The sequence below is a fragment of the Pseudomonas sp. BR20 genome (genome assembly GCF_050780135.1).
In the GTDB taxonomy this organism is placed as follows: Bacteria; Pseudomonadota; Gammaproteobacteria; order Pseudomonadales; family Pseudomonadaceae; genus Aquipseudomonas.
The window spans coordinates 5,269,105-5,381,218 of the sequence record NZ_CP172012.1 but is presented as its reverse complement, the minus strand read 5'-3'; the positions used below and the strand labels follow the sequence as shown (position 1 = coordinate 5,381,218).

Genomic DNA, 112,114 nt, shown 5'->3' with positions numbered 1-112,114 from the left:
GCGTATCCAGTTGCTGCTCGACCAGAATATCGACGACCGCATCAACATCAGCGAACCGCTGCGCGTGTATATGAAACGGGTGGAGATTCCACAGATCAGTGCGCTGCGCAGTCTGGTGAGCTAGACGGCATAGGCGGTAAGCGAGCTTTCTGTGGCAAGCCCGCTCGCCACAGAGAGCCAGGCGATACGACGGTTACTGGCCTTGGAATGTGTAGGCCCGTTCCACTTTGCACACCCGTGTCTGAAACGCCGAGTACCAGGTGGCGCGTCCTTGTTCACGCACCGCCCGATGCTCGGCCTGCTGCTTCCAGGCCAGGATCGCGGCCTCGCTGCGCCAATACGACACGGTAATCCCCAGGCCATCCTCCCGCGCCGATTCCACCCCGAGAAACCCCGGTTGATCGCGAGCCAGCTCCAGCATGCGGGCGGCGGCCTGGCCGTAGCCTTGATCGCCGTCGGTGCGCAATGAGCTGAAGATCACTGCGTAGTAGGGTGGGGCGGGTGTCGTGGCGATCATGCGCACTGCTCCTGGCACGCCTTGAGCAGGGCAATCGCCAGGGGCGGCGTGATGCCCTTGAGGGCCGCGCGTTCAGGCTGGAACAGCGTGGCGACGAAGAACGGATGGTCGAGCAACTCCACCGCGCGCAGATCGCCGGCCGCATCATGCCCGCTGGGAATCATCTCGCGTTCGAGCAGTGCGTCGGCGAATTCGGGGTTTATGCCGTAGCGGCAGCGATAGCCTTCCTCGATATCAAGGCGGCCGTAGGCCTCGGCGATGCGCGTGTAGGGCGTCAAACGCAGGCTGTCGCTGGCGTCTACCAGGGCGCAGCTCAGGGGCGTGATCACTGCGCGTTCAGCGCCTGGCGCCAGTTCGCCATGTTCGGCATCGGCCCAGCCCAGTACGTTGCGGGCGTATTCCAGCACCGCGTGTTGAAAACCGCCGCAAGTGCCGAGGAAAGGTCGCCGCTGTTCGCGAGCAAAACGTATCGCCCGCAATGCGCCGTCGGTGTCGCGGTAGGGGCTGGCGGGCACGCACCAGAAACCGTCGAAGCCGTGCAGTTCTGTGGTGGGCGTGAGGGTGTCGGTGTCGAGCCATTGCAGATGAACCTGCACACCGAGGTTTTCACCGGCCCGTTGCAGCGCGATGGGAATGGCTTGGTGCGCGATGACATCGGGGTTGTAATCGCCGATCAGGGCGAGGTGCAGGGTGGTGGCTTTCATCGTGTGCGTCCCATGGCTTGTGGTGTCCTGATGTGCACTATAGATTGGCGCGTACGCAATCAATATTGGCGTTTGCCCACATGCTCAATGCAGCCACGCACTATCAAATCGATTACCCCGACCTGTCGCTGATCCTCGCCCTGGTGCGTGGCGGCACCCTGGCGCGGGCGGCGGCATTGTTGCGGGTGGATGTGTCCACGGTGTTCCGCGCGGTGCGACGGCTGGAGGGCGCATTGGGCCAGACGTTGTTTGAAAAAAGCCGCGCCGGCTACCTGCCCACCAGCCTCGCCAGCAACCTCGCGCAGCAGGCCGAACGTGCTGAACAAGCGCTGGAAGCGGCGCGCATCGGCGTGGAGCAGGGCGGCGAGGTGATCAGCGGCACGGTGCGCCTGACCTGTACCGACTCGGTGCTGCAAGGGCTGTTGCTGCCGGCGCTGGCGCAGTTCATGCCGGACTACCCGGCGCTGACCCTGGAACTGAGCACCTCCAATGATTTCGCCAACCTCAGCCGCCGCGATGCCGACATCGCCCTGCGCCTGACCACGGCACCGCCGGAGCACCTTGTCGGCCGTTGCCTGGGGGGCGTTGCGTATCAGGTGTGTGCCAGCCCCTCGTATGCCCATCAACACGCCGCACGCTCGCTGGCGGACCTGGCCTGGATCGCGCCGGACGACTTCCTGCCCGACCACCCCACGGTGGCCTGGCGCCGCGAACACCTGCCCGGTGTACGCCTCAGTTATCGCTGCAACAGCATGTTGTCGGTCACCGAACTGGTGCGGGCTGGGTTGGGCGTGGCGGCGCTGCCGGATTTTCTGCTGGATGATGGCCTGCAACCCCTGGGTCCCGCATTGGCGGGGCACGACACGGCGTTATGGCTGCTGACGCGTCCCGATTGCCGCGCGTTGCGTTCGGTGGTGACGCTTTTTGATGAGTTGGGACGGCATGTGCGGATGAAACCCTGACATCGCCCCTCCGACAATGGATACGCACAGTTACTGGGGTTTTCTTACGTAGTGCTCATGCATTTCGCACGTCAGGGTTTCGATGTGTTCGGTCAGTTGCTTGGTCATTTCCGTCAGCCGGGTGTTTTGCTCCAGCAATTCCAGCAGCTGTTTGGTGGTTTGCGCGGCCTGGGCCTGGCGTTCGGAATTGGCGATGGCCAGTGCTTCGCGGTGTTGCGCGTCGGCGTCGGACTGGGCTTTGTCGCGGGCTGCCTGGCGCGTCTGGGCCAGCAGGATCAGCGGCGCGGCATAGGCTGATTGCAGGCTGAAGGCCAGGTTGAGCAGGATGAACGGGTACACGTCGAAGTGGGTGATGCCGGTCACGTTCAGCGTCACCCACAAGATCACGATCGCGGTTTGCGCACCGAGGAAGGTCGGTGTACCAAAGAAGCGCGCAAAGGCCTCGGCCTTGAGCGCAAAGGTGTCGTTGCCAAAGGTCGGCGCCAGGTGGGCGTGGCGCCGGTGAAAGCGCAGGTGATCGACGGGGGCGGTTTCGGGCTTGTCGGGGGTCATGGTGGGCTCGGGTCATCAACGTTAAGACAGTGAATCACTATAGTCCTGGCGACCTGTCTTACACATGAATAACCCGAGGGTCTACTGAGTGTTAGTGGGCGCCACGCTCATTGGCAAACGCACTCACCGCGTGCACCGCCTCGCTGGTGCCTTCGCGAATCTGCAGGATCACTGTACCGGCCTGGTTGGCCAGCTCCACGCCCTGGGCAGCGCGGTCGCGGGTCGCGTCCATGCTGTCGATGGCGTGGCGGGTCTCAGCCTGGATCACCGCGATCATGCTGGAAATCTCCGTGGTGGAACCGCTGGTGCGTGCCGCCAACTGCCGCACTTCATCGGCCACCACGGCAAAACCACGGCCTTGTTCGCCCGCGCGCGCCGCTTCGATAGCGGCATTGAGTGCCAGCAGGTTGGTCTGGTCGGCAATGCCGCGAATGGTGTTGACGATGGTGGTGATCTGTTGCGAACGCTCACCCAGCTTGGCGATCAGCTGCGAGGAGTTGTCGATGTCCGAGGAGATTTCACGCATGCCGCTGGCTGTTTTCTGGATCACGTCGGCGCCTTTTTCCGCCATGTCCTGAGTATGCAGGGACAGGTGATAGGCCTGGGCGGCACTCTGCGCGTCAGCGGCATGTTGTTGCACGCGCGCGGTGATGTCCGAGGCAAACTTCACCACTTTGCACAGGCGCCCGCTGGCGTCGTACACCGGGTTGTAGCTGGCTTCGAGCCACACGGGTTGGCCGTTTTTACCCACGCGTTCGAACTGGCCGCTGAACAATTCGCCCTGGTTCAGGCGCCGCCAGAAGTCACCGTAGGCTGAGCTCGCGGCGGTCTCTGGTGTGCAGAACAGGCGGTGATGCTGGCCCTGGATCTGCGCCAGGCTGTAGCCCATGCGCTGCAGGAAGTTGGCGTTGGCGGTGATGATCGTGCCGTCGAGGTTGAACTCGATGACGGCCATTGCCCGGCCGATGGCTTCCAACTTGGCGTTGGCCTCGCTTTCAGCCTGCAGGCGCGGGGTGACGTCCAGGGCGTACTTCACCACTTTGACCACACGGCCCGTGTCGTCACGCACCGGGGTGTAGCTGGCTTCCAGCCACACCGACTGACCGTTGCTGGCCACCCGTTCAAAGGTTCCTGATTGGAGTTCACCCTTTTGCAGGTTGGACCACAGTTGGCTGTACTCGGCGCTACGGGCGAAGGCGGGCGTGCAGAACATCCGGTGGGATTGGCCTTCGATCTGCACGGCGCGATAGCCCAGGGTGTTGAGGAAGTTGTCATTGGCCCGCAGTACGAGGCCTTGCGGATCAAATTCGATCACTGCCATGGAGCGTTCGATCGCGTCCAGCAGGCTGGCTTGGTAAGCCACGGTGTGTCGCAGGTGATTGATGGTTTTTTTATGGGCGTTGAATAGCATGTTCGGGGGCTCGGGCAAGCATGCGTCTCGGAGTATCCATGTGTATGCGCCTGCCCCCGTAAGGCATTCGCCTTACGGTTGACGTGCTCATTGTCAGCCTCCTTGTGCTGACAGCGGGGTGGAACAACGGGTTAAGAGTGATCAGCCTGACAAGAAGTTCGCCCAAGGGGCAGGACCATTTTTGGGTAGGCGACGAATGGAGGCATTATGCTATCGCCTATGGCGTTGGACGGAAGATTCAGGCGAGGAGTTGTAGGACTACGTCAGGCGGAACAGGCGATCCGTTCGTCACTGACACTCACCCGATTACGCCCGGTGTCCTTGGCGGCATAGAGTGCCCGGTCCGCCGCGTTCAGCCACATGGCTGCGTCGGTGAAGCGCGGCTGGAAGTCCGCCAGACCGATGCTCAGGCTGACGCGCAATTCCGGTATGTGCGGGGTGCGGTAATTGCCGAATGTTTTGCGCATCTGCTCCATGATCTGCGTCGCTTGCTCCAGAGGCATTTGCGGAAGAATCACACAGAACTCATCGCCACCGTAACGCCCGGCCAGGTCGTTTTCCCGCAGGTTGCGCCGCAGTTCCAGGCTCAGTTGCCGCAACACCGTGTCGCCGACGATATGGCCGTGGGTATCGTTGATCTGCTTGAAGTGATCAATATCGATCAATGCGATGGTGGCGTGGCTTTGCTGCTGCTGGCACTTGTGGAACTTGAGGTGCAGCAGGTCTTTCCACGAGCCGTGGTTGAGCAGGCCGGTGAGGCTGTCGGTGCGGCTCAGGGCACTGAGGGCGCGTTTATGCTCCGACAGCTTGATCGCCAGTTGATAACAGACCATGCCGATGGCCATGGGGTAGAGGGTCAGCATGGGCAGGCAGGAGTAGACCTGCAGCAGGCTGACGTCCGGGTTGAACTTGATGCCGAACAGCGCCCACGCCACGCCGATCCCCAGCCCCTGGGCGAGCAGGCCACGCAGGAACAGGCGCCGGCCGCCGGCGGCGACGTTGTTCATGGTCATCATCGACAGGATGGTCACGGCTGTCAGTGGCGTGAATTGCGTGGCAGCCGCCCAGAACCCGCCGAGTACCGAGTCATACAGGAAGTTGCGCTGTTCAGCCTGATAAGGGAACGGCGAGCGGGTGGATAGCTGGTACGCCAGATGCGCCCAGGCGAACCCATTGAACAGCAGTAACGCCCAGACCCAGCCCGGCATGGAGAGCGGGTACAAGGCGCCGGTGACGCTGATGCTGCCGACACCCAGGCCGATGATCCTTGGCTGGTAGATACGCCGGGCAAATGAGAGCCCTTTGCCTCGTCTGTTTTCCATAAATTCCTGGTTCAGCTGGTTTTCACATAGACGGCGGCGCGCGGCCACTGGATCGACCGTTGATCGGATAAGGCCTGTGAATATTGTCAGTTATTACCGTAGGAATAATCAGTGGCCTTCCAGGCCATTTGCGCAAAACAGAGGGCGAATGCGTCAAAAACGACCAGGAATGTCGCTCCTGCAACGATTTTTACCGGGGGCGGGGGGCGCTGACTTCGTAGCCGGCCAGGAATAAGTCGATGGCCGACTCAATAACGCTCGCCTGGTGGTCGGCATCCAGGGTCGGCTGGCCCAACGTGATCTGCGGCCAGAACGCGAAGGCCTTGAGCAGGCTTTGGATCTGGTGGGCGGCAAACGCCGGGTCGGTGCAGGAGAGGCGGCCGTCTTCCTGAGCGGCGCGTACCCACTGGGTAAAACCTTCTTCGCGCTGGCTCAGGCGGGTGACCATGTCTTGCGCCCGTTCCGGTGAATGGATGGTGGCGGCGATGGCCACTCGGGCCAGATCGAGGAAATTGGCGTCCGACATCATCTTCATCTTTGCCTCCAGCAATCCGCGCAATTGTTCACGCAGGGGGCGCTCGCTGGTGTAGCTGACGTCGAGTTGGGCGACGCTGCTGGCCCAGAGCTGGTGAAGGATTTCGGCGAACAGTTCTTCCTTACTGGGGAAATGGTTATACACCGTGCGCTTGGAAACCCCAGCGGTGGCGGCGATCTTGTCCATGCTGGTGACCTCGAAGCCGTTATCGCGAAACTCAGCGATGGCCGCTGCCACGATGGCTTGGCGTTTGCGGTCGGTGACGCGTTGAGGGGCAGTCATGGGTGGCGTTCGGCTCTTGAGGGTAAATTACACTGGGTAGTTTACTTGCTGCGGATTTTGTTGCAATCTTGAAACTACACTGTGCAGTGTAACTTATGAGCGGACCGTAGGAGTCACTCGGTAATGGCCACGATCTCAACCCGTATCAAGTCTTCGCCTGCGGCGCCCAAACCTGCCGAGTCGAAACTGGGGAGCTTCAGCAACGACGCCCCCGTGCAGCACGGTGGCTTTGGCAAGACCTTGCGTATCTTCTGGAACATGCTCTTCCATAAACCACGCAGCACGCGGCCGGTGGGGCAGATCCCGGTGCAACCGCTGACCCTCGAGCAGTTGCTGGGGGCGCCTGATCACAGCGTGTTCCGCCTGGGGCATTCCACCGTGTTGTTGAAAATGCGCGGCAAGTTCTGGCTGACCGACCCGGTGTTCGCCGAGCGTGCCTCGCCCTTCAGTTGGGCTGGCCCCAAGCGTTTTCATCAGCCGCCTATCAGTCTTGAAGAGCTGCCGCCCCTGGAGGCGGTGGTTCTTTCCCACAACCACTACGACCATCTTGACCATAAGGCTGTGATCCAACTGGCCGACAAGACCCGTTACTTTCTCGCGCCGCTGGGCGTGGGCGACATTCTGGTCAAGTGGGGTGTCGACGCCAGCAAGGTGCGGCAGCTGGATTGGTGGCAAGGCACCGAGGTGGATGGCATTCGCTTTGTCGCCACGCCGGCGCAGCACTTTTCCGGGCGTGGCCTGTTTGATGCCAACCAGACCCTCTGGTGTTCCTGGGTGATGATCGACGGCACGCGCCGCATCTTTTTCAGCGGCGACACCGGCTACTTCGACGGCTTTAAACGCATCGGCGAACAGTACGGCCCGTTCGATCTGACGTTGATGGAAACCGGTGCTTACAACGTCGACTGGCCCCATGTACACATGCAGCCGGAGCAAACCCTGCAAGCGCATATCGACCTCAAGGGCCGCTGGCTGCTGCCGATCCACAACGGCACTTTCGACCTGGCGTTCCATGCCTGGCACGAACCATTCGACCGCATCATGGCGCTGGCGTGGGAGCGCAATGTGTCGATTACCACACCGCTGATGGGCCAGGCGTTCAGCTTGAACCAGCCGGAGCGTGGATGTGCATGGTGGCTGGAAGTGGAAACCCAAGGTGCGCAAGAGCGCCTTGTGAGCTGAGGGCGCAGAGGCGACGAAAAAGGAGTTTTCAAGTTGTTTCGGGTCTGCGACAGGCTTCGACGAAGGATGCGATGATCCCCGGAAAATGATTTCAGGGGAGGCGTTCCGATGGACAGCAAATGCAGAAAGTTTTCGCGAGCGGATGCGGTTTGCCAGGTGGGCCAGCCGTTGTCTGCGCCCCTGGATATGACCTATTCGGCGTCTTCATGCCGTCGACCTTCCACCGATCAAGCGCCCCCTCGCCGTATCGCGTTTGATGTCGATCCCCATCCTCAAACCCACCCCAATGGTGGCCTCCTGATCCCCGGGTATAACGTACCGGCACTTCCCATCAGACCCATGCGTGATCCCTCGTTGATGCTGATTGCCTTGAGCGGTATCGACCCAGAGGGCCAGGTGATGGTGGAGGTACCTCTGGTGCAGAACAACAGCCCCTTTGCCGGCATGCAAGTATTGGCCGGCAGGCGCGTGGGGTATGGCGACCGATATGGACGTGGCGATGGTCACGAACCGATTCAACACCGTGCGCCCTTCATGCGGGCGCTGGACGTTTTGCGTCGGGCCGGGGCGCAACTGATACCCGTACCGGCGCAACGTGTCGACGGCACCCTCACGTTCAACCTGCATACTCATAATGAAATCGATGAACTTGTAAATGAGTACCGGCTGGATGCCCTGGTGTCGGACAGTCAAAGTGCTGCGTTCCATGGTGCGTGCTGGAGTGGTTACCCCAGGTTCGGCGAGACCCTCGAGGGTGGTGCGACGTTATGGTTCTACGGTGCGCGATGGTCGAAGGATTCGCTGGCGGCGCTGGTGCAGGGTTATCGCAATGCCTGTTGCGTGGAGAATGCATAGCATGGGCTACCTGTGGCGTTGAACAATCCTACGAGGTGAACGGCCTACGTCATGCTGGCGGGGATGAGGGAAGTTTTTAGACTGGCGCACGGATCAACGGTGGTCCTTCGTCATTTCTTACTTTCCCCCGAGGTGGTTCATGTTTGGTATCGGTTATGGTGTGAATGCGCTTGTTAACCACGCGGCGTCTTGGATGGGGTTGCAGTTGACCTCCGACACCTCCAAACCGGTTCCGCCCGGAATGGAATGGGCCAGTGTTCGTGAGCTCGGTGAACAAATGGCCAGGTCGGGCGGGCTCACATCGGAAGATCTGGTCACCTTCTTGCAAGCGCGCATTCGCAAACACGACCCTGCGTTAAACGCCATCATCGAACTCAACCCTCAAGCGCTGGAGATTGCTCGCGAGCTGGATCGCGAACGCGCCAGCGGCAAGGTCCGAGGGCCGCTGCACGGCATTCCCGTGCTCCTCAAGGACAATATCGAGACGGGCGACACCCAGCAGACCAGCGCAGGCGCCTTCGGGTTGGTGGGGGCCGCTGCGATCAAGGACGCGTTTATCGTCGAACGCCTGCGCCAGCAGGGCGCAGTGATCCTGGGTAAAACCAACCTGACCGAACTGGCCGGTTTTCGCGGCGGTCCCGATGGGTTCAGCCAGCGGGGCGGGCAAACGCTCAACCCTCATCAAGCGGATGCATCGGTCGGGGGCTCAAGCTCGGGCTCCGCCGTTGCGGTTGCCGCTGGTTTGGCGCCGTTGGCCGTTGGCACCGAAACCAATGGTTCCATCGTCGTCCCGGCGGCATTTAACGGGGTGGTCGGTTTCAAGCCCGGCGTGGGCTTGTTGAGCCGTAGCGGCATCATTCCTGCCAGCCATCGACAGGACACGCCGGGGCCAATGACGCGTTCGGTGTTTGATGCTGCGTTGTTGCTCAACGCCATGTCGGGCAGCGACCCTCAGGATTCAGCCAATGTGGACGCCCCCCGAGGCATTGACTACACCGCGTTGCTCAAGCCTGGCGCCTTAAAGGATAAACGTATTGGTTATCCCGCAACCTTTTCCGCGAATGGCGAAAACCTGCCGGTGGACAATAGCCCTCAGTTTCAAAAAACGCTTGATGTGCTTCGCGCACAAGGTGCAGTGCTTGTACCGGTGAACATGCGGCTGGCGGATGCATCACGCTATGGCGAACTATTGTTTGCCGATGTGAAGAGTGAGTTGAATGATTACCTGGGTAAGCGCGGTGGGCTGCCGGTCAAGTCAGTTTCCGAGTTGATCGCGTTCAATGAAAAGCGCGATGGCAGCGACACCGACCACCAACCGCTGCTCAAGGAAATCGACGCATCCACCCTGACATCCGACGAGCGCAAGCCGCTATGGGATGCGCTTATCCAGGATTTTCGCAGCACAGTGGATGAGCTGATTGACGGGGAAAAACTTGATGCCGTGGTGTCGGACTTTGAAACGAACAGCTATTTTGCAGTCGCAGTGGCCGGTTATCCAGGAATCTCGGTACCTTCCGGCAAAGACGAGCACGGCGTGCCGGCCAGTGCATACTTCTTTGGTGCCCGCTGGACCGAACCCACGCTGCTTGCCGTAGCCCATGGCTACGAGGAGGCCGCGTGGGTCGGCTCCAGGGCCAGGCTTTGAGCAACAGGTGGCTCTAGGCGTCGGCGTGTACAAACCCAAGGGCTGACGCCTTCAAAAGATACACTCAATGCGATGGAAGGAAGCCATGGCCTATCGAATTCATATCCTCGGTGCTGCGGGGGCCGGCACTACCACCCTGGGTAGGGCCTTGGCAGAGAGTCTGAACGTCGCTTGCTTCGACACTGACTACTTCTACTGGCAGCAAACCGACGCCCCCTTCACCGTTGCCCGGCCCAAGGATGAACGCATCCGTCTGCTGCTGGAACAGACCGCCGGCCTGGAAGGTTGGGTGCTGTCCGGTTCACTGTGCGGCTGGGGTGACCCCATGATCCCGCAGTTCACCCACGTGGTGTTCCTGCGCCTCGACCCGCAAGAACGCCTGCACCGCCTGCGCATGAGGGAGGTGCAACGCTACGGTGATGAAATCCTGGAAGGTGGCAGTCGCCACGAGAACAGCGTCGCTTTCCTGGCGTGGGCCGCTCGCTACGACAACGGCAACCACAGCCTACGTAGCCTGCGTCGGCATGAAACCTGGTTGGCGGCACTGACCTGTCCGGTGATCCGGTTGGACTCTACGCACCATTCGGTTGGGGCGTTGGTGAATCAATTGATGCCGCTGTTGAGCCCATCAGCCGCGAAATAATGTTGTGTGCAGCGGGTTCGACTGGGGCGGTGTCAAACCGCCGCACACTCATGCCCCACCCTGGCGCAAACCCCGGAAAAAATACCAGCCCTTGCGCCTCCAACCGAAACGCCAATGCCAGGCGGGTTTCATCACCCACGTCGCCCTGGCTTTCAAACTGTTGGATGGCATCCACCGCCACACCCGCCTGGCGGGCCAGCTCTTCGCGGCTCCAGCCCAGCATCGCGCGGGCCTGTACGCTGTGTTTGGCGGTGAATTGGTGCAGGACGATCTGCTGTTCTACGAAAGAGCTCATTGCCAGAGAGGACATGGGGTTTCTCCAGGATTCGACGGGGGAGGGCAAACTATACTGTGTTTTTGTACAGTTGTTTTGACCGCTCATCAACTGGATTCTTATCGACCCACTATTCCAACCCTGGTGCCTCACGAATGATCAGGTGATCCAGGTTCTCGATATTCGCGCTGAACACCCCGAACGTCTGCTCGGGGTTCTTCTTGCTGGGCACCTGTTTCAGCTCCGGCGTGACACCGTAGAAGAAACAATACAACGCCCGTTCACTGTCCGCCGCCGCCCGGATCTGCTCCAGGAACGCCTTGCGCTTGCGGTAGTTCTCGATGAGCTTTTTGCTCAGGTAGACGTTGACCGAGTAGGGCTTCTTGTCGAGCCACACCTTCTTTTCGAAATCGATGCGAAAGCTGCTGGTGTAGTCCTTGATCGCTTTGATCTTGCCCCAGTAGATCAGGCCCTTGTTGTCTTGCAGGTATTCGATCTTCTTGAAAAACGCCGAGTAAGTCGCGGTGTGCTCGCCGATTTTCAGCGGCATGCGCTTGAGTTTTTCCTTGTCGTCGATGTTCGACACAAAACATTCCACCGGGTGGGCGAACACGCTGGTTTTGTCCGGGGTAGTGTCGCTGGAACTGACAGATTCGCCGCTGCCGGTTGAGGGTGTTTTCGCTGAATCTTGTAGGACCCGCCCCTCGGTGCCGCCCACCGCGGTTTTACGCTCGTACGTACGACGGGTCAGGACAAATTCCGATGGGAAATTATCCTCACGCTCATCGTCGTTTTCGCCTGCTGCACCCTTGTGGAGGCTGGCATAACGGCACCCGTCGATATGCCGCGTGCTCGGCGTGTTTTTGAAGTGCGGGGTGCGTTGGTAGTTGACGTTCTTGGCGTTGAACGTGCTCAGCACATTGCCTGCTTCGAAGGCGGCGCGACAGGCATCGTTGGGGCACAGGAAACTGTCCTGGTCGGAATCGTAGGCAGCGGTTTCGTCGAAATTCAGGTCTCGTACGTCATAGATCGACAGCTTGTCATCGAGACTCAGGCTGTAGGCCGTGTCGAATTTCATGGGGCTCGGGTCCGTGAGAGGTTTCGCTATTAATAGCGGGAACCCGCGCAAATATCAGTAAGAACCTGCAACCCGCCGTCCGCTCAGGAAGCACAAGGTTCCGCCTATCGCCGTAAGCGTGCCCAACGCATAGAACATGCTGGCCGGCGCCGCGTGGTCGAAGGGCGCCTGATCGTCGGCATCGTCCCCGTCTACCAGCGCCGCGAAGAATTCGACTACTTCCCGCTGTACGAAGAAAAGGCCCACGCCTACTGCGCCGTAGGACACCCGCTCTTCACCGCGAACGACATTACACCCGAGGTGCTGCGCCAATATGAAGTGGTCAACCATCGGTATGCGATCCATCGCGACAAGACTAATTTCGTCAACTACGACAGCCAATCCGCCTCAGCCTCTCAGGTTGAAGCGGTCGCCATCCTGGTGCTGACCGGCCGGTTTATCGGCTTCCTGCCCGAGCACTACGCCGCATCGCTGGTAAGGGAAGGGCACCTGCGCGCACTGTGCCCGGAGCACGTCCACCTGAGCACTGCTTTTAACCTGATCCTGCGCCACAACGCGCCGAGAAGCCCTTTGGTAAAAGCCTTCGCCACGGCGCTGGGCGTAGACCTAAAGACGCCGCTCTAAGCCCCGCCAAAGATCAAATGTGGGAGGTGTCGAGCCTCAGCGAGGCAGCGATGGGATCGACTCGGTTCTCCAGCCGATCCCAATTACCCGCATCACCGCTGCAACCGAGCCCGCTTTTTCTTCTTCGCATGAAAATGCCGAAAATGCGCATCCTGTGCCGCCGCCAGCAACTCCCGATCCCCACGCGTATCGCCCCAGGCCCGGAGCCGATACTCCCCCAGGTCCCCATACACCGCCTCAAGCCGCAGCACCTTATTCTCACACCGGCAGTTATTCCCGGTGAGCTTGCCGGTCAACACCCCGTCGACCACCTCTAGCTCCGTGCCGATCAACTTGATCCCCAGCCGATCGGCAAACGGCTGCAACACCAACGCCGGCGACGCCGAACACAGCGTCACCACTGCCCCTGAACCCAACTCCTGCTCCACCGACAACACCCCGGCCGGGCGCATCAATCGCGCCCAATTGCGCTGGCAATACTCCTCGGCCTTCTGCTGCACCCACGTCTTCTCCACCCCGGTCATAAAGGTGCGGATCAACTGCGCCTTCAACTCATCCCGGCTGATCTGCCTCACCAAAAAGCGCAGCCCAGGCACCGCCAGCTTGACCATCCGGCCATAAAACTCGCCGGTGCCAAAGGCAAACTTGAGGAAGGGCACGAAACTGTCGTGGTGGGTCAGGGTGCCGTCGAAGTCAAAGACGGAAAGTACTTTGGCATCCACAGGGCCGGCTTCGAGCATGTCTGGGTTCACGGGTTGGCCTCGGTCCTATCTAGTATTTTTTTGAGCGTGCATCAGGTGTGACAGCAGGAGTCTACTCCCGTGCCAATCTTCCGACCTTGGCGTAAAGCCCCTCGGTGAAAGCCTCCCGGTCACTCGACCGGTGACAACGCTGATGGCAATTAGGGCACAAGGCTACAGCATTGGTGATGCGATCCGAACCCTTCTGGGCCAGGTGCTTGACGTGATGTACTTCGAGAAATGGCAAACCGTCGACCTCAAACGGCGCGTTAGCGCCGCAGCCTTCGCAGATGCCCTCGGCCTCTTTCAGTACCCAGGCGCGTACCTTTGGGTCGCGAACAAAAGCAGTGCTGACGGTCGAGACCTTCTGCGGCTGGGCAATGCCGTCCGGTAGCTGAGTGAAAGGTTGCTGCTGCAGTTTGGACGCACGGCGGATAAGCGTTTGCTCGTCTGCTGTTTGGGCGGCGTCTTCGGATTCGAATACACCCTGCGCGGCAAGCGCTTGGCGGATGCGTTGTTCCACGCCTGTGCCCACGTTCTTCGCAGGCTTATAGCCTTCGATGCGGTCCCAGCCCATACGCACAAGCACGGTGGAGATATTTTGCATGCGGAACTCGATGGAGCCCTTTGCACGGCCTGCCACCGGTCCTTCGCGCAGAAGGCGGTTTTCGAGGGCTTTATTGAACGGTTGGCCGTTCTTTTCCCAGGCCAACATCTTTAGGTACGCCTCGACCGCAGCTGCCAGCTCCGCGTCGCTCCAGTCCGTCTTGTCTTTCGTAGTATCCATACAGCCGCCGAGGGTAGAAAACCCTCGGACGATACTGAGTAGCCACTATCGAGTCTACGAAATTTCCTACGATCCAGAAGGATTTATAGGTCAGCTACTTTGGTAAATTCGTTGCTTTGTATGGAGAATCTTTAGTGAGCTCGCATAAAAAAGCCCCGAACAAGTCAGGGCTTCTTGGTGTTGCTGTGCTAAGGAATCAATCCCAGCTCAACGCCCCACCCGTCTGATACTCAATAACCCGAGTCTCAAAGAAATTCTTCTCTTTCTTCAAGTCCATAATCTCGCTCATCCAAGGGAACGGGTTAGTCGTCCCCGGATACTCTTCCTTCAAACCAATCTGCGACAGACGACGGTTAGCGATGAACTTGAGGTAATCCTCCATCATCGCCGCATTCATGCCCAGCACCCCACGCGGCATGGTATCGCGCGCATATTCAATCTCCAGCTGCGTCCCTTGCAGGATCATCTGGGTCGCTTCTTCCTTCATCTCGGCATCCCACAGGTGTGGGTTTTCGATTTTGATCTGGTTGATCACGTCGATACCGAAGTTCAGGTGCATCGACTCATCGCGCAGGATGTACTGGAACTGTTCCGCCACGCCGGTCATTTTGTTGCGGCGGCCCATGGACAGGATCTGGGTGAAGCCGCAGTAGAAGAAGATGCCTTCCAGCACGCAGTAGTAGGCGACCAGGTTGCGCAGCAGTTCCTTGTCGGTGTCGACGGTGCCGGTTTCGAACTTCGGATCGGAGATCGAGCGGGTGTATTTCAGGCCCCAGGCTGCCTTTTTGGCCACCGATGGGATCTCGTGGTACATGTTGAAGATCTCGCCTTCATCCATGGCCAACGATTCGATGCAGTACTGGTAGGCGTGGGTGTGGATCGCTTCTTCGAAGGCCTGGCGCAGGATGTACTGGCGGCACTCTGGGTTGGTGATCAGGCGGTAGACGGCCAGGACCAGGTTATTGGCGACCAGGGAGTCGGCGGTGGAGAAGAAGCCGAGGTTGCGCATGACGATGCGGCGTTCGTCGTCGGTCAGGCCTTCGGGGTTTTTCCACAGGGCGATGTCGGCGGTCATGTTGACCTCTTGCGGCATCCAGTGGTTGGCGCAGCCGTCGAGGTATTTCTGCCAGGCCCAGTCGTACTTGAAGGGCACGAGCTGGTTGAGGTCGGCGCGGCAGTTGATCATGCGCTTTTCGTCAACGGCGACGCGGGCGGAGGCGCCTTCGAGTTCGGCGAGGCCTTCGGCGACGTCGAGTTTGTCCAAGGCAGCCTTGGCGCGCACGATGGCGGCAGAGTCACTGGCGGTGACGGCGCGGGCTTCGATGGCGGCGGCGGCGCCGGCACCGTCGAGGCGGTCCATGTTGGCTTCGGTGGCGTGGCCGGCGTTGGCGCCTTTGGTGGCTACTTCGCCGTCTTCTTCTTTGTCGAATTCGTCCCAGCTCAGCATGACGTGTCGTCTCCTGCGTGAGGGCTCAAAGGTGCCCGTGTGAAACCGGATGGTTGGGTGTTCACACGGCCCCAGGGCCGCGGTGGATCTTAAGGAATCGTTTGTTGCAACAGCTAGCGCAGGCATTAAACGGAATTGGGTAACGGGTGCTCTGCGTGAGGCTTGAGGGGCGGAGCGACAGGTGCATGCTCCCGCGCGGGCTCAAGGTTTGGCTCTTCGTCCCAGTGTAAAGGGATATTGCAGGCCCGATTTACCCGCGCATTATAGGGAAAAATTCGGCTTTGTGTTGCGGCGGATGGTCTCGGATCAGAGACAAAAAGGCGGCTATTTGAGCCAGAGTGAGGGTTTGCGGGGGGTTGATGGGGTAGGAAATTTTTGACGGGCGGTGGGCTATTTATCGTGGGGGGGAGAGGAGGGCTTTTTGAGGGCAGGAAGGGAGGGCCTGGGCTGAGTGACGACCGCTATCGGGAGCAAGCCCCTTCCACCTTTACCGCGTGTCGTGCCTGGGGCCGGTTCTTTGCCGCAAGAGCGATTTCTTGCGGCGAATAAGATCCGGGTCTGTTCTAACTAACGAAGTTGTTATCCGTTAGAGCAACCATTACCCATGACATGGTAATTAAGGATATGACGCTGACCTTGGGAATCTTCATATTCCATCTTCACCGGTACAACTTCGCAAACTTCCGGAATCGTGCTCATGGACAATACTTTGGCCACATCCAGCTTGGTGCTGTAGGTGTAATCCTCAACAATCGGGGCGTTCTGGCCGGCCAGCTCGGTCGGGGCCTCGTCGGCCAGGGCGGCGGTGGCGCACAAGCTGCTGAGGGCCATAACTACGAGAGCTTTCATTTCTTTACTTACCTTCTTCAGGGCGAAAGGGGCCACGGGGCCCTTGTGAGGCCACGTGTGTAACTTAGGGTTGGTTAGTTCGGATTAACGTGCCTTCGTGGGGGCTGTTACGTTGTTAATCACTGTTGTGTTAATCACAATGCCTTGGTTGGCGGAAGTGATTCTAGGCCTGCGGGTTATATTCATATACCCGTGCTTTTGATAAAGACTATTGGCGGTTTTTGTAACAATCCCGTGGTAAAGGTTTTTTCACCTACCCGCAAAGCCCCGCAGGCTGCGGGCCAGAGCGGCAAACGGGGATAGCAGGGCATTTTGTAGGGTCTTGTTACTACCATCGTCGAATGGTTCTATAGGCTCACCCCGGATACAACTGGGTCATACAACAACAACTATGTCACCGAGGTAAGAAAGATGAGTGCGGCTTCCCTGTACCCCGTTCGCCCCGAAGTAGCAGCCAACACGCTGACCGACGAGGCAACCTACAAGGCCATGTACCAGCAGTCGGTGGTCAACCCCGATGGTTTCTGGCGCGAGCAAGCCAAGCGCCTTGACTGGGTCAAGCCTTTCACCGCGGTGAAGCAGACCTCTTTCGACGATCACCATGTCGACATCAAGTGGTTCGCCGATGGCACCCTGAACGTTTCCTACAACTGCCTGGACCGTCACCTCGCCGAGCGCGGCGACCAGGCGGCGATCATCTGGGAGGGCGATGACCCGGCCGAGAGCCGCACCATCACCTACCGCGAGCTGCACGAGGAAGTCTGCAAGTTCGCCAACGCCCTGCGCGGCCAGGATGTGCACCGCGGCGACGTGGTGACTATCTATATGCCGATGATCCCCGAAGCCGTGGTCGCCATGCTGGCGTGTACCCGCATCGGCGCGATCCATTCCGTGGTGTTTGGCGGTTTCTCGCCGGAGGCCCTGGCCGGTCGCATCATCGACTGTAAGTCGAAGGTGGTGATCACTGCTGATGAAGGCATTCGCGCCGGTAAGAAAATTCCGCTGAAGGCCAACGTCGACGACGCGCTGACCAACCCGGAAACCAGCAGCATCCAGAAGGTCATCGTGTGCAAGCGCACCAATGGTTCGATCAAGTGGAACCAGCATCGCGACATCTGGTACGAAGACCTGATGAAAGTGGCGGGCACCGTGTGCGCGCCAAAAGAGATGGGCGCCGAAGAAGCGTTGTTCATCCTCTACACCTCCGGCTCCACCGGCAAGCCTAAAGGCGTGCAGCACACCACCGGCGGCTACCTGTTGTACGCAGCCCTGACCCACGAGCGCGTATTCGACTACCGCCCGGGCGAAGTCTACTGGTGCACCGCCGACGTCGGCTGGGTCACCGGCCACACGTATATTGTCTACGGCCCGCTGGCCAATGGCGCGACCACCTTGCTGTTCGAAGGCGTGCCGAACTACCCGGACATCACCCGGGTGGGCAAGATCGTCGACAAGCACAAGGTCAATATCCTCTACACCGCCCCGACCGCGATCCGCGCGATGATGGCTTCCGGCACCGCCGCCTGCGAAGGCGTGGATGGCAGCAGCCTGCGCCTGTTGGGGTCGGTAGGTGAGCCGATCAACCCGGAAGCGTGGGACTGGTACTACAAGAACGTCGGCCAATCCCGTTGCCCGATCGTCGACACCTGGTGGCAGACCGAAACCGGCGCCACCCTGATGAGCCCGCTGCCGGGTGCCCATGCACTCAAGCCGGGTTCTGCCGCACGGCCGTTCTTCGGCGTGGTGCCGGCGCTGGTGGACAACCTGGGCAACATCATCGAAGGTGCCGCCGAAGGCAACCTGGTGATTCTCGACTCGTGGCCAGGCCAGGCCCGTACCCTGTACGGCGACCATGACCGTTTTGTCGACACGTACTTCAAGACCTTCCGCGGCATGTACTTCACCGGTGACGGCGCCCGTCGCGATGAAGATGGTTACTGGTGGATCACCGGCCGCGTGGATGACGTGTTGAACGTATCCGGCCACCGCATGGGCACCGCCGAGATCGAAAGCGCCATGGTTGCCCACCCTAAAGTCGCCGAAGCGGCGGTGGTGGGTGTGCCCCACGACATCAAGGGCCAGGGCATCTATGTGTACGTGACCCTGAAGAATGGCGAAGAACCCACCGAAGCCCTGCGCCTGGAGCTGAAGAACTGGGTGCGCAAGGAAATCGGGCCGATTGCCTCGCCGGACGTGATCCAGTGGGCACCGGGCTTGCCGAAGACGCGCTCGGGGAAAATCATGCGTCGCATCCTGCGCAAGATTGCCACGGCCGAGTACGACGGCTTGGGCGATATTTCCACCCTGGCGGACCCAGGCGTAGTGGCGCATTTAATTGAGACCCACAAGACCATGAACGTCGCGTAAGGCGGGGTAGGTGGGAAAGAGCCCCATTCGGTGTATGCCGAGTGGGGCTTTTTTGTGGTTTCTCAAAACCACTGGAGATCCCCTGTGGGAGGGGGCAAGCCCCCTCCCACATTTGGATTTCATTCCAAGGTGGGTATGGGGGAGGGTCTGACAGATCCGCATGACCACCAGTCAAATAAATATCGGTTTTTTGCGTAGGAGGTTTCTGAATGTTACCGAGTGGCACAAATGTGTAACCCACCGCCCAAACATGAGGCAAAGGGCTACGCTTATGCCCCGAAAAACCCCGCTTTAGACACCCCCGGCAATAAGATTAAACGCCACACTTGCCGTGCTAGAAGGGTTTGCGAATAATAGGCCCGCAATTTGCAGCATCAACAGGTTTAATATCTTTTGTCTCTGCATAAAATTCAGAGGCTGTCAATGTGCTGGAACCGCTTTCTCAGTGCTTCTGTAAATTGTTGTCGCATTGAGGAAATATCGGCTTCCGGCCTGTCGTTAGAATGCCGATCACTCGCTCGTCGTCGCATGCAGTCACTCGCGTAGGACGCAGCACCGCTATTCGGTTTCACTCAGTCGCATCGTGGGCCATGGCTCATACTGCTGTTTTGCCCTATACCGATGGAGTCCCAAGATGAAGAAACTCGTGCTGTTGGGCGCCCTGGCGCTGTCCGTGTTGTCCATGCAGGCTTTCGCTGAAGGCAAGCCTCTGAAAATTGGTATCGAAGCGGCTTACCCTCCGTTTGCCTCGAAGGCGCCGGATGGCAGCATCGTCGGTTTTGACTACGACATCGGCAACGCCCTGTGCGAAGAGATGAAGGTCAAGTGCACTTGGGTCGAGCAAGAGTTCGACGGCCTGATCCCGGCTTTGAAAGTGCGCAAGATCGACGCGATCCTGTCGTCCATGTCCATCACCGAAGACCGCAAGAAGTCCGTGGACTTCACCAACCGCTACTACCTGACCCCAGCGCGCCTGGTGTTGAAGGAAGGCACTGCGGTCAGCGACAGCCTGGATGAGCTCAAAGGCAAGAAGATCGGCGTACAGCGCGGTTCGATCCACGACCGTTTCGCCAAGGAAGTCCTGGCACCTAAAGGCGCCACCGTTGTTCCTTACAGTTCGCAGAACGAAATCTACCTCGACGTGGAAGCCGGTCGCCTCGACGGTACCGTGGCCGACGCCACCCTGTTGCAGGAAGGTTTCCTCGATACGCCAGCCGGTAAAGGCTATGCGTTCACCGGCCCGGCGTTCACCGACGCCAAGTACTTCGGCGACGGCATAGGCATCGCAGTGCGCAAAGGCGACAAGGAAAACCTGGACCGTATCAACGCTGCCATCGCCGCGATCCGTGCCAATGGCAAGTACAAAGAAATCGAGAAAAAGTACTTCAACTTCGATATTTACGGCCCTGAAGCCAAGTAAGTACTCGCAGCTGTCTGTCCTGAAATGGCGCAAGCAACAGAATTCCTGCGGTTTGCGCCATTTTTTCATCCCCCTTTTCGAGGACCTGAATCATGTTGAAAGGCTACGGGGCCGTCATCCTCGATGGCGCATGGTTGACGCTTCAGCTCGCCTTGTCGTCCATGGCCTTGGCCATTGTTCTGGGTCTGATCGGGGTCGCGTTACGCCTGTCGCCGGTGCGCTGGTTGGCCTGGCTGGGTGACTTGTACTCCACGGTGATCCGCGGGATCCCCGACCTGGTGTTGATCCTGCTGATTTTCTACGGTGGTCAGGACCTGCTTAACCGCGTCGCGCCGATGCTCGGCTATGACGACTATATCGACTTGAACCCCTTGGCCGCCGGTATCGGCACGCTGGGTTTCATCTTTGGCGCCTACCTGTCGGAAACCTTCCGTGGCGCCTTCATGGCCATCCCCAAGGGCCAGGCCGAAGCCGGCCTTGCGTATGGCATGAGCAGCTTCCAGGTGTTTTTCCGGGTGATGGTGCCGCAGATGATCCGGCTGGCGATCCCCGGGTTTACCAACAACTGGCTGGTACTCACCAAGGCCACCGCGCTGATCTCTGTGGTGGGCCTGCAAGACATGATGTTCAAGGCCAAGCAGGCGGCTGATGCCACCCGCGAGCCTTTTACCTTCTTCCTCGCAGTGGCGGCGATGTACCTGGTGATCACCAGCGTGTCGTTGCTGGCCTTGCGTCATCTTGAGAAGCGCTACTCGGTAGGCGTAAGGGCGGCTGATCTATGATCTTCGACTACAACGTCATCTGGGAGGCCATGCCGCTGTACCTTGGCGGCCTGCTGACTACCCTGAAATTGCTCGCCATCTCGCTGTTCTTCGGCCTGCTCGCCGCCTTGCCCCTGGGCTTGATGCGTGTGTCCAAGCAACCGGTCGTCAACGGCGTGGCCTGGCTCTACACCTACGTGATCCGCGGCACGCCGATGCTGGTGCAGCTGTTCCTGATCTACTACGGCCTGGCGCAGTTCGAAGCGGTGCGCGAGAGCTTCCTGTGGCCACTGCTGTCCAGCGCGACCTTCTGCGCGTGCCTGGCCTTTGCGATCAACACCAGCGCCTACACCGCCGAGATCATTGCCGGTAGCCTCAAGGCCACCCCCAATGGCGAGATCGAAGCGGCCAAGGCCATGGGCATGTCGCGCTACAAGCTGTACCGCCGCATCCTGCTGCCGTCGGCCCTGCGACGCGCGCTGCCGCAGTACAGCAACGAAGTGATCATGATGCTGCAGACCACCAGTCTTGCTTCCATCGTCACCCTGATCGACATCACCGGTGCCGCGCGCACGGTGAACGCGCAGTTCTACCTGCCGTTCGAAGCCTACATCACCGCCGGCGTGTTCTACCTGTGCCTGACCTTTATTCTGGTGCGCCTGTTCAAGTTGGCCGAGCGCCGCTGGCTGAGCTACCTGGCTCCACGGAAGCACTGATATGGAACGTATCGATCACCTGTTGCCCTGGGGCCACCTGGGCTGCGAGCGCCAACTGAGCGTGTTCCGTTTTGGCAGCGGCGAGCGCAAGGCCTATATCCAGGCCAGCCTGCACGCCGATGAATTGCCCGGCATGCGCGCCGCGTGGGAGCTGAAAAAACGCCTCACCGAACTTGAAGCGCAAGGTGCCCTCAACGGCGTGATCGAACTGGTGCCGGTGGCCAACCCGATGGGTCTGGGCCAGCTGCTGCAAGGCAGCCACCAGGGCCGTTTCGAGGTGGGCAGCGGCAAGAATTTCAACCGCGATTTCGTTGAGTTGAGCGAGCCGGTGGCCGAGCTGCTCACAGGCAAGCTGGGGGATGACCCTCACGCCAACGTGCGCATGATTCGCCAGGCGATGGCCGATGTGCTCAACGCATTGCCTGAGCCGAGCAGCCAGTTGCAAGGCATGCAGCGCATCCTGCTGAGCCATGCGTGCAGCGCCGACATCGTCCTCGACCTGCACTGCGACGCCGAAGCCGCGCTGCACATGTACGCGCTGCCCCAGCACTGGCCGCAATGGCGTTCGTTGTCGGCGCACTTGAATGTGACCGTCGGTTTGCTCGCGGAAGATTCCGGTGGCAGCTCGTTTGATGAGGCTTGCTCGTTGCCGTGGCTGCGTCTGTCCCGCGCCTTTCCCGACGCGCAGGTCCCGCTGGCCTGCCTGGCGACGACGCTGGAGTTGGGCGGTCAAGCGGACACCGGCCGTGACGAAGCGATCTTCCACGCTGAAGGCATCCTCGCGTTTCTCGCCGAACAAGGCCTGATCAAGGGCGAATGGCCGGCGCCGCAACACGAACCGTGCGAAGGCGTGCCCTTCGAAGGCACCGAATTGCTGTTCGCGCCCCATGCCGGGGTGATCAGTTACCTGCGTAAAGCCGGGGACTGGATCGAGAAGGGCGAGCCGATTTTTGAAGTGATTGACCCCCTGGAAGACCGCGTGAGCATTATCTGCGCGGGCACCTCGGGGGTGTTGTTTGCCGTTGAACGGCTACGTTATGCCCAAGCGGGTTTCTGGCTGGCCAAGGTGGCGGGGCGCGAAGCGCTGCGTCACGGGCGCTTGCTCAACGACTGACCACCTGTTTTTGTGAGAACCGACCGCATGTACAAACTTGAAGTCCAAGACCTGCATAAACGCTATGGCAGTCATGAAGTGCTCAAAGGCGTGTCCCTGGCCGCCGCGGCCGGTGATGTGATCAGCATCATCGGTTCCAGTGGTTCGGGCAAAAGTACCTTTTTGCGCTGCATCAACCTGCTGGAGCAACCCCACGCCGGCAAGATCCTGCTCAATAACGAAGAGCTGAAACTGGTGGCCAACAAGGACGGCGCCATGAAGGCCGCCGACCCTAAACAACTGCAACGCATGCGCTCGCGCCTGTCGATGGTGTTCCAGCATTTCAACCTGTGGTCGCACATGACCGCCCTTGAAAATGTAATGGAAGCGCCGGTGCACGTGCTGGGCATGTCGAAAAAAGACGCCCGTGAAAAGGCCGAGCACTACCTGGCCAAGGTTGGCGTGGGCCATCGCAAGGATGCGTTCCCGGGTCATATGTCCGGTGGCGAGCAGCAGCGTGTGGCGATTGCCCGTGCCCTGGCGATGGAACCGGAGGTGATGCTGTTCGACGAACCCACCTCGGCCCTCGACCCCGAGTTGGTGGGCGAAGTGCTCAAGGTGATGCAGGACCTGGCCCAGGAAGGCCGCACCATGGTGGTGGTGACCCACGAAATGGGTTTTGCCCGTGAAGTGTCGAACCAGCTGGTGTTCTTGCACAAAGGTATCGTGGAAGAGCGTGGCAACCCGCGGGAAGTGCTGGTCAACCCGCAGTCCGAGCGGTTGCAGCAGTTCCTGTCCGGCAGCTTGAAATAGTCCCTTGCTGCTGAAGTTGCTTTTATGTGGGAGGGGGGCAAGCTCCCTCCCACATTAGATCTCCACATTGGATCTTTATCGTTTTTAAGCTTTGTGTTGGTTTACGGGCTAGCATTGGCCTTTGTCTTCATTACCGTTCTTCGCTTCGGATAGCACTCCATGACCGCCCACAAAATTGGTTTCCTGATTTGGCCCAGCACAAAGGCACTCACGCTTGCGCTGGCTGAGGAGGCCTTGCGCGTTGCTCAGCGGGTGCATCCGGACGTGGTCTACGAGCTGTCGTTTTTGCTCGCCGAGCCGGCCACCGAAGGCGCCTGGCAACTGCCGGGCGAACCGTGGGCCGGCAAGCTGGAAGGCTTCCAGAAACTGTTCCTGTTGGCGGACGAGCCGCCTGCCGTGATCGCCTCGCAACTGAGCACCGCCCTCAAGCAACTGGTGCGGGCCGGTTGTGTGATCGGTGGTTTGTCGGCCGGTGTGTACCCGTTGGCCCAACTTGGCCTGCTCGACGGCTACCGCGCCGCCGTGCACTGGCGTTGGCAGGATGATTTTGCCGAGCGTTTCCCCAAGGTCATCGCCACCAGCCATCTGTTCGACTGGGACCGTGATCGCCTGACCGCCTGCGGCGGCATGTCGGTACTCGACCTGCTGCTGGCGGTACTGGCCCGTGACCACGGTGCCGAGCTGGCCGGTGCGGTCTCCGAAGAACTGGTGGTCGAGCGCATCCGCGAAGGCGGCGAGCGCCAGCGCATCCCACTGCAAAATCGCCTGGGCTCCAGCCATCCGAAGCTGACCCAGGCAGTGTTGCTGATGGAAGCCAATATCGAAGAGCCCCTGACCACCGATGAAATCGCCCAGCACGTGTGCGTGTCGAGACGACAATTGGAACGGATCTTCAAGCAGTACCTCAATCGTGTCCCCAGCCAGTACTACCTGGAACTGCGCCTGAACAAGGCCCGCCAGATGCTCATGCAAACCAGCAAGTCGATCATCCAGATCGGCCTGTCCTGCGGCTTCTCCTCGGGGCCGCACTTCTCCAGCGCTTACCGCAACTTCTTTGGCGCCACCCCTCGCGAAGACCGCAACCAGCGGCGCAGCAGCAGCCCGTTCGAACTCTCGTCGGTGCCGTCCGAGCGCGGTTGAAGTGTGCACGCTCGACGTGATGTGTCGCGCCCATTGAGCCACTGCTCTGCAGACTGCCGAAAACCCCAGTATCCGTTTAAACTGCGCCATTGCGACGCTATTTGTCGCATTGGCGTAAACCCGCGTAAAACGGGGGTTGGCGCTATAAGAAGTTGTCGCTTGGCGGCAAGGCCGCGCTGAAAACTGTCCTTACAATCCCTGCATCGCCCGCCAGTTCCAGGCAGGCGTTCCTCTTCAGGAGACTCCGATGTCCGTTGAGCAAGCCCCGGTGCAACGTGCCGATTTCGACCAGGTCATGGTGCCCAACTACGCACCTGCCGCATTCATCCCCGTGCGTGGCGCTGGCTCCCGCGTGTGGGACCAGGCGGGTCGCGAGCTGATCGACTTTGCCGGCGGCATCGCGGTCAACGTATTGGGCCACGCCCACCCGGCGCTGGTCGGTGCGTTGACCGAACAGGCCAACAAGCTGTGGCACGTCTCCAACGTCTTCACCAACGAGCCGGCCCTGCGCCTGGCCCATAAGCTGATCGACGCCACGTTTGCCGAGCGCGTGTTCTTCTGCAACTCCGGCGCCGAAGCCAACGAGGCCGCGTTCAAGCTGGCCCGCCGTGTGGCGTTCGACCGTTTCGGTACCGAGAAGTACGAGATCATTGCCGCGCTGAACAGCTTCCACGGCCGTACCCTGTTCACCGTTAACGTCGGTGGCCAGTCGAAGTACTCCGATGGTTTCGGGCCTAAGATCACCGGTATCACCCATGTCCCTTATAACGACCTGGACGCGTTGAAAGCCGCCGTGTCGGACAAGACCTGCGCCGTGGTGCTGGAACCGATCCAGGGCGAAGGCGGCGTACTGCCGGCCGAACTGGCTTACCTGCAAGGTGCCCGCGAACTGTGCGACGCCAACAACGCGCTGCTGGTGTTCGACGAAGTGCAGACCGGCATGGGCCGCAGCGGCCATCTGTTCGCCTACCAGCACTACGGCGTGGTACCCGACATCCTCACCAGCGCCAAGAGCCTGGGCGGCGGTTTCCCGATCGCGGCGATGCTCACTCGCGAAGACCTGGCCAAGCACCTGGTGGTCGGCACCCACGGCACTACCTACGGCGGCAACCCGCTGGCCTGTGCGGTGGCCGAAGCGGTCATCGACGTGATCAACACCCCAGAGGTGCTGGCCGGCGTCAACGCCAAGCACGACCTGTTCAAGGCGCGCCTGGAGCAGATCGGCAAGCAGTACGGCATCTTCACCGAAGTGCGCGGCATGGGCCTGTTGATCGGTTGCGTACTGAGCGATGCGTTCAAAGGCAAGGCCAAGGACGTGTTCAACGCGGCCGAGAAAGAAAACCTGATGATCCTGCAAGCCGGCCCGGACGTGGTGCGTTTTGCGCCGAGCCTGGTGGTGGAAGACGCGGACATCAACGAAGGCCTGGATCGCTTCGAACGTGCGGTAAAAACGCTGACCCAAGCCTGATAGCGACACCTTCTGCCGGCTGGACCGGGTCAAAAATGTGGGAGGGGGCTTGCCCCCGATAGCAATCTGTCAGTTGATGCATCTGGTGACTGATACACCGCTATCGGGGGCAAGCCCCCTCCCACACTGGAATATGCCCCACATGAAGATATGTGGTGTTCCTGACCTGTTCGGTATTTTTTTTCTGTGAGTTCTAGAGTTAAGGAGTGACACCATGCTGGTGATGCGCCCCGCGCAAATGGCTGATCTGGGCGAGGTACAGCGTCTGGCTGCGGACAGCCCGATTGGTGTCACCTCCTTGCCGGATGATGTGGAACGCCTGAGCGACAAGATCGCCGCCAGCGAAGCGTCCTTCGCGGCCGAGGTGAGTTTCAACGGTGAAGAAAGCTATTTCTTTGTGCTCGAAGACACCGAGACCGGCAAGCTCGTGGGCTGCTCGGCCATCGTCGCCTCGGCCGGTTATTCGGAGCCTTTCTACAGTTTTCGTAACGAGACCTTCGTGCACGCCTCCCGCGAGCTGAAGATCCACAACAAGATTCACGTGCTTTCCCAGTGCCACGACCTCACCGGCAACAGCCTGCTCACCAGCTTTTATGTGGTGCCGGAGTTGGTCGGTTCGCCGTGGTCGGAACTCAATTCCCGTGGCCGCCTGTTGTTCGTCGCCAGCCACCCCGAGCGCTTTGCCGACTCGGTGGTGACCGAGATTGTCGGCTACAGCGACGAGAACGGTGATTCGCCGTTCTGGGACGCCATCGGTCGCAACTTCTTCGACCTCAACTACGCCGCCGCCGAGCGCCTGTGCGGGCTGAAAAGCCGTACGTTCCTCGCCGAGCTGATGCCTCATTACCCGATCTACGTGCCGTTGTTGCCGGACGAAGCCCAGGAAGCCATGGGCCAGGTGCACCCGCGTGCACAGATCACCTTCGACATCCTGATGCGCGAAGGCTTCGAGACTGACCACTACATCGACATCTTCGACGGCGGTCCGACGCTGCACGCACGGGTCTCGGGCATTCGCTCGATCGCCCAGAGCCGCGTGGTACCGGTGAAGATCGGCGAGATGGTCAAGGGTGTCGGCCGCCAGTACCTGGTGAGCAACGCGCAGTTGCAGGATTACCGCGCGGTCATGCTGGAGCTGGACTACGCGCCCGGCAAGCCGGTGACCCTGGACCTGGCAGCGGCCGAAGCGCTGGGCGTTGGCGAAGGCGCGAGTGTGCGCCTGGTAGCGGTATAAACAGAGTTTCGCGGGTGGCTGGCAGCAGCGGCCCGTCTGAGGAGATAGCATGATCGTTCGTCCCGTACGCAGCAGCGATTTACCGGCCCTGATTGATCTGGCGCGCAGCACCGGCACCGGCCTCACCACCTTGCCGGCCAACGAAGAGCGCTTGACCCACCGGGTTGGCTGGGCCGAAAAAACCTTTCGCGGCGACGCCGGGCGCGGGGATGCCGACTACCTGTTCGTGCTGGAAAACGACGAAGGCCGCGTGGTGGGGATTTCCGCCATCGCCGGTGCTGTCGGCCTGCGCGAGCCTTGGTACAACTTCCGGGTCGGCCTGACGGTCAGCGCCTCCCAGGAACTGAATATCTACCGTGAGATTCCGACGCTGTTCCTGGCCAACGACCTCACCGGCAATTCCGAACTGTGCTCGTTGTTCCTGCATGCCGATTACCGCAACGGCCTCAACGGCCGCATGCTGGCCAAGGCGCGCCTGCTGTTTATCGCCGAGTTCCCACAGCTGTTTGGCAACAAGATCATCGCCGAGATGCGTGGCGTGTCCAACGATGCCGGGCGTTCGCCGTTCTGGGAAAGCCTGGGTCGGCACTTCTTCAAGATGGAGTTCAGCCAGGCCGACTACCTGACCGGCGTGGGCAACAAGGCGTTTATCGCTGAGCTGATGCCCAAGTTTCCGTTGTACAGCTGCTTCCTCTCCGAAGACGCGCGCAACGTGATCGGCAAGGTCCACCCGGACACCGAGCCGGCGCTGAGCATGCTCAAGAGCGAAGGCTTCAGCTATCAGGGCTATGTCGATATTTTCGACGCCGGCCCGGCGGTGGAGTGCGAGACCGCCAAGATCCGTGCGGTGCGCGACAGCCAGTCGCTGGTGTTGGCCATCGGCACACCGGGGGACGACGCCACGCCGTTCCTGATCCATAACCGCAAACGCGAAGATTGCCGCATCACCGCCGCCCCGGCGCGCCTGGCGGCAGGCACGCTGGTGGTCGACCCGCAAACCGCCAAGCGCCTGCAACTGGTGGCGGGTGATCAAGTGCGTGCCGTACCGTTGTCCGCTGCTCGGGAGTCGAAATAATGAATTCGCTGTATATCGCAGGTAGCTGGCTGGCTGGCCAGGGTGAACTGTTTGAATCGCGTAACCCGGTGACCCAGCAGGTGCTGTGGGCCGGTAACGGCGCCACGGTCGAGCAGGTCGAGTCGGCCGTGCAGGCTGCGCGCCAGGCGTTCCCGGCCTGGGCCCGGCGCCCGCTGGAAGAACGCATCAGCGTGCTGGAAGCCTTCGCTGCGACCCTGAAAAGCCGTGCCGATGAAATCGCCCGCTGCATCGGCGAAGAGACCGGCAAGCCGCTGTGGGAGTCGGCCACCGAAGTCACCAGCATGGCCAACAAGATTGCGATCTCGGTGCAAAGCTACCGCGAGCGTACCGGCGAGAAGAGCGGCCCCCTGGGCGACGCCACCGCCGTATTGCGCCACAAGCCCCACGGCGTGGTGGCGGTGTTTGGTCCTTACAACTTCCCGGGTCACCTGCCCAACGGGCATATCGTCCCGGCGTTGCTGGCGGGTAACACCGTGCTGTTCAAACCCAGCGAGCTGACCCCGAAAGTCGCCGAGCTGACCGTGCAGTGCTGGATCGACGCCGGTTTGCCGGCAGGCGTGTTGAACCTGCTGCAAGGTGCGCGGGAAACCGGCATTGCGTTGGCGTCCAACCCAGGTATCGACGGCTTGTTCTTCACCGGTTCCAGCCGCACCGGCAACCATCTGCACCAGCAGTTCTCCGGGCGCCCGGACAAGATCCTGGCCCTGGAAATGGGCGGCAACAACCCACTGGTGGTGGATGAAGTGGCCGACGTGGATGCGGCGGTCTACACCATCATCCAATCGGCGTTTATCTCTGCGGGCCAGCGTTGCACCTGTGCCCGTCGCCTGCTGGTGCCGGAAGGTGCCTGGGGCGATGCCTTGCTGGCGCGGCTGGTGGCGGTGAGCGCGACGATTGAGGTCGGTGCGTTTGACCAGCAGCCGCCGCCGTTCATGGGCTCGGTGATTTCCCTGGCAGCGGCGAAAGCCTTGATGGAGGCTCAGGAATTGATGTTGGCCAATGGCGCCGTGGCGCTGTTGGAGATGACCCAGCCACAGGACCAGGCCGCCTTGCTGACCCCTGGCATCATCGACGTAACCGGTGTGACCGAGCGCGAAGACGAAGAGCTGTTCGGCCCGCTGTTGCAGGTGATCCGCTACGCTGATTTCGCGGCGGCGATTGCCGAAGCCAACAACACCCAGTACGGCCTGGCCGCGGGCCTGTTGTCCGATTCCGAAGCGCGTTACCAGCAATTCTGGCTGGAAAGCCGTGCCGGCATCGTCAACTGGAACAAACAGCTGACCGGCGCCGCCAGCACCGCGCCATTTGGTGGGGTGGGGGCCTCGGGCAACCATCGCGCCAGTGCGTATTATGCGGCGGATTATTGTGCGTACCCGGTGGCGTCGTTGGAGACCCCGAGCCTGGTGGTGCCTGCCACACTAACCCCCGGCATTACGCTGATCTAAATGGGGGAGGGGGCTTGCTCCCGATGGCGGTGTGTCAGTCACCTGATGGATCAACTGACAGACTGCTATCGGGAGCAAGCCCCCTCCCACACTGGATTTGTGGTGTGTTGAAGACTTTTGATGCCTATAAAAACAGATGTTCGTGGAGCCTCGCCGATGAAATCCTATGAAGTCAATTTTGACGGTCTAGTGGGGCCGACCCATAACTACGGTGGTTTGTCCTTCGGCAACGTCGCGTCCCAGAGCAACAGCCAGCAGCATTCCAACCCCAAGGAAGCGGCGTTGCAGGGCCTGCAGAAAATGAAAGCCCTGATGGACATGGGCTTTGTGCAAGGCGTGCTCGCGCCCCAGGAGCGTCCGGACGTAGCAGCGTTGCGCAACCTCGGTTTCAGCGGCACCGACGCCCAGGTCATCCAGCAGGCGGCCAAGCAGGCCATGCCGTTGTTGGTAGCCAGCTGCTCGGCATCGAGCATGTGGGTGGCCAACGCCGCCACCGTCAGCCCCAGCGCCGACACGGCAGATGGCCGCGTGCATTTCACCGCCGCCAACCTCAACTGCAAATACCACCGCAGCATCGAACACCCGACCACCAGCCGCGTGCTGGGGGCGATGTTTGCCGACCAGAAACACTTTGCCCACCACGCCGCGTTGCCGGCGGTGGCGCAGTTCGGCGACGAAGGCGCGGCCAACCACACGCGTTTCTGCCGTGAGTATGGCGAAGCGGGCGTGGAGTTTTTTGTGTTCGGGCGCAGCGCGTTCGACCCTCGTTACCCGGCCCCGCAGAAGTATCCGGCGCGCCAGACCCTCGAAGCCTCCCAGGCGGTCGCCCGCCTGCATGGCCTGAAGGATGAAGGCGTGGTCTACGCCCAGCAGAACCCGGCGGTGATCGATGCCGGCGTGTTCCACAACGACGTGATCGCGGTGGGCAACGGCGAGGTGCTGTTCTATCACGAGGACGCATTCCTCCATACCGAACAGATGCTGGCCGAGTTGCAGGGCAAGTTGGGCAAGCTGGGCGGCAACTTCCAGTCGGTGTGTGTGCCGCGTGCCCAGGTCAGCGTCGAGGACGCGGTACGTTCCTACCTGTTCAACAGCCAGTTGCTGACCCGTGCCGACGGCTCGATGCTGCTGATCGTGCCGGAAGAATGCCGCGCCAACGAGCGCGTATGGCAGTACCTGCAAGGCCTGACGGCCTCCGCTGGGCTGATCCGCGAAGTAAAAGTCTTCGACCTCAAGCAAAGCATGCAGAACGGCGGCGGCCCGGCGTGCCTGCGCTTGCGCGTGGCCCTGAACGAAACCGAGCTGGCAGCGGTGAACCCAGGGGTTATCATGACCGCGCCGTTGTACGACACACTGACCCAATGGGTCGACAAGCACTACCGTGACAGCCTGCGCGAAACCGACCTGGCTGACCCGCAATTGCTGCTTGAGTGCCGGACGGCACTGGATGAACTGACGCAAATCCTTAAACTGGGCTCGGTTTATCCTTTCCAGATCAATTAACGCCACCTCTTTTACACCCTATGGCTGAGAATTATTTATGACCACCGACACCCTGCAACTGATCCTTGAAGACACCGACGGCACCCAGCTGGAAACCTCCTGCACCCGCGTCGCGGTGGTCTGGCAGGGTAAGGAAATCTGGATCCAGCACGACGGCCGTGGCCAACTGCTGATCGGCGTGGACGTGGAAGAAGGCGACTCCGAATACGCCAACCTGTTGATGCGCCCACTGGCGACCAACCTGATGAGCCTGCAACTGGAAATGGAACCGGCCGACGTTGAAGGTGATGACGACGATCACGTCCACGGCCCAGGCTGCAACCACTAAGGAAGCTGCGTATGCTCGCCCTTGGCAAACTGCTTGAACTGACCCTCGCCGGTCGCGAACCGGCGCAAAAAATTCAACTGACTGTCGACGGCGTGCAGATGCGCTGGCTCAGCGAGGGCGCACTCGAAGTGCGTCCGCCGCAAGCAACGGACAATGGCAGCGACCTGCTGCTGTCGTCCGGCATCCATGGCAACGAAACCGCGCCGATCGAATTGCTCGACCGCCTGGTGCATGGCATCGCCCGTGGGGAGATCAAACCCCGCACCCGTATTCTGTTCCTGTTCGGCAACCCCGAGGCCATGCGCCGCGGTGAGCGTTACCTTGAATTGGACGTCAACCGGCTGTTCAACGGCCGGCATGAAAAAAACATCGGCCCCGAAGCCATGCGCGCCGCCGAGCTTGAACAGCTGGCCCGCAGCTTCTTCAGCCAGCCAGGCCGTTCGCGCCTGCATTACGACCTGCACACCGCCATTCGCGGCTCGAAGATCGAGCAGTTTGCGCTGTACCCCTGGAAGGAAGGGCGCCAGCATTCACGCCATGAACTGGCGCGCCTGAACGCTGCCGGCATGCAAGCGGTGCTGCTGCAGAACAAGAGCTCGATCACCTTCACCGCGTTTACCTACGAGCAGCTGGAGGCCGAGGCCTTCACCCTGGAGCTGGGCAAGGCGCGGCCGTTTGGGCAGAACCAGGGCGTGAACGTTTCCCGCCTGGAGCTGCGCCTCAAGCAGATCATCGAAGGCACTGAGCCTGATACTGACAGCCTGGACGGGTTGAAACTGTTCGCCGTGTCGCGGGAAGTCATCAAGCACAGCGATGCTTTCCTGCTGCACTTGCCGGCGGACGTGGAAAACTTTTCGGAATTGGAAAAGGGTTATCTGCTGGCCGAAGACGTGGCCAAGACCCGTTGGGTGATCGAGGAGGAGGGTGCGCGCATCATCTTCCCCAACCCGAAGGTGAAGAATGGCTTGCGGGCGGGGATATTGATTGTGCCGACCACAGAGGCCGGGCTGGCGTAGATCTGAGCCTTAACCTGATCCAAATGTGGGAGGGGGCTTGCCCCCGATAGCAGTGTGTCAGTCAGCTCATCTGGAGCTGAAACACCGCCATCGGGGGCAAGCCCCCTCCCACATTTTGTTTTGCGGTGTTGCTTAGACCGCTACAGCCCGTGGCTCGCTGCGACGGATCGCCCGCACCTTGTGCAGGGTGTCGGCGCACGTACGCGCTGCTTCCTGGCCCTTGTGTACGAAGTGATCGTGGAAGAACGCGTGGTGTTCGCTGCCGGCATGGAAGTGATGCGGGGTCAGGGACACCGAGAACACCGGCACTTCAGTTTCCAGCTGCACCTGCATCAGGCCGCTGACCACCGACTGGGCCACGAACTCGTGGCGGTAGATCCCGCCGTCCACCACCAGCGCGGCGGCAACGATACCGGCGTAACGGCCGGTCTTGGCCAGCAGCTTGGCGTGCAGGGGCATTTCAAAGGCGCCGCCGACTTCGAAGAAATCGATGTCCGACTCCTGGTAGCCCTGGGCGATCATTTCGGCGAGGAAGCCTTTGCGGGATTGGTCGACAATATCCTTGTGCCAGCAGGCCTGGATAAACGCGACGCGCTCGCCGTGATGGTTTTTGCTTTTGCTGTCGATTGCGGTGAGTTGCATGTTCTGACTCCTGTTTAAGAAAAAAACAGGGCGTTATGAATCGAATGGGATTTTAAGGGTACGAACCGCTGAGTCATGCAGGCATGAGGTCAGCGTGCGGCCCTTAGGTGCCAATCCCGTTCTCTCTTCATCCGGACTATGACCGTCGGCCCCGGGATCACACCGGGTCTGCTGACCTTGTCGCCGTCCTGCGTGAGCAGTTCGAGGCGCCAAGCGCTCGCGGGCTATGCACATTGCGTGCAATTACCGCCGGTGGGGAATTGCACCCCGCCCTGAGAACGTTGCCACCAGAACCCTGGTGGCGGAGAGTTTTTAACATGGTTTTTCATAAACTGCACGAGCGCCGTATCGATAAGCTATATCGGTTTGTTTGGTTGGTATTCGATTGAGAACGCGCGGGGCTTGATATTCCGCGGCTTTGCCCGCAGTAATCATCCTCATAAGAATCTTAATGAACCCCTTCGAGGCTTGTTTCATGTCTGTGATCGACCTGCGCAGCGACACCGTGACCCAACCCACCGCCGGCATGCTCGACGCCATGGCCACCGCCGTCAGCGGCGATGACGTCTACGGTGAAGACCCCAGCGTCAACCGTCTGGAGGCCGAGCTGGCCAAGCGCCTGGGCTTTGCGGCCGCGCTGTTCGTGCCCACCGGCACCATGAGCAACCTGCTGGCGCTGATGGCCCACTGTGAGCGTGGCGAGGAATACATCGTCGGCCAGCAGGCCCACACCTACAAATACGAAGGTGGCGGGGCAGCCGTGCTGGGTTCGATCCAGCCGCAGCCGTTGGACGTGCAGGCGGATGGCTCCCTCGACCTGAATCAGGTGCTCGACGCCATCAAGCCCGACGATTTCCACTTCGCCCGCACCCGCCTGCTGGCCCTGGAAAACACCATGCAGGGCAAGGTGCTGCCGCTGGACTATCTGGCGAAGGCGCGGGCGTTTACCCGCGAGCACGGCCTGGCCCTGCATCTGGATGGCGCGCGACTCTACAACGCGGCGGTCAAGCTGGGCGTGGATGCGCGGGAGATCGCCCAGCATTTCGACTCGGTGTCGGTGTGCCTGTCCAAGGGCCTCGGTGCGCCGATCGGCTCGGTGCTGTGCGGCTCCACGGCGTTGATCGCCAAGGCCCGCCGTTTACGCAAGATGGTCGGCGGTGGCATGCGCCAGGCCGGTTCCCTGGCGGCGGCGGGGCTGTACGCCTTGGATCACCAGGTGCAGCGCTTGGCTGATGACCATGCCAATGCGCAATGGTTGGGCGATGAGTTGCGCAACGCCGGTTACGCGGTGGAGCCGGTGCAGACCAACATGGTCTATGTGCAGATCGGCGATCAGGCCCAGGCCTTGAAGACGTTTGCCGCCGAGCGCGGGATCAAGTTGAGCGTCGCACCGCGCCTGCGCATGGTGACTCACCTGGATGTCAGCCGGGCGCAGATTGAGCAAGTGTTCGAGGCATTCGTCGATTTTTCGCGCAAATGAGCGTGCAGACCGTCTAATTGAACCTCTCTATCGCATAAACACGCTGTACCACCGGCAAAGGGCCGATATAATGCGGCCTTTTGCCGTCGCTCCGTCTGATGATGTTGCGCACTGGCCTTTGGCCGCAGCCTCCGTGGAAGAACCTAATGAAAAGCGCAGAAATCCGTGAAGCCTTCCTTCGCTTCTTCGAAGAGCAAGGTCACACCCGTGTCGCCTCCAGCTCCTTGATCCCAGGCAATGACCCCACCCTGCTGTTCACTAACGCGGGGATGAACCAGTTCAAGGACTGCTTCCTGGGCCAGGAAAAGCGCGCCTACACCCGCGCCACCAGCAGCCAGAAGTGCGTACGTGCCGGCGGTAAGAACAGTGACCTGGAAAACGTCGGCTACACCGCCCGCCACCACACGTTCTTCGAAATGCTGGGTAACTTCAGCTTTGGTGACTATTTCAAAAAAGACGCGATTACCTTCGCCTGGACCTTCCTGACCGGCGTGCTGAAGCTGCCCAAGGAAAAACTCTGGGTGACCGTCTACGCGACGGACGACGAAGCCTATGACATCTGGACCAAGGAAATCGGGGTGCCCGCCGAGCGCATGATTCGCATCGGCGACAACAAGGGCGCGCCTTACGCGTCCGATAACTTCTGGACCATGGGCGATACCGGCCCGTGCGGCCCATGCACCGAGATTTTCTACGATCACGGCGCCGACATCTGGGGCGGCCCACCGGGCTCGCCGGAAGAAGACGGCGACCGTTACATCGAGATCTGGAACAACGTGTTCATGCAGTTCAACCGCACCGCCGATGGCGTGCTGCATCCGCTGCCAGCGCCGTCGGTGGACACCGGCATGGGCCTGGAGCGGATCAGTGCGGTGATGCAGCACGTTCACTCCAACTACGAGATCGACCTGTTCACCAACCTGCTGAGCGCGTCGGCCGCGGCCATTGGCTGTGCCAATGAAAGCCAGTCGTCCCTCAAGGTGGTGTCGGACCACATCCGTTCCTGCGGTTTCCTGATCGCCGACGGTGTACTGCCGTCCAACGAAGGCCGTGGCTACGTGCTGCGTCGCATCATCCGTCGCGCCTGCCGTCACGGTAACAAGCTGGGCGCCACCGGCAGCTTCTTCTACAAGATCGTGGCCGCGCTGGTTGCCGAGATGGGCGATGCCTTCCCGGAACTCAAGCAGCAGCAGGACAACATCGAGCGTGTGCTCAAGGCGGAGGAGGAACAGTTCTCCAAGACCCTGGAGCACGGCCTGAAGATTCTGGAACAGGATTTGGCTGAACTTAAAGGCACCGTGGTGCCGGGCGATGTCGTGTTCAAGCTGTACGACACCTATGGCTTCCCGATGGACCTGACCGCCGACATCGCCCGTGAGCGCGAGCTGACCGTCGACGAAGCCGGGTTTGAGCGTGAGATGGAAGCCCAGCGCGTGCGCGCCCGTTCCGCCAGTTCCTTTGGCCTGGACTACAACACCCTGGTCAAGGTTGACGTGCCTACCGAGTTCACTGGGTACAAGGCGACCGTTGGCTCGGCCAAGATCGTTGCCATTTATAAAGACGGCAAGTCGGTCGATGTGTTGAGCGAAGGCGAAGAAGCGGTTGTGGTCCTGGACCAGACGCCGTTCTACGCCGAGTCCGGTGGCCAGGTCGGTGACTGTGGTTTCCTGAGCTCGACTTCCGGTCGTTTCGAGGTGCGTGACACCACCAAGACCGGCGGTGCGTTTCTGCATCACGGCGTGCTGGTGCTGGGCAACCTGACGGTCGGTGCGCCGGTGGACACCCAGGTCGACGCTGACGTACGCCATGCTACCGCGCTGAACCACTCGGCCACGCACTTGCTGCACGCCGCGCTGCGCCAGGTGCTCGGCGAGCACGTCCAGCAGAAGGGTTCGTTGGTCGACAGCCAGCGCCTGCGTTTTGACTTCAGTCACTTCGAAGCGATCAAGCCGGAGCAGATCAAGGCCCTAGAAGACATCGTCAACGCGCAAGTGCGCAAGAACACCCCGGTAGAAACCGAAGAAACCGACATCGAGACTGCCAAGGCCAAGGGCGCCATGGCGCTGTTCGGCGAGAAGTACGGCGACAACGTGCGCGTACTGAGCATGGGCGGCAACTTCTCGGTGGAACTGTGTGGCGGTATCCACGCCAACCGTACCGGCGACATCGGCCTGCTGAAAATCATCAGCGAAGGTGGTGTGGCGTCGGGCGTACGTCGTATTGAAGCGGTGACCGGTGCTGCGGCGCTGGCCTACCTGAATGCGGCTGAAGAACAACTCAAGGAAGCGGCCAGCCTGGTCAAGGGCAGCCGCGACAACCTGATCGACAAGTTGTCCGCCGTTCTGGAGCGCAACCGCGCGCTGGAGAAACAGCTGGAGCAATTGCAAGCCAAGGCGGCCAGCGCTGCGGGCGACGATCTGTCTGCTTCGGCCGTTGACGTCAAGGACGTGAAAGTCCTGGCTGCACGCCTGGACGGTCAGGACGGCAAGGCGCTGTTGGCCCTGGTCGATCAGTTGAAGAACAAGCTCGGCCGCGCAGTGATCCTGCTCGGCAGTGTCCATGAGGATAAGGTCGTGCTGGTTGCCGGTGTAACCAAAGACCTGACTGGCCAACTCAAGGCCGGTGATTTGATGAAGCAAGCCGCTGCGGCAGTGGGCGGGAAGGGCGGCGGTCGTCCGGACATGGCGCAAGGCGGTGGTGTAGACGCCAGCGCCCTGGATGCGGCCCTGGCCCTGACCGTGCCATTTGTCGAGGCAGGTATTTAAGGCACTGTTAACCCGCCCGTGGTCTAGTCACGGGCTGTTCTGTGCTGGTTGATTGGATATTAGGCGCCCCTTTACGGGCTGAGGCGGCTTGGAAATGGCTTTGATCGTACAGAAATTTGGAGGCACCTCGGTTGGTTCTGTCGAAAGAATCGAGCAGGTGGCCGACAAGGTTAAGAAATTCCGCGATGCCGGTGATGACCTGGTCGTGGTGCTGTCGGCCATGAGCGGCGAGACCAATCGCCTGATCGAACTGGCCAAGGCAATCAGTGGCGACCAACAGCCGCTGCCGCGCGAGCTGGATGTGATCGTGTCTACCGGTGAGCAGGTGACCATCGCCTTGCTGGCCATGGCGCTGAACAAGCGTGGTGTGCCGGCGGTGTCCTACACTGGCAGCCAGGTGCGCATTCTCACCGACAGCGCACACACCAAGGCGCGGATCCTGCAGATTGACGATCAGAAAATTCGCAGTGATCTGAAAGCCGGTCGCGTGGTAGTTGTAGCGGGCTTCCAGGGTGTTGACGAGCACGGCAACATCACCACCCTCGGGCGTGGCGGTTCGGATACCACCGGCGTGGCCCTGGCGGCGGCTCTCAAGGCTGATGAATGCCAGATCTACACCGATGTGGACGGCGTCTACACCACCGACCCGCGTGTGGTGTCCGTGGCCCAGCGCCTGGACAAGATCACCTTTGAAGAGATGCTGGAAATGGCCAGCCTCGGTTCCAAGGTGTTGCAGATCCGCGCGGTGGAGTTCGCCGGCAAGTACAACGTTCCGCTGCGCGTATTGCACAGCTTCAAAGAGGGTCCGGGCACCCTCATTACTATTGATGAAGAGGAATCCATGGAACAGCCGATCATTTCCGGCATCGCTTTCAATCGCGATGAAGCCAAGCTGACGATCCGTGGCGTGCCAGACACCCCCGGCGTGGCCTTCAAGATTCTGGGCCCTATCAGCGATGCGAATGTAGAAGTCGACATGATCGTGCAGAACGTTTCGCACGATAACACCACCGATTTCACCTTCACCGTGCACCGCAACGAGTACGATGCGGCATTGAAAATCCTGGAGAACACCGCGAGCGAAATTGGCGCCCGTGAAGTGGTCGGCGATACCAAGATTGCCAAGGTTTCGATTGTAGGTGTGGGCATGCGTTCCCATGCCGGTGTTGCCAGTCGTATGTTCGGGGCTTTGGCCAAGGAAAGCATCAATATCCAGATGATCTCCACCTCGGAAATCAAAGTCTCGGTGGTGATCGAAGAGAAGTACCTGGAGCTGGCTGTACGCGCGCTGCATACCGCTTTTGAGCTGGATGCCCCGGCCCGACAGGGCGAGTGAGGCAATGCCAGGAAGGCGCGGTTTACCGCGCCTTTCATTTTTTGTAGGGCGCATGGTCTTTTGCGTGCGTTCGACAATACTTAGGCCGTTAGGGCTATGGCTATCGAGTCGTAGGTCGAACGCCTTTTTTTTGCAGACTGTTGTTCCTGAAATGAAATGCGTGAGGAGAAAGGTATGCTGATTCTGACTCGTCGGTGCGCAGAAAGCCTGATTATCGGTGATGGCGAAATCACCGTGACCGTGCTCGGCGTCAAAGGCAATCAAGTACGTATTGGGGTGAATGCTCCGAAAGAGGTAGCGGTCCACCGCGAGGAAATCTACCTGCGTATCAAGAAAGAGAAGGACGAAGAACCAAGCCTTTAATTTTTATCGTTTTTTATGTTTGCAAACGGGGATGAACGTGGTTAATATACGCCCCGTGTTGCGGAGAGCTGGCCGAGTGGCCGAAGGCGCTCCCCTGCTAAGGGAGTACACCTCAAAAGGGTGTCGGGGGTTCGAATCCCCCGTTCTCCGCCATTATTTGCTTAGTACGTTGCAATCTGGTTTTTTCGCTAAGTTGTTGAAATTAAACGAAAAAATAGCTTTACATAGAGATTGAACGGCCTATAATGCGCGGCAACAAATGCACTCGTAGCTCAGCTGGATAGAGTACTCGGCTACGAACCGAGCGGTCACAGGTTCGAATCCTGTCGAGTGCACCATTTAAGAGTTAGTTGCAGCAATGCAGGTAGCTCGGCTTCAACCAGTTGTGATCTGGTCTAAAAACACAATCTGCACTCGTAGCTCAGCTGGATAGAGTACTCGGCTACGAACCGAGCGGTCACAGGTTCGAATCCTGTCGAGTGCACCATACAAACAAAAAGCCCGCCTAGTGCGGGCTTTTTGCCGTCTGGGGCTTGTGTGGATTTTTATCTTTTTCTCCTCCTTCATGTGTTTTCCATTCAGGTGATGGCGTCGCAGTTGAATAGGTGCGGCCAATACTCAACTTTGGCTCGCAAGCGCTTGTTCTTTCCAGTTTTTTGACGTTAAAAACGGACGCACGGTGTATCATTGCGCCCGTCAGCCCCGCCGGGGCTTGTGGAATACCTCCATGGACTTACCCAGTAGTTACTCAGTACCCCGTTTTACCAATCATGAATTGACTGATTGATCCTTCCGGCGTGCCCCGCTGCTGGGAGTGGAGTTCGCCTATGACCGAAGTAGAAGTAAAGAAAACTCAAGAAAGCCTGCAGGATCGCCTGGCTCAAGTCATCGAGCTGCTGCAGCGCCAGCGTGTGGTCGAAGATTTCACGCACCGCCAGGATGGTCCGAATAACGACCTTGTCGAAAACCTGGTCCACCGGCAAAACCTCGTCGAGTTGCAACGCAAACTCGATGACCTGCACTCCGCCGACGTTGCCTACATTCTCGAAGCCTTGCCGCTGGATGATCGACTGACCTTGTGGCAGTTGGTCAAGGCTGACCGTGACGGCGACATCCTACTCGAAGTATCCGACTCGGTCCGTGAAACCCTGATCGCCGACATGGACGATCACGAGCTGCTGGCGGCGGCCAGGGAGATGGACGCTGACGAACTGGCCGACCTCGCCCCCGAGTTGCCGCGTGATGTTGTCCATGAACTGATGGAAGCCCTCGACGGCCAGCAGCGTGAGCGCGTGCGCTCCGCGTTGTCCTATGACGAGGATCAGGTCGGTGCGCTGATGGACTTCGAGATGGTCACCATCCGCGAAGACGTCAGCCTGGAAGTGGTATTGCGTTACCTGCGCCGGCTGAAAGAGCTGCCGAGTCATACCGACAAACTGTTCGTGGTCGACTATGAAGGCATTCTCAAGGGTGTGCTGCCGATCAAGCGCCTGTTGGTAAACGATCCGGAGAAAAAAGTTGCTGACCTGATGGCCAGCGATACCGTGAGCTTTCACCCGGATGAAGATGCTTACGACGCAGCGCAGGCCTTTGAGCGTTACGACTTGATCTCTGCCCCGGTGGTCGACAAGAACGGCAAGCTGATCGGCCGTCTGACTATCGACGAAATCGTCGACTTGATTCGTGAAGAGAGTGAAACCGAAGTCCTCAACATGGCAGGTTTGCGTGAAGAGGAAGATATTTTTGCGTCAGTCTGGCGTTCCCTGCATAACCGCTGGGCCTGGCTGGCCGTTAACCTGATTACCGCGTTTATCGCCTCCCGTGTGATCGGGCTGTTCGAGGGTTCCATCGAGAAGCTGGTGGCCTTGGCTGCGTTGATGCCGATTGTGGCCGGCATTGGTGGTAACTCGGGTAATCAGACCATCACCATGATCGTGCGCGCCATGGCGCTGGACCAGGTCAGTACCGCTAACTCTTCGCGCTTGCTGCGCAAAGAGTTGGCAGTGGGCCTGATCAATGGCCTGGTGTGGGGTGGGGTGATTGGCGTGGTGGCCTACTTGCTGTACGGCAGTTGGTCCCTGGGTGTGGTCATGACCGCTGCCATGACCCTCAACCTGTTACTGGCTGCCCTGATGGGCGTGTTGATCCCCATGACCCTGGCACGCCTCGGGCGCGATCCAGCCATGGGCGCCAGCGTGATGATTACGGCCATGACCGACAGTGGCGGCTTCTTCATCTTCCTCGGTTTGGCGACGATCTTCTTGCTCTGATCTGTCTTGCGCGGGCTCCCTCTGCGTAGCAGCTGGCGAGCCCTGGCGAGGCTGCGGTGTGTCAGGCAGGCTGCAAACGCAGCCACACCAGGGCTCGCCAGCTGCTACGTGATAAACATCTCGGGCCCTCTATAAATCCCAGGCAAAAAAAAGCCAGCACATGGCTGGCTTCGGCTTTCAGTTGCAGATCAATTGGCTTCTGCGGCCGCCTCGACGTCGTGCGCGATAAGCGAGACAAGGGCATTTTGCTGGCGGTGGGAGAGCTGACGAAAACGCTGCAGCAGTTCGCGTTCGTGCAACGACAGCTCGGGGCTGTCCAGACGCATGCTCAGCTCGTCACCCAACGCACCTTCCTGAATAAGGCTCTGCTCCAGGCGCGCGATGATTTCGGAGTTCATGCTGCGGTGATGATTGCGAGCCACCTCGGCAATGCGTTCCCGCATTCCGTCTGGCAGACGTACGACGAACTTGTCAGCCGTACGGCTGGAATAAATTGCCTGTTTCAATGGGCGCATATATTTAACCGGTTAGTTCAGGGGAGCGGTTATTGGAATTGGCCGCAATGAGTGTTAAGACAAGACTCACGACCAAAGTTCAACCCGAATTGCAAAGAGGCCGCATCATGCCTCAGATTTGCCAGTTCCTTGGCGTCAATTCTGTGACAAATATTGAACTGCCTGAAGGCTTTATGCCAGCACTCATTTGCATTTTTGCGGACTGGTTGGAAAACTTTTCCACGAGTGATTCCACGAGGGAACTTCCCGTAAGTCCAGGCCACCACAGGGTTTGAGGCCGCACATCCTATAGCAAAGTGGCCTTTTGCCCTTCATTTTAAGACTAGTGGCAATTTGCCGATTTACTAGGACGAAGCGACATAAGGTAGGGGGAGAGCAGAGAAGGAAGGGGTCAGCGTACAACCGGGTCAAATTTGATTCGGCGACCCATGACAAGCGTCAGCAGAAGCAGGCTTGCGAAAACACCGGCAGTAATGAATGCGCTGGTTTGCCCCTCCTGAGAGCTTGCACTCAGGCCCAGAAGGCCAGTCACGATGGTCAGGCACAGAAACAGCCAGGCAAATTTGCTCATGATCAGTGTCCTTAGAAAACCCAGTGTTCAGGTGCAGGCCCGGCCTGGGTGCCTTGAGTCAGGCGTATTGGTGCTTGTGCGTTCGGTGTCATCACGGCCAGTTGCGGGCGTTGTTGCAAGTGGTGGGGGACTGCCTGTTGGCTGATCTGAGCGGGGTCGTTGCTGCCAGTCGATTGAAAGTGGAACATCACCAGTGCAGCCAGGGCGACGGTGTTGAGAGCTAACAGAAGGGCACTGTTCATGGTCATGTTCTCCGTTTAATGCCTTGGCTGGATGGGGCTTGCAGGAGAACTGTTGCAGGTGTCGTGCCAATGTATTAATCCAATTAAATCAATGGCTTGAGTTTGGTTTGATGGGGCAGATGATTGCAATTTGCAATGCTGGAATTTTGGGTGATTGCATTTTGCACGATCAGGCCAAGTGCCCGTATTTGCGGGGCGAAACCGCGATCGCTCCGGTAAGGCTCGGCCTACACTCAAAAAGCCCACGGACGACATGACAAAACCCACTTCGGCCGTTAACATGCACGCCGTCTGTCGCAGTCCCCTTGGCCTGATGGCTGTCATTTGTCTCAGTAGCTCAATTGGATAGAGCATCCCCCTCCTAAGGGGAAGGTTGGCAGTTCGAACCTGCCCTGGGACACCAGATTCGAAGCCCGTAAAGAAAGCCTCGCACAGAACCTCCTGGCGGGGCTTTTTTGTGCGTACTCGATCTTTTTGCTGGCGGGTCGAACCTTGCCGCCGATCAAGGTTCACAGCAGGTGCTGTGATGTATTTGTTGCAACGATGTACCTTGCGCGCCATCCGACAGCGTCTGAGCTGTTAAGCAAAATAATCCCCGGAAACAGCGCATGTTGCCTGTCCGGACCCGGTCACCCCGGACTATCATGCCGATAGCCCTGTCTCTCACCGCAAGGAGCCGCTCGGAACGCCGATGCGCCAGATCTGGAAATCTTTTCGAGCCCTTTATTTCGCCTCCTTGATGATGCTGATTGGCTCCGGCCTGCTCAGTACCTACCTGGCCTTGCGCCTGGCGGCCGACAATGTCGACAGTCTATGGGTGGGTGCACTGATGGCGGCCAACTACTTTGGCCTGGTGCTGGGCGGCAAGATCGGGCATCGCCTGATTGCCCGGGTGGGGCATATCCGTGCCTATGCCACCTGTGCCGGGATTGTCGGTGCGGCGGTGTTGGGCCATGGCCTGATCGATTGGCTGCCGGCCTGGATTGTGCTGCGGATAATTGTGGGTCTGGGAATGATGTGCCAGTACATGGTCATCGAGAGCTGGCTCAATGAGCAGGCAGATGCCAAACAGCGTGGCGTGGTGTTCAGCGGTTATATGATCGCCTCCTACCTGGGACTGGTATTGGGCCAGTTGATACTGGTAATGCATCCCCAGCTTGGCCTTGAGCTGCTGATGCTGGTGGCGCTGTGCTTCGCCCTGTGCCTGGTGCCGGTGGCCATGACCCGGCGCATTCACCCGGCAGCCTTGCATCCCGCGCCGATGGAGCCGCGCTTCTTTATCAAGCGTGTGCCGCAGTCGCTGAGCACGGTGTTGGGGGCGGGGTTGATCGTCGGTTCGTTCTACGGTCTGGCGCCGCTGTATGCCTCCCAGCAGGGGTTGAGCACCGAACAGGTGGGTCTGTTCATGGGTAGCTGCATTTTTGCCGGGTTGCTGGTGCAGTGGCCGCTGGGCTGGTTGTCGGATCGTTATGACCGCGCGCTGCTGATCCGCTGCTTCGCCTTGTGCCTGGCGGTGGCGGCACTGCCGTTGGCAATCATGACCCAAGTGCCGCTGGAAGTGCTGTTTGTGGCGGGCTTCCTGTGTTCCCTCGTACAGTTTTGCCTGTATCCATTGGCGGTGGCGTTTTCCAACGACCATGTGGAAGGGGATCGTCGGGTATCGCTGACGGCCATGCTGCTGGTGACCTACGGTATCGGCGCCAGTGTCGGGCCGTTGCTGGCGGGTGTGGTGATGAAGCTGTTCGGCAGCCAGATGCTGTACGCATTTTTCAGTCTGTGCGCGCTGATCCTGGTGTGGCGAATCCGGCCTAAGGCGGTGACCAATCTGCACCAGGTGGAAGATGCCCCCCTGCATCACGTGGCAATGCCCGACAGTATGTCGAGTTCACCGCTGGTGGCTGCGCTGGACCCGCGGGTCGACGAGCAGGTGGTGCAGGAGCAGATGCAAACTGTCCCCGATCCCGAGCCGCAGGTCGATCCAGAGCCGCCGGTGGATGAGCCCGCTTTCGAAGGGCCACCCGAGCCCCTGGGGCCGGATGAGCATCCCCACGAATTGAGCAGGGCGCGCCCCTGAAAGCAAAAAACGGGCAGATCCCAAAGGGTCTGCCCGTTTTTTTTGTGATCGTTAAAGATCAAAAATCGTCGTCTTTGTCGAACCGTCGTGCTTCACGCTGCAGCTGGTACACAAAGCGCTCGACCTGGCGTTGCACCAAACCACTCATGTTGTGGAAGCGCACGCCGGCGAAGGTCGTGTTGATCCTTTCTTCGAAGTGCAGGTATCGCAGCTCGACGGCGGTGGTCATGCTGCCAAACGGCAGGGCTGCGATAAAGCGGTCGTAAACCTGGCCCAGTTGCAGGCGCTCGGAAATATCACCTTCAAAACGCAATTTGCAGCCGGTGGCGGAAATATCCAGCAGTTTGCCGTTGACCGGCAGCTGAAGTTTCTCGCCGCCCAGCTCAATATTCACCAGTTGAGCCAGCTTCAGTGCGGCGCGGAACGCGTTGCGGCGCTGATGGTAGACCACCTCGTCCGGCATGCTGCCGGTATAGATACGGTGGCCGCCTTTTTCGCCGATGGCCAGGGTGCCATTGCTTTCCCAGGCGACGCGTACGCCATCATGGAAACCTTCGATGCGAAAGGGTTCGCCGTTTTCGAGGTGGCGCTCGCCGTCGCGGGGGATCATTTCGTCCAGCGCCAGCGTGTTGCTGTCGCGGTTGACGTCTACCAGGTAGCTCTGGAAGCGCTGGCTGCGTTCGTGGAAAGTGATGATCAGCGGGTCATGGCTGTCTTGCAGCATCCGCAAGGTGCCGGCGATTTCCAGAGGCGTGGTGAGGACCTTGGGTGGCTGCGGGGCATCTTCCGCATTAAGGGCGTTGAACACGGTTCTTCCATCTCCAGACAAAATACGACTACACGCAAGAACCGGCATTTTGCCAGCATGTGGCGGGCCTTGGATAGGGCGCGCTGTAAACCGGTGTCAGGCTTGGCTGCGGGTGCTTGGCTTGACCAGACGCGAGGTGGAGCCCTGGGCGTTATAGAGTGCCGGAGGCTCTCCGCCGTGGAGTATACGCAACTGGTTGGCGGTCGTAGCTTGCTGAAGCTGGATCGACTGACCATTAAGCAGGTTGGCTTCCTGGCACTGGGCGAGCAATTGGTTGAGTTCTTTGCTCTGGGCCAGCAGTTGATCGCCGACCGAGGAGTGGCTGGCCAACTGCGCCAGGCCGTCGTGGTCTGCTGGCAGGCCGAGGCTGATGAGGATCTGGCTGCGTTTTTTGCCGTGCTGTTCCAGCAGGACGATCAACGACTGCTTGCGCGCCAGAATTTCTTCCAGCAACGGCATGTCCCGGCCATAGAGGGCCAGTGATTCTTCTTTGAGCAGCTCGAGCAATTGCTGCGTCGGCGCTAGATCATCAATGATCAGTTGAAGCAAATGTTCGTCGTGATGCATGGCTGGCCTTGGGTTTTAAGCGTCCAAAAGCCCTGCGCAGGCCTTTGCCTAGCGCTCGGCTTCGAAGTTAAGCAGCTTGCTGGCTACACGGTTGCTGTCGACTTTATAGCTGCCATCGGCGATCGCCTGCTTCAATTCGGCCACGCGGGCTTTATTGACTACCGGTTGATCGCGCAGCGAGTCAGTGACCTTCTGCAACTGTTGAGCCTCATTGCTCAGGTGTACGGATTCCCCGCTTTGGCTGGCACTGGCCTGTTCTGCCTTGGCGGGCAGTGCCGGGGCCTTGGCTTCTACGCTGTCCTTGGTGCTGGTGGTGCGCGTAGTGCCTGACGTCGTCGGGGCGTTATTCAAACGGCTGAAATCGATGACCATGATAAAAAAACCTCTGGGTATTTGGACGCTTGCCATGTTTTCGGCAATACCCGGACAAACTTTAGGCGCGAATGACAATAAATCTCCGCACGGGATATCTCGTGCACAGTGTAGGAAAACCCAGCGTCCTGTACCAGTGATCTATAAAGCGACCTCGACTTGCCCTGGGGCTGTCACCCGCGCCTTGATCACACGGTTGGAGTTGAGGTTCTTGACTCGAATCTGTTCGCTCATGCCGCCGTTGGACAGTGCTTCGCCCGGCATTTTTACATTCAATCCGCCGCTGCTCGCGGAAATCACCACCTGATCGCCCTTGCGGATGACCTCGGCCTGTTCCAGATGCACCAGGGTAATGACCTGATCGGTGACCACTGGTCGGGTCAATTTCTGTCCGATGGCCTGGTCCAGGGATGTCAGGTAACCCTGGCTGATCTGGCTGATGTCGCGTTCACGCAGTACAACGTCCTCGAAAGCGATGATGCCCGTGCGTTTCATCGGGCGAGCAACCACCACTACATCACGGAACAATTTGACCTGGGCCGGCACGAACACCGTCCAGGGCGAGGCGCCTTCGCAGCGTACCTTTACCGTCACGCGCCCGATCGGTTGGGCGGGGCTTTCCAGGGTCGCTGTCAATTCCTTGTCGCACATGGGCATGCGCAGGCGCGGGTCCAACTGGTTGACCTGGATTTCATAACGCCCCGGCGTCTGTGTGGTCGCCAGATAATCTTCTACAGTGAACTCAAGAAAGCCTTGAGTGACGCCGATAAGTAGATCAGGCAAGGTGACGTTCTCTGCACGGGCCGTGGTGCCCAGGCTGAAGGCGAGCAGCGCCAACGGTGCGCAGAGCAATCTGCAAAACCATGTCAGGTGAAGGCGTCGGGAAACTGTCGTTTTAATGTCCATATTCAACAAATAGCAAAGCTCGTGCCGTTTAGTGTTGGGGGCGCGCCGCCCTTGTAGGTAAGCCAAAAGTTTTAGCGTAGGAGTCATGGCATGGCAGGAGTAATGGATTCAGTAAACCAGCGCACACAGCTGGTAGGGCAGAATCGCTTGGAGTTGCTGCTTTTTCGTCTGGATGGCAAGCAGCTGTATGGCATCAACGTATTTAAGGTGCGGGAAGTGCTGCAATGTCCCAAGCTGACGATCATGCCCAAATCCAGTCCGGTGGTGTGCGGTGTGGCGAATATTCGTGGTGCGACTATCCCGATTCTTGACCTTGCCCTGGCCACCGGTTCGGCTGGCCTGCAGGATCGCGAGAACCCATTCGTGATCATTACCGAGTACAACACCAAGACCCAGGGTTTCCTGGTGCGCTCGGTGGAACGCATCGTCAACATGAACTGGGAAGAGATCCATCCGCCGCCCAAGGGCACCGGCCGCGATCACTACCTCACGGCGGTGACGCGGGTCGATAACCAGCTGGTGGAGATTATCGACGTGGAGAAGATCCTTGCCGAAGTGGCGCCCACCTCGGAATCGATTTCCGTGGGGGTGGTCGACGCCGAAACGGCCCACAAGGCGGTCTCGCTGCGTGTGCTGACGGTGGATGACTCCTCGGTGGCGCGCAAACAGGTGACGCGCTGCCTGCAAACCGTCGGCGTGGACGTTGTCGCCCTCAATGACGGGCGCCAGGCGTTGGATTACCTGCGCAAGCTGGTGGATGAAGGCAAGAAGCCGGAAGAAGAATTCTTGATGATGATCTCTGACATCGAGATGCCGGAAATGGACGGCTATACCCTCACTGCTGAGATACGCAACGATCCACGCATGCAAAAACTGCATATCATCCTGCATACTTCGTTGTCGGGCGTATTCAATCAGGCGATGGTCAAGAAGGTCGGTGCCGATGACTTCCTTGCCAAATTCCGCCCTGATGACCTGGCATCCCGGGTAGTCGACCGGATCAAGGCAGCAGATCACAGCTAGGGTTTTTCCCCTGGCAGTCATACGATTTTAGAGGCGGTATCAGTGTCTACGGGTAATTTGGATTTTGAACAGTTCCGGGTCTTCCTGGAAAAAGCCTGTGGCATATTGCTCGGTGAAAACAAGCAATACCTGGTATCCAGCCGTCTTAACAAACTGATGGAGCAGCAGGGCATCAAGTCCCTGGGCGAGTTGGTTCAACGGATCCAGGGGCAGCCGCGCAGTGGCCTCAAGGAGATGGTGGTCGATGCCATGACCACCAACGAAACCCTGTGGTTTCGCGACACCTACCCCTTTGAAGTGCTCAAGAGCAAAGTGCTGCCGGAGGCCATCAAGGCCAGCCCGGGCCAGCGCCTGCGTATCTGGTCGGCCGCCTGCTCCTCAGGACAGGAACCGTACTCGATTTCGATGTCCATCGATGAGTTTGAGCGGACCAACATGGGCCAGCTTAAAGCCGGGGCGCAAATCGTCGCCACCGACCTGTCAGGCACCATGCTCACCAACTGCAAGACCGGCGAGTACGACAGCTTGGCCCTGGGCCGTGGTTTGTCCCAGGAACGCCTGCAACGTTACTTCGACCCGAAAGGGGCGGGGCGATGGGCGGTCAAAGCGCCGATCAAGAGTCGCGTGGAGTTTCGCTCGTTCAACCTGCTCGACAGCTATGCCAGCCTGGGCAAGTTCGACATGGTGTTCTGCCGCAACGTGCTGATCTACTTCTCGGCCGAGGTGAAGAAAGACATCCTGTTGCGCATCCACGGCACCCTCAAGCGTGGCGGTTACCTGTTCCTCGGTGCATCCGAGGCACTCAATGGCCTGCCGGATCATTTCCAGATGGTGCAGTGCAGCCCTGGGATCATCTACCAGGCCAAATAATAATGTGGGAGGGGGCTTGCCCCCGATTGCGGTGTATCAGTGATAGAGACATCAACTGATCAACCGCTATCGGGGCAAGCCCCCTCCCACATTTGTTTCTGCGACAAAGTTGAAGAAGGCGGCAAACCCCATTGCCGCTTTACTGGCGCCACGCGGAAGCCCATTGCCGCTTTTCTGGCATTGCCGCCCGGCAAGCTTCGCGCAACCCCTTGATTTACTGCGTTTTCAGATATTGGCATGCGCCTTGCTATAACCCTGTTAACGAACAGCAGGTCAGCCTAAAGGTTTCCGCCATGAGCATCAGCTTCGATAAAGCGCTCGGTATCCACGAACAAGCCCTGGGCTTCCGCGCCCAGCGTGCCGAAGTCCTGGCCAACAACATTGCCAACGCCGACACCCCGAACTACAAGGCTCGGGACCTGGACTTCTCCGCCGTGCTCGCCGCACAGCAGGACAAGACCAAGAACGGCACCTTCGCCTTGAACATGACCAATAGCCGTCATATCGAAGCGCAAGGCCTGAGCAGTGGGGACGAGTCGCTGCTGTATCGCACGCCGATGCAGCCGTCGATCGACCAGAACACCGTCGACGCCCAGCTGGAGCAATCGGCCTACGCCGAGAACTCGGTGAACTTTCAGGCCAGCTTTACCCTGCTCAACAGTAAATTCAAAGGGCTGATGTCAGCCCTGCGTGGAGAGTAAGCCATGTCCCTGTCCAGTGTTTTCAATATTGCCGGCAGTGGCATGAGCGCGCAGACCACGCGCTTGAACACCGTCGCCAGTAACATCGCCAACGCCGAGACCGTGTCTTCGAGCATCGACCAGACCTACCGCGCCCGTCACCCGGTGTTCGCCACCATGTTCCAGGGCGGCCAGAGCGGTGGCAGCGATTCGCTGTTCCAGAACCAGGATGCCGCCGGCCAGGGCGTGCAGGTGCTCGGTGTGGTCGAAGACCAGAGCAACCTCGAGGCTCGTTACGAGCCGAACCATCCTGCCGCGAACGAAAAGGGTTATGTCTATTACCCCAACGTCAACGTGGTCGAGGAAATGGCAGACATGATTTCCGCCAGCCGCTCGTTCCAGACCAACGCGGAAATGATGAACACCGCCAAAACCATGATGCAGAAGGTCCTGACCCTGGGTCAGTGATAAGGGGCGCCAAATAATGGCCATCGTTGATACCACGACCAATTCGGCAGTCCAGGACCTTTTTAACTCCAAGGTCAAGACCGCTACAGACAACACCACCGTCGCCGACGCTACCAAGACCGCGACGGGCAGCCAGTCCCTGGGCAAGGACGCGTTCCTGCAACTGCTGGTGACCCAACTGAAAAACCAGGACCCGCTGTCGCCTCAGGACAACGGCGCGTTCGTGGCTCAGCTGGCGCAATTCAGCAGCCTGGAAGGCATCAATACCCTGAACGACTCGGTGAATGCGATCTCCAGTAATTTCAGCTCGTCGCAAGCGCTGCAGGCGTCGTCTCTGGTAGGGCGTTCGATCATCACCCAGACCAACAAGGCCTTGGTGGACACGAGCAAGAGCATGACCGGTTCGGTGGCGGTGACTGCGGCGACGGGCAACGTTGCCATCAAGATCACTGACAAAGACGGCAATGTGGTCCGCACCATAGATATGGGTGCCCAGAGTGCGGGTAACTCCGACTTCATCTGGGATGGCAAGAACGACGACGGTGAGGTCGCCCCAGCCGGCACCTACACCTTTGCGGCGACGACCAAGAACGACAAGGGCGAATCGGTGGCCATGGCGACTTCGTTGCCGGCAACGGTGACCAGCGTGACGTTGAGCAAGACCGGCGGCGAAATGCTGCTGAACCTTGCAGGTGGCATGGGCAGCGTCAAGCTGTCGCAAATTCAGACTATCGGTACATAGAGCCGGCTAAATACGGCAGAGGGAGAGAAACATGTCTTTTAACATCGGCCTTAGCGGCCTCTATGCGGCCAACAAACAACTGGACGTGACCGGCAACAACATCGCCAACGTCGCGACCACTGGCTTCAAGTCGTCCCGTGCGGAATTCGCGGATATCTACGCCGCGTCCAAACTGGGCACCGGCCAGAACAGCATCGGCAACGGTGTGAACCTGGCAGCGGTGTCCCAACAGTTCACCCAGGGTGATGTCAACGGCAGTGGCGGCATTCTGGACATGGCGATCCAGGGCGGCGGCTTCTTCGTGCAGAAAGGTAGCGACGGCTCGCTGGAGTACACCCGCAGCGGTGCTTTCCGTGCCGATAAAGACGGCTATATCACCAACAATACCGGTACCTCGCGCCTGCAAGGCTACGCGGCGGACGATGATGGCAAAATCATCAAGGGCGGTCTGACCGACCTGCAATTGAACCTGTCGAACCTGCCGCCGAAGGCGTCTACCAAGGTGGACTCCACCAGTAACCTGAACTCCTCGGAACCGGTGATCAACCAGACGCTCAAGCCATTCGACCCGGCGGACACCAGTACCTTCACCACCCAGTACAGCACCACCTTGTACGATGCCCAAGGCAACGCACACCCGATGGTGCAATACCTGGTGAAAACAGACGGCAACAAGTGGAACGCCTACACTCTGATTGACGGCCGTAACCCAGACGGTTCGCCGCCGACGGGCGGCACCCCGGCCACCCCACCGGTACCGTCGACACTGGCCTTTGACGGTTCGGGCACGCTCACCAGTGTCACGACGGGCGGTGTGGCAAATAACACCCTGACCATTACCGGCTGGGTCCCCGGTACAGTGACCGCTGGTGTTTGGAAGGCAAACGGTGCGACCGCGAACCCAACGGGAATCGCCATCAACATGGCCAACATCACCCAGTACAACTCGGCCAGCTACCGTAACCCTCCGATCACCGATGGCTACGCCACCGGCCAGATCACCGGCCTGAAAATCGACGGCAGCGGCGTACTGTTCGCCACGTTCAGCAACCAGCAGAGCAAGGCCATCGGTCAGATCTCCCTGGCCAGCTTCAACAACGAGCAGGGCCTGCAGCCAGCCGGCGGCACTACCTGGAGAGAGACCTTCGCCTCGGGCCAGCCAGGTTACGATGCCCCGCAATCCGGTACCCTGGGTTCGATCGTGGCCAACTCCCTGGAGAACTCCAACGTCAATCTGACCAACGAGCTGGTGGACCTGATCAAGGCCCAGAGCAACTACCAAGCAAACGCCAAGACCATCTCCACCCAGAGCACCATCATGCAGACCATCATTCAGATGACCTGATGCCGTAGGCTCCATACCAAGCCCCTCGTAAGAGGGGCTTTTTTGTGGGTGTAAGAAAAAACCATAAAAAAATTAAGGTTACTTGTCGAAATGCTTGGGGAGGAACACTCCATTCCTGCCTTGCCACTGATTGGTCCAGAGCCTTACGGGCTTACCAATCAATGGGAGCACCAAAGATGTGGAGTTCAGGAGTTTCTGCGTCAAGTACGGGTCGCATACCTTTTTTGTCGGGCGTTGCGCGAGGTGATTCGCCGCCTGTTGAACCTGCCGCTGATGTATCTACGGTTAAGTCGTTGCTTAGCCAACTGTTCGATGCCGATCAAGATGGCAAGACCCAAACGGTTCAGGACTTGCGCAACACGTTGAATGAGCTGCGTGAGAAGTTGGGTGATGGAAGGTTCAAGGATGTGCTTAACACGCTGATCGAAGAAGCCGATGGCAAGTTTCTTGAATTTCTCAGGCGGCTGCTGAGGGAGTGGTTCCCCGATAACGATGACGTAACACCGCCGGTGCCGCTCTCGCCGAGAGGTGGCGGTGGAGGCGGTGGAGGCGGCGGTAGAGTGAACCCGGCGGGTTTTGGCCCTGCCGAGTCCATGAGCAATAAGCCGATTACCGAAGGCTCGAAGTATTACCACTACAAGCCAGACCACAGTAATCCTGGGAAAAAGCCGGACAATATATGGAGCGGCTTCAGCCAAGGGCCTGATGGCAATTGCGTTACCGTTTCTGCAATCAAAGCCGCAATGATGCGGTACGGCCAGAAACCTACGGATGTCTTCAAGGAGGTAAAGGAAACGAGCACAGGCTATGACGTGACAATGCGTGATGGTTTCAAACTGTCCTTGACCAAGGATGAATTGAGGCAGGCTGCCACACATGCTCGTTTCAAGGGCGATGATCCGGCGATGATGACCGATGCCAACTTTATGTATGCCGCGAGCGCCAAGCGGGCGCAGATAGAAAATAATGATTACGTAGCAGGGCGCAGTTTCATGGCCGCGATGAACAGCCTCAACGATGGCGAGTATTCCCGCGAAGGCCTGGATCGCTTGGGGCTGAGGGGGCTTTACAGGCCGGCGACTGATGCCGACTTGAGAAACAGCAGGGTGGGGACGGTGGAATACAACGGCCACTCGATGGCTGTGATCGATGGTCGCATCGAGTTGTGGGGGCGCCGTGGTGGTGTGCCTCAGTCCGGTATAGCGACCGTGTTGATCTAGCCCTCTAGGAGGGATTTTCGGGCAAAAGAAAGCCCCCGATACACCGCAGGCATATTGGGGGCTTTTCAAGACGGGGCGGTTAAACCCAAGGTGGGTTCAGCTTAATGGCAGAGTGCCGACAGGCGTCTTTCGTATGCCTGTAATGGTCTGGTTGGCTGATTAACCAAGCGTCTCGACCAAGAGGAAGCCGGCTGCGGGCGCATGCGGACTTCCGATGAGTTGGTGCGTTCAGCCTCGACGCGAGTGACAAAGATGCCCGGTCGATCTCGCTTTCGATTATGCGTATCCGGCTTGGGCTTCGGACAAAAATGGCTGTGGTTCCCTGGACACTTCAGCTTGGCTCCTCAATAGCCCGGTTATTCGCCGAGGAGCCTATTGTGGTTTTCGATGACCGCTTCTGGCCGTTTTTCAGCCGGTCGCTACTGGGAAGTGCACCCGCTTGCTTGCTCGGCTCGTGACCTTCTTTTGCCGAGCGAAGCAGCATCAGTGCGCCGAGCAGGGCGGTCACCGCCAAGAAGTACATCCCCGCGTGGGCGTTGTTGAAGTAATGCTCGGCCCAGGTTTTGACCGTCGGGGCGAGGAAGCCGCCAAGGTTGCCCAATGCGCCAATCACCGCAATCCCGCTGGCCGCTGCGGCACCGCCCAAAAAGAGGGTAGGAAGGGTCCAGAACAACGGTTGCACGGTGATGAACCCGGCGGCAGCAACGCAGAACGCAAGTATCACCAACGGCAGACTGCCGCTCAAGGTTGAGCCCACCATCCCAATTGCTGCCAGTGCGAGCATCAAGGCTGCAAAACGAGCTTGCTGGCCTTTGCGGTCGGCGTAGCGGGTGACCGCGTACAGCACGCAAACAGTAGCAATCCAGGGGATGGCGGTCAGCATGCCTACTTTCAGACCGATACCGGTGGAGAGCAGTTCGGCGATTCGCGTGGGCAGGTAAAACAGTACACCGTAGACACTCACTTGAATTGTGAAATAGATCAGGGTGAAGTAAAGCACCTTGGGGTTGATCAGCGCGGCACGCCATGAAGAGGGGCCTTGATTGGCTTTCAACAGTTGCTCTTTTTCCAGTTCGTGTTCAATCGCTGCTTTTTCTTCGGTACTCAACCAGTTGGCATCTCGCGGTTTGTCGGAAAGGTAAAAGAACGCAAACACGCCAATGATCGAGGCTGCGAGGCCTTCGGTGACAAACATCCATTGCCAGCCGGCCAGGCCGAACTGGGCGGTTTCCAGCAGCCAGCCCGACACCGGCCCGCCTACCATCAACGACACCGGTACACCGAAATAGTAAATGCCGTAGGCCGAACCGCGCTGGTTCTGCGCAAACCAGTAGGTCAGGTACAGCACCACGCCCGGCGACAGACCGGCTTCGGCCACCCCCAGCAAAAAGCGCAGGATATAGAAGCTGGTTTCGTCGTGGGCAAACATCATTGCGGCCGAGACCAGCCCCCAAGTGACCATGATGCGGCTTAGCCAGATACGGGCGCCAATCCTGTGCAGCATCAGATTGCTGGGCACCTCAAACACGGCGTAGCCAATAAAGAAAATGCCCGCACCAAGCGCAAAAGCGGCGTTACTCAGGCCGGTGTCGGCCTGGAAGGCGTGTTTGGCAAAACCAATGTTGGATCGGTCAATGATCGCCATCGCAAACATCAATGCGACAAAGGGCAAGATGCGCCAGCGAATTTTACTGAGTGCCCGTTTCAACGCAGTGCTGGACATGACGCGTCTCCGATTATTGTTGTTTTGGAGTGCAGCAAATCGATACAGCTCTTACAGCTTCTTCAAGGCGCCTTGGGCATAGGCCGCTACTACCAAAAAACAGCCCATCGGTAATAGATACGCCATGGCAGTGGACGAATGATCAGCCACCACGCCCATCAGGTAAGGCAGCAATGCGCCGCCGACAATGGCCATGATCATGAATGAGCTGCCGCGCTTGGTATGTTGGCCGAGGTTTTTGACGCCCATGGCGAAAATGGTCGGGAACATGATCGACATAAAGAAGAACATCGCCACCAAGGCCACCACTGACACGCCTTCAATACCCATAACCACCACGGCGCTCAGTGCTACGTTGATTAGAGCGTAAGTCAGCAGTAGGCGCTGAGCATTCACCCGGCCCATCAGCCAAGTGCTGAAGAAACGGCCAAACATGAAGCTGAGCATGGCCACTGACAGGAGATACGCGGCCTGTTGGCTGCTCATCTGCGCCCAGTGTTCGGTGACGTAGTTGATGAAAAATGCACCGACGCCGACTTGCGCGCCGACATAGAAAAATTGGGTGATCACTCCGGTGACGAATTCACGGTGCTGCCACAGGGATTTGCTGTCGTGCTGCTGGACCTGGGATTCTTGCTCACGCAAATCAGGCAGCGGGGTCCGGGCTATAAGTACAGTTACCAGCAACACCATTGCGGCAATCACCAGATAGGTGGTTTGGAGTGACTGGGTGGTGTCGACGTTGTTGGCACCGCTGAAGAACAACGCACCTCCAATCAGTGGGCCAAAAAACTGCCCCAGGCCGTTGAATGATTGAGCCAGGTTCAAGCGCCGCTCTGCGCCTGCGGGTGAGCCCAGCGCCGTGGCATAGGGATTGGCGGCGGTTTCAAGACAGCCCAGACCGCAGGCGATGACAAACAATGCGAACAAAAAGAACTGAAAGCTTTGTGCGGCCGCCGCAGGCATAAACAGTAGGGCGCCGGTAGCGTAGAGGCACAGGCCCATCAGGATGCCGGCCTTGTAGCCGTATTTATCCATCAACAAACCGGCAGGCAGAGCGATTAAAAAGTACGCCCCGAAGTACGCGCTTTGAAGCAAGCCGGATTGCGCTTTGCTGACGTGCAGGGTTTCTTGAAAGTGCTTGTTCAGGACATCCAGCAAGCCATAGGACAAACCCCACAGGAAGAACAGAGAGGTCACCAAAATCAGGGCTCTGCGATAGGATGTAATCGCCCGAATGATGGGTGGAACTGCGACGTTCGATTGCTTGAGTGACATGGCATTTTTCCTTTTTATTGTTGTTAGATCGGTGCAGCGGTCTGTCTGAAACATCGGGGTGGTTTAAGCGTGAGCAAGCCCACGTCCACTGGGTCTATCTCTGCCTCAGGGTTGCTCGGTGAGGGTGAAGATCCGAGTCATCGGTGCCCATTTTTCTGTCGGTTTTGTCCATGGCGTGGGTTGCTGAAAACGCCACATCAACGCTTCCCATTCCTGCACCAAGGCGTCGCCGGCAGCCGCCCTTGCAAGCGCTTGGGTGCTGAATTCGGGGGCGGTGTCCATGACCATAAAAAGCCGCGTGCCCAATCGCCAAATCTGCATGTCGAGAACGCCGTGCTGACGCAGGTGCTCGCTGACACGAGGCCAGATTTGTTGATGCAGATGCTCGTATTCGGCAATCAACGCCGGGTCGTCAATCAGGTCCAGAGCCAGGCATTGGCGCTGGGCGTTCATGTCAGCGCCCGGTCCAGATGGGTGTAGCCGCCATCCACCACCAACCATTGCCCTGTGGTATGGGAGGCCCGCGGCGACAACAGAAACAGCACGCTGTCGGCGATCTCTTCACTCGTAGTCATGCGTTGTTCAAATGGGATTTTTTCGACAATGCTCGCCAGCTTGGCTTGCGGGTCGGCAAAGGTGTTGACCCAGCGCTCGTAGAGTGGAGTCATGACTTCTGCCGGAATCACCGCGTTGACCCGAATTCCATCGCCACGCAATGAAGTGGCCCATTCGCGAGTCAACGACAGTTGCGCGCCTTTGGCGGCGGTGTAGCCGCTGGTGCCGCCCTGACCGGTGAGAGCCGTTTTGGAACTGATATTGACGATGGAGCCGCGCGTGGCCTTGAGTGCGTCCACGCACAGGTGAGTCATCAAGTAGTAATGGATCAGGTTTTTTTCCAGCGATTCAACGAATGCCGAACGCCCGGCTTCAAGCCCCACACCATCGTTGACCCCGGCATTGTTGACCAGTCCGTCGATGCGTCCGAAGCGCTGCTGCACGCTGGCGACGGCGGCGCGACAAGCCTCTTCATCACGCAGTTCGACCTGAATAAATAAGCTTTGTGTGCCGCGCAGATCCAGCTCTCGTTTCAGTTCATCTGACAGCGGGCTATGGCCGAAAATTACCGGAATGGCGCCTTCGTTTGCTAAACCTAAAGAGATGGCGGCACCAATACCCGAGCCGCCGCCCGTGACGATAAAAACCTTGTCTTGTAGGTACAGATTCATTGCATCACTCCTTCAATCCCGTAAACAGCGCAGGCATTGCCGCCCCAAATTGCGGCTTGCTGCGTCGTACTCAAGCTGTGCAATACGCTGTCGACCAAACGGTAGGTATCTGTGTAGTGACCGGCCAACAGGCACACCGGCCAGTCTGAGCCGAACATCAGGCGCTCAGGGCCAAACAGGTGCAGTGCGGTTTCCAAGTAGGGCGTCAATTGCGCGCTTTGCCAGTCTTGCCAATGGGCCTCGGTAATCAGCCCCGATAACTTGCAACTGACGTGGGGCAGGGCCGCCAGCGGTGCGAGTTGCGCAGCCCAAGCGTGCAGGTCTTTGGCCTGCACGTCAGGCTTGGCCAAGTGGTCGAGCACCAGGTGATGTTGATCGTGTAGCTGGCACAAGCGCGTTGCGGCCCCCAGATCAGTGGCTTTGATCAGCATTTCGTATACCAGCCCCTGACGCTGCAAGGTTGCCAACCCCCGATTGAATGCCGGGTTTTGCATAAACTCGCGAGGTGAGCTTTCGTCCTGTAGTTGATGACGAAAACCCCGCAATACCTTGGCCTCAGACCAACGTTCCAGCGACTGTTCAAGGTCGCCGGCACACAGGTCAACCCAACCCACCACGGCATGTATCCACGGATAACGCGCAGCCAACATCAATAGTTGATCGGTTTCGCGCTCGCAGGCGCGAGCCTGCACGGCGATGCAGCCGTCAACTCCGGCTGCATCCAGTAAAGGCTTCAGATCATCGGGCTGAAAGTCCCGGCGCAAGCAATCCATGTCGCGGCCGATCCAGGGATAGGCTTCAGCGTCATAGCGCCAGAAGTGCTGGTGAGCATCCAACCGAAGTGGGTGTGAGGATGGCATGGCGGTTAGCCCCGATACCGGAACTGTTCGCGGGAGGCGGTCTTCATCTGGATAGAGAAGCCAGGTGCCTGTGGTGGCATGTACGCCGCATTACGAATGATGCAAGGGTCTACGAAGTGTTCGTGCAGATGGTCGACAAACTCCACTACACGACCTTCATGAGTGCCGGCGATGCACAGGTAATCAATCATCGACAGGTGCTGAACGTACTCGCACAACCCCACACCGCCGGCGTGCGGACATACCGGTAAGTTGTACTTGGCGGCCATCAGCATCACCGCCAACACCTCATTGACCCCGCCCAGGCGGCAGGCGTCAATCTGCACGACATCAATCGCTTCACGCATGATCAGTTGTTTGAACACGATACGGTTCTGGCACATCTCTCCGGTGGCGACTTGGACCGGGGCGACCCCCAAGCGAATTTTTCGATGGCCTTCGACGTCGTCCGGGCTGGTGGGCTCTTCAATAAACCATGGGTTGGCGAAGGACAGTTCGCGCACCCAGTCGATGGCCGTATCGACTTCCCACACCTGATTGGCGTCGATCATCAATTGGCGATCCGGGCCCAGCACTTCACGGGCAATACGCACGCGGCGGATGTCGTCATCCAGGTCGTGGCCGACTTTGAGTTTGACGTGGGAGAATCCGGCGTCGACCGCCTCCTGACACAGGCGGCGCAGTTTGTCGTCGGCATACCCCAGCCAACCGGCGGAAGTGGTGTAGCACGGGTAACCTTGCGCTTCGAGCTGGGCCAGGCGCTCGGCTTTACCGTGGGTACGTTCGCGCAGCAGCGTCAGGGCTTCTGCGGGGGTGATGCAGTCGGTGATGTAGCGAAAGTCAATGCAACGCACCAACTGCTCGGGGCTCATGTCCGCAACCAAACGCCATACCGGCTTGCCCTCGGCCTTGGCCCACAAGTCCCAGGCAGCGTTGACTACTGCACCGGTAGCCAAGTGAATGGCGCCTTTATCCGGGCCGATCCAGCGCAGTTGGCTGTCACTGGTGACGTGGCGCCAGAAACGACCCATGTCTTCGGCAATCCATTCCAGCTTCAACCCCACCAGCAAACTGGCCAGTGCGTTGATCGAAGCGCAGCAAATTTCGTTGCCACGGCCGATGGTGAAGGTTAGCCCGTGGCCCTCAAGGCCCGATGTATCAGTTTCGAGAATCACATAGGCCGCTGAGTAGTCCGGGTTCGGGTTCATCGCATCCGAACCATCGAGAGATTGCGAAGTAGGAAAGCGGATATCTTCAACGCGTACGGCGGTAATCATGGTCATGGTGCAGCTTCCTGTCACTGGGCATTCACGGTGCGTTGGTTTTGTTCGCCGAGGCCGGCGATGCCCAGCCGGATTTGCTGACCTGCGCGCAGGTACACCGGCTCAGGCTTCAAACCCAGACCGACGCCAGGGGGAGTGCCGGTAGAGATCACATCGCCGGGTTGCAGGCTCATGAACTGGCTGAGGTAACTGATGATTTTCGGAATCTGGAAAATCATCGTCCGCGTATTGCCGTTCTGGTAACGCTTGCCGTCAACTTCCAACCACAGGTCCAGCTGATGCGGGTCGGCGATTTCATCGCGAGTCACCAGCCAAGGGCCGAGCGGGCCGAACGTGTCGCAACCTTTGCCTTTATCCCAAGTGCCGCCCAGCTCCAGCTGAAACTCGCGCTCGGACACGTCATTGATTACGCAATAACCCGCCACGTGTTCAAGGGCATCGCTTTCGCTGATGTAGCGGCCGCCTTTGCCGATGACCACGCCCAGCTCGACTTCCCAGTCGGTTTTGCGTGAGTTGCGCGGGATTTCGATATCGTCATTCGGGCCGACAATGGCGCTGGTCCATTTGCTGAATATCACTGGTTCGGTCGGGATGGCGGCGCCAGTTTCGGCTGCGTGGTCGGCGTAGTTGAGGCCGATGCAGATGAACTTGCCGACTTGGCCGACGCAAGCGCCGATGCGTGGCGAGCCTTCAACCAGCGGCAGGCTGGACGGGTCGATATCTTGCAGGCGGACAATGCTCTGTGGGCTCAGTGTTTCGCCTGCGATATCAGCGACCACTGCGGACAAGTCGCGCAGTTGACCGTTGTTATCAAGGAGAGCAGGACGTTCCTGGCCTTTTTCGCCATAGCGCAGCAATTTCATATGAATTCCTTTGTAAGTTAGAACCAAGGGGGGCGCAGATCGAATGTGGCAGCAGGTGTCAGTTGCTCCAGCCGCCATCAATAATTTGCGCAGTTCCGGTGGTGAATCCGCTGGCACTCGAACCCAGGTATAACGCCAGTTGCGCTATTTCCTCGGCGGTGCCGATGCGGCCCATGGGTTGGCGGGCAACGAAGGCGGCATAGACCTCTGCGGTACTGCGACCTTCACGCTGGGCTTGTTCACTGATGCGTTGACGCAGGGAGGGGGAGTCAACGGTGCCGGGGCAAATGGCGTTGCAGCGGATGTTCTGACTAACGAAATCAGCTGCCACTGAACGTGTCAGGCCAATCACCGCGCCTTTGCTGGCGCAGTACGCAAACCGATTGGGGACGCCTTTAACGCTGGAAGCCACCGAGGCCATGTTGATGATCGAGCCGCCACCGTTCTCTATCATTCCCGGCAAAAAAGCGCGGATCATGCGGTACATGGCAGTAACGTTCAGGTCCAGAGCGAAGGCCCAGTCTTTTTCGCTGCACTCCAGGATGTTGCCGCTGTGAACCACGCCTGCGCAGTTGAATAGAATATCCAGCGGACCCAGCTCTTGGGCCAGACGCTCAATAGCGCTTGCATCGGTGACGTCTAGAATATGGGTATGTGCACCTTCAAGTACTTCGAGGGCGCTAGCATTGATGTCTGCGGCGAATACTTCAGCGCCAGCAGCGAGATAGGCCTGGACACTGGCCAGGCCAATGCCCTGTGCGCCCGCCGTGATCAGCACGCGTTTGCCGGAAAGATCCATAAGTGCTCCGTGACGCTAAATATTTATTGTTATTGTGAAGTTTTGGCCCAATGGTCAGGCCATTGAGGGCGAAACAATTGGCAAACCTACTCAAGAGTCGGGGTAAAGTTTGCTATGATCACTTCACGTTACGGGTTCAATGGTCAGGCCATTGAGCCTTTTATAGCATTCAGCTCAACCACCAACAAGCGTCTTTCTGCACAAAAGTGCTTGTCGAATGCTGTCCAGACCCAGAGCTTATTTCTCAATGCCATTTCAAGTTATTGATAATCAAAGACTTTACCGGCAAATCGCCGACCAGCTGCGGGCCTTGATCGACAGCGGAGAATTTCCCCCTGGCAGCCGTTTGCCGGCCGAGCGTGAATTGGCCAAGTTGCTAGGCGTGAGCCGTGCCTCGGTGCGAGAGGCGATGATTGCGCTAGAAGTGATCGGCTTGGTGGATGTACGCGTTGGCAATGGGGTATTGGTTTGCGAGCCCTCGGTACAAACGGTATCGAATGAGCCGGTGATGGCCCAGGTCACGCGCAATCAGTGGAGAGAGCTGGACCCTGAACTGGGGATTGAGATTGATTTCAGTGCTGAAATCCCGCCATTCGCCTTGCTTCAGGCCCGGCGCCTGATCGAGCCCGAAGCCGCCGCACTTGCGGCGTTAAATGCCAGCGATGAAGAACTGGCAGGTATCCGTGAGGCGTTCGAGCGCAATGTTCAGGATAACTTCGAAGATTCACACACTCACCCCGGAGACCGTCTATTCCATATCCGCATCGCTCAAGCCTCGGACAACCCGGCCTACGCGCTGATGATTCAACACCTGTTGGGCCATCGCTATGGCAGCATGTTCCAGCGCCTGCAAAGTCATTACAGTTCGGACGACATGCCCCATCGTTCGGAAGATGAACACCGGCGTGTACTGCAAGCATTAGAGCAGCACGACCCCGACGCAGCGCGTCAGGCAATGGCCGAGCATCTGGATGAAGTGATCAGGATTTTCAGCCGTAACGCCCAGTAAGCATAAATCCGGAATCTCGTACTCATCGATATTCCCCTCTCTACTCTGCAATTGTTCGTTGGCAAGCCGGGGATAGTCGTCTAGTTCCGAGTTCAGGAGGAAGGTCGCTCGGTCTTGTAGGTCGGTTGCGTAAGCCGGGAGGAATGTTCCGGGGGTATTTACCAAACCAATTCGATTCAGGTCGTAGTGGTCTACAGGTTGGGGGCTCTGAACAGCTCTGGAAGGTCAGATTCTTCGAGCCATCGTTCTGTCTCGAAGTAACTCGAGCCCCACCCACGGTTTAGGGCAGTTTTCAATCAGCGCTAACAGTCTGGCCTGCTTAACATTCTTGAATCCCCCCTGATTTGCTCAGCACTGTAAATCGCGCGGAGTGAAGGTGCAGATGCAAACTGAAGCTCAAGCGTTGAGCATCGCTATCCAGTCTCAGGTAGAGCGCTGGGTCTGTAGCCTCATCAGCATTGAGAAAGGCCCCGTTGCTCAACCAAATGTCTAAATCGTGGCCCCGGGCTGCCGCCCATTAGTGAGCTATCCCGATGGTACGGAGGGTGTTGGTGAGGGGGTAATTCGAGCGCCCGGCGTCGCGATATTTTAATGTCGCGTAGGCATTCGGCCAGAAAAGGGGGCACCCCGGTCGTCCACAAGCACCGAGAGGAGGGCGCCGTCTTAGGCTTCAAAGGTTCTGACGTGGTAGCTGAGCAATGTATACGCTCTCTATCTATCGGGTAGACCTGACCTCACCGTAGTTCAAGAAAAAAGCAATGCAAAAGGCCGCCAAAGGGCGGCCTTTCTAGCGATGTATCCGCTATTAGTTTATTGGCATCATTGGCAAGCTTCGCAATCCGGCTCGTCGATCGCGCAGGCCTTTGGCACGGGGGCCGGGCCGGCCGGTGCGGCGAGCACCGAATCATCACCGTGGTTGCCGCTGGAAACAGCGTTCAGCTTACCGGTGTTGATGGTCGATTTCTCGGTGCTGGTCGCGGCCAGGGCACGGAGGTAGTAAGTGGTTTTCAGGCCACGGTACCAGGCCATGCGGTAGGTCACGTCGAGCTTCTTGCCCGATGCGCCGGCGATGTACAGGTTCAGCGACTGAGCCTGGTCGATCCACTTCTGGCGACGGCTGGCGGCGTCGACGATCCACTTGGTGTCCACTTCGAACGCCGTCGCGTAGAGCTCTTTGAGTTCCTGCGGGATGCGCTCGATCTGCTGCACGGAACCGTCGTAGTACTTCAGGTCGTTGATCATGACCGAGTCCCACAGGCCGCGGGCTTTCAGGTCGCGGACCAGGTACGGGTTGATCACGGTGAATTCGCCCGACAGGTTCGATTTCACATACAGGTTCTGGTAGGTCGGTTCGATCGACTGCGATACGCCAGTGATGTTGGCGATGGTCGCGGTCGGTGCGATGGCCATGATGTTGGAGTTACGAATGCCTTTCTGCACACGGGCACGTACCGGTGCCCAGTCCAGGGATTCGTTCAGGTCAACGTCGATGTACTTCTGGCCACGCTGCTCGATCAGGATCTGTTGCGAATCCAGCGGCAGGATGCCCTTGGACCACAGCGAGCCCTGGAACGTCTCGTAGGCGCCGCGCTCGTCGGCCAGGTCGCAGGAAGCTTGGATCGCGTAGTAGCTGACCGCTTCCATGGACTTGTCGGCGAACTCGACCGCCGCATCCGAACCGTAAGGAATGTGCTGCAGGTACAACGCGTCCTGGAAGCCCATGATGCCGAGGCCGACCGGACGGTGCTTGAAGTTGGAGTTCTGCGCCTGTGGCACCGAGTAGTAGTTGATGTCGATAACGTTATCGAGCATGCGTACGGCGGTGTTGACGGTGCGCTCCAGCTTGGCGGTGTCCAGCTTGCCGTTGACGATGTGGTTCGGCAGGTTGATCGAGCCCAGGTTGCAAACGGCGATCTCGTCCTTGTTGGTGTTCAAGGTGATCTCGGTGCACAGGTTCGAGCTGTGGACCACGCCCACGTGCTGCTGCGGGCTGCGCAGGTTGCATGGGTCCTTGAAGGTCAGCCATGGGTGGCCGGTTTCGAACAGCATGGACAGCATCTTGCGCCACAGGTCTTTGGCCTGGATGGTCTTGAACAGCTTGACCTTGCCTGGGTACTCGGTGAGGGCTTCGTAGTACTCGTAGCGCTCTTCGAAGGCCTTGCCGGTCAGGTCGTGCAGGTCCGGCACTTCGGATGGCGAGAACAGGGTCCACTTGCCGTCATCGAAGACGCGCTTCATGAACAGGTCAGGGATCCAGTTGGCGGTGTTCATGTCGTGGGTACGACGACGGTCATCGCCCGTGTTCTTGCGCAGCTCGATGAACTCTTCAATGTCCATGTGCCAGGTTTCCAGGTAGGCACACACTGCGCCTTTGCGCTTGCCGCCCTGGTTGACCGCTACGGCGGTGTCGTTCACGACTTTCAGGAACGGTACGACGCCCTGGGACTTGCCGTTGGTGCCCTTGATGTACGAACCCAGTGCACGCACTGGTGTCCAGTCGTTGCCCAGGCCACCGGCGAATTTGGACAACATGGCGTTGTCGTGGATCGCGTGGTAGATGCCCGACAGGTCATCCGGCACGGTGGTCAGGTAGCAGCTCGACAGCTGTGGACGCAGGGTGCCGGCGTTGAACAGGGTCGGTGTGGACGACATGTAGTCGAAGGACGACAGCAGGTTGTAGAACTCGATCGCACGGTCTTCTTTGTGCTTCTCTTCGATCGCCAGGCCCATGGCCACGCGCATGAAGAACACTTGCGGCAGTTCGAAGCGGATACCGTCCTTGTGGATGAAGTAACGGTCGTACAGGGTTTGCAGGCCCAGGTAGGTGAACTGCTGGTCGCGCTCGTGGTTGATCGCCTTGCCGAGTTTTTCCAGGTCGAAGGTGGCCAGGACCGGGTTCAGCAATTCGAATTCGATACCCTTGGCGATATAGGCAGGCAGCGCCTTGGCGTACAGGTCGGCCATTTCGTGGTGGGTGGCGCTGTCGGCCACGCCCAGGAAGCCCAGGCCTTCGGCACGCAGGGTGTCCATCAGCAGGCGCGCGGTCACGAACGAGTAGTTCGGCTCGCGTTCAACCAGGGTACGGGCGGTCATCACCAGGGCGGTGTTGACGTCGGTCAGGGCCACGCCGTCGTACAGGTTCTTCAGGGTTTCGCGCTGGATCAGGTCACCGTCGACTTCTTCCAGGCCTTCGCAGGCCTCGGTGATGATGGTGTTCAGGCGGCCCAGGTCCAACGGGGCAAAGCTGCCGTCGGCCAGGGTGATGCGGATCGAGGGGTGCGCTTGCACGGCGGCTTCTTCGGCCGGGGAGCGTACGGCACGTTCCTTGGCGCGCGAATCGCGGTAGATCACGTAGTCGCGGGCCACTTTCTGCTCGCCGGCACGCATCAGGGCCAGTTCGACCTGGTCCTGGATTTCTTCGATGTGGATGGTGCCGCCCGACGGCATACGACGCTTGAAGGTCGCGGTGACCTGTTCGGTCAGGCGGGCAACGGTGTCGTGGATGCGCGACGAGGCAGCAGCGGTGCCGCCTTCAACTGCAAGAAACGCTTTGGTGATAGCGACGGTGATTTTGTCATCGGTGTAAGGAACGACAGTGCCGTTACGCTTGATCACGCGCAATTGGCCAGGTGCAGTGGCGGACAGATCCATATTCGAATCAGCGGCCTGCGGCACGGAGCCTTGCGGGTTCTCGCGAGTTGTGTCGGTTTGCATGGGGGGTTGTCTCCACATTTCTATATTTATTTGGGCACCATCACGGTGCCCACCGTTCCGTCCTGAAGCACTTACAGCAGGCCTGGGCCTGGCATAACAACTTCGGGACAGGAGGAAGGGAGCTGATCGCGCCGCTTCCATGCCGAAGTCTTCGGTTCGGGGCTCAAACGCCCTTGGCCGTATTCCTGGTGGGTGACAGTTGCCAGGTTCAAGCACTGCAACACCCGTACCGTTTTCCGCTGTTGGAGCTGGAAAACGGCTGCCATCCGCTTGAGCGGTTTGGGCTTTCAAAAAATGCTTGGATTAGACCAAACAGGAGCAAGAAAGGGCTTGAGTTTCTTGTCTGATTTGTGTTGGGTCTTTTCGCTGAAAACCCTACATGTAGGGTTTTTTTGGCGCCGATCTACAAGATAATGCGTTTTGGGGGGCTTAGCAACGTACTGCCTGTGGATAACGTTGTGGGTAAAATGTGTATGAAACGTGGAACACCCGTGTAGGCCGCAGCACTGCTGGATTCGGCCGTTTGTCACTGAATATTCCAAGTTGAAAACAGCCGGTTGGATTTTTGAGGGCGCGAACCCTATCACAGAAAAGCGCGATCACCGAATGGATTTCCCGGCTTGTGCGAGTGGGCTTGACCATGGCTACAATCGGCCTTTGTTATGCCCTCAAAACATTACAAATAAGGTGTGGCCTGCTCGGCCAACGCATCCCTTTATAACAACGAGGTTCACCCGTGGAGCAAGAAGCCTGGCAAATCCTGATCGTCGAGGACGACGAGCGACTCGCCGAGTTGACCCGCGATTACCTTGAGAGCAACGGCCTGCGGGTCTGCGTGGAAGGTGATGGCGCCCTCGCCGCGGCGCGGATCATCGCCGAGCAACCGGACCTGGTGATCCTCGACCTGATGCTGCCCGGCGAAGACGGCCTGAGCATTTGCCGCAAAGTGCGCGAACGCTACGACGGCGTGATCCTGATGCTCACCGCCCGCACCGACGACATGGACCAGGTGCTCGGCCTGGACATGGGCGCCGACGACTACGTGTGCAAACCCGTGCGCCCGCGCCTGTTGCTCGCGCGTATCCAGGCCCTGTTACGCCGCAGTGAGGCGGCTGAACCCGCCAGCGTGGACAGCCAGCGGCGCCTGCAATTCGGCCCGCTGGTGGTGGACAACGCCCTGCGCGAAGCCTGGCTGCACGATGACGGTATCGAATTGACCAGTGCCGAGTTCGACCTGCTGTGGCTGCTGGTGGCGAATGCCGGTCGGATCCTGTCCCGCGAAGAAATCTTTATCGCCCTGCGCGGCATAGGCTACGACGGCCAGGACCGCTCCATTGATGTGCGCATCTCACGGATTCGCCCGAAAATCGGCGATGACCCGATCCACCCCCGGCTGATCAAGACCATCCGCAGCAAAGGCTACCTGTTCGTCCCCGAAGCCGCCGCCGATATGCCGCTGTGAACTCGATCTTCCTGCGTATCTATGGCGGCATGTGCGCGGCGCTGATTCTGGTGGCGCTGCTCGGCGTGCTGGCCCTGCACCTGCTCAACGAGGTACGCAGCGGCCAATACCGTGAGCGCCTGGCCCACGGCACCTTTGCCTTGATGGGCGATAACCTGCAGCCCATGAGCGCCATCGAGCGCCAGCGCGCCCTGGCGGTGTGGGAGCGTTTGCTCGGTATTCCCCTGGAATTACGCAGCCTGACCGATGCCCAGTTGGACCTCAGCCAGCGCACGCGCCTGCAACGCGGCCAGGTGTTGGTGGAGCAGACCGGCCCCCACGCTGCCCGGGTGCTGCGCCTGGTCAGTGATAAGGAACAGTGGGTGCTTACGGGAGAGGTGCAGCAGATCAGCGAGCAACTGGCCCGCGCGACCATTTACCTGCTGGCCGACGAATTGGTGCGATTCCCCGTGGCCGAGCAGCCGCAACGGCTGGCGGATATAAAGGAAGCCAAGGGCTTTGGTTTCGAAATGCACCTGATGACCCTCGATCAGGCTGATATGGACGACGACCAACGTCGCCGTGTATCGGAGGGCGATACGGTCATGGCCCTGGGCAAGGGCGGCGATTCGATCCGCGTGTTTGCCGGTATGGTCGGAACACCCTGGGTGCTGGAGCTCGGCCCGCTGTATCAGATGAGTCCGTACCCGGCGCAATGGCTGGTCCTGATCGCCTTGATCGGCCTGACCCTGATCGGCCTGATTGTCTATTTATTGGTGCGTCAGCTTGAACGCAGACTTCGAGGCCTGGAAGCCGCCGCCACGCGCATCGCCAAAGGCAATCTCGAGGTGCGTGTGCCAGCCCGGGGTGCCGACTCGGTGGGGCGCCTGGCGGCGGCCTTTAATGGCATGGCCGAGCACCTGCAGCAACTGCTGGCAATCCAGCGCGAATTGGTGCGCGCGGTGTCCCATGAACTGCGCACACCGGTGGCACGCCTGCGCTTCGGCCTGGAGATGATCGGCGACGCCGCTACGCCTGAAGCGCGGAGAAAGTACCTGGAAGGCATGGACAGTGATATCCAGGATCTCGATGGGCTGGTGGATGAAATGCTCACTTACGCAAGGCTTGAGCAGGGGGCGCCGGCGTTGATTTTCCAACGGGTTGATCTCGATGCGCTGCTTGACCAGGTGATAGGCGAATTATCGCCACTGCGTCCGCAGGTGAACGTGGCCAGGGGTATTTGCCTGTCGTCGGCACATTGGGACGACGCGTGGGTCGATGCCGAGCCGCGCTACTTGCACCGCGCCCTGCAAAACCTGGTGAGCAACGCCATGCGCCACGCCCAGGGCCAGGTGCTGATCAGTTATCAGGTGGGCCAGGTGCGCTGTCGCATTGATGTGGAGGACGACGGACCCGGTGTACCGGAAAGTGCCTGGGAGCGTATTTTCACCCCGTTCCTGCGCCTGGACGACAGCCGCACACGTGCCTCGGGCGGGCACGGGCTGGGGTTGTCGATTGTGCGGCGCATCATTTATTGGCACGGCGGACGGGCGTTGATCAGCAAGAGCAACAACCTGGGCGGAGCGTGCTTCAGCCTGAGTTGGCCCCGGGATCAAGATAAACTCTGATGGCGGTGTATCAAGCGCTGATGGCAACCAGGCTCAACAACTGCCCCTCATTCAGCGCAAACTGCGCGGTAAGGTCCTTGCCGTGGCACCACTCGCTGGACAGGTCTGTGAGCAAGCGCAAGCGCACATGCCCGGCCTCCGACCACTCCAGCACCTCGGCATGCTCAAAATAGAAGCGCTTCTGCACGATCGGGTAGAGCGCCTTGAACAAACTCTCCTTGACCGAAAACGTCAGCGTCACCAGCAAGGCGATCTGCTCTCGCGGCAGGTCAGCCATACGCTGCAGTTCTTGCGCAGTCAGAATCTCCCCGGCCAGGCGCTCTGCCCGTTCCAGGCTCAGTACATTCTCCAGGTCCATCCCCAGCCCGCGCCATTGCGCCTTGTGCCCGACAATCGCGGCAGCATGCCCGGTGCTGTGGGTAATGGAGCCACTGATATGGGCGGGCCACACCGGTGCGCGGTCTTCGCCGATCGCCGGGATGCAGTTAATGTGATCGAGCTGTTGCAGGGCCGCGCGCGCGCACAGGCGGCCGGCGAGAAACTCGGCCTGACGCTTGGCCACCGAGCGCTGGATGCTTGCCGGTGGCGGCACGGCGCAGTGTTGGAAGTCGCCGGGTGCCAGCAATGCGGGGTCGAACCGAGTGCTGAGAAACACCGTGCCCGGCAAGGGTTCGGGCAGCGGCCAATGGGCGTCGAGTGGGGTGCAGCAAGCGGGTAGGGGCGTCATGGGGCGGTATTTTGCCGAGTTGATGCACAAGAGGATAGCCCGCCGTGGTTCAGGTGAGGTTCAGAGCCTGTTCAGGGGGAGTTCAGGGGCGCCTGCGTAGTCTGGCCTCACAGCCAAACGCGTAATGAGGTAACACCATGACTGCGATCAAAAAGCTGATGTTGGCGTTAACCATGCTCAGTGCTACCGCTGGGGTTCAGGCCTCCGAGGGTGCCTTTGCTGCATTCGGCCGTGAGAAAACCAAGAAATCCAGCATCGTGATGCAGCGTGTCAGTATCGAAAACGTCGGCAGTCAGCCCGCGCCCTGGGGCCAGTCTCTGGGCCAGGCCACCCCGCAGCCGAGCTATCGCGCCGGCTATGAACACCTGACCGGCCAGTTCAACGGCATTAAACTGCGCCCGCAAGACCTGCAGGGCCGCTATGATATCCCTCTGTCGGACAGTTGATTTGCTTTGGAGAGCCTTATGAAATTGCTGGTGGTGGAAGATGAGGCGCTGCTGCGTCATCACCTGTTTACCCGCCTGACCGACAGCGGCCACGTGGTCGAAGCCGTGGCCAATGCCGAAGAGGCCCTGTACCAGACCGGTCAATTCAACCATGACCTGGCGATCATCGACCTGGGCCTGCCTGGCATGGGCGGCCTGGACCTGATCCGCCAACTGCGCAGCCAGGCCAAGACCTTTCCGATCCTGATCCTCACCGCGCGCGGCAACTGGCAGGACAAGGTCGAAGGCCTGGCCGCCGGTGCCGACGACTACGTGGTCAAGCCGTTCCAGTTCGAAGAGCTGGAAGCGCGGATGAACGCCTTGCTGCGCCGCTCCAGCGGGTTTACCCAGTCGACCATCGTCGCCGGGCCCTTGCTGCTGGACCTCAATCGCAAGCAAGCGTCCCTCGATGAACAGCCCCTGGCATTGACCGCCTATGAATATCGCATCCTCGAATACCTGATGCGCCATCACCAGCAGGTCGTCGCCAAGGACCGTCTGATGGAGCAGCTCTACCCTGACGACGATGAGCGCGATCCGAATGTGATTGAAGTGCTGGTCGGCCGCCTGCGCCGCAAGCTGGAAGGCCCGGCGGGGTTCAAGCCGATCGACACCGTGCGCGGCCTGGGCTACCTGTTCAATGAGCGCTGCCGTTGATTCGCTCGCTACGTGTGCGCTTGATGCTGGCGGCCGCCACCCTGGCCGTGCTGTTTATGCTGGGCCTGTTGCCCGCCATGCAGGGCGCGTTCAGCCTGGCATTGCAGGATTCCATCGAGCAGCGCCTGGCGTCGGACGTCACCACACTGATCTCCGCCGCGCGGGTGGAAAACAATCGCCTGCAGATGCCGGCGCAGTTGCCGGATGAACGCTTCAACCTCACCGATAGCCGGTTGCTCGGCTATATCTATGACCGCGAAGGCCACCTGGTGTGGCGTTCGCGGGCAACCCGGGACGAAAACATCAACTATAAGCCGCGCTATGACGGGCGCGGCAACGAGTTTGCGCGGATTCGCGAGGCCGACGGCCAGGAGTTCTTCGTCTACGACGTCGAGGTCAAACTGCTCAGCGGCAAGAGCGCGGCGTTCAGTATCGTGGCCCTGCAACCGGTGCGCGAATACCAATTGACCCTCGAAGGCCTGCGCGAAAACCTTTACCTGGGCTTCGGCGCGGCACTTCTGGTACTGCTGACCTTGCTGTGGTTGGGCCTGACCTGGGGCCTGCAAGCCCTGCGGCGGTTGAGCCAGGAGCTTGACCAGATCGAAGGCGGTACCCGCGAAAGCCTCTCCGAACAACACCCTCGCGAATTGCTGCGTCTCACGGGCTCCCTTAACCGCCTGCTGCACAGCGAGCGCGAGCAGCGAACGCGTTACCGAGATTCCCTCGATGACCTGGCCCACAGCCTGAAAACGCCGCTCGCTGTGTTGCAAAGCGTGAGCGAAGACATGGCGCAACGCCCGGAAGATCGTGATCAGGCCTGGGTGCTGCAATCCCAGATCGAGCGCATGAGCCAGCAGATCAGCTACCAGTTGCAGCGTGCGAGCCTGCGCAAAAGCGGCCTGGTGCGACATCAGGTGCGCCTGGAGCCGGTGTTGCAAAGCCTCTGCGATACCCTGGGCAAGGTCTACCGCGACAAGGCCGTCACGGTGGCCTTTGAATTGCCGGACGAATGCGATGTACCGATCGAGAAGGGCGCCCTGCTTGAATTGCTCGGCAACCTGCTGGAAAACGCCTATCGGCTGTGCCTGAGTGAAGTGCGCATCAGCCTGGTGGAAAATCCTGAAGGCATCGAGTTGTGCATCGAGGACGACGGCCCCGGAGTGCCGCCGGACCAGCGTGCCCGGATTCTGCAACGGGGCGAGCGCTTGGACCGTCAGCATCCGGGGCAGGGGATCGGGCTGGCGGTGGTCAAGGACATCATAGAAAGCTACGGCGCGCGACTGACGCTGGGGGATTCACCGCTGGGTGGCGCGGCGTTCAAGATTCACTTCCCGGCCGTGTGAACTGTAGTGGCTGGGCTGGCCCTATCGGGGGGTAAGCCCCTTACCCTATTTTGAATTTATTCACGCATCAAACTTTGTAAACACAGTCAAAGGTGGGAGGGGGCTCGCCCCTGATGAGGCCCTCACAAACGACGCAGCGCTAACTCTCCTGCGCCCGATAGTCTCCCGGTGTCAGCCCCGTCCACTTCTTGAACGCCCGATGAAACGCCGACGGTTCGGAGAACCCCAGCTGCTCGGCGATCTCCTGCAAGGACAGATCCGCCCGCCCCAGGTGGTAGATGGCGATGTCCCGCCGCAATTCATCCTTGAGCATCTGAAAGCTGGTGCCTTCTTCGCGCAAATGTCGGCGCAGGGTTTGCGGGCTGACGTGCAAGTGCCGGGCGACGGCTTCCAGGTCTGGCCAAGGCGTGCGGTCGCGGCTTAACAACCGGCGTAACTGGCTGCTCAAGCTGTCGCCTTCATCCGGGCGTGACAGCAGGTCGGCGGGGGAGCGCTCAAGGAAATGCTTGAGGGTGCGCTCGTCCTGCAACAGCGGCAGGCTCAGGTAGCGGGCGGGAAACACCAGGCTGCTGTGCGGGGCACCGAACACCTGGGCGCAGGGAAATAGCAGGTCATATTCAGCGGCGTGGGCCGGCATCGGGTAGCTGAACGTGGCCTGGTGCAAACGAATGCGCTGGCCGATCAGCCAACTGCCCAGGCGGTGCCAGATCACCAGCAGGCATTCGCTGAGGAAGTGATCCGGGTCCCACAGTTGAGAATCATCCAGGATCAAGCGGGCCATTTCGCCTTCCCGTGTCAGATGCCAGCGCGGGCCTTGTGGGAATAGGCTATAAAATAATAAGCCGCGTTCCAGAGCCTTCTCCAGGGTGCGGCAGTGGATCAGCGCATGGCACATCATGGCGAAGGTGCCGCGTTTGCTCGGCCCGTCGGCGAACCCCAGGTATTCATCGTCCAGTGCCAGCCAGAGCATTTGCAGCAGCCGGGTAAATTGCTCAGGTGCAATGCGGGCGCGGGGTTCGGTCAACAGTTCCGGGGTGATACCCAGCTGTTGCAACAGGCCCGAATAGTCGTAACCGGCTCGACGCGCACCGCCGAGGGCTGCCCGGGCGTAATGACTAGCGATGGTACGTTCACGCATGCGGGGCCCTCGTCCATGGAATGGCGGATGGTAGTCATCACCTGGCAGGGCGACAAGGCGGATATCCGCCAAATTGTAGGACGTGATTGGGCGGTGCGGCGGAAATCCGCCAGCTGATTCGGCACTTTGGAGGGTGCTTTAAAATCCGCAGCCCTGATGTCTTAAGGCCCTCAGGGATTTTCAGCAAAGTGGCACGGCGTTTGCGATAAGGATTACAGCGCAGGCCTGGTCCTACAGGCTTCGCAAACAACAAATCCCTCCAGTGCAGGAGGGTTCGCAATTCAAGTGTCGTGGGCAATGGCGGATATTTGCCACACGGGACGATTGAGGAATTTTGCAATGACGACTCGTCAGCCAATCTACAAATCCCTGTATTTCCAGGTGATCGTTGCAATCGTTATCGGTATTTTGCTCGGTCATTTCTACCCGCAGACCGGTGTGGCGCTCAAGCCACTGGGTGACGGCTTCATCAAGCTGATCAAAATGGTCATTGCCCCGATTATCTTCTGCACCGTTGTCAGCGGCATCGCCGGCATGCAAAGCATGAAATCGGTCGGCAAAACCGGCGGCTACGCGCTGCTGTACTTCGAAATCGTTTCCACCATCGCACTGCTGATCGGCCTGATCGTGGTGAACGTTGTGCAACCGGGCGCCGGCATGCACATCGACGTAGCGACCCTGGACGCTTCCAAAGTCGCGGCCTACGTCACTGCCGGTAAAGACCAGAGCATCGTTGGCTTTATCCTTAATGTGATTCCTAACACCATCGTCGGCGCCTTCGCCAACGGCGACATCCTGCAAGTGCTGATGTTCTCGGTGATCTTCGGTTTCGCCCTGCATCGCCTGGGTGCCTACGGCAAGCCGGTGCTGGACTTCATCGATCGCTTCGCCCACGTGATGTTCAACATCATCAACATGATCATGAAGCTCGCGCCAATCGGTGCCCTGGGCGCCATGGCGTTCACCATCGGTGCCTACGGCGTAGGTTCCCTGGTGCAGTTGGGCCAGCTGATGATCTGCTTCTACATTACTTGCCTGCTGTTCGTGCTGGTGGTGCTGGGTGGTATCTGCCGCGCTCACGGTTTCAGCGTGATCAAACTGATCCGCTACATCCGTGAAGAGCTGTTGATCGTACTGGGTACTTCTTCCTCCGAGTCCGCACTGCCACGCATGCTGATCAAGATGGAGCGTCTGGGTGCGAAGAAATCCGTAGTCGGCCTGGTGATCCCGACCGGCTACTCCTTCAACCTCGACGGTACCTCGATCTACCTGACCATGGCTGCCGTGTTCATCGCTCAGGCGACTGACACCCACATGGACATCACCCACCAGATCACCCTGCTGCTGGTGCTGCTGCTGTCTTCCAAAGGCGCTGCTGGCGTGACTGGTAGTGGCTTTATCGTACTGGCTGCCACCTTGTCGGCTGTCGGCCACCTGCCGGTTGCCGGCCTGGCGCTGATCCTGGGTATCGACCGCTTCATGTCCGAAGCCCGTGCGCTGACCAACCTGGTAGGTAACGCCGTTGCCACCCTCGTTGTGGCCAAGTGGGTCAAGGAACTGGACACCGACCAACTGCAAAGCGAGTTGGCTTCCGGTGGTCGCAGTATCTCCGACACCCGTGAAGAAGATGACCTGGGCGTGGCCGAAGGCCCTGCACCAGTGATCAAGTAAGCCGCTGATGGCGTGAACCCACGCTGACAGCTATTCGCAAACGCCCCGACTGGTTCGGGGCGTTTGCGTTTGTGTGGGATTACTTTTTTGGAATATTTTGACTTACAGTCAATGACTCGATGAAATTCGCGCCACGCGGTACGTTCCAAACGCAGACTGGCAGGAGAAGTTATGGACAGCGTGGATTTAAATGTCCTGCGCAGCGTGCTCGAATGGCGCCGCGCCGGGCAGCAAGTGGTGTTGTATAGCGTTGTGCAGACGTGGGGCAGCGCGCCGCGTCCACCGGGCGCCATGTTGGCCTTGCGTGGTGACGGCGTGGTTATTGGGTCGGTATCCGGCGGTTGTATCGAAGACGACTTGATCGCCCGTTTGCAGGATGGCCGTCTGGCCCATGACGGGCCACCGGTGCAGTTGGTGACCTACGGTGTGACGCGCGATGAGGCGGCGCGTTTTGGCTTGCCATGTGGCGGTACGCTGCGCCTCACCGAAGAGCGTGTGGACGATTGGGCATGGGTAACGGAATTGCTCGCACGCTGTGAGGCTCATGAAATTGTCGCGCGCGAACTGGACCTTGCGACGGGCCGCGTGAGCCTGAGCAGTGCGAACAAGGCCGATGTGGTCACCTTCGATGGCGAACGCCTACGGGCTATCTATGGCCCGCGCTGGCGCCTGCTGTTGATCGGTGCCGGGCAACTATCGCGCTACGTGGCGGAAATGGCGCGCCTGCTGGATTTCGAAGTACTGATATGCGATCCCCGTAGCGAGTTTGTCTACGGCTGGGAAGAGCAGCACGGCCGCTTCGTGCCGGGTATGCCTGATGAGGCGGTGCTGAATATCCAAACCGACGAGCGCACGGCCATTGTCTGCCTGACTCATGACCCGCGCCTTGACGATATGGCGTTGCTGACGGCGCTGAACTCCAGTGCCTTCTACATCGGCGCGCTGGGTTCGCGGGTCAATAGCCAGAAGCGTCGTGAGAACCTGGCTGCGTTGGGTTTGTCGACGGACGCGATTGCGCGTTTACATGGGCCGATTGGCCTGCATATCGGTAGCCATACGCCGGCGGAGATCGCCTTGTCGTTGATGGCGGAAATTGTCGCTATCAAGAACGGCGTGGCGCCGATGCAGAAAAAGCCCCTCCCGGTGGTTGCTGAGTAATGCTGACGGCGATTGTTTTGGCGGCGGGGCAGGGCAGCCGGTTCCGAGCCGAGGCGGGGGCTGACCAGGATAAGTTGCTGGCCGATTGCGTGGGCCGTGATGGCGTGATGCGTCCGGTGATCGAGCAGGTATTGGTGAATTTGCCGGATAGCCTGGTGGCGCGCTGGCTGGTGACCTCGCCGGATCGCACGGAGGTCATTCGGTTGGCCGAAGCTTACGGCTGCCAGGTCTTGCTGCTGCAGTCAGCCGGCATGGGTGAAAGCATCGCCGCAGCCGTCGCGGCCAGTGCGTCGGCGGATGGCTGGCTGGTGGTCTTGGGGGATATGCCGTTTATCCAATCATCGAGCATTGAACGAGTGATTGACGTGCTGGAGGAGGATGGCATCAGCGTGCCGGTGCAGGCGGGTGAATATGGGCATCCGGTGGCCTTTGGTCGCGCTTTGGGTCCGGACTTGATGGCGCTGACCGGTGATCGTGGAGGCAAGCCATTGTTCGCACGTGCCAGGGTTCGGGAAGTGCAGGTGGAGGATGCGGGGGTTCTGTGGGATGTAGATCTGCCGAAACGGTTGAGTTTTAGCGCGGACTAAATTTGATCTTCGCTGTTATCGGCATAAAAAAGCCCCGCCTGATCACTCAGGCGGGGCTTTTAGTGGCTGATGGAATCAGGCGAGGGGTTTAGGCTCGTGTTCTTCTTCCAGGGCCTTGTGCTCTACCACTTCTTCAGCAGCAGCATGCTCAACCACGGTTTCAGCAACCGGGGCTGGCGCCTCGACAGCTTCGACTACGGCTGGGGCGGCAGCAGCAGCAGCGGCGGCAGCTGCCTCAGCTTCCTTGCGACGACGACGCACTTCACGTGGGTCGTTCGGCGCACGGCCGTTTTCGGTCAGGGCGCTGGCCGGTGCGGCTTCTACCACTGGTGCTTCGACTTCGGCTACCACCGGTGCTTCAACAACCACTGGTGCAGCCTCGACAGCTGGCGCAGGCTCGGCAACCACTGCTTCGGCAACCGGCGCAGGCGCTTCTTCTACCACGGGGGCAGGCGCTGGTGCTTCAACCGGGGCGGCAGGTTCGGCAGTCCACTGGAAGGCGGTCTGTTCTTCGCGAACTTCACGCACTGCCGGGGCAGCTTCTTCGACAGCCGGCGCTTCAGCAGCGGCTTCAACCACTGGCTGAGGCTCAACAACCGGAGCGGGTTCTACCGCAATCACTTCGGTTTCTGGCTGGGCGTCGTGGGTCGGTGCCACTTCCACTTCCGGAACCACTGGGGCTTCGATAGGGGTGGTTGCTTCAACGACTGGTGCTTCAGCCACTGGGGTCTCGGCAACTGGCGTTTCAACGGCAGTGGTTTCTTCGACAGCGGCAGTCGCGCGTTCAGCCTGTTCGTGAGCCTGGGCTTCAGCAGGTGCGCTGATCACCGAGCTGGCAACCGCTGCGGTAACGGCCAGGCCGGCAGCCAGTTCGGCACCGGTCGGTTCGTTGGTGGCGCCTTCTGCGTTCTCGCCGGCCTCTTCCGAGCCTTCGATCACATTGCCATTGGCATCACGCTGACGCTCACGACGGTTGCTGCGACGACGCTGGCCACGGGAGCGGCGGCGTGGACGATCGCCTTCGGCGTTGTCCTGGCCGTCTTCCTGCAGTTGCTCTTCGCCGGTCAGTACTTCTTCTTCGCTGGCTGCAGCGGCTTGCTCGGCACGTGGTTGACGCTCTTCACGCGGTGGGCGCGGCTGGCGCTCTTCACGTGGCGCACGCTCTTCGCGCGGCTGGCGAGCCGGACGCTCTTCAGCGGCAGTGGCTGCAACACCTGCAACGGCAGGGGCGGCGTCCAGTGGCTCGCGCAGTTCACGCACGCGTTCTTCACGCTCGCCACGCGGCTTGCGATCTTCACGCGGAGCGCGTGGGGTACGTGGTGCACGCTCTTCACGCGGTGCGCGTTCTTCACGGGCCACGGCCGGGGTTTCTTCACGCGCTTCGCGAGGTGCACGCTCTTCACGTGGTGCACGCTCTTCGCGAGGCGCACGTTCTTCACGCGGCTTGCGCTCTTCGTCACGGCGACCGTTGCGGTTACGGCTCTGCTGGCGACCGTTACGACGTTCTTCGTTACGCGCCGGGCGTTCGGTTGCAGGTTTTTCAACCACAACCGGTGCCGCAGGCTCTTCCTTGGTGGCGAACAGGCTGACCAGCGACTTCACCAGGCCCTTGAACAGGCTCGGCTCAGGCAGGGCGGCCGGTGCGGCAACCGGGGCGGCGGTTTCAACCGGAACCGGTGCGTTGGCACGGGCCGGCGCGGTCTTCACGGCAGCTTCCTGGCGCACCAGGGTGCGGGTCGCGGCGGCTGGCTGGACTTCTTCCACTTCGGCAGCGGCAGCAGCGATTTCGTAGCTGGTCTGGCCGCTGTGGGCTTCTGGGCTGTCATCACGCAGGCGCTGCACTTCGAAGTGCGGGGTCTCGAGGTGATCGTTCGGCAGGATCACGATACGGGCACGGGTGCGCAGTTCGATCTTGGTGATCGAGTTACGTTTTTCGTTGAGCAGGAAAGCGGCAACCGGGATCGGCACTTGTGCGCGGACTTCGGCGGTGCGGTCTTTCAGGGCTTCTTCTTCGATCAGGCGCAGGATCGCCAGGGACAGCGATTCAACGTCACGGATGATGCCGGTGCCGTTGCAACGCGGGCAGACGATGCCGCTGCTCTCGCCCAGGGATGGACGCAGGCGCTGACGGGACATTTCCAGCAGGCCGAAGCGTGAGATGCGCCCGACCTGTACGCGGGCACGGTCGGCTTCCAGGCATTCGCGGACTTTCTCTTCCACGGCGCGCTGGTTCTTGGCTGGGGTCATGTCGATGAAGTCGATCACGATTAGGCCGCCGATGTCACGCAGGCGCAGCTGGCGGGCGATTTCTTCAGCCGCTTCCAGGTTGGTCTGCAGGGCGGTTTCTTCGATGTCGCTACCCTTCGTGGCACGCGCCGAGTTGATGTCGATGGACACCAGGGCTTCGGTCGGGTCGATCACGATGGAGCCGCCGGAAGGCAGTTCGACGACACGCTGGAAAGCGGTTTCGATCTGGCTTTCGATCTGGAAACGGTTGAACAGCGGCACGCTGTCTTCGTACAGCTTGATCTTGCTGGCGTACTGCGGCATCACCTGGCGGATGAAGGTCAGGGCTTCGTCCTGTGCTTCAACGCTGTCGATCAGCACTTCGCCGATGTCCTGGCGCAGGTAATCGCGGATGGCGCGGATGATCACGTTGCTTTCCTGATAGATCAGGAACGGCGCGGAACGATCCAGGGAGGCTTCTTTGATGGCGGTCCACAGTTGCAGCAGGTAGTCGAGGTCCCACTGCATTTCTTCACTGCTGCGGCCCAGGCCGGCAGTACGCACGATCAGGCCCATGTCGGCGGGTGCGATCAGGCCGTTCAGCGCTTCACGCAGTTCGTTGCGCTCTTCGCCTTCGATGCGACGGGAGATGCCGCCGGCACGTGGGTTGTTCGGCATCAGCACGAGGTAACGGCCGGCCAGGCTGATGAAGGTGGTCAGGGCGGCGCCCTTGTTGCCACGTTCTTCTTTTTCGACCTGAACGATGACTTCCTGGCCTTCGCTCAGGACGTCCTTGATGTTCACGCGGCCTTCGGGGGCTTTCTTGAAGTATTCGCGGGAGATTTCTTTGAGGGGCAGGAAGCCGTGGCGCTCGGAGCCGAAATCGACAAAGGCAGCCTCAAGGCTTGGTTCGATGCGAGTAATACGGCCTTTATAGATGTTGGCCTTCTTTTGCTCGCGTGCACCGGATTCAATGTCCAGGTCGTAGAGGCGTTGGCCATCTACCAGTGCAACACGCAACTCTTCGGGTTGAGTTGCGTTAATCAGCATTCTTTTCATGTTGTACCGTCGGTTTCCGGGCTGCCGGAAACGGCGTTCGGCACACACGACTTCTCACGGTCGGTGTCAGGTGCGTCAAGAGTGGTTGGCCACTCCAGTGTCCAGCAAAATCGGCCAATTGGGCCGGTATCGCGACGGACGCGTCCTGCTTGTTAGCGGTGGTGACAAAGGCACCACTTCAACAAAAGCTAAGGTCAGGAGGAGGAATCAACCGGCGACTGTGGACGAGATGAAGCGTCTAAATATAAGCCTAGTGCTACACGGTCCGACGGTTGTGCATCTCCACCCTACACGTATCCCTGATAATTCGGGTGCTGCCGCGCGCAGAATCCGCAGCGGGTTGGCATTTACCGTGTTCTCCAATGGGGAGTCCACGCTCATGGCTAAACAAGACTGAGTGTGGGCGACTGCGCTCTCACTCAGCTCTTAACAGGCGTTGTTTCCGAAGCATTCGCCGTGGTCCGGCTCAAGACTGACTGCACTTTGTGAACTGGCCGTAAATATCGGCGCAGAACGCGAGTATTCACTCTGCTTTCTGCACTCGCTTCAGGCCTCATGTCACCTGCGCTTGTTACAATCTCAAGCCTTCCAGGGTGGCGAACGCCCCGTAGGACGGCCTCGCGTCCTGATGAATTGCGATGGTCAGGGCCGGCAGTTTGCCGCTATTCCTCTGTCCAGGCCGCTTTTGGCGGCGTTCGCGACTATAGCAGCAATGATTAAGTGCTTCAATTCCATAAAAAATTGTTATCATCGCCGCCATGACGACTACCGCCCCCCAGACCCCCAGCGTCCAGCTGCTTGAGGTCTCGCCGGAATATGCCGGCCAACGCATCGATAATTTTCTCCTGGCCAGGCTCAAGGGTGTGCCCAAGACCTTGATCTACCGCATCTTGCGCAAAGGCGAAGTGCGCGTGAACAAGGGGCGCATCAAGCCTGAGTACAAGTTGCAGGCGGGCGATATTGTCCGTGTGCCGCCGGTGCGCGTGCCTGAGCGCGACGAACCTGTGCCACTGGCCCAGGGCCTGTTGCAGCGCCTTGAGGCGTCGATTGTCTTCGAAGACAACAAGCTGATCGTGATCAACAAGCCTTGCGGTATTGCGGTTCACGGTGGCAGCGGCCTGAATTTCGGCGTGATCGAAGCCTTCCGTCAGTTGCGCCCGGATTGCAAGGAGCTGGAGCTGGTCCACCGCCTGGACCGCGACACCTCCGGCCTGTTGATGATCGCCAAGAAACGCAGCATGCTGCGCCACCTGCACACCGCCCTGCGCGGCGATGGCGTGGACAAGCGCTACATGGCGCTGGTGCGCGGCAACTGGGCCAGCTCTATCAAGAGCGTCCGTGCGCCGCTGCAGAAGAGCAACCTGCGTTCCGGCGAACGCATGGTCGAAGTGGACGAGGAGGGCAAAGAAGCCCTGACCCTGTTCAAGGTGCTGCGTCGCTTCGGCGACTTCGCCACCCTGGTCGAGGCCAAGCCGGTGACGGGGCGTACCCACCAGATTCGCGTGCACACCCTGCATGCGGGCCACTGCATTGCTGGCGATACCAAGTACGGTGATGAAGGTTTCTCCAAGGAAATCCGCGACCTGGGCGGCAAGCGCCTGTTCCTGCACGCCTACATGCTCACCGTGCCGCTGCCTGACGGCGGCGAGCTGAAGCTGCAGGCGCCGGTCGATGAGATGTGGGCCAAGACCGTGGAGCGCTTGAGTGTCGCACCTTGACTATAAGCTGCTGATTTTCGATTGGGACGGCACCCTGTGTAATTCCATTGGTCGGATTGTCGAGTCGATGCACAGGGCTTCGACCCGCTCGGGCTTTGAGTTGTGCACTGACCTGCAGGTCAAGGGCATTATCGGCCTGGGCTTGCCTGAGGCGATCCGTACCTTGTATCCCCAGATCAGCGACGCTGAGCTGGTGACGTTCCGCGACCATTACGCGGATCACTACATTGCACTGGAAGCCACGCCTTCGCCGTTGTTCGACGGTGTGCTGCAGTCTCTGGAGGCTTTTCGCGCCCAGGACTATCACCTGGCCGTCGCCACCGGCAAGGCCCGTCGTGGGCTGGACCGGGTGCTCAAAGCGCACGATTTTGAAGATTATTTCGACATCACCCGCGCCGCGGATGAAACCGCCAGCAAACCTCACCCTCTGATGCTGGAGCAGATCCTTGCCCATTGCGGCGTTTCGCCGCGACAGGCACTGATGGTGGGCGATGCCTCCTTCGACCTGATGATGGCGCGCAACGCCGGTATGGACAGTGTGGCCGTCAGCTACGGTGCCCAGTCCGCTGAGGCGTTGCAGCAATACGAGCCTAGGGTCACGATTGATCATTTTTCTGAATTGCAGGCCTGGCTCGGTCGGGCTCAATAAGTCTTTGCTGGGGTTGATGGCATGAGTGACGAGTGGAAAGCGCCTGAAAAGGCTGAAAGCGGTGACGACAAGAGCTGGAAACTGCTGGAGAAGACGCTCCTGGCTGGCGTCCAGGAGCAGCGTCGTGCGCGGCGCTGGGGGATTTTCTTCAAGTTGCTGACCTTCACTTACCTGTTGCTCATGCTGGCGCTGTTCAGCCCGCTGATGGACATGGAAAAGAGTGCGACCCGTGGCGCCAACTACACCGCATTGATCGAAGTGCGTGGGGTGATTGCCGACAAGGAACCTGCCAGCGCCGACAATATCGTCAGCAGCCTGCGTGCTGCGTTTGAAGACCCCAAGGTCAAGGGCGTGATCCTGCGCATCAACAGCCCAGGCGGCAGTCCGGTGCAATCGGGTTATGTGTATGACGAGATTCGTCGCCTGCGTGGCCTGCACCCGGATATCAAGCTGTACGCGGTGATTTCCGACCTGGGGGCCTCGGGCGCGTATTACATTGCCAGTGCCGCTGACAAGATCTTCGCCGACAAGGCCAGCCTGGTGGGCTCCATTGGTGTGACCGCGGCCGGTTACGGGTTTGTTGGCGCTATGGAGAAGCTGGGTGTTGAGCGCCGCACCTACACCTCGGGCGAGCACAAGTCGTTCCTTGATCCGTTCCAGCCGCAAAAGGCCGATGAAACCCAGTTCTGGCAGGGGGTGCTCGATACCACCCATCGCCAGTTCATCGCCAGCGTGAAGCAGGGGCGTGGGGATCGCCTGAAGGATAAAGAGCATCCGGAGTTGTTCTCCGGGTTGGTGTGGTCGGGCGAGCAAGCATTGCCGCTGGGGCTGATCGATGGCTTGGGCAGTGCCAGCCTCGTGGCGCGGGATGTGATCGGCGAGAAAGAACTGGTGGACTTCACTGTTGAAGAGTCGCCGTTTGATCGTTTCTCCAAGAAGCTCGGTGCCAGCGTGGCTGAGAAGCTGGCGCTGTATATGGGCTTCCAGGGCCCGACGCTGCGCTAATATCTCAAGTCTGTCGTAGATCAAAATGTGGGAGGGGCGGCGCGACGATTCGACGCGCCCCCTCCCACATTTGGTTTAGCGGTGTTCTTAAGGGATTTGCACGCCTTCGCTGAGTAGCATGTCCACCAAGCGAATCAGCGGTAAGCCGACGAGGCTGGTCGCGTCCGGCCCTTCGGTGCTCTGGAAGAGGCTCACGCCCAGCCCTTCCGCCTTGAAGCTGCCCGCGCAGTCATACGGCTGCTCTATGCGCAGGTAGCGCTCGATGCGCGCTGCATCCAGCTCGCGCATGTGCACAGTGAAAGGCACGCAGTCCACCTGGCAGTGCCCGGTCTCGCTGTTCAGCAGGGCCAGGCCGGTGAGGAAGCTGACACGCTTGCCACTGGCGGCCAATAACTGCTCGCGCGCATTTTCGAACGTGTGGGGCTTGCCGATGATACGGCCTTCCAGCGCGGCGACCTGGTCTGAGCCGATGATCAGGTGTCCTGGGTGGCTGGCGGCGAGGGCGCGGGCCTTTGCTTCGGCCAAGCGCTTGACCAGCTCGATGGCGGACTCATTTGCAGCGTGGCTCTCGTCGATATCCGGCGAGCTGCAGATGAATGGCAGGTGCAGGCGACTGAGCAATTCCCGGCGATAAACCGAGCTGGAAGCGAGTAATAAAGGCAGCATATACGTCTCCTCAAGGCAGCCGCCGATTCTAGCGGGGCGACCGGCCGACGCACAGGGCTGAATTTCCTTTGACATGGCTGGGTGCATCCCTATAATGCTGCGCCTATGTTGAATGACCCGATTCCACCTCACGTTGACCCGCGCAAATTGGCTGATCGTGGCACTTCCCTTCAAGGTGAGTTGCTGCTGGCCGATTTGGAGAGACTCTGCGACCCGCTTTCCGACACTGTCGGTACGGTGCAGGCCAAATTCGTTTTTGAACGAGATGAACGTAAATCTGTGGTAATTCACAGCTTTATCGACACCGAGGTCAAAATGGTTTGCCAGCGTTGTCTTGAGCTGGTCACCCTGCCGATTCACAGCGAGTGCAGTTATGCTGTGGTAAAGGAGGGTGCGAATACCCAGTCGTTGCCGAAAGGTTATGACGTGCTGGAACTGGGCGAAGATCCTTTGGATCTGCATGCACTGATCGAGGAGGAGCTTCTGCTCGCCTTGCCCATTGTGCCTGCTCATCATCCGGAAGAATGCCAGCAGCCGGCGGGTCTCGATGACGAGTCCGAACCGAGCGAGGACGAGGTAACGCGGTCCAACCCGTTCAGTGTATTGGCGCAGTTAAAGCGTGACCCAAACGTTTAGGAGTTAATCAATTATGGCTGTTCAGCAGAACAAAAAATCCCGCTCTGCCCGTGACATGCGTCGTTCGCACGACGCCCTGACGGCAAGCACTCTGTCTGTAGAAAAAACCACCGGTGAAATTCACCTGCGTCACCACGTATCGCCAGAAGGCGTATACCGTGGCCGTAAAGTGATCGACAAGGGCGCTGACGAGTAATCACTTGTCTGCTCAAGTCATCGCGATTGACGCAATGGGCGGGGACTTCGGTCCCCGCAGCATTGTTCAGGCCTGCATTGCCAGCCTGTCTGCTACGCCCTCGCTGCACCTGACCCTCGTCGGTCAACCCTCCCTCCTTGAAGAACTGATTGCCAGCCATCCGGCGGTGGATCGCGCGCGCCTGACGGTTACGCCCGCCAGCGAAACCATCACCATGGATGAAAAGCCAGCGACGGCCCTGCGCGGCAAGCCTGACTCTTCGATGCGGGTGGCCTTGGAGCTGCTGCGTGATGGCAAGGTGCAAGCCTGTGTCAGCGCCGGCAACACCGGTGCACTGATGGCGTTGTCGCGGCATGTGCTCAAGACGCTGCCGGGAATTGATCGGCCGGCGATGGTGGCGGCGATTCCGACGCAGAAAGGCTATTGCCAGTTGCTCGACCTGGGCGCGAACGTCGATTGCAGTGCCGAGCACTTGTTCCAGTTTGCCGTGATGGGCTCGGTGGCCGCCGAAGCGCTGGGCGTGGCTCGTCCGCGCGTGGCCTTGCTGAATATCGGTACCGAAGACATCAAGGGCAACCAGCAGGTCAAGCTTGCCGCGACCTTGTTGCAAGGTGCGCGAGGCCTGAACTACATCGGCTTTGTCGAGGGTGATGGTTTATACCGTGGCGAAGCGGATGTGGTGGTGTGTGATGGGTTTGTCGGCAATATCCTGCTTAAATCCAGTGAAGGCCTGGCGACCATGATCGCCACGCGCATCGAGGCGTTGTTCAAGCAGAGCCTGGCGTCGCGCCTGGTGGGGGCATTGGCGCTGCCGTTGATGCGTCGCCTGCAGGCCGATCTGGCGCCTGCGCGGCATAATGGCGCGAGCTTTCTCGGTTTGCAGGGCATTGTGGTGAAAAGCCACGGTTCCGCAGGCGTCGAAGGCTTCCAGAGTGCGATTGCGCGGGCCTTGATCGAGATCCAGGAGAACCTGCCGCAACGCTTGCACGGCCGTCTTGAGGACCTGTTGCCTTAGGCGAATTGGCCTGGGAATGCTTAAATGTGACCGGCCAGTTCAATTGACCATCCAATCTGTCAGTTTCGTGCGCTCCCACCGAGGAGCGACCATTTCCGACGACCAGATCATTAGGGGCTTGTTACATGTCTACATCCCTCGCATTCGTCTTTCCAGGGCAGGGTTCGCAGTCCCTCGGCATGTTGGCCGAGCTGGGCGCGCAATACCCGCTGATCCTGGACACGTTCAAGGAAGCTTCCGAGGCCCTGGGTTACGACCTGTGGGCGCTGACCCAGCAGGGGCCGGAAGAGCAGCTCAATCAAACCGATAAAACCCAGCCAGCCATCCTGACTGCTTCGATCGCCCTGTGGCGCTTGTGGTTGGCCGAAGGCGGTGCGCGTCCGGCGTTCGTGGCCGGTCATAGCCTGGGCGAATACAGCGCCCTGGTGGCGGCGGGCAGCCTGACCCTTGCTGAAGCGGTCAAGCTGGTCGAGCGTCGTGGACAGCTGATGCAGGAAGCCGTTCCGGCCGGGCAGGGCGGGATGGCCGCTATCCTGGGGCTGGACGATGCTGTCGTAATCGAAGCCTGTGCCGAAGCGGCCCAGGGTGAAGTGGTGAGCGCGGTAAACTTCAACTCCCCAGGCCAGGTGGTGATCGCCGGTGCCAAGGCGGCCGTCGAGCGTGCCATCGAGGGCTGCAAGGCACGTGGTGCCAAGCGCGCATTGCCGTTGCCGGTGAGCGTGCCGTCGCACTGCGAGCTGATGCGCCCGGCTGCCGAGCGTTTTGCCGAGTCCATCGCTGCCATCAACTGGCAGGCGCCGCAGATCCCGCTGGTGCAGAACGTCAGCGCGGCCGTGGCCGTCGACCTCGACACCCTCAAGCGCGACCTGCTGGAGCAACTTTACAAGCCTGTGCGATGGGTCGAGTCGGTCCAGACCCTGGCCGCCAATGGCGCCACCGAGCTGGTCGAGTGCGGCCCGGGCAAAGTCCTGGCTGGCCTGAACAAGCGCTGCGCCGACGGCGTGTCGACTGCCAACCTCAATACCCCGGATGCCTTCGCTGCCGCTCGTGCGGCGCTGGCCTGATCCCCGAACTTAGGAGAAGCCTGCATGAGTCTGCAAGGTAAAGTTGCACTGGTTACCGGCGCGAGCCGTGGCATTGGCCAGGCCATCGCCCTGGAGCTGGGTCGTCAGGGTGCCGTCGTGATTGGCACCGCCACTTCCGCCTCGGGCGCCGAGCGTATCGCCGCGACCCTGAAGGAAAACGGCGTACAAGGCACCGGCCTTGAGCTGAACGTGACCAGCGATGAATCCGTGGCTGCCGTCTTGGCCGAGATCACCGCACAGTTTGGCGCCCCGGCAATTTTGGTGAATAACGCTGGTATCACCCGCGATAACCTGATGATGCGCATGAAAGACGACGAGTGGTACGACGTGGTCGATACCAATCTGAACAGTCTGTTTCGCCTGTCCAAGGGTGTTTTGCGCGGCATGACCAAGGCGCGTTGGGGTCGAATTATCAATATTGGCTCCGTAGTGGGTGCCATGGGCAACGCAGGCCAAGTAAACTATGCAGCCGCCAAGGCCGGTCTGGAAGGTTTCAGCCGTGCATTGGCGCGTGAGGTCGGCTCGCGGTCGATTACGGTCAATTCGGTGGCCCCAGGGTTCATCGACACCGATATGACCCGCGAACTGCCGGAAGCACAGCGTGAAGCGTTGCTGACGCAGATTCCGCTGGGCCGTCTGGGCCAGGCTCAAGAGATCGCGAATGTGGTCACTTTCCTGGCATCCGACGGTGCGGCATACGTGACTGGGGCTACAATCCCGGTGAACGGCGGGATGTACATGAGTTAAATTGTGACGGATCGCTTCAAAAAAATGTCATACGAGCTGTCTAAAATCCGTTATAAAGCTGCAACTTAATTTATAGGCAGGTGGCAAACCGGGTACAGGGTGAAGCTTTCAGTTGAAAAGCTGAAAAGGCTTTCTATACACTTACCCACTGGCCAGCTGCCTGAATTTGTCCATTAGGAGTTAAACAAGGTATGAGCACCATCGAAGAGCGCGTCAAGAAAATCGTTGCCGAGCAACTGGGCGTCAAAGAAGAAGAAGTGGTCAACACTGCTTCCTTCGTAGAAGACCTGGGTGCCGATTCCCTTGACACCGTTGAGCTGGTGATGGCTCTGGAAGAGGAATTCGAGACCGAAATCCCGGACGAAGAAGCTGAAAAAATCACTACTGTTCAAGCTGCTATCGACTACGTTACGAACCACCAGGCGTAATAGTTTGTAGTCGTCGCCTGCTGTTAGGGAAAAACCGCACTGCTGTAACGGCGTGCGGTTTTTTCTTTAGCGCTGATGAAAAGTAAGCTCTGAAGCAAAGTGTCGTCATTAGAAAAAGGAGAGTGCTGTGTCGCGTAGACGCGTCGTAGTCACCGGTATGGGTATGTTGTCGCCACTGGGTACGGATGTGCCGAGCAGTTGGCAGGGCATTCTGGCTGGCCGCAGTGGTATTGGTCTGATCGAACATACGGACCTTTCTGCCTATTCCACCCGTTTTGGCGGCTCGGTAAAGGGGTTCAATGTCGAGGAATATCTCTCGATCAAAGAGTCCCGCAAGCTCGACCTGTTCATTCAATACGGCCTGGCAGCCGGTTTTCAGGCCGTGCGTAATGCTGGCCTGGAAGTGACCGACGCCAACCGTGAGCGCATCGGCGTGGCCATGGGTTCGGGTATTGGCGGTTTGACCAATATCGAAGAAACCAGCCGCACGCTGCACGAATCCGGGCCCCGTCGAATTTCACCGTTCTTCGTGCCTGGCTCGATCATCAATATGATTTCCGGTTTCCTGTCCATCCACTTGGGTGCGCAGGGGCCTAACTACGCCATTGCTACGGCGTGCACCACGGGTACCCACTGCATCGGTATGGCGGCGCGTAACATCGCCTATGACGAAGCCGACGTGATGATCGCCGGTGGTGCTGAGATGGCGGCCTGCGGCCTGGGAATGGGCGGCTTTGGCGCCTCCCGTGCACTGTCGACCCGCAATGACGAGCCGACCCGTGCCAGCCGTCCGTGGGACAAGGGCCGTGACGGCTTTGTACTGGCCGACGGTGCCGGTGCCCTGGTACTCGAAGAGTTGGAGCACGCCAAGGCGCGTGGTGCCACCATCTATGCCGAGTTGATCGGGTTTGGCATGAGCGGCGACGCCTATCACATGACCTCGCCACCGTCCGACGGTGCCGGCGCTGCGCGTTGCATCACCAACGCCTTGCGCGATGCCAAGGTCAATGCAGACCAGGTGCAATACATCAATGCCCATGGCACCTCGACCCCTACGGGCGATTTGGCGGAAGCCGAAGCCATCAAGTCGGTGTTCGGCGAGCACGCCTACAAGCTGGCGGTCAGCTCCACCAAGTCCATGACCGGCCACCTGTTGGGTGCGGCGGGCGCGGTAGAAGCGATCTTCAGTGTGATGGCCATCAAGGACCAGGTCGCTCCGCCGACCATCAACCTCGATGAGCCGGACGAAGGCTGCGATCTGAACTTCGTGCCGCATGAGCCGCAACAGATGCCGATCGACGTTGCGATCTCAAACTCGTTCGGCTTCGGTGGCACCAACGGTTCCCTGGTGTTCCGCCGGTTCGCCGAGTGATGCACAGCTGGGTCGACGGTCAGCCAGCGGACAGCGTGCCCCTGAAAGATCGCGGCCTGGCGTACGGTGATGGCCTGTTCGAGACCATCGCCGTCAAGGCCGGACAGCCCGTGCTGCTTGACCGTCACCTGCAACGCCTTGATGAGGGCTGCAGGCGCCTCGCTTTCGTTGTGGATCAAGTGCTGGTCCGCAGCGAAGTGCAGGCCTATGCCGCCGCTCTCGGCGACGGTGTCCTCAAGTTGATCCTCACCCGCGGCGACAGCCTGCGCGGTTATGGCATCAACCCCGAGGCCCCTGTGCGTCGTATCTTGCAGGGTAATCCGCCTGCTACCTATCCCCAGGCCCATGGAACCGACGGTGTTCGTCTGTTTGCGTGTGCCACCCGCTTGGCCGAGCAGCCGCTGCTGGCCGGTCTCAAGCACCTCAATCGCCTCGAACAGGTGCTCGCCCGTGCTGAATGGCAGGATGCCGAACATGCCGAAGGTTTGATGCTGGATATGTCCGGGCGTGTCATTGAGGGCGTATTCAGCAACCTGTTCCTGGTGCGTAACGGCTTGTTACTAACCGCCGATCTGAATCGTTGCGGCGTTGCAGGCGTCATGCGCGCCGAGATCCTGGCTCAGGCGCAAGCCCTGGGCGTCCCGGTGGCTGTGGCCGACATCAGTCTCGAGCAATTGCGCGAGGCCGACGAAGTCTTCGTATGCAACAGCGTTTATGGCATTTGGCCGGTGCTTGGATGCGCTGCGATGAGCTGGTCGGTTGGGCCGCTCACCCGTAAACTGCAGGGCATTGTTCGCGCGCTATTGGATATTTGAGTTGATACGAAAACTGGTTGTACTGCTGCTGATCGGTCTGTTCTCGGCGGCTTTGCTGTTGGGGTTTTCCGCATGGAAATACGACGCTGCCTTGAAGCAGCCGTTGAATCTGACCCAGGAGCAATTGCTCGATGTTCCGGCAGGGGCGACGCCCACCGGGACCTTCAATCGCCTGGAAGCCGATGGCGTGCTCGGCGGCGCTTTCTGGTTGCGCCTGTATTGGCGCTTCAACCTCGACGGCCAACCGCTGCACAGCGGTGAATACCGCATGACCCCCGGCATGACCGCCGAAGGCCTGATCGGCTTGTGGCAGCGCGGCGAAGTGGTGCAATACAGCCTGACGCTGGTGGAGGGCTGGAGTTTCCGTCAGGTGCGTTCGGCCCTGGCCAAGCATGAAAAGATCGTGCAGACCCTGTCGGGCCTGAGTGACAGTGAAGTGATGGACAAGCTCGGCCATCCCGGCGTGTTCCCCGAAGGGCGGTTCTTCCCGGATACCTACCGCTTCGTGCGTGGCATGACCGATGTCGAGTTCCTGAAGAAAGCCTATAACCGCCTGGATGATGTGCTCGCCCAGGAGTGGAGCAAGCGCGCTGCCGATGCGCCCTATACCGACCCCTATCAAGCCTTGATCATGGCGTCCCTGGTGGAGAAAGAGACCGGTGTGCCGGAAGAGCGCGGGCAGATCGCCGGGGTATTCGTGCGCCGCCTGAAGATCGGTATGCTGCTGCAGACCGACCCCACCGTGATCTACGGCTTGGGCGAGCGCTACAACGGCAAGTTGACCCGTGCGCACCTCAAGGAAGCCAATCCCTACAACACCTACATGGTTGCCGGTCTGCCCCCGACACCCATCGCCATGGTCGGCCGCGAGGCGATCCATGCCGCGTTGAACCCGGTGCCGGGCAGCAGCCTGTATTTCGTCGCCCGTGGCGACGGCAGCCATATTTTCTCCGATGACCTGGGTGCGCATAATGCCGCCGTGCGTGAGTTCCAGCTCAAGCGCCGTGCCGATTACCGCTCAAGCCCGGCACCGATGGTAAAACCGCCGGAAGACGTAACGCCGCCTGCTGATGCACCCGCCGAGCCCGCGCCGGATGCCGCCGCGCCGCAAAGCCCGCAATGACTCTGACTAAGGACTGCCTGTGACTGGCTTGTTTATTACCCTGGAAGGCCCCGAAGGCGCCGGCAAAAGCACCAACCGCGATTACCTGGCCGGGCGCTTGCGCGCTGAAGGTGTCGAGGTGGTGTTGACCCGTGAGCCCGGCGGTACGCCACTGGCCGAGCGCATCCGTGAAGTGTTGCTGGCCCCAGGCGAAGAACAGATGAACCCGGACACCGAGCTGCTGCTGGTGTTCGCTGCCCGTGCCCAGCACCTGGCCGAGGTGATTCGTCCGGCCCTGGCCCGTGGTGCCGTGGTGATCTGCGACCGTTTCACCGATTCCACTTATGCCTACCAGGGCGGTGGCCGAGGCTTGTCCCTGGCGCGTATCGCTACCCTTGAGACCTTTGTGCAGGGAGACTTGCGCCCTGACCTGACCGTGCTGTTCGACCTGCCGGTGGAAGTGGGCATGGCCCGCGCGAGCGCCCGTGGGCGTCTCGATCGTTTCGAACTGGAAGGCCAGGGGTTTTTCGATGCTGTGCGCAGCGCGTTCCTCAAGCGCGCCGAGGCTGAACCGGCGCGCTACCACCTGCTGGACGCGGCCCAGCCATTGACGCAAGTGCAGCAGGCCATCGACGCCCTGTTGCCCAAGCTGTTGGAGCGCGCCCGTGGCTGAAGCCTACCCATGGCAGGACAGTCTCTGGCAGCAGTTGGCCGGACGCGCACAGCACGCCCACGCTTATCTGCTGCACGGGCCGATCGGTATTGGTAAACGTGATCTGGCTGAGCGACTCATGGCCAGTTTGCTGTGCCAGCGCCCGGTCAACCTTGAAGCCTGCGGCGAGTGCAAATCCTGCCTGTTGCTCAAGGCCGGCAGCCACCCGGACAATTACCTGCTCGAACCCGAGGAAGCCGATAAGGCGATCAAGGTCGACCAGGTGCGTGACCTCGTCGGTTTCGTGGTGCAGACCGCGCAGATGGGCGGGCGCAAAGTGGTATTGATCGAGCCGGTGGAGGCGATGAACATCAACGCCGCCAATGCCTTGCTCAAGAGCCTGGAGGAACCCTCCGGCGACACGGTGTTGTTGCTGGTGAGTCACCAGTCCAGCCGCTTGTTGCCGACCATTCGCAGCCGTTGCGTACAGCAGGCCTGCCCGTTGCCGAGCGAAGCCATGAGCCTGCAATGGCTGGCGAAGGCGCTGCCGGATTGCTCCGAAGAGGAACGGGTCGAGTTGCTGACCCTGGCGGCCGGTTCCCCGCTGGCGGCCGTCAAGCTGCAAGCCCAGGGCGTACGTGAGCAACGCGCCCTGGTTGTGGATGGGGTTAAAAAGCTGCTCAAACAAGAGCTGTCCGCCACCCAGTTGGCCGAAAGTGCCTGGAAGGACATTCCCTTGCTGCTGCTGTTCGACTGGTTCTGTGATTGGTCGAGCCTGATCCTGCGCTACCAGTTGACCCAGGATGAAAACGGCCTGGGCTTGCCGGACATGCGCAAGGTGGTGCAATACCTCGCGCAGAAAAGTGCCCAGGACAAGGTACTGACTATCCAGGACTGGATCCTCGCCCAGCGCCAGAAGGTGCTCGGCAAGGCCAACCTCAACCGCGTGCTGTTGCTTGAAGCGCTGCTGGTGCAGTGGGTTGGCTTGCTCGGCCGGCGTTAATTTCCTTGGCCGACGGGTGTATCGTTGGCCAGACACTTTCCGTGACTTAAGTCGTAATTTCCTATGCTTGTAGATTCCCATTGCCACCTTGATCGCCTTGACCTCACCCAGCACGGCGGCTCCCTTGATGCTGCCCTCGACGCTGCACGCCAGCGTGGGGTAGGGCATTTCCTATGCATTGGCGTCAGCGCCGAAAATGCTGCCGACGTCAAAGCCCTGGCCGAGCGTTATGCCGATGTGGATTGCTCGGTGGGTATCCACCCGCTGGACCTCAAGCCCGGCGAAGCCCCGGCCCTCGACTGGCTGCTGGGCGAACTGAATCACCCGCGCGTGGTGGCCATTGGCGAAACCGGCCTGGACTACCATTACGAACCGGAAGCCGCCGAGTTGCAGCAGGCCTCGTTTCGCCTGCATTTGCAGGCCGCCCGGCAAACCGGCAAACCGGTGATCGTCCACACCCGCGGCGCCCGTGCCGACACCCTGGCCCTGTTGCGCGAAGCCGCATTGCCCCAGGGCGGTGTGCTGCATTGCTTTACCGAGGACTGGGACATGGCCAAGGCAGCACTCGACCTGGGTTTCTATATTTCCCTGTCGGGTATTGTCACGTTCCGCAATGCCGATGCCCTGCGCGACGTAGCACGCCAGGTCCCGGCTGATCGCCTGCTGGTGGAAACCGACTCGCCGTACCTGGCGCCGATTCCCCATCGTGGCAAACCGAACCTGCCTGAATATGTACGGGATGTGGCGGATTACCTGGCCATGCTGCGCGGTGAGTCCTATGAGCGCTTTGCCGAGCAGACCACCGAGAACTTCAAGCGCCTCTTCCCTCTGGCCCATGTAGTTGCCTGACACGACTGAATCGCAGGCAAAAAAAACCCGGGTTCTGGGGGGTGAATCCGGGTTAAGACCATTAGGAGTAAAACAAGGGCACACAGTCCGTCGGTACCCAGGTCGGCGCTTCACTTGGGGGAGATGTCACGCCGACAGTTCAAGTATTGATCAGTATCTGATTCAGTCCAGTCACGACTGATCGTTTTTTAAACAGATTTGGAATACATGCGCTTCGCTTGAGTTCTCATCGGGCAGGTGCACGGGCGCAGTTGTTGCGTTTTATTTCTGACTGATAGGCATGAAATCGTTGGCGCTCTGAAAGTAAAGTGCAGGGCGGGTTCACATAGACGTTGCCCAACGACCGTTCAGTCGGGATAATCCCTCGCACTGGGTAAATCGTATCGCCATGTATTTGTGGCCCTGCGCAACCCTCCCTATTCCGACCTTTGCAGACCTCTTCCTCATGCACAAAGAACCCCGTAAGGTCCGTGAGTTTCGCCGCCGTGAGCAGGAAATTCTCGACACCGCACTCAAGTTGTTCCTCGAACAAGGCGAAGACAGCGTCACCGTCGAGATGATCGCGGATGCCGTGGGTATCGGCAAAGGCACGATCTACAAACACTTCAAGTCCAAGGCCGAGATCTACCTGCGCCTGATGCTCGACTATGAGCGCGACTTGAACGAGCTGCTGCATTCGGCCGATGTCGACAAGGACAAGGAAGCGCTGTCCCGTGCCTACTTCGAGTTCCGTATGCGCGACCCACAGCGCTACCGTCTGTTTGACCGCCTGGAAGAGAAGGTGGTCAAGGGCCATCAAGTGCCGGAGATGGTCGAGGAGCTGCACAAGATCCGCGCCTCGAACTTCGAACGCCTGACCCTGCTGATCAAGGGGCGCATCAGCGAAGGCAAGCTTGAAGACGTACCACCGTACTTCCACTACTGCGCTGCGTGGGCCTTGGTGCACGGCGCCGTGGCGCTGTACCACTCGCCGTTCTGGAGCAATGTGCTGGAAGATCAGGAAGGCTTCTTCCAGTTCCTGATGGACATCGGTGTGCGCATGGGCAACAAGCGCAAACACAGCAGCGAGCCAGCACTGGTTGAAGCGGCCCCCGTCGAAACCCCAGCCACGTAACGATTTACTGCCAGGCGCAGTAACCCAGGAATATACTCAGGCAAGGATCTTGCTAAAAGCTGATTTATCAGTCAGTTTTCAGTGCGCCCGAATCTTCCTCTGCCGGAGTGATCCATGATCGTTGATCGTCAAGGCAGGCGTTTTCGCAATTTGCGGATCAGCCTGACCTCAGCCTGCAATTACGCGTGTACCTACTGCGTGCCGAACGGCAAGCGGCTGGTGGCTGCCCAGGACGAACTCTCGGCGGAGGCCATGGCCCGTGGCGTGGCCTACCTGATCGAGGCGGCGGGTATCGACCGCTTGCGCATCACCGGCGGCGAACCGCTGGTCAGTCCCAAGCTGGAAGCCTTCATGGGCGCAGTGGGCGGCATGGGCCTCAGCGATATCAGCCTGACCACCAACGGCCAGTTGCTGGCGCGCAAACTGCCGCTGCTGGTGGACGCCGGCATCCGCCGTATCAACGTTTCCCTCGACACCCTGGATGCCGATGCCTTTCGCAGCATCGCCCGTGGCGGCGACCTGGCCACCGTGCTTGATGGCATGGACCAGGCGCGCGCCGCCGGGATCAAGATCAAGGTCAACATGGTGCCGTTGCGCGGCCAGAACCTCGACCAGGTGATGCCGCTGCTCGACTACTGCCTGGAGCGTGGTTACGAGCTGCGTTTTATCGAGTTGATGCGCATGGGCCACCTGGCCAAGGACTCCAATGCATTCCTGCAGCAGTTCGTCAGCCTGCAACAACTGCTCAGCCTGATCGGCGAACATCACGAATACCTGCAAGCCAACGCTCCCGTGGATGCCACGGCGGTGCGCTACGAAGTGCCGGGCAAAGGCTTCTTTGGCGTGATCGCCAACGAAAGCGTGCCGTTCTGCCGTACCTGTTCACGGCTGCGGTTGTCGTCGACCGGCTGGCTGCATGGCTGCCTGTCGTCGAGCAACCGTCACTACGTCGGTGACCTGTTGGACAAACCTCGTCACCAGGCGCTGCCGGCCCTGCAAGGCCTGCTGATGAAGGCCCTGGGCGACAAACAGGAAGTGGCCTTCTCCGGCGGCGCGACGGTCATGAAGATCATCGGCGGCTGACCCTATCCCCAAGATTACACATCACCCATTGTGGGAGGCGGCAAACCCCTCCCACATTTAGTTCTGCGTTGTTTCCAAATGGCGCGGATTCTGCATCTCGTGCCCATTCGCCGGTTTTCCGTCACCGGCTTCTGGAGGATTAGGATGCGTAGTCTGGTTTTGTTGCTGGCGTCGTTGACGCTGAGTGGTTGCATGACCGTCAGCGATATGGCCGAAGGCACCCGTTATCAGATGAGCGACGCCGGGCTGCTGGACCACAGCGATACTCGTCGTACCGCCTCGGTGCGCATACAGCCGGATTCCTTTGTCTTTATTGCCCAGGGCGCCTTCGTACCGCCCGGCAGCGCCTACCCGCGGCCGAACGTGGTGGCCGAGGAAGCCTTCAACGGTTTCGTCGAATACTTCCCCATGGTGCGTCGCGCTCGTCAGCCGGAAGGCCTTGAGCAGGCGATGGCCGAAGCCCGTGCGGCGGGTGCCCACTACCTGCTGTACTGCCGCTTCGCCAAAGCCGATGACCGTATCGGCAACGCCGACGAATGGGCTGATCAAGAGGCGCTGGACCGGCTTGGCCTGGACAACGGGGTGATCCAGATCATGTTGATCGAGACCAGCACCCAGTATTTGATTGATACTGCACGTATTCGGAGTCGTGGCGGTTTACTGACGTTCCACGACAACAAGCCAGAAGATCTGATTGCCCGCCCCTTGGCGCAGTACGCCCGAGGCCTGCTGGGCATGGGCGATCAGTAACACCAAGGAGAACACCATGACCGATTCCGCCAAGGCCAACGATCTGTTGGCACAGTTGCCCAAGGGCAAGGGACCGGCGCCGGTGCATCTGTGGAACCCGGATTTCTGCGGCAATATCGACATGCGGATCGCCCGTGACGGGACCTGGTTCTATCAGGGCACGCCGATCGGGCGTAAACCGATGGTCAAGTTGTTCTCCACTATTATCCGCCGCGACGGCGATGATTACTTCCTGATCACTCCCGTGGAAAAAGTCGGTATCACCGTCGATGATGCGCCCTTTGTCGCGGTTACTCTCGACGTCGAAGGGCAGGGCGAAAGCCAGGTGCTGCGCTTCACCACCAACGTCGACGAACAGATTGAAGCCGATATTGAGCATCCACTGCGGGTGGTGATCGACCCTGTCACCCAAGAGCCGTCCCCCTATCTGCGGGTGCGTACCAACCTTGAAGCCCTGGTGCATCGCAATGTGTTCTACCAATTGGTGGAGTTGGCAGTGAGTCGTCCGATCAATGGACAGACCTGGCTTGGCGTATGGAGCGGCGGCGAATTTTTCCGCATTGGCCTGGAACCCTGAGCCCGATTTTTTTCATCTCCCTGAAATAATTCGCTTGCTGCAAATGGCCGCTTTCGGTTATCAATTTGTACATGATTAGACATGTCCGCTTTGATAAGAAAAAACGCGTCGTCGACGAGCTCATCCGCCGTATCGAGGGTGGGGTGATGGCCGACGGTTTCCTGTTGCCGGGCGAGCATCAACTGGCTGAAGAGTTTGCGGTCAGCCGGGGCACGCTCCGTGAAGCCCTCGCCGAACTCAAAAGGCGCAATTACATCGCGACCCAGAGCGGCGTGGGCTCTATCGTCACGTTTGATGGCATCGCGCTCGATCAAACCAGCGGCTGGGCCCAGGCCCTGGCGGACACCGGGGCTCTGGTGACCACCGATATTCTGCGCCTGGAAGCGACGACGCGCCCCGATCTGTTCAGCCGGTTCGGCACCGACCAATTTATCGCCCTCGACCGCCGCCGCCGGACGACTGATGGCACGGCCGTTTCCCTTGAGCGCTCGCTGATGCCCGCGTCCGGAGGCCTGGAAGGCCTGCCGCGCGTTGGCCTGATCGACAATTCCCTGACCATCACCCTGGCAGCCTACGGTTACGTCGGTGCCGAAGGTGACCAATGGATCGGCGCCGAGCCCCTTGGCGATGAAGATGCCGAGTTGCTTGGCCGCCCGGTGGGCACGGTGTTTCTCAAGGCCTCGCGCACCACCTACGATCGCCGCGAGCGCTTCATGGAGTACGTCGAAAGCCTGCTCGACCCTCTGCACTTTCGTCTGCACCTGCAGTTTGGATCTTCGAAATGACCCTGAATAGCCGCGCCCTCGGCGCTTTCTACGGTCTGGCGTTGGGCGATGCCCTGGGCATGCCCACCCAATCCCTGAGCCGTGAGCAAGTGCAACAGCGTTTCGGTGCCATTACCGGCCTGGAAGATGCCGACGCCGACCAACCCATCGCGCCCAATATGCCGGCGGGCTCCATCACCGATGACACCGAGCAAGCGATCCTGGTGGGTGAACTGCTGGTCGAGGGCCAAGGCAAGATCGACCCCACCGTGCTTGCCCGGCGCCTGATCGATTGGGAAGCGGTGATGCGCGCCAAGGGCTCCCAGGATTTGCTCGGCCCCTCCACCAAGCGTGCAATCGACATGATCCTCAACGGCCATACCCCGGAAGAGTCCGGGCGCTACGGCACCACCAATGGCGCCGCCATGCGTATCACTCCCGTGGGGATCGCCGCCAATGTCAGCGACCCGGCGCGATTTATCCAGGCGGTGATCCAGGCCTGCCAGGTCACCCACAACACCACCCTGGGCATTTCCAGCGCAGCGGCAGTGGCGGCGGTGGTGTCCGCGGGCATCAATGGTGTGGACTTGGGTGAAGCCTTGAATATCGGCACCCAGGTGGCTCAACAGGCGGAAGGCCATGGCCATTGGATTGCCGGCGGGCGCATCTCCACCCGCATCAGTTGGGCACGCACCCTGAGCGTCGGCAGCGGCGACAAAGCCCTGTTCGCCGACCTGCTGTATGAATTGATCGGCACCTCCGTCGCCTCCCAGGAGTCGGTGGTGGTGTCATTTGCCCTCGCCCAGCAAGTGGCGGTGGGGGCCATGAACGCGTTCGAAGCCCTGTGCCTGGCCGCGAGCCTGGGCGGCGATACCGACACGATTGCCGCGATGCTCGGCGCGATGCTCGGTGCCTGCCTCGGCCTGCAGTGCTGGCCCGAATCGATGATCGAACAGGTCAAGCAGGTCAATGGCCTGGATCTGCAGCCGTTGGTTCAAGGCTTGCTCGAATTGCGCTGAGTCAGGAAGACCGGGATACCGATTCAACTTGCATATCTGCCACAACCACAACAATACAGGCACCAGGAGCACGTCTCATGAGCAGTACTTCTTCCGGCCAAAGTGCCGGGCAATTGGAAACCCGCGGTATTGAACCGGTCCCTGAAGGCGAGTGCAACGGCCATCCGCTGCAACTGTTCTGGGTGTGGTTCGCCGCCAATATCAGCATCCTCGGCCTGCCCCTCGGCGCCACCCTTGTGGCGTTTCGCGGCCTGGCCATCTGGCAGGCAATTATCGTCGCGATCCTCGGCGCCGCCGGCTCTTTCGCCGTGGTGGGCATCATCTCCATCGCCGGTCGTCGCGGTCGTGCGCCCAGCCTGACCTTGTCCCGCGCCATCTTCGGTGTGCGCGGCAATATCGGCCCGACGCTGGTGTCGTTGATGTCGCGCCTGGGCTGGGAAACCGTCAACACCACCACGGCTGCCTTCGTGTTGCTGTCGTTGTGTTCGATTCTGTTCGGCTCTGCGGTCGAGGCGAAAAGCGCCCCGGTCCTTACCCTGATATTCATCGGCATTTTTGTGTTGCTGACGTTGGCCGTTTCGGGTCTGGGCCACGCCACCTTGCTGGTGATCCAGAAGTGGGCCACCTACGTGTTCGGCGCGTTGAATATCCTGGTGGGCGGTTTCCTCTGCGCCACCATCGACTGGAGCGCGGTGTTCAATGCCACCCCGGCTCCCCTGAGCGCGATGATCATCGGCGTTGGCACCATGGCCGCCGGTACCGGTATCGGCTGGGCCAACGCCGGTGCCGACATGTCGCGCTACCAGCACCGCAGCGTCACAGCCGTGCGCCTGGTGGCGTCGGCGGCATTTGGTGCGGGCATTCCGCTGGTGCTGCTGATCACCCTCGGCGGCCTGCTGTCGGTGGGCAACAATGACCTGGCCTCGGCCACTGACCCGATCATCGCGATCCGCGACATGCTGCCCACCTGGATGGCGGTGCCGTACCTGATCACCGCATTTGGCGGGCTGTTGCTGTCGAATAACCTGTCGGTGTATTCGGCCGGCCTGACCACCTTGACCCTCGGCCTGAAGGTCAAGCGCGTGCATGCGGTGATCGTCGACATCGTGGCGATCTTCGCCGGCTCCATTTATTTCATGCTGATCGCCGACAGTTTCTACGGCCCGTTCATCACCTTCATCTCGTTGCTGGCGGTGCCGATCACCGCGTGGGTCGGGATCTTCGTGGTCGACCTGATCCATCGTCATTACTACAGCCCCAAGGACCTGCTGGACGTGAGCCCAAGCAGCGCCTACTGGTATCGCGGCGGTGTGGAATGGCGTGCATTCGGCGCCTGGGCCGTGGCTATCGTGCTGGGTTTCAGCTTCACCACCATCGGCACCACCGCCGAGAACATTTGGTTCGCCGGGCCGTTGTCCGACTCCTGGCTTGGCCACAATGGCCTGGGCTGGATCGTCACCTTCCTGGTTGCCGGCGGGATTTATGCGGTACTGGGCGGCGCGGCTGACCGTCGTCCGGCGTTAGTCGAGAGCCCCAATGTCTAGATTGCTGCACACCGGCCAGGTCATCGTCGACCTGGTCATGGCCCTCGACACCTTGCCCGCGACCGGCGGCGACGTGCTGGCCAGGTCCGCCAGCTTCGAAGCCGGCGGGGGCTTCAATGTGATGGCCGCGGCGCGGCGCAATGGCTTGCCGGTGGTGTATCTGGGCCGTCACGGCGATGGCCGCTTCGGCGACCTGGCCCGCGCGGCGATGCAGGCCGAGGGCATTGAAATGGCCCTGGCGGCCAGCAGCGGAAAGGACACCGGTTTGTGCGTGTCCCTGACCGAGGCCACTACCGAGCGCACCTTTATTTCCCATATCGGCGCCGAGGGTGAACTGAGTGCCGAGGACCTGGCCAATGTTGTGCCGCATCCGGATGACTATGTTTATGTCAGTGGCTACAGCCTGCTCCTGGAGGGTAAGGCCCAGCCACTGATCGACTGGCTGCTGGCATTGCCCCGGGAAATCGCGGTGGTGTTCGACCCGGGCCCGTTGGTCAAGGCACCGGATTCGCCCCTGATGCGTGTGCTGTTGCCACGTATCGATATCTGGACCAGCAATGGTCCTGAAGCCTTGGCGTTCACTGGCACGGCGGACATCGCTGCAGCGTTGCCGGCGCTCAGCCAGCACCTGCGCGCCGAGACGCTATTGGTGGTGCGTGACGGACCGAATGGCTGCTGGGTGGGACGTGCGGGTCAGATCGAGCATGTGCCTGGCTTCAAGGTGCAGGCGGTAGACAGCAATGGCGCCGGGGATGCACATGCGGGGGTATTTATTGCCGGGTTGGCACAGGGTTTGAAACCTGTTGCAGCCGCACGTCGAGCGAATGCGGCGGCGGCGCTGGCGGTCACGCGCTGGGGGCCCGCTACGTCGCCCGGCACCTCCGAGGTCGACGCATTAGTCGCCGAATGAACACAAATCACAAGTGTGGAGGGAACCAACCGCCTCCACACTTGGATCCGCGTTCAGCCCGCTTTGTGCAGCGCTTCGATCAACTGTTCCTTGCGCATGGTCGATCGCCCCGGAATATCCTTGGCCCGGGCTTCTTTGAGCAGGCTTTGCTTGGTCTGGGTGCCCAGCGAGGCTCTGCTGCCGCGCGGGTGGCCGTCACGGCTGGCGGCGGCGCGCTTGGCTGATTCATGGCGGTCCGAGGCTTTCTTGGCCGGCGCTTTACGCTGACCGGAACCGCCGGCTTTTTCACCGCCGCCAGACTGCTTGTTGACCGTAGCCCAGGCCCGGGCTTCGGCTTCGTCCTTAGGAACGCCTTTATGTGCGTAACTCTCTTCGATACGCGCGGCCTGGCGCTTCTGTTCGGGGGTGTATTTGGCTTTGCTTCCACGAGGCATCGCAATACTCCTTCTGGCCCCAACAGCGGGGCCAGATCAGACAAATGGATTACGGAGTGCGTTCGCCGTCCAGCTTGCGCGCCTCGTCCACGCCAGAAGCGGTCAGCTTGATCGGCAGGTTCAACGAATATTCACCGGCATCGTCGGTGGTCACATGCCCATCCTTGATAAGCCCGCGGTCCTGCAGAAACGCCAAGACACTGGCGACCTCTTTTTCGCCGCGGTAGTTGTCCAGCACCTCCTTGCCCAAGCCTTGAGGATGGGCATGCAGCAGGCGGGTGAGGACTTCTTTCTCAAGGTTTCTATCGACGTTCATGCATACCTCTTCACTGGGAAATGGTGGGTGTTCGTCTTCAATCGTTCGTTGGATCAAGGTGCAGGTTGTTTTGGCGCACCCGGCAGGTTTGAGTCATCGCCTTTATTGATCTTGGGCTCATTCACCGAAGGACCCATTTTGCCGTTGCCGACGGCAGCGGGGGCCTGACGTTGGGTATCGTGACCTTGGGTATGCGGGTCGGCACCATTGGTGTTATCGATGACCGCGCCGCCGTTGGTGTCCAGGCCCGTGCCCATGGATTTCTGCGATTCGGTGGTGGCGTCCGGGTTGGTAGGACCGGTGGACGACGTGGCAGCGAAACCACTCAACGAAACCGAAGAAAACAGGCCAGCAAATGCGAGGGCGGCAAACTTGGAATGCTTCATGAGAGTGTCTCCATATGATTAATGTCCTTACCCTCTATTGGTCAGTTGTCGCTTAATGATCGTGCCTGGGTGGCGACGAACGGTGCCGTGACACCTGTAAGATTTTGTGTGTCGGCTGCCTGGCTATCCGGAAATTGCTCTGCAATCAGTCATCAAAGCGCCTTAATATGTGTGCTTTGACATTGCCCAAGGCTCGCCCATGACCATCGAGATTCGCCCCGCCGTGCCCAGCGATGCTGCGCAGATCCTGACTTTCATCACCGAACTCGCCGAGTACGAGAAAGCCCGGCATGAAGTGATCGCCAGCGTGGTGGACATCCAGCGCAGCCTGTTCAGCGAGGGCGCCACCGCCCATGGCCTGATCTGCTCGCGGGATGGCTTGCCGATTGGTTTTGCGGTGTTCTTTTTCAGCTATTCCACGTGGTTGGGCAGCAACTGCCTGTACCTCGAAGACCTGTACATCAACCCGGAGCAACGTGGCGGCGGCGCGGGCAAGAAGTTGTTGCGCCACTTGGCGAAGATTGCCTTTGATAACGGTTGCGCGCGCTTCGAATGGAGCGTGCTGGATTGGAACGAGCCGGCGATTGCCTTTTACAAATCCATCGGTGCCCAGCCGCAGGAGGAGTGGGTGCGCTATCGCATGGAAGGTGATGCGCTGCGGGACTTCGCCCTCGGCTGAAGCCACCGTTTTGAAAGCACTGTAGATCAAATGTGGGAGGGGGCTTGCTCCCGATAGCGGTGAATCAGTCAGCCTTTCTGTAGCTGACGTGACGCTATCGGGAGCAAGCCCCCTCTCACATTATTTTTCGATTTTGCTCACTATGTGGGATGCAAATTTATATATTGAGATATTTCAAATGATGGGTTTATAGTCCTCTGCATCAGCACTCACTGCCAAAAATAAAACAGGTGAAGCGATGCAGGCCCAACCGTTGTCATTACCCGCCGTGCCCGAGCCGACCTACGGCGAGCGGCTGAAGAACAAGGTGGTGATCATCACCGGCGCCGCTCAGGGCATTGGTGAGGCGATCGTCGCGTGTTTCCAGGCCCAGCAGGCCCGCCTGGTGATCGCTGATATACAGGGCGAAAAGGTCGAGAAAGTCGCCGCCCACTGGCGCGAACGCGGCGCCGAGATCTACGCGCAGCCGGTCGATATCACCTCCAAAGAGCAATGGCTGGCGCTGGTCAATGTGGCCATTGAGCGCTTCGGCCGGGTGGATGTACTGGTCAACTGTGCCGGCGTCAACGTGTTCCGCGACCCGTTGGAGATGAGCGACGAAGACTGGCGTCGTTGCTTCGCCATCGACCTCGACGGCGCCTGGTACGGCTGCCGCACGGTGCTGCCGCACATGATCGAGCAGGGCATCGGCAACATCATCAACATCGCTTCCACCCATTCCAGCCACATCATTCCCGGCTGCTTCCCTTACCCCGTGGCCAAGCACGGCCTGCTCGGCCTTACCCGCGCCCTGGGTATCGAATACGCGCCCAAGGGTATCCGCGTGAATGCCATCGCCCCGGGCTATATCGAAACCCAGCTCAACGTCGACTACTGGAACGGTTTCCCTGACCCCCACGCCGAGCGCCAGCGCGCGTTCGACCTGCACCCGCCCAAGCGCATCGGCCAGCCCATCGAGGTGGCGATGACGGCGCTGTTCCTGGCGACCGACGAGGCGCCCTTTATCAATGCCACCTGCCTGATGATCGATGGCGGGCGGTCTGTGATGTACCACGACTAGAACTTGCCATTCCCAATAACAACAAGAGGTGCCGTTCATGAAAAAAGGAATACGCGTACTGGCAGCTGCCGCCGTGCTCAGCGGCCTCAGTACTTTCGCATTTGCCGAGGAAGTGAAGATCGGCTTCCTGGTCAAACAGGCCGAGGAACCGTGGTTCCAGACCGAATGGGCCTTTGCCGAAAAAGCCGGTAAGGAACATGGCTTTACCGTGATCAAGATCGCCGTGCCCGATGGCGAGAAAACCCTCTCGGCCATCGACAGCCTGGCCGCCAACGGCGCCAAGGGCTTTGTGATCTGCCCGCCGGACGTGTCCCTGGGCCCGGCCATTGTCGCCAAGGCCAAGGCCAACGGCTTGAAAGTGATTGCCGTGGATGACCGCTTTGTCGACGCCAAGGGCAACTTCATGGAGGACGTGCCGTACCTGGGCATGGCCGCGTTTGAAGTGGGCCAGAAACAAGGCGCGGCCATGGCTGCCGAAGCGAAAAAACGCGGTTGGGACTGGAAGGACACCTACGCGGTGATCAACACCTTCAATGAACTCGACACCGGCAAGAAACGCACCGACGGCTCGATCAAATCCCTCGAAGAAGCCGGCATTCCCAAGGACCATATCCTCACCGCCGCGCTGAAGACCCTCGACGTTCCCGGCAGCATGGACGCCACCAACTCGGCCCTGGTCAAGCTGCCCAGCGGCGCGAAAAACCTGATCATCGGCGGCATGAACGACAACACCGTGCTCGGCGGCGTGCGCGCCACCGAAAGCGCCGGTTTCGCGGCGGCCAATGTGATCGGTATCGGCATCAATGGCACCGACGCCATCGGCGAATTGAAGAAAGCCAACAGCGGCTTCTTCGGCTCGATGCTGCCAAGCCCGCACATCGAGGGCTACAACACTGCGCTGATGATGTACGAGTGGGTCACCAAGGGCACCGAACCGCCTAAATACACCGCCATGGACGAAGTGACCCTGATCACCCGCGCCAACTTCCAGGAAGAACTGACCAAGATCGGGCTGTGGAAATGACCGCTGCGGCCCTGAGTTTCGAGGGGATCGGCAAGACCTTTCCCGGGGTCAAGGCGCTGGACGGCATCAGCTTCACCGCCCACCCGGGGCAGGTGCACGCCTTGATGGGCGAGAACGGCGCGGGCAAGTCGACGCTGCTGAAGATATTGGGCGGTGCCTATATCCCCAGCAGCGGCAGCCTGCAGATCGGCGCGCAGACCATGGCGTTCAAATGCGCCGCCGACAGCATCGCCAGCGGCGTGGCGGTGATTCACCAGGAGCTGCATCTGGTGCCGGAAATGACCGTCGCCGAAAACCTGTTCCTCGGGCATTTGCCATCGCGCTTCGGCGTGGTCAACCGGAGCCTGCTGCGCAAGCAGGCCCTGGCTTGTCTCAAGGGCCTGGCGGATGAAATCGACCCCGAGGAAAAACTCGGCCGCCTGTCCCTGGGCCAGCGCCAACTGGTGGAAATCGCCAAGGCGCTGTCCCGTGGCGCCCATGTGATCGCCTTCGACGAACCGACCAGCAGCCTGTCGGCGCGGGAGATCGACCGGTTGATGGCGATCATCACGCGCCTGCGGGACGAGGGCAAAGTGGTGCTCTACGTCTCGCACCGCATGGAAGAGGTGTTCCGCATCTGCAACGCGGTCACGGTGTTCAAGGACGGCCGCTACGTGCGCACCTTTGACGACATGAGTGCGTTGACCCACGACCAGTTGGTGACCTGCATGGTCGGTCGCGACATCCAGGACATCTATGACTACCGCCCGCGCGAGCACGGCGAGGTGGCGCTCAAGGTCGACGGTTTGTTGGGCCCGGGTTTGCGTGAACCGATCAGTTTTGAGGTGCGCAAAGGCGAAATCCTTGGCCTGTTCGGTTTGGTGGGGGCAGGGCGCACGGAGTTGTTCCGTTTGCTCAGCGGTTTGGAGCGCGCCAGTGCCGGCAGCCTGGAGTTATGCGGGGAGGCCCTGCAACTGCGCTCACCCCGCGACGCCATCGCCGCCGGTGTGCTGCTGTGCCCGGAAGACCGCAAGAAGGAAGGCATCATTCCGCTGTCCAGCGTCGCCGAAAACATCAATATCAGCGCGCGTGGAGCCCACTCTTCGTTCGGCTGGCTGCTGCGCGATGGCTGGGAGAAGGGCAATGCCGACCAGCAGATCAAGGCAATGAAAGTCAAAACCCCGACCGCCGCGCAAAAGATCATGTATCTGTCCGGCGGCAACCAGCAGAAAGCCATTCTTGGCCGCTGGCTGTCGATGCCCATGAAGGTGCTGCTGCTGGATGAGCCGACGCGTGGCATCGACATCGGCGCCAAGTCGGAGATCTACCAGATCATTCATAACCTGGCCGCCAGCGGCATTGCGGTGATCGTGGTGTCCAGTGACCTGATGGAAGTGATGGGCATCTCCGATCGCATCCTGGTGATGAGCGAAGGCGCGCTGACCGGCGAACTGAGCCGCGATCAAGCGGATGAAGCACGCCTGCTGCAACTGGCACTCCCGCGTTCGCGGGCTTGAAGAATAAGAGGGTGTAGGCATGTCTCAGGTAAAAACTGCAAAGGGCTTCTGGCCGGGTTTCAACCAGCGCAAGTTTCTCGATGACTGGGTGATGCTGTTGGCGGCATTGGGCATCTTTGTGCTCAGCGCGCTGTTTATCGACAACTTCCTCTCGCCGCTGAACATGCGTGGCCTGGGCCTGGCGATTTCCACCGTGGGCATCGCCGCCTGCACCATGCTGTTCTGCCTGGCGTCGGGGCACTTCGACTTGTCGGTGGGCTCGGTCATCGCCTGCGCCGGTGTGGTGGCGGGGATCGTGATTCGCGAGACCGACAGTGTGGTGTTGGGTGTCTCGGCCGCATTGGCCATGGGCCTGGTGGTAGGGCTGATCAACGGCATTGTCATCGCCAAACTGCGTATCAATGCGTTGATCGCGACGTTGGCGACCATGCAGATCGTGCGCGGCCTGGCCTACATCTTCTCCAACGGCAAAGCGGTGGGGGTGATGAACGAGGATTTCTTTGTGTTCGGCAACGGCCAACTGTTGGGCGTGCCGGTGCCGATCATCATCACCGTGCTGTGCTTTGTGTTTTTTGGCTGGCTGCTGAACTACACCACCTATGGGCGCAACACCATGGCGATCGGGGGGAACCAGGAAGCGGCGTTGCTCGCGGGGGTGAACGTTGATCGCACCAAGATCATCATCTTTGCCGTGCACGGTTTGATCGGTGCGCTGGCCGGGGTGATCCTTGCTTCGCGCATGACCTCGGGCCAGCCGATGATCGGCCAGGGGTTCGAGCTGACGGTGATTTCTGCCTGCGTGCTGGGCGGGGTGTCGCTGAGCGGCGGCATCGGTATGATCCGCCACGTGATTGCCGGGGTGCTGATCCTGGCGATCATCGAGAACGCGATGAACCTGAAGAACATCGACACCTTCTACCAGTACGTGATTCGCGGTTCGATCCTGTTGCTGGCGGTCATCATCGACCGTATGAAGCAGCGCTAATCCGAACACCACCCACCTTTGGATCTCCACTGTATTGAGGGACGGTATTTGCCATAATGCCCCCGCTTTCATACCTATAGGCCCGATATGCAGGAAAACGCCCACACCCCCGTCAAAGACGCAGCCCCCACCGGCACCCAGACCCTGCTGCGTGGCCTGGGCGTCGTGCAGGCGGTGGCGGCCGGTGCGCGGGATCTGAAAGAGATCGCCAAGCGCATCGGCACCACCCGCAGCACCACGCACCGCCTGGCCAGTTGTCTGGTGGAAGAGCGTTACCTGCGCGTGGTGCCGCAAGTCGGTTACCTGTTGGGGCCGAAGTTGATCGAGCTGGGGTTTCAGGCGCGCGAAGAGCTGCCGTTGGTGACCCTGGCGGTGCCGTACCTGGATGAGTTGTCGGCATTGACCGGCGACACCATTCACCTGGCCATTCGCGAATACGACGACGTGCTTTACCTGCACAAGAACCCTGGCCGCAACGGCCCGGAAATGCGTTCGCGGGTCGGCCATCGCATGCCGTTGGCACGCACGGGCGTGGGCAAGGCGATGCTGCTGGATGACTCGGTGCAAGAGTGGCAGCGCTTGTACGAGACCAGCCTGCCGGCGGGTGGGAAAAACCTGCAATGGCCGCAGCATCCAGAACAGTCCTGGGCGCAGTTCGAGCAGCGCATGCGTGAGTATGTGGTGGGGGGGTATGCGTTCGACCTGGAAGACAACGAACCATCGATCCGTTGCGTAGCGGCACCGGTGCGCGATGCCAGCCGGCGAATCGTCGCCGGCATCAGCATCGCCAGTACCGTGCCCTACATGCCGCTGGAGAAAATGGCCGAGCTGATCCCTGTGATCAAACAGGTCGCAGCGCGGCTGTCAGCGGAGTTGGGCGCAAAAGTCTGATCAGACCTTCAAGGTTGCCATGTCGATGACAAAGCGGTACTTCACATCACCGGCGATCATGCGGGTGTAGGCCTCGTTGATCTGGCGGATATCGAGCATTTCGATGTCGCAGGTGATGCCATGTTCGGCACAGAAATCCAGGACTTCCTGGGTTTCGGCAATACCGCCGATCAAGGAACCGGCCAGCACTTTACGCCCCAATACCAGCTTGGCGGCGTTGACCGGTGGGTCCACAGGCTCGATCAGGCCAACCAGGATGTGCACGCCATCAAAGCGCAGCACGTCGAGGTAGGGGTTCAGGTCGTGCTGCACCGGGATGGTGTCGAGCAGGAAGTCGAAGCTGCCGGCGGCGGCTTTCATCTGTTCGGCATCGGTGGACACGATCACATGGTCGGCACCCTGGCGGCGGCCTTCTTCAGCCTTGCTCGCCGAGCGAGTGAACAGTGTCACTTCCGCACCCATGGCCTTGGCGAACTTGATGCCCATATGGCCCAGGCCGCCCATGCCGAGAATCCCGACTTTGTCGCCAGCCTTGACGCCGTAGTGTTTGAGCGGCGAATAGGTAGTGATGCCCGCGCACAGGATCGGCGCGGCGCTGGCCAGGTCGAGCTTGGCCGGGATCTTCACCACGAAGTGCTCGCTGACCACGATGCTGTCGGAGTAACCGCCCATGGTGTTGCTGCCATCGACGCGGTCCGGTGTGGCGTAGGTCATGGTCGGGCCTTCGAGGCAATATTGCTCCAGGTCCGATTTACATGCTTCGCAGTGGCGGCACGAATCGACCATGCAGCCGACACCGACGAGGTCGCCGACTTTATGCGCGGTCACGCTGGCACCGACGGCAGTGACCTTGCCGACGATCTCGTGGCCCGGCATCAGCGGGTACACGGCGATGCCCCATTCGTTACGGGCCTGGTGGATGTCGGAGTGGCACACGCCGCAGTAGAGAATCTCGATGGCCACGTCATCGGCGCGCGGGCTGCGGCGTTCAAACGACATGGGGGCGAGGGGAGTGGTGGCCGACTGGGCGGCATAACCGATGGCGGTATACATGGAAAAAACCTCGCAAAAGCACTGACAGATGAGGCGGGCCATTCTCCCCACCACCCCCTGAAACGGCCATGGTGATTGCTCCGAGTCTCATGCCTATTCGTCCGGCAGTGCCCCTTGTTTGGATTCATTGGTCGCCAGACCTGCGATGATGCTCTCATCCCTTTTTCGCGAAGTTTTTTGCCATGTTGTTGACCCGCCATCTTGATGCCAACGCCACGCTGGTTTCCCTGATCGAGGGGCTGACGTCCCGCGACGGTTTCTCCCCGACCCACCTGCCGGGCGTGCAAGTACTGCGTGCCAGTTGCGACGTAGCGCGCGGCCCGCAGATCTACGAGCCGAGCCTGATGTTCGTGGCCCAAGGCAGCAAGGTCGCCTACCTGGGCCCGCGTACGCTGGAGTATGGCGCCGGGCACTACCTGATCCAGGCGATGCCGGTGCCGTTCGAGTGCGAGACATTCGCCATGGCGCCCGGTGCGCCGCTGCTGGGGGTGACCGTGGGCATTGACCGCGTGGTGCTGGGTGAATTGGTGATCGCCATGGGCATGCAGGCCGGGCCGCCGCCGACCGCGCAAACCCTGGAGTCGATGAGTTCGGTGGTCCTGGATGACACCATGCGCGGCTGCGTCGAGCGGCTGCTGCAGTGCCTGCACGATCCACTGGAAAGCCGGATCATGGGCCCGGCGCGGGTGCGCGAATTGTTGTTCACCGCCTTGCGCGGGCCCCAGGCCGATGTGCTGCGCGCGTTGGTGGAACAGCAAGGGCAGTTCTCGCGAATCGCCACGTCGTTGAACCACCTGCATGCCCATTACGCCGAGCCGCTGAATATCGAGACGTTGGCGGGGTATGCGCATATGAGTGCGTCGACGTTTCACGAGCATTTCAAACGCTGCACATTGTTGTCGCCGGTACAGTACTTGAAGCGTTTGCGCTTGCTCAAGGCTCAGCAGTTGCTGCTGGTGGAAGGCATGGGCGTCGCGCAGGCGGCGCACAGCGTGGGGTACCAGAGTACGTCGCAGTTCAGTCGCGAGTACAAGCGCTACTTCGAGCGCAACCCTGGCGAAGAGCGGGCTGCATAGTCATTTCAGGCAAAAGCACAATCCAAATGTGGGCCATAAAAAAGGCTCCCATTTGGGAGCCTCGTTTGCGTT

General features: G+C 59.9%; 109 protein-coding genes, 4 tRNA genes, 2 pseudogenes and 1 riboswitch (2 of these 116 running past the window's edge). Of the genes and pseudogenes, 77 read left to right on the top strand and 38 right to left on the bottom strand.

What is annotated here, in order from left to right:
- Window positions 1–124: the end of a DUF2025 family protein gene (locus ACHPFG_RS24800; protein ID WP_027605634.1), read on the top strand. Its footprint begins 200 nt before the window's first position; 124 of the gene's 324 nt are visible here — the last part of the coding sequence; the start codon falls outside the window, past its left edge; it ends in the stop codon at window positions 122–124.
- A gap of 69 nt (window positions 125–193) precedes the next feature.
- Here the strand turns inward: ACHPFG_RS24800 and ACHPFG_RS24795 are convergent, their stop codons facing one another.
- Window positions 194–517 carry an antibiotic biosynthesis monooxygenase family protein gene (locus tag ACHPFG_RS24795; RefSeq protein ID WP_131697818.1) on the bottom strand — a complete coding sequence of 108 codons (324 nt, stop codon included), beginning with the start codon at window positions 515–517 and terminating at the stop codon, window positions 194–196.
- The gene (locus ACHPFG_RS24790) at window positions 514–1,221 is read right to left on the bottom strand and encodes a CTP synthase C-terminal region-related (seleno)protein (RefSeq protein ID WP_431700682.1); all 708 of its coding nucleotides are present in this window, start codon (window positions 1,219–1,221) and stop codon (window positions 514–516) included. Before ACHPFG_RS24790 ends, ACHPFG_RS24795 begins: the two co-directional genes overlap by 4 nt.
- Window positions 1,222–1,301: 80 nt before the next feature.
- Between ACHPFG_RS24790 and ACHPFG_RS24785 the strand changes: the two genes are divergently transcribed.
- Window positions 1,302–2,183, top strand: coding sequence for a LysR family transcriptional regulator (locus tag ACHPFG_RS24785; protein WP_431700681.1), 882 nt, complete (start codon window positions 1,302–1,304; stop codon window positions 2,181–2,183).
- A gap of 30 nt (window positions 2,184–2,213) precedes the next feature.
- Here ACHPFG_RS24785 and ACHPFG_RS24780 read toward each other — a convergent pair whose 3' ends face one another.
- The 4 genes from ACHPFG_RS24780 to ACHPFG_RS24765 form a co-directional block, all read right to left on the bottom strand.
- Window positions 2,214–2,735 (bottom strand): DUF1003 domain-containing protein, encoded by a 522-nt coding sequence (locus ACHPFG_RS24780; protein ID WP_431700680.1) that lies wholly within the window; start codon window positions 2,733–2,735, stop codon window positions 2,214–2,216.
- Window positions 2,736–2,826: 91 nt separating this feature from the next.
- On the bottom strand, window positions 2,827–4,146 hold the full coding sequence (locus ACHPFG_RS24775; protein WP_431700679.1) for a methyl-accepting chemotaxis protein: 1,320 nt from the start codon (window positions 4,144–4,146) through the stop codon (window positions 2,827–2,829).
- A 263-nt stretch (window positions 4,147–4,409) separates the two neighbouring features.
- Window positions 4,410–5,468 (bottom strand): diguanylate cyclase, encoded by a 1,059-nt coding sequence (locus tag ACHPFG_RS24770; RefSeq protein ID WP_431700678.1) that lies wholly within the window; start codon window positions 5,466–5,468, stop codon window positions 4,410–4,412.
- 190 nt (window positions 5,469–5,658) lie between these two features.
- Window positions 5,659–6,285, bottom strand: coding sequence for a TetR/AcrR family transcriptional regulator (locus tag ACHPFG_RS24765; RefSeq protein WP_431700677.1), 627 nt, complete (start codon window positions 6,283–6,285; stop codon window positions 5,659–5,661).
- A gap of 123 nt (window positions 6,286–6,408) precedes the next feature.
- Here ACHPFG_RS24765 and ACHPFG_RS24760 point away from each other — a divergent pair, with 123 nt between their 5' ends.
- The 4 genes from ACHPFG_RS24760 (at window position 6,409) to ACHPFG_RS24745 (ending at window position 10,610) form a co-directional block, all read left to right on the top strand.
- The gene (locus ACHPFG_RS24760) at window positions 6,409–7,467 is read left to right on the top strand and encodes an MBL fold metallo-hydrolase (protein ID WP_431700676.1); all 1,059 of its coding nucleotides are present in this window, start codon (window positions 6,409–6,411) and stop codon (window positions 7,465–7,467) included.
- Between the two features lie 339 nt (window positions 7,468–7,806).
- Window positions 7,807–8,322, top strand: coding sequence for a hypothetical protein (locus ACHPFG_RS24755; protein WP_431700674.1), 516 nt, complete (start codon window positions 7,807–7,809; stop codon window positions 8,320–8,322).
- Window positions 8,323–8,461: 139 nt separating this feature from the next.
- The gene (locus tag ACHPFG_RS24750) at window positions 8,462–9,967 is read left to right on the top strand and encodes an amidase family protein (RefSeq protein ID WP_431700673.1); all 1,506 of its coding nucleotides are present in this window, start codon (window positions 8,462–8,464) and stop codon (window positions 9,965–9,967) included.
- 85 nt (window positions 9,968–10,052) lie between these two features.
- Window positions 10,053–10,610, top strand: a complete 558-nt coding sequence (locus tag ACHPFG_RS24745) for an AAA family ATPase (protein WP_431700672.1) — start codon at window positions 10,053–10,055, stop codon at window positions 10,608–10,610.
- Here ACHPFG_RS24745 and ACHPFG_RS24740 read toward each other — a convergent pair.
- The gene (locus ACHPFG_RS24740; protein WP_184743821.1) at window positions 10,540–10,920 is read right to left on the bottom strand and encodes a helix-turn-helix domain-containing protein; all 381 of its coding nucleotides are present in this window, start codon (window positions 10,918–10,920) and stop codon (window positions 10,540–10,542) included. The two genes, ACHPFG_RS24745 and ACHPFG_RS24740, sit on opposite strands and share 71 nt — an antisense overlap.
- 94 nt (window positions 10,921–11,014) lie before the next feature.
- Complete coding sequence (locus tag ACHPFG_RS24735; protein WP_184743818.1) at window positions 11,015–11,962, bottom strand: hypothetical protein; 948 nt, start codon at window positions 11,960–11,962, stop codon at window positions 11,015–11,017.
- 147 nt (window positions 11,963–12,109) lie between these two features.
- Between ACHPFG_RS24735 and ACHPFG_RS24730 the strand changes: the two are divergent.
- Window positions 12,110–12,586: pseudogene (locus ACHPFG_RS24730) on the top strand (substrate-binding domain-containing protein); the annotation flags it as partial.
- A 92-nt stretch (window positions 12,587–12,678) separates the two neighbouring features.
- On the opposite strand, the gene ACHPFG_RS24725 reads toward ACHPFG_RS24730, so the two are convergent.
- The 4 genes from ACHPFG_RS24725 to ACHPFG_RS24710 all read right to left on the bottom strand — a co-directional run bounded on the left by ACHPFG_RS24725 (window position 12,679) and on the right by ACHPFG_RS24710 (window position 16,409).
- Window positions 12,679–13,326, bottom strand: coding sequence for an HAD-IB family hydrolase (locus tag ACHPFG_RS24725; protein ID WP_043293519.1), 648 nt, complete (start codon window positions 13,324–13,326; stop codon window positions 12,679–12,681).
- A gap of 73 nt (window positions 13,327–13,399) precedes the next feature.
- Window positions 13,400–14,113: an HNH endonuclease gene (locus ACHPFG_RS24720; RefSeq protein ID WP_431700671.1), complete on the bottom strand. Its 714-nt coding sequence runs from the start codon at window positions 14,111–14,113 to the stop codon at window positions 13,400–13,402.
- Window positions 14,114–14,309: 196 nt separating this feature from the next.
- The gene (locus ACHPFG_RS24715) at window positions 14,310–15,560 is read right to left on the bottom strand and encodes a ribonucleotide-diphosphate reductase subunit beta (protein ID WP_024077017.1); all 1,251 of its coding nucleotides are present in this window, start codon (window positions 15,558–15,560) and stop codon (window positions 14,310–14,312) included.
- Between the two features lie 579 nt (window positions 15,561–16,139).
- Complete coding sequence (locus ACHPFG_RS24710; RefSeq protein WP_027607759.1) at window positions 16,140–16,409, bottom strand: DUF2790 domain-containing protein; 270 nt, start codon at window positions 16,407–16,409, stop codon at window positions 16,140–16,142.
- A gap of 411 nt (window positions 16,410–16,820) precedes the next feature.
- Here ACHPFG_RS24710 and acs point away from each other — a divergent pair, with 411 nt between their 5' ends.
- From acs to astE, 14 genes are all read left to right on the top strand, one after another.
- Window positions 16,821–18,776: an acetate--CoA ligase gene (acs, locus tag ACHPFG_RS24705; protein WP_131697800.1), complete on the top strand. Its 1,956-nt coding sequence runs from the start codon at window positions 16,821–16,823 to the stop codon at window positions 18,774–18,776.
- Between the two features lie 634 nt (window positions 18,777–19,410).
- Window positions 19,411–20,196 carry an ABC transporter substrate-binding protein gene (locus ACHPFG_RS24700; protein WP_065874010.1) on the top strand — a complete coding sequence of 262 codons (786 nt, stop codon included), beginning with the start codon at window positions 19,411–19,413 and terminating at the stop codon, window positions 20,194–20,196.
- Between the two features lie 92 nt (window positions 20,197–20,288).
- Window positions 20,289–20,978, top strand: a complete 690-nt coding sequence (locus ACHPFG_RS24695; protein WP_010208305.1) for an ABC transporter permease — start codon at window positions 20,289–20,291, stop codon at window positions 20,976–20,978.
- A complete protein-coding gene (locus ACHPFG_RS24690; RefSeq protein WP_053140043.1) occupies window positions 20,975–21,673 on the top strand; it encodes an ABC transporter permease in 699 nt (232 codons plus the stop codon). The genes ACHPFG_RS24695 and ACHPFG_RS24690 overlap by 4 nt, the downstream gene beginning before the upstream one ends.
- A 1-nt stretch (window position 21,674) precedes the next feature.
- On the top strand, window positions 21,675–22,787 hold the full coding sequence (locus ACHPFG_RS24685; RefSeq protein ID WP_167655070.1) for a succinylglutamate desuccinylase/aspartoacylase family protein: 1,113 nt from the start codon (window positions 21,675–21,677) through the stop codon (window positions 22,785–22,787).
- 27 nt (window positions 22,788–22,814) lie between these two features.
- Window positions 22,815–23,579 (top strand): ABC transporter ATP-binding protein, encoded by a 765-nt coding sequence (locus ACHPFG_RS24680; protein WP_003214336.1) that lies wholly within the window; start codon window positions 22,815–22,817, stop codon window positions 23,577–23,579.
- A 159-nt stretch (window positions 23,580–23,738) separates the two neighbouring features.
- The gene (gene argR / locus ACHPFG_RS24675) at window positions 23,739–24,719 is read left to right on the top strand and encodes a transcriptional regulator ArgR (RefSeq protein WP_131697797.1); all 981 of its coding nucleotides are present in this window, start codon (window positions 23,739–23,741) and stop codon (window positions 24,717–24,719) included.
- 247 nt (window positions 24,720–24,966) lie between these two features.
- Entirely contained in the window at window positions 24,967–26,187 is a 1,221-nt protein-coding gene (locus ACHPFG_RS24670) for an aspartate aminotransferase family protein (protein ID WP_131697796.1), read from the top strand.
- Between the two features lie 214 nt (window positions 26,188–26,401).
- Entirely contained in the window at window positions 26,402–27,421 is a 1,020-nt protein-coding gene (aruF, locus tag ACHPFG_RS24665) for an arginine/ornithine succinyltransferase subunit alpha (RefSeq protein WP_131697795.1), read from the top strand.
- 49 nt (window positions 27,422–27,470) lie between these two features.
- On the top strand, window positions 27,471–28,496 hold the full coding sequence (astA, locus tag ACHPFG_RS24660; RefSeq protein ID WP_131697794.1) for an arginine N-succinyltransferase: 1,026 nt from the start codon (window positions 27,471–27,473) through the stop codon (window positions 28,494–28,496).
- Window positions 28,493–29,962 carry a succinylglutamate-semialdehyde dehydrogenase gene (astD, locus tag ACHPFG_RS24655; protein ID WP_431703519.1) on the top strand — a complete coding sequence of 490 codons (1,470 nt, stop codon included), beginning with the start codon at window positions 28,493–28,495 and terminating at the stop codon, window positions 29,960–29,962. The genes astA and astD overlap by 4 nt, the downstream gene beginning before the upstream one ends.
- A 156-nt stretch (window positions 29,963–30,118) precedes the next feature.
- Window positions 30,119–31,465 carry an N-succinylarginine dihydrolase gene (gene astB / locus ACHPFG_RS24650; protein ID WP_259243180.1) on the top strand — a complete coding sequence of 449 codons (1,347 nt, stop codon included), beginning with the start codon at window positions 30,119–30,121 and terminating at the stop codon, window positions 31,463–31,465.
- Between the two features lie 37 nt (window positions 31,466–31,502).
- Window positions 31,503–31,793: a hypothetical protein gene (locus ACHPFG_RS24645; protein ID WP_053140059.1), complete on the top strand. Its 291-nt coding sequence runs from the start codon at window positions 31,503–31,505 to the stop codon at window positions 31,791–31,793.
- Between the two features lie 11 nt (window positions 31,794–31,804).
- Window positions 31,805–32,809 carry a succinylglutamate desuccinylase gene (gene astE / locus ACHPFG_RS24640; RefSeq protein WP_431700670.1) on the top strand — a complete coding sequence of 335 codons (1,005 nt, stop codon included), beginning with the start codon at window positions 31,805–31,807 and terminating at the stop codon, window positions 32,807–32,809.
- 132 nt (window positions 32,810–32,941) lie between these two features.
- On the opposite strand, the gene ACHPFG_RS24635 is transcribed toward astE, so the two are convergent.
- On the bottom strand, window positions 32,942–33,451 hold the full coding sequence (locus ACHPFG_RS24635; protein WP_431700669.1) for a 6,7-dimethyl-8-ribityllumazine synthase: 510 nt from the start codon (window positions 33,449–33,451) through the stop codon (window positions 32,942–32,944).
- Between the two features lie 114 nt (window positions 33,452–33,565).
- Window positions 33,566–33,735: riboswitch (FMN riboswitch) on the bottom strand.
- 191 nt (window positions 33,736–33,926) lie between these two features.
- On the opposite strand from ACHPFG_RS24635, the gene ltaE reads away from it, so the two are divergent.
- The 8 genes from ltaE to mgtE all read left to right on the top strand — a co-directional run bounded on the left by ltaE (window position 33,927) and on the right by mgtE (window position 41,665).
- Entirely contained in the window at window positions 33,927–34,931 is a 1,005-nt protein-coding gene (ltaE, locus tag ACHPFG_RS24630) for a low-specificity L-threonine aldolase (RefSeq protein WP_431700668.1), read from the top strand.
- A gap of 146 nt (window positions 34,932–35,077) precedes the next feature.
- On the top strand, window positions 35,078–37,696 hold the full coding sequence (gene alaS, locus ACHPFG_RS24625; protein WP_431700667.1) for an alanine--tRNA ligase: 2,619 nt from the start codon (window positions 35,078–35,080) through the stop codon (window positions 37,694–37,696).
- 94 nt (window positions 37,697–37,790) lie between these two features.
- Window positions 37,791–39,032: an aspartate kinase gene (locus ACHPFG_RS24620; RefSeq protein WP_131697788.1), complete on the top strand. Its 1,242-nt coding sequence runs from the start codon at window positions 37,791–37,793 to the stop codon at window positions 39,030–39,032.
- A 174-nt stretch (window positions 39,033–39,206) separates the two neighbouring features.
- Window positions 39,207–39,395 (top strand): carbon storage regulator CsrA, encoded by a 189-nt coding sequence (gene csrA, locus ACHPFG_RS24615; protein WP_003175645.1) that lies wholly within the window; start codon window positions 39,207–39,209, stop codon window positions 39,393–39,395.
- 62 nt (window positions 39,396–39,457) lie between these two features.
- Window positions 39,458–39,548 (top strand) — tRNA-Ser (locus ACHPFG_RS24610).
- A 108-nt stretch (window positions 39,549–39,656) separates the two neighbouring features.
- Window positions 39,657–39,733, top strand: a tRNA-Arg gene (locus tag ACHPFG_RS24605).
- Between the two features lie 72 nt (window positions 39,734–39,805).
- Window positions 39,806–39,882 (top strand) — tRNA-Arg (locus tag ACHPFG_RS24600).
- 340 nt (window positions 39,883–40,222) lie between these two features.
- Window positions 40,223–41,665 (top strand): magnesium transporter, encoded by a 1,443-nt coding sequence (gene mgtE, locus ACHPFG_RS24595; protein ID WP_065926188.1) that lies wholly within the window; start codon window positions 40,223–40,225, stop codon window positions 41,663–41,665.
- Window positions 41,666–41,853: 188 nt separating this feature from the next.
- Here the strand turns inward: mgtE and ACHPFG_RS24590 are convergent, their stop codons facing one another.
- The 3 genes from ACHPFG_RS24590 to ACHPFG_RS24580 form a co-directional block, all read right to left on the bottom strand.
- The gene (locus ACHPFG_RS24590) at window positions 41,854–42,180 is read right to left on the bottom strand and encodes an Arc family DNA-binding protein (protein WP_003175643.1); all 327 of its coding nucleotides are present in this window, start codon (window positions 42,178–42,180) and stop codon (window positions 41,854–41,856) included.
- A gap of 391 nt (window positions 42,181–42,571) precedes the next feature.
- Window positions 42,572–42,751: a PA3371 family protein gene (locus ACHPFG_RS24585; protein ID WP_431700666.1), complete on the bottom strand. Its 180-nt coding sequence runs from the start codon at window positions 42,749–42,751 to the stop codon at window positions 42,572–42,574.
- An 11-nt stretch (window positions 42,752–42,762) separates the two neighbouring features.
- The gene (locus ACHPFG_RS24580; RefSeq protein WP_431700665.1) at window positions 42,763–42,993 is read right to left on the bottom strand and encodes a hypothetical protein; all 231 of its coding nucleotides are present in this window, start codon (window positions 42,991–42,993) and stop codon (window positions 42,763–42,765) included.
- A 326-nt stretch (window positions 42,994–43,319) separates the two neighbouring features.
- Between ACHPFG_RS24580 and ACHPFG_RS24575 the strand changes: the two genes are divergently transcribed.
- Both ACHPFG_RS24575 and ACHPFG_RS24570 read left to right on the top strand, forming a co-directional pair.
- A tRNA-Arg gene (locus tag ACHPFG_RS24575) sits at window positions 43,320–43,396 on the top strand.
- 288 nt (window positions 43,397–43,684) lie between these two features.
- Window positions 43,685–45,067, top strand: coding sequence for an MFS transporter (locus tag ACHPFG_RS24570; RefSeq protein ID WP_431700664.1), 1,383 nt, complete (start codon window positions 43,685–43,687; stop codon window positions 45,065–45,067).
- Between the two features lie 58 nt (window positions 45,068–45,125).
- Here the strand turns inward: ACHPFG_RS24570 and ACHPFG_RS24565 are convergent, their stop codons facing one another.
- The 4 genes from ACHPFG_RS24565 to flgA form a co-directional block, all read right to left on the bottom strand.
- Window positions 45,126–45,875 (bottom strand): flagellar brake protein, encoded by a 750-nt coding sequence (locus tag ACHPFG_RS24565; protein ID WP_431700663.1) that lies wholly within the window; start codon window positions 45,873–45,875, stop codon window positions 45,126–45,128.
- 96 nt (window positions 45,876–45,971) lie between these two features.
- Window positions 45,972–46,442 carry a flagella synthesis protein FlgN gene (locus tag ACHPFG_RS24560; RefSeq protein ID WP_027607781.1) on the bottom strand — a complete coding sequence of 157 codons (471 nt, stop codon included), beginning with the start codon at window positions 46,440–46,442 and terminating at the stop codon, window positions 45,972–45,974.
- Between the two features lie 48 nt (window positions 46,443–46,490).
- Window positions 46,491–46,814, bottom strand: a complete 324-nt coding sequence (flgM, locus tag ACHPFG_RS24555; RefSeq protein ID WP_184743753.1) for a flagellar biosynthesis anti-sigma factor FlgM — start codon at window positions 46,812–46,814, stop codon at window positions 46,491–46,493.
- A gap of 141 nt (window positions 46,815–46,955) precedes the next feature.
- The gene (gene flgA, locus ACHPFG_RS24550) at window positions 46,956–47,720 is read right to left on the bottom strand and encodes a flagellar basal body P-ring formation chaperone FlgA (protein WP_431700662.1); all 765 of its coding nucleotides are present in this window, start codon (window positions 47,718–47,720) and stop codon (window positions 46,956–46,958) included.
- Window positions 47,721–47,810: 90 nt separating this feature from the next.
- Here flgA and ACHPFG_RS24545 point away from each other — a divergent pair, with 90 nt between their 5' ends.
- From ACHPFG_RS24545 to ACHPFG_RS24515, 7 genes are all read left to right on the top strand, one after another.
- A complete protein-coding gene (locus ACHPFG_RS24545; RefSeq protein WP_431700661.1) occupies window positions 47,811–48,743 on the top strand; it encodes a chemotaxis protein CheV in 933 nt (310 codons plus the stop codon).
- 42 nt (window positions 48,744–48,785) lie between these two features.
- Complete coding sequence (cheR, locus tag ACHPFG_RS24540; RefSeq protein ID WP_090400438.1) at window positions 48,786–49,613, top strand: protein-glutamate O-methyltransferase CheR; 828 nt, start codon at window positions 48,786–48,788, stop codon at window positions 49,611–49,613.
- 293 nt (window positions 49,614–49,906) lie between these two features.
- Window positions 49,907–50,314: a flagellar basal body rod protein FlgB gene (flgB, locus tag ACHPFG_RS24535; RefSeq protein WP_003175633.1), complete on the top strand. Its 408-nt coding sequence runs from the start codon at window positions 49,907–49,909 to the stop codon at window positions 50,312–50,314.
- Window positions 50,315–50,317: 3 nt separating this feature from the next.
- Window positions 50,318–50,761 carry a flagellar basal body rod protein FlgC gene (gene flgC / locus ACHPFG_RS24530; RefSeq protein ID WP_024076985.1) on the top strand — a complete coding sequence of 148 codons (444 nt, stop codon included), beginning with the start codon at window positions 50,318–50,320 and terminating at the stop codon, window positions 50,759–50,761.
- 16 nt (window positions 50,762–50,777) lie between these two features.
- Entirely contained in the window at window positions 50,778–51,503 is a 726-nt protein-coding gene (gene flgD, locus ACHPFG_RS24525; RefSeq protein ID WP_431700659.1) for a flagellar hook assembly protein FlgD, read from the top strand.
- Between the two features lie 31 nt (window positions 51,504–51,534).
- Complete coding sequence (flgE, locus tag ACHPFG_RS24520) at window positions 51,535–52,848, top strand: flagellar hook protein FlgE (RefSeq protein ID WP_431700658.1); 1,314 nt, start codon at window positions 51,535–51,537, stop codon at window positions 52,846–52,848.
- Window positions 52,849–53,141: 293 nt separating this feature from the next.
- On the top strand, window positions 53,142–54,068 hold the full coding sequence (locus ACHPFG_RS24515) for a hypothetical protein (RefSeq protein WP_431700657.1): 927 nt from the start codon (window positions 53,142–53,144) through the stop codon (window positions 54,066–54,068).
- A gap of 433 nt (window positions 54,069–54,501) precedes the next feature.
- Here the strand turns inward: ACHPFG_RS24515 and ACHPFG_RS24510 are convergent.
- The 8 genes and pseudogenes from ACHPFG_RS24510 to ACHPFG_RS24475 form a co-directional block, all read right to left on the bottom strand.
- Window positions 54,502–55,791 (bottom strand): annotated as a pseudogene (locus tag ACHPFG_RS24510) (MFS transporter); the annotation flags it as partial.
- 51 nt (window positions 55,792–55,842) lie between these two features.
- Window positions 55,843–57,069, bottom strand: a complete 1,227-nt coding sequence (fucP, locus tag ACHPFG_RS24505; RefSeq protein ID WP_431703518.1) for an L-fucose:H+ symporter permease — start codon at window positions 57,067–57,069, stop codon at window positions 55,843–55,845.
- Between the two features lie 105 nt (window positions 57,070–57,174).
- Complete coding sequence (locus tag ACHPFG_RS24500; RefSeq protein WP_431700656.1) at window positions 57,175–57,522, bottom strand: L-rhamnose mutarotase; 348 nt, start codon at window positions 57,520–57,522, stop codon at window positions 57,175–57,177.
- Window positions 57,519–58,295 carry an SDR family oxidoreductase gene (locus ACHPFG_RS24495; protein ID WP_431700655.1) on the bottom strand — a complete coding sequence of 259 codons (777 nt, stop codon included), beginning with the start codon at window positions 58,293–58,295 and terminating at the stop codon, window positions 57,519–57,521. The genes ACHPFG_RS24500 and ACHPFG_RS24495 overlap by 4 nt, the downstream gene beginning before the upstream one ends.
- Window positions 58,292–59,155: an amidohydrolase family protein gene (locus ACHPFG_RS24490; protein WP_431700654.1), complete on the bottom strand. Its 864-nt coding sequence runs from the start codon at window positions 59,153–59,155 to the stop codon at window positions 58,292–58,294. The genes ACHPFG_RS24495 and ACHPFG_RS24490 overlap by 4 nt, the downstream gene beginning before the upstream one ends.
- A 5-nt stretch (window positions 59,156–59,160) precedes the next feature.
- Window positions 59,161–60,438, bottom strand: a complete 1,278-nt coding sequence (locus tag ACHPFG_RS24485) for an L-fuconate dehydratase (protein WP_431700653.1) — start codon at window positions 60,436–60,438, stop codon at window positions 59,161–59,163.
- A 14-nt stretch (window positions 60,439–60,452) separates the two neighbouring features.
- Window positions 60,453–61,301 carry a fumarylacetoacetate hydrolase family protein gene (locus ACHPFG_RS24480; protein WP_431700652.1) on the bottom strand — a complete coding sequence of 283 codons (849 nt, stop codon included), beginning with the start codon at window positions 61,299–61,301 and terminating at the stop codon, window positions 60,453–60,455.
- 58 nt (window positions 61,302–61,359) lie between these two features.
- On the bottom strand, window positions 61,360–62,100 hold the full coding sequence (locus ACHPFG_RS24475; protein ID WP_431700651.1) for an SDR family oxidoreductase: 741 nt from the start codon (window positions 62,098–62,100) through the stop codon (window positions 61,360–61,362).
- A gap of 247 nt (window positions 62,101–62,347) precedes the next feature.
- On the opposite strand from ACHPFG_RS24475, the gene ACHPFG_RS24470 reads away from it, so the two are divergent.
- Complete coding sequence (locus ACHPFG_RS24470; RefSeq protein WP_431703517.1) at window positions 62,348–63,109, top strand: FadR/GntR family transcriptional regulator; 762 nt, start codon at window positions 62,348–62,350, stop codon at window positions 63,107–63,109.
- A gap of 819 nt (window positions 63,110–63,928) precedes the next feature.
- Here the strand turns inward: ACHPFG_RS24470 and ACHPFG_RS24465 are convergent.
- Complete coding sequence (locus tag ACHPFG_RS24465) at window positions 63,929–66,823, bottom strand: ribonucleoside-diphosphate reductase subunit alpha (protein ID WP_431700650.1); 2,895 nt, start codon at window positions 66,821–66,823, stop codon at window positions 63,929–63,931.
- 736 nt (window positions 66,824–67,559) lie between these two features.
- Here ACHPFG_RS24465 and ACHPFG_RS24460 point away from each other — a divergent pair.
- Both ACHPFG_RS24460 and ACHPFG_RS24455 read left to right on the top strand, forming a co-directional pair.
- Window positions 67,560–68,285, top strand: a complete 726-nt coding sequence (locus ACHPFG_RS24460) for a response regulator (protein WP_431700648.1) — start codon at window positions 67,560–67,562, stop codon at window positions 68,283–68,285.
- On the top strand, window positions 68,282–69,892 hold the full coding sequence (locus tag ACHPFG_RS24455) for an ATP-binding protein (RefSeq protein WP_167656087.1): 1,611 nt from the start codon (window positions 68,282–68,284) through the stop codon (window positions 69,890–69,892). The genes ACHPFG_RS24460 and ACHPFG_RS24455 overlap by 4 nt, the downstream gene beginning before the upstream one ends.
- Before the next feature lie 10 nt (window positions 69,893–69,902).
- On the opposite strand, the gene ACHPFG_RS24450 is transcribed toward ACHPFG_RS24455, so the two are convergent.
- Window positions 69,903–70,619, bottom strand: coding sequence for a 4'-phosphopantetheinyl transferase family protein (locus ACHPFG_RS24450; RefSeq protein WP_431700646.1), 717 nt, complete (start codon window positions 70,617–70,619; stop codon window positions 69,903–69,905).
- 137 nt (window positions 70,620–70,756) lie between these two features.
- On the opposite strand from ACHPFG_RS24450, the gene ACHPFG_RS24445 reads away from it, so the two are divergent.
- From ACHPFG_RS24445 to ACHPFG_RS24435, 3 genes are read left to right on the top strand one after another with little or no spacing between them, the layout of a single operon-like run.
- On the top strand, window positions 70,757–71,065 hold the full coding sequence (locus tag ACHPFG_RS24445) for a hypothetical protein (protein WP_431700645.1): 309 nt from the start codon (window positions 70,757–70,759) through the stop codon (window positions 71,063–71,065).
- An 18-nt stretch (window positions 71,066–71,083) separates the two neighbouring features.
- Window positions 71,084–71,761 (top strand): response regulator, encoded by a 678-nt coding sequence (locus ACHPFG_RS24440; RefSeq protein WP_017138377.1) that lies wholly within the window; start codon window positions 71,084–71,086, stop codon window positions 71,759–71,761.
- Window positions 71,758–73,104 carry an ATP-binding protein gene (locus ACHPFG_RS24435; RefSeq protein ID WP_431700644.1) on the top strand — a complete coding sequence of 449 codons (1,347 nt, stop codon included), beginning with the start codon at window positions 71,758–71,760 and terminating at the stop codon, window positions 73,102–73,104. The genes ACHPFG_RS24440 and ACHPFG_RS24435 overlap by 4 nt, the downstream gene beginning before the upstream one ends.
- Window positions 73,105–73,243: 139 nt before the next feature.
- Here the strand turns inward: ACHPFG_RS24435 and ACHPFG_RS24430 are convergent, their stop codons facing one another.
- Window positions 73,244–74,242 carry an AraC family transcriptional regulator gene (locus ACHPFG_RS24430; RefSeq protein WP_431700643.1) on the bottom strand — a complete coding sequence of 333 codons (999 nt, stop codon included), beginning with the start codon at window positions 74,240–74,242 and terminating at the stop codon, window positions 73,244–73,246.
- Window positions 74,243–74,581: 339 nt separating this feature from the next.
- Between ACHPFG_RS24430 and ACHPFG_RS24425 the strand changes: the two genes are divergently transcribed.
- The 3 genes from ACHPFG_RS24425 to ACHPFG_RS24415 all read left to right on the top strand — a co-directional run bounded on the left by ACHPFG_RS24425 (window position 74,582) and on the right by ACHPFG_RS24415 (window position 77,658).
- On the top strand, window positions 74,582–75,913 hold the full coding sequence (locus tag ACHPFG_RS24425) for a dicarboxylate/amino acid:cation symporter (RefSeq protein ID WP_074847492.1): 1,332 nt from the start codon (window positions 74,582–74,584) through the stop codon (window positions 75,911–75,913).
- Between the two features lie 171 nt (window positions 75,914–76,084).
- Window positions 76,085–77,071, top strand: a complete 987-nt coding sequence (locus ACHPFG_RS24420) for an XdhC family protein (RefSeq protein ID WP_431700642.1) — start codon at window positions 76,085–76,087, stop codon at window positions 77,069–77,071.
- Window positions 77,071–77,658 (top strand): nucleotidyltransferase family protein, encoded by a 588-nt coding sequence (locus ACHPFG_RS24415; RefSeq protein ID WP_431700641.1) that lies wholly within the window; start codon window positions 77,071–77,073, stop codon window positions 77,656–77,658. Before ACHPFG_RS24420 ends, ACHPFG_RS24415 begins: the two co-directional genes overlap by 1 nt.
- Window positions 77,659–77,733: 75 nt before the next feature.
- Here ACHPFG_RS24415 and rne read toward each other — a convergent pair whose 3' ends face one another.
- On the bottom strand, window positions 77,734–80,934 hold the full coding sequence (rne, locus tag ACHPFG_RS24410; RefSeq protein ID WP_431700640.1) for a ribonuclease E: 3,201 nt from the start codon (window positions 80,932–80,934) through the stop codon (window positions 77,734–77,736).
- A 767-nt stretch (window positions 80,935–81,701) separates the two neighbouring features.
- Here rne and rluC point away from each other — a divergent pair.
- The 3 genes from rluC to ACHPFG_RS24395 are packed head-to-tail and all read left to right on the top strand — an operon-like array spanning window position 81,702 to window position 84,315.
- Window positions 81,702–82,661 (top strand): 23S rRNA pseudouridine(955/2504/2580) synthase RluC, encoded by a 960-nt coding sequence (gene rluC, locus ACHPFG_RS24405; RefSeq protein WP_131697765.1) that lies wholly within the window; start codon window positions 81,702–81,704, stop codon window positions 82,659–82,661.
- Window positions 82,648–83,310, top strand: a complete 663-nt coding sequence (locus ACHPFG_RS24400) for an HAD-IA family hydrolase (RefSeq protein WP_431700639.1) — start codon at window positions 82,648–82,650, stop codon at window positions 83,308–83,310. The genes rluC and ACHPFG_RS24400 overlap by 14 nt, the downstream gene beginning before the upstream one ends.
- A 21-nt stretch (window positions 83,311–83,331) precedes the next feature.
- Window positions 83,332–84,315 (top strand): S49 family peptidase, encoded by a 984-nt coding sequence (locus tag ACHPFG_RS24395; protein ID WP_431700638.1) that lies wholly within the window; start codon window positions 83,332–83,334, stop codon window positions 84,313–84,315.
- 87 nt (window positions 84,316–84,402) lie between these two features.
- Here ACHPFG_RS24395 and ACHPFG_RS24390 read toward each other — a convergent pair whose 3' ends face one another.
- The gene (locus ACHPFG_RS24390) at window positions 84,403–84,981 is read right to left on the bottom strand and encodes a Maf family protein (protein WP_131697762.1); all 579 of its coding nucleotides are present in this window, start codon (window positions 84,979–84,981) and stop codon (window positions 84,403–84,405) included.
- A 105-nt stretch (window positions 84,982–85,086) separates the two neighbouring features.
- Between ACHPFG_RS24390 and ACHPFG_RS24385 the strand changes: the two genes are divergently transcribed.
- The 20 genes from ACHPFG_RS24385 to ACHPFG_RS24290 all read left to right on the top strand — a co-directional run bounded on the left by ACHPFG_RS24385 (window position 85,087) and on the right by ACHPFG_RS24290 (window position 102,642).
- Window positions 85,087–85,617, top strand: a complete 531-nt coding sequence (locus tag ACHPFG_RS24385; protein WP_027607804.1) for a YceD family protein — start codon at window positions 85,087–85,089, stop codon at window positions 85,615–85,617.
- Between the two features lie 13 nt (window positions 85,618–85,630).
- Window positions 85,631–85,813: a 50S ribosomal protein L32 gene (gene rpmF / locus ACHPFG_RS24380; RefSeq protein WP_008152339.1), complete on the top strand. Its 183-nt coding sequence runs from the start codon at window positions 85,631–85,633 to the stop codon at window positions 85,811–85,813.
- Window positions 85,814–85,817: 4 nt separating this feature from the next.
- Window positions 85,818–86,828: a phosphate acyltransferase PlsX gene (gene plsX, locus ACHPFG_RS24375; protein ID WP_131697761.1), complete on the top strand. Its 1,011-nt coding sequence runs from the start codon at window positions 85,818–85,820 to the stop codon at window positions 86,826–86,828.
- Window positions 86,829–86,953: 125 nt separating this feature from the next.
- Window positions 86,954–87,892 (top strand): ACP S-malonyltransferase, encoded by a 939-nt coding sequence (gene fabD, locus ACHPFG_RS24370; RefSeq protein ID WP_032886801.1) that lies wholly within the window; start codon window positions 86,954–86,956, stop codon window positions 87,890–87,892.
- A 24-nt stretch (window positions 87,893–87,916) separates the two neighbouring features.
- Window positions 87,917–88,660 (top strand): 3-oxoacyl-ACP reductase FabG, encoded by a 744-nt coding sequence (gene fabG / locus ACHPFG_RS24365; protein WP_015885432.1) that lies wholly within the window; start codon window positions 87,917–87,919, stop codon window positions 88,658–88,660.
- A 191-nt stretch (window positions 88,661–88,851) separates the two neighbouring features.
- Window positions 88,852–89,088 (top strand): acyl carrier protein, encoded by a 237-nt coding sequence (acpP, locus tag ACHPFG_RS24360; RefSeq protein ID WP_003442511.1) that lies wholly within the window; start codon window positions 88,852–88,854, stop codon window positions 89,086–89,088.
- Window positions 89,089–89,215: 127 nt separating this feature from the next.
- The gene (gene fabF / locus ACHPFG_RS24355) at window positions 89,216–90,460 is read left to right on the top strand and encodes a beta-ketoacyl-ACP synthase II (protein ID WP_131697760.1); all 1,245 of its coding nucleotides are present in this window, start codon (window positions 89,216–89,218) and stop codon (window positions 90,458–90,460) included.
- Window positions 90,460–91,275 carry an aminodeoxychorismate lyase gene (gene pabC, locus ACHPFG_RS24350; RefSeq protein WP_431700637.1) on the top strand — a complete coding sequence of 272 codons (816 nt, stop codon included), beginning with the start codon at window positions 90,460–90,462 and terminating at the stop codon, window positions 91,273–91,275. Before fabF ends, pabC begins: the two co-directional genes overlap by 1 nt.
- A gap of 1 nt (window position 91,276) precedes the next feature.
- Complete coding sequence (gene mltG, locus ACHPFG_RS24345) at window positions 91,277–92,398, top strand: endolytic transglycosylase MltG (protein WP_431700636.1); 1,122 nt, start codon at window positions 91,277–91,279, stop codon at window positions 92,396–92,398.
- Between the two features lie 19 nt (window positions 92,399–92,417).
- On the top strand, window positions 92,418–93,050 hold the full coding sequence (gene tmk / locus ACHPFG_RS24340) for a dTMP kinase (RefSeq protein ID WP_145338698.1): 633 nt from the start codon (window positions 92,418–92,420) through the stop codon (window positions 93,048–93,050).
- A complete protein-coding gene (locus ACHPFG_RS24335) occupies window positions 93,043–94,032 on the top strand; it encodes a DNA polymerase III subunit delta' (protein WP_431700635.1) in 990 nt (329 codons plus the stop codon). The genes tmk and ACHPFG_RS24335 overlap by 8 nt, the downstream gene beginning before the upstream one ends.
- A gap of 63 nt (window positions 94,033–94,095) precedes the next feature.
- Entirely contained in the window at window positions 94,096–94,881 is a 786-nt protein-coding gene (locus tag ACHPFG_RS24330; RefSeq protein ID WP_431700634.1) for a TatD family hydrolase, read from the top strand.
- Between the two features lie 445 nt (window positions 94,882–95,326).
- Window positions 95,327–95,995: a TetR/AcrR family transcriptional regulator gene (locus tag ACHPFG_RS24325; RefSeq protein WP_027607814.1), complete on the top strand. Its 669-nt coding sequence runs from the start codon at window positions 95,327–95,329 to the stop codon at window positions 95,993–95,995.
- A 114-nt stretch (window positions 95,996–96,109) separates the two neighbouring features.
- On the top strand, window positions 96,110–97,078 hold the full coding sequence (locus ACHPFG_RS24320) for a GTP 3',8-cyclase MoaA (protein WP_145338695.1): 969 nt from the start codon (window positions 96,110–96,112) through the stop codon (window positions 97,076–97,078).
- 144 nt (window positions 97,079–97,222) lie between these two features.
- Window positions 97,223–97,828, top strand: a complete 606-nt coding sequence (locus ACHPFG_RS24315) for a DUF4823 domain-containing protein (protein WP_027607816.1) — start codon at window positions 97,223–97,225, stop codon at window positions 97,826–97,828.
- Between the two features lie 16 nt (window positions 97,829–97,844).
- Complete coding sequence (locus ACHPFG_RS24310) at window positions 97,845–98,405, top strand: DUF1285 domain-containing protein (RefSeq protein WP_131697753.1); 561 nt, start codon at window positions 97,845–97,847, stop codon at window positions 98,403–98,405.
- 71 nt (window positions 98,406–98,476) lie between these two features.
- Window positions 98,477–99,190, top strand: a complete 714-nt coding sequence (locus tag ACHPFG_RS24305) for a GntR family transcriptional regulator (RefSeq protein WP_131697752.1) — start codon at window positions 98,477–98,479, stop codon at window positions 99,188–99,190.
- A complete protein-coding gene (locus ACHPFG_RS24300) occupies window positions 99,187–100,188 on the top strand; it encodes an ADP-ribosylglycohydrolase family protein (protein WP_431700633.1) in 1,002 nt (333 codons plus the stop codon). The genes ACHPFG_RS24305 and ACHPFG_RS24300 overlap by 4 nt, the downstream gene beginning before the upstream one ends.
- 77 nt (window positions 100,189–100,265) lie before the next feature.
- Window positions 100,266–101,732 carry a purine-cytosine permease family protein gene (locus tag ACHPFG_RS24295; protein ID WP_259243225.1) on the top strand — a complete coding sequence of 489 codons (1,467 nt, stop codon included), beginning with the start codon at window positions 100,266–100,268 and terminating at the stop codon, window positions 101,730–101,732.
- Window positions 101,725–102,642, top strand: a complete 918-nt coding sequence (locus ACHPFG_RS24290; RefSeq protein ID WP_431700632.1) for a PfkB family carbohydrate kinase — start codon at window positions 101,725–101,727, stop codon at window positions 102,640–102,642. Before ACHPFG_RS24295 ends, ACHPFG_RS24290 begins: the two co-directional genes overlap by 8 nt.
- Window positions 102,643–102,695: 53 nt before the next feature.
- On the opposite strand, the gene ACHPFG_RS24285 is transcribed toward ACHPFG_RS24290, so the two are convergent.
- Genes ACHPFG_RS24285 through ACHPFG_RS24275 form a run of 3 tightly spaced genes read right to left on the bottom strand, consistent with a single transcriptional unit; the run spans window position 102,696 to window position 103,778 of the window.
- Window positions 102,696–103,076, bottom strand: a complete 381-nt coding sequence (locus ACHPFG_RS24285; protein WP_431700631.1) for a termination factor Rho — start codon at window positions 103,074–103,076, stop codon at window positions 102,696–102,698.
- A gap of 49 nt (window positions 103,077–103,125) precedes the next feature.
- Complete coding sequence (locus ACHPFG_RS24280) at window positions 103,126–103,392, bottom strand: hypothetical protein (protein WP_431700630.1); 267 nt, start codon at window positions 103,390–103,392, stop codon at window positions 103,126–103,128.
- A gap of 53 nt (window positions 103,393–103,445) precedes the next feature.
- Window positions 103,446–103,778, bottom strand: coding sequence for a hypothetical protein (locus ACHPFG_RS24275; protein WP_431700629.1), 333 nt, complete (start codon window positions 103,776–103,778; stop codon window positions 103,446–103,448).
- Between the two features lie 199 nt (window positions 103,779–103,977).
- Here ACHPFG_RS24275 and ACHPFG_RS24270 point away from each other — a divergent pair, with 199 nt between their 5' ends.
- The 6 genes from ACHPFG_RS24270 (at window position 103,978) to ACHPFG_RS24245 (ending at window position 109,913) form a co-directional block, all read left to right on the top strand.
- Entirely contained in the window at window positions 103,978–104,457 is a 480-nt protein-coding gene (locus tag ACHPFG_RS24270; protein WP_027607824.1) for a GNAT family N-acetyltransferase, read from the top strand.
- 238 nt (window positions 104,458–104,695) lie between these two features.
- On the top strand, window positions 104,696–105,517 hold the full coding sequence (locus tag ACHPFG_RS24265; RefSeq protein ID WP_145338690.1) for an SDR family oxidoreductase: 822 nt from the start codon (window positions 104,696–104,698) through the stop codon (window positions 105,515–105,517).
- Window positions 105,518–105,554: 37 nt separating this feature from the next.
- A complete protein-coding gene (locus tag ACHPFG_RS24260) occupies window positions 105,555–106,541 on the top strand; it encodes a substrate-binding domain-containing protein (RefSeq protein WP_167656075.1) in 987 nt (328 codons plus the stop codon).
- On the top strand, window positions 106,538–108,037 hold the full coding sequence (gene araG / locus ACHPFG_RS24255; RefSeq protein WP_431700628.1) for an L-arabinose ABC transporter ATP-binding protein AraG: 1,500 nt from the start codon (window positions 106,538–106,540) through the stop codon (window positions 108,035–108,037). The genes ACHPFG_RS24260 and araG overlap by 4 nt, the downstream gene beginning before the upstream one ends.
- 19 nt (window positions 108,038–108,056) lie before the next feature.
- Window positions 108,057–109,022, top strand: a complete 966-nt coding sequence (gene araH, locus ACHPFG_RS24250) for an L-arabinose ABC transporter permease AraH (protein WP_431700627.1) — start codon at window positions 108,057–108,059, stop codon at window positions 109,020–109,022.
- Window positions 109,023–109,109: 87 nt separating this feature from the next.
- On the top strand, window positions 109,110–109,913 hold the full coding sequence (locus ACHPFG_RS24245; protein ID WP_145337045.1) for an IclR family transcriptional regulator: 804 nt from the start codon (window positions 109,110–109,112) through the stop codon (window positions 109,911–109,913).
- Here the strand turns inward: ACHPFG_RS24245 and ACHPFG_RS24240 are convergent, their stop codons facing one another.
- Window positions 109,914–110,966, bottom strand: coding sequence for an NAD(P)-dependent alcohol dehydrogenase (locus tag ACHPFG_RS24240; protein WP_131699733.1), 1,053 nt, complete (start codon window positions 110,964–110,966; stop codon window positions 109,914–109,916).
- A gap of 182 nt (window positions 110,967–111,148) precedes the next feature.
- Between ACHPFG_RS24240 and ACHPFG_RS24235 the strand changes: the two genes are divergently transcribed.
- Complete coding sequence (locus tag ACHPFG_RS24235; protein WP_131699732.1) at window positions 111,149–112,042, top strand: AraC family transcriptional regulator; 894 nt, start codon at window positions 111,149–111,151, stop codon at window positions 112,040–112,042.
- A gap of 70 nt (window positions 112,043–112,112) precedes the next feature.
- Here ACHPFG_RS24235 and ACHPFG_RS24230 read toward each other — a convergent pair whose 3' ends face one another.
- On the bottom strand, window positions 112,113–112,114 hold a 2-nt sliver of the coding sequence (locus ACHPFG_RS24230; RefSeq protein ID WP_431700626.1) for an electron transfer flavoprotein-ubiquinone oxidoreductase. 1,663 nt of this gene lie beyond the right edge of the window; only 2 of the gene's 1,665 nt are visible here; the start codon falls outside the window, past its right edge; only part of the stop codon is in view: it crosses the right edge, with 2 bases visible at window positions 112,113–112,114.

Coding starts and splice junctions, on each gene's coding strand:
- ACHPFG_RS24420 (WP_431700642.1), top strand. CDS start 76,085: ATGGACAGCGTGGATTTAAATGTCCTGCGCAGCGTGCTCGAATGGCGC.
- astE (WP_431700670.1), top strand. CDS start 31,805: ATGCTCGCCCTTGGCAAACTGCTTGAACTGACCCTCGCCGGTCGCGAA.
- ACHPFG_RS24700 (WP_065874010.1), top strand. CDS start 19,411: ATGAAGAAACTCGTGCTGTTGGGCGCCCTGGCGCTGTCCGTGTTGTCC.
- ACHPFG_RS24735 (WP_184743818.1), bottom strand. CDS start 11,962: ATGAAATTCGACACGGCCTACAGCCTGAGTCTCGATGACAAGCTGTCG.
- ACHPFG_RS24475 (WP_431700651.1), bottom strand. CDS start 62,100: ATGGATCTTTCCGGCAAACGCGTGCTGATCACGGCGGGCGCACAGGGC.
- ACHPFG_RS24285 (WP_431700631.1), bottom strand. CDS start 103,076: ATGCCTCGTGGAAGCAAAGCCAAATACACCCCCGAACAGAAGCGCCAG.
- ACHPFG_RS24725 (WP_043293519.1), bottom strand. CDS start 13,326: ATGCTCGAAGCCGGCCCTGTGGATGCCAAAGTACTTTCCGTCTTTGAC.
- rpmF (WP_008152339.1), top strand. CDS start 85,631: ATGGCTGTTCAGCAGAACAAAAAATCCCGCTCTGCCCGTGACATGCGT.
- astA (WP_131697794.1), top strand. CDS start 27,471: ATGATCGTTCGTCCCGTACGCAGCAGCGATTTACCGGCCCTGATTGAT.
- ACHPFG_RS24770 (WP_431700678.1), bottom strand. CDS start 5,468: ATGGAAAACAGACGAGGCAAAGGGCTCTCATTTGCCCGGCGTATCTAC.
- ACHPFG_RS24785 (WP_431700681.1), top strand. CDS start 1,302: ATGCTCAATGCAGCCACGCACTATCAAATCGATTACCCCGACCTGTCG.
- ACHPFG_RS24265 (WP_145338690.1), top strand. CDS start 104,696: ATGCAGGCCCAACCGTTGTCATTACCCGCCGTGCCCGAGCCGACCTAC.
- ACHPFG_RS24300 (WP_431700633.1), top strand. CDS start 99,187: ATGACCCTGAATAGCCGCGCCCTCGGCGCTTTCTACGGTCTGGCGTTG.
- ACHPFG_RS24715 (WP_024077017.1), bottom strand. CDS start 15,560: ATGCTGAGCTGGGACGAATTCGACAAAGAAGAAGACGGCGAAGTAGCC.
- araG (WP_431700628.1), top strand. CDS start 106,538: ATGACCGCTGCGGCCCTGAGTTTCGAGGGGATCGGCAAGACCTTTCCC.
- ACHPFG_RS24485 (WP_431700653.1), bottom strand. CDS start 60,438: ATGACCATGATTACCGCCGTACGCGTTGAAGATATCCGCTTTCCTACT.
- ACHPFG_RS24685 (WP_167655070.1), top strand. CDS start 21,675: ATGGAACGTATCGATCACCTGTTGCCCTGGGGCCACCTGGGCTGCGAG.
- ACHPFG_RS24635 (WP_431700669.1), bottom strand. CDS start 33,451: ATGCAACTCACCGCAATCGACAGCAAAAGCAAAAACCATCACGGCGAG.
- acs (WP_131697800.1), top strand. CDS start 16,821: ATGAGTGCGGCTTCCCTGTACCCCGTTCGCCCCGAAGTAGCAGCCAAC.
- ACHPFG_RS24320 (WP_145338695.1), top strand. CDS start 96,110: ATGATCGTTGATCGTCAAGGCAGGCGTTTTCGCAATTTGCGGATCAGC.
- flgC (WP_024076985.1), top strand. CDS start 50,318: ATGTCCCTGTCCAGTGTTTTCAATATTGCCGGCAGTGGCATGAGCGCG.
- flgE (WP_431700658.1), top strand. CDS start 51,535: ATGTCTTTTAACATCGGCCTTAGCGGCCTCTATGCGGCCAACAAACAA.
- ACHPFG_RS24500 (WP_431700656.1), bottom strand. CDS start 57,522: ATGAACGCCCAGCGCCAATGCCTGGCTCTGGACCTGATTGACGACCCG.
- ACHPFG_RS24620 (WP_131697788.1), top strand. CDS start 37,791: ATGGCTTTGATCGTACAGAAATTTGGAGGCACCTCGGTTGGTTCTGTC.
- ACHPFG_RS24680 (WP_003214336.1), top strand. CDS start 22,815: ATGTACAAACTTGAAGTCCAAGACCTGCATAAACGCTATGGCAGTCAT.
- ACHPFG_RS24270 (WP_027607824.1), top strand. CDS start 103,978: ATGACCATCGAGATTCGCCCCGCCGTGCCCAGCGATGCTGCGCAGATC.
- ACHPFG_RS24260 (WP_167656075.1), top strand. CDS start 105,555: ATGAAAAAAGGAATACGCGTACTGGCAGCTGCCGCCGTGCTCAGCGGC.
- ACHPFG_RS24780 (WP_431700680.1), bottom strand. CDS start 2,735: ATGACCCCCGACAAGCCCGAAACCGCCCCCGTCGATCACCTGCGCTTT.
- ACHPFG_RS24490 (WP_431700654.1), bottom strand. CDS start 59,155: ATGCCATCCTCACACCCACTTCGGTTGGATGCTCACCAGCACTTCTGG.
- ACHPFG_RS24245 (WP_145337045.1), top strand. CDS start 109,110: ATGCAGGAAAACGCCCACACCCCCGTCAAAGACGCAGCCCCCACCGGC.
- ACHPFG_RS24645 (WP_053140059.1), top strand. CDS start 31,503: ATGACCACCGACACCCTGCAACTGATCCTTGAAGACACCGACGGCACC.
- ACHPFG_RS24470 (WP_431703517.1), top strand. CDS start 62,348: ATGCCATTTCAAGTTATTGATAATCAAAGACTTTACCGGCAAATCGCC.
- ACHPFG_RS24750 (WP_431700673.1), top strand. CDS start 8,462: ATGTTTGGTATCGGTTATGGTGTGAATGCGCTTGTTAACCACGCGGCG.
- ACHPFG_RS24330 (WP_431700634.1), top strand. CDS start 94,096: ATGCTTGTAGATTCCCATTGCCACCTTGATCGCCTTGACCTCACCCAG.
- ACHPFG_RS24760 (WP_431700676.1), top strand. CDS start 6,409: ATGGCCACGATCTCAACCCGTATCAAGTCTTCGCCTGCGGCGCCCAAA.
- mgtE (WP_065926188.1), top strand. CDS start 40,223: ATGACCGAAGTAGAAGTAAAGAAAACTCAAGAAAGCCTGCAGGATCGC.
- ACHPFG_RS24325 (WP_027607814.1), top strand. CDS start 95,327: ATGCACAAAGAACCCCGTAAGGTCCGTGAGTTTCGCCGCCGTGAGCAG.
- ACHPFG_RS24315 (WP_027607816.1), top strand. CDS start 97,223: ATGCGTAGTCTGGTTTTGTTGCTGGCGTCGTTGACGCTGAGTGGTTGC.
- rluC (WP_131697765.1), top strand. CDS start 81,702: ATGACGACTACCGCCCCCCAGACCCCCAGCGTCCAGCTGCTTGAGGTC.
- rne (WP_431700640.1), bottom strand. CDS start 80,934: ATGCTGATTAACGCAACTCAACCCGAAGAGTTGCGTGTTGCACTGGTA.
- ACHPFG_RS24465 (WP_431700650.1), bottom strand. CDS start 66,823: ATGCAAACCGACACAACTCGCGAGAACCCGCAAGGCTCCGTGCCGCAG.
- aruF (WP_131697795.1), top strand. CDS start 26,402: ATGCTGGTGATGCGCCCCGCGCAAATGGCTGATCTGGGCGAGGTACAG.
- ACHPFG_RS24560 (WP_027607781.1), bottom strand. CDS start 46,442: ATGCATCACGACGAACATTTGCTTCAACTGATCATTGATGATCTAGCG.
- ACHPFG_RS24385 (WP_027607804.1), top strand. CDS start 85,087: ATGTTGAATGACCCGATTCCACCTCACGTTGACCCGCGCAAATTGGCT.
- ACHPFG_RS24740 (WP_184743821.1), bottom strand. CDS start 10,920: ATGTCCTCTCTGGCAATGAGCTCTTTCGTAGAACAGCAGATCGTCCTG.
- ACHPFG_RS24695 (WP_010208305.1), top strand. CDS start 20,289: ATGTTGAAAGGCTACGGGGCCGTCATCCTCGATGGCGCATGGTTGACG.
- ACHPFG_RS24480 (WP_431700652.1), bottom strand. CDS start 61,301: ATGAAATTGCTGCGCTATGGCGAAAAAGGCCAGGAACGTCCTGCTCTC.
- fabD (WP_032886801.1), top strand. CDS start 86,954: ATGTCTACATCCCTCGCATTCGTCTTTCCAGGGCAGGGTTCGCAGTCC.
- ACHPFG_RS24570 (WP_431700664.1), top strand. CDS start 43,685: ATGCGCCAGATCTGGAAATCTTTTCGAGCCCTTTATTTCGCCTCCTTG.
- ACHPFG_RS24495 (WP_431700655.1), bottom strand. CDS start 58,295: ATGAATCTGTACCTACAAGACAAGGTTTTTATCGTCACGGGCGGCGGC.
- araH (WP_431700627.1), top strand. CDS start 108,057: ATGTCTCAGGTAAAAACTGCAAAGGGCTTCTGGCCGGGTTTCAACCAG.
- ACHPFG_RS24430 (WP_431700643.1), bottom strand. CDS start 74,242: ATGCGTGAACGTACCATCGCTAGTCATTACGCCCGGGCAGCCCTCGGC.
- ACHPFG_RS24240 (WP_131699733.1), bottom strand. CDS start 110,966: ATGTATACCGCCATCGGTTATGCCGCCCAGTCGGCCACCACTCCCCTC.
- pabC (WP_431700637.1), top strand. CDS start 90,460: ATGCACAGCTGGGTCGACGGTCAGCCAGCGGACAGCGTGCCCCTGAAA.
- ACHPFG_RS24590 (WP_003175643.1), bottom strand. CDS start 42,180: ATGCGCCCATTGAAACAGGCAATTTATTCCAGCCGTACGGCTGACAAG.
- ltaE (WP_431700668.1), top strand. CDS start 33,927: ATGTCTGTGATCGACCTGCGCAGCGACACCGTGACCCAACCCACCGCC.
- ACHPFG_RS24275 (WP_431700629.1), bottom strand. CDS start 103,778: ATGAAGCATTCCAAGTTTGCCGCCCTCGCATTTGCTGGCCTGTTTTCT.
- ACHPFG_RS24670 (WP_131697796.1), top strand. CDS start 24,967: ATGTCCGTTGAGCAAGCCCCGGTGCAACGTGCCGATTTCGACCAGGTC.
- ACHPFG_RS24775 (WP_431700679.1), bottom strand. CDS start 4,146: ATGCTATTCAACGCCCATAAAAAAACCATCAATCACCTGCGACACACC.
- ACHPFG_RS24795 (WP_131697818.1), bottom strand. CDS start 517: ATGATCGCCACGACACCCGCCCCACCCTACTACGCAGTGATCTTCAGC.
- ACHPFG_RS24585 (WP_431700666.1), bottom strand. CDS start 42,751: ATGAGCAAATTTGCCTGGCTGTTTCTGTGCCTGACCATCGTGACTGGC.
- ACHPFG_RS24440 (WP_017138377.1), top strand. CDS start 71,084: ATGAAATTGCTGGTGGTGGAAGATGAGGCGCTGCTGCGTCATCACCTG.
- ACHPFG_RS24425 (WP_074847492.1), top strand. CDS start 74,582: ATGACGACTCGTCAGCCAATCTACAAATCCCTGTATTTCCAGGTGATC.
- ACHPFG_RS24290 (WP_431700632.1), top strand. CDS start 101,725: ATGTCTAGATTGCTGCACACCGGCCAGGTCATCGTCGACCTGGTCATG.
- csrA (WP_003175645.1), top strand. CDS start 39,207: ATGCTGATTCTGACTCGTCGGTGCGCAGAAAGCCTGATTATCGGTGAT.
- fucP (WP_431703518.1), bottom strand. CDS start 57,069: ATGTCACTCAAGCAATCGAACGTCGCAGTTCCACCCATCATTCGGGCG.
- argR (WP_131697797.1), top strand. CDS start 23,739: ATGACCGCCCACAAAATTGGTTTCCTGATTTGGCCCAGCACAAAGGCA.
- ACHPFG_RS24765 (WP_431700677.1), bottom strand. CDS start 6,285: ATGACTGCCCCTCAACGCGTCACCGACCGCAAACGCCAAGCCATCGTG.
- ACHPFG_RS24745 (WP_431700672.1), top strand. CDS start 10,053: ATGGCCTATCGAATTCATATCCTCGGTGCTGCGGGGGCCGGCACTACC.
- ACHPFG_RS24415 (WP_431700641.1), top strand. CDS start 77,071: ATGCTGACGGCGATTGTTTTGGCGGCGGGGCAGGGCAGCCGGTTCCGA.
- fabG (WP_015885432.1), top strand. CDS start 87,917: ATGAGTCTGCAAGGTAAAGTTGCACTGGTTACCGGCGCGAGCCGTGGC.
- ACHPFG_RS24305 (WP_131697752.1), top strand. CDS start 98,477: ATGATTAGACATGTCCGCTTTGATAAGAAAAAACGCGTCGTCGACGAG.
- alaS (WP_431700667.1), top strand. CDS start 35,078: ATGAAAAGCGCAGAAATCCGTGAAGCCTTCCTTCGCTTCTTCGAAGAG.
- ACHPFG_RS24395 (WP_431700638.1), top strand. CDS start 83,332: ATGAGTGACGAGTGGAAAGCGCCTGAAAAGGCTGAAAGCGGTGACGAC.
- ACHPFG_RS24710 (WP_027607759.1), bottom strand. CDS start 16,409: ATGAAAGCTCTCGTAGTTATGGCCCTCAGCAGCTTGTGCGCCACCGCC.
- flgM (WP_184743753.1), bottom strand. CDS start 46,814: ATGGTCATCGATTTCAGCCGTTTGAATAACGCCCCGACGACGTCAGGC.
- acpP (WP_003442511.1), top strand. CDS start 88,852: ATGAGCACCATCGAAGAGCGCGTCAAGAAAATCGTTGCCGAGCAACTG.
- ACHPFG_RS24235 (WP_131699732.1), top strand. CDS start 111,149: ATGTTGTTGACCCGCCATCTTGATGCCAACGCCACGCTGGTTTCCCTG.
- ACHPFG_RS24310 (WP_131697753.1), top strand. CDS start 97,845: ATGACCGATTCCGCCAAGGCCAACGATCTGTTGGCACAGTTGCCCAAG.
- flgA (WP_431700662.1), bottom strand. CDS start 47,720: ATGGACATTAAAACGACAGTTTCCCGACGCCTTCACCTGACATGGTTT.
- ACHPFG_RS24280 (WP_431700630.1), bottom strand. CDS start 103,392: ATGAACGTCGATAGAAACCTTGAGAAAGAAGTCCTCACCCGCCTGCTG.
- astB (WP_259243180.1), top strand. CDS start 30,119: ATGAAATCCTATGAAGTCAATTTTGACGGTCTAGTGGGGCCGACCCAT.
- ACHPFG_RS24295 (WP_259243225.1), top strand. CDS start 100,266: ATGAGCAGTACTTCTTCCGGCCAAAGTGCCGGGCAATTGGAAACCCGC.
- ACHPFG_RS24390 (WP_131697762.1), bottom strand. CDS start 84,981: ATGCTGCCTTTATTACTCGCTTCCAGCTCGGTTTATCGCCGGGAATTG.
- ACHPFG_RS24790 (WP_431700682.1), bottom strand. CDS start 1,221: ATGAAAGCCACCACCCTGCACCTCGCCCTGATCGGCGATTACAACCCC.
- ACHPFG_RS24445 (WP_431700645.1), top strand. CDS start 70,757: ATGACTGCGATCAAAAAGCTGATGTTGGCGTTAACCATGCTCAGTGCT.
- ACHPFG_RS24580 (WP_431700665.1), bottom strand. CDS start 42,993: ATGAACAGTGCCCTTCTGTTAGCTCTCAACACCGTCGCCCTGGCTGCA.
- ACHPFG_RS24755 (WP_431700674.1), top strand. CDS start 7,807: ATGCGTGATCCCTCGTTGATGCTGATTGCCTTGAGCGGTATCGACCCA.
- ACHPFG_RS24690 (WP_053140043.1), top strand. CDS start 20,975: ATGATCTTCGACTACAACGTCATCTGGGAGGCCATGCCGCTGTACCTT.
- ACHPFG_RS24545 (WP_431700661.1), top strand. CDS start 47,811: ATGGCAGGAGTAATGGATTCAGTAAACCAGCGCACACAGCTGGTAGGG.
- ACHPFG_RS24720 (WP_431700671.1), bottom strand. CDS start 14,113: ATGGATACTACGAAAGACAAGACGGACTGGAGCGACGCGGAGCTGGCA.
- flgD (WP_431700659.1), top strand. CDS start 50,778: ATGGCCATCGTTGATACCACGACCAATTCGGCAGTCCAGGACCTTTTT.
- flgB (WP_003175633.1), top strand. CDS start 49,907: ATGAGCATCAGCTTCGATAAAGCGCTCGGTATCCACGAACAAGCCCTG.
- ACHPFG_RS24450 (WP_431700646.1), bottom strand. CDS start 70,619: ATGACGCCCCTACCCGCTTGCTGCACCCCACTCGACGCCCATTGGCCG.